The sequence below is a fragment of the Chitinophaga varians genome, from assembly GCF_012641275.1.
In the GTDB taxonomy this organism is placed as follows: domain Bacteria; phylum Bacteroidota; class Bacteroidia; order Chitinophagales; family Chitinophagaceae; genus Chitinophaga; species Chitinophaga varians_A.
This window is the reverse complement of record NZ_JABAIA010000003.1, coordinates 1,557,131-1,671,332: the sequence shown is the minus strand read 5'-3', so window position 1 is coordinate 1,671,332 and position 114,202 is coordinate 1,557,131. Positions and strand designations below refer to the sequence as shown.

The window sequence follows — 114,202 nt, the reverse complement described above, 5'->3', positions numbered from 1 at the left end:
CATTTACGATATCCGTAAAGCCAGGCAGCGCGTTAGGCGCCACGGCTTTGATGGAGTATTGGGTAATGTTACCGGTCGGGTTAGACAGTACCAGGTTGAAAGAACCGTCTGCGTTACATACCGGCGGCACAGCAGCTACTGTTACAGTTGGAGCGGCATTGAGGATCAGCTTAATGGAAGAAGTGCTGTTGGCACATACGCCATTGCTGATAGTCCATGTTACCGTTACCGTCTGCGGAGTGCTGGTGGTCAGTGTTGCAATTGCATCCGGGGCATTGGGATTGCTGAAGGACACGCCCGTACCGGACCAGGTACCTGTTTCGGTAGGTTTCGGTGTGTTGGCGTTCAGCTGGAATTTATTGTTGCCGCATTGAATGATATCACTACCGGCCTTGCTGGTGGTAAGTGATTCTGTATTCTTTAATGTGATATTGGAACTTGCCTTACAAGTGGTGTTATATTTATTATTTACCGTCCATGTCAGTACTACGGATGTTCCGGCCTGTAATCCGGTCACGGTAGTTTTCGGATCGGTAGGATTTGTAATGACTGCGCCATTGGCTGGTGGGTTGATCGTCCATACACCTTCCTGGTCAGCAGGCAGGGCAGGGGCGTTCATGGTAAAGTCGCTTACATTACACTGAGGAGCGACAGTGCCCGGGTCAGCCACTGGAATAGCTCTTACTTCAACCGCTTTGGTTTTGCTATCGACGCAGGTCAGGTTGGTGACAGTCACCCCATAATTGTGTGTACCTGCCGGAGTAGGCGTATGGGTAATGGTTTGGGTGCTGCCGGTCTGGGCAACGCCATCGATGGTCCATGATTTGGTGTAACCACTATTGGACGTGGCGACGCTCAGAGAAATGCTGGTGCCCAGACAGATGTCAGACGGACCGCTGATAGTAGCATCCGGTTGTGCATCTACTCTTAATTTAAATGGTGCGTCGTAGGTACATCCCAGGTTATCATCATTCTGAATGGTCAGGATGAAATCATAAGTGCCTGGAGCAGTGTTGGCTGGCAGTGTTGCATTGATAACGCTACCAGTGGCGGGCCAGGTACCTGTTTCGCCGGTGTAGGCAGGCAGTGGGTTACCAATGCCTGGTTTCAGGGCATATTTGGTAACAGTGCCGCTCAGCGCTGAGAAGTTGATTTTAAACTGGGTGGCAGTCTGACAAACAGGAGAAGCGGTAGCTGTTACCTTCGGAGCAGGACGCAGGTGCAGGTTTACTTTGGATATACCATTAGCACATTTGCCATTGCTCAGTGTCCAGGTCACGGTGATGTCCTGTGTGGTAGCAGCGCCGGTCAGTTTGGCGTTGGTACCAGGTGCAGTAGGATCGTCAAACGTAACGCCGGCAGGTCCGCTCCAGGAACCGGTTTCCCATGGCAACGGCGCTGTACCGCTGATGGCAAACGTTTTATTGGTGCCACACTGGGTGATATCTACCGTGGCCGCTGATACAGGGACCGGCATATTGATCAGTACCACTTCATCGCTCGCAGCACACTTGCTCAGGTTCTTGTTAGTAACGGTCCATACCAGTGTAACGGATTTACCTACGCCCAGGTTGCTAACGGTAGCATTGTAAGCGGTAGGATTGGTCAGGGTTGCGCCCTGGTCATCTCCGTTTTTAAAGCTCCATACGCCGGTTTGATCGGGTGGAGGCTGATTGCCGGCGAGGGTGAAGGTGCTGGTGTTACACAGCTTGATGTCCGGTCCGGCATTGGGCTTGGGTACTGAGTTGACAACCACTTCTGCCTGATCTGATAACACGCAGGCACCATTGGTCACTGTCACCACATAAATGTTCTTTACAGGTGGCGTTGCTGTCAGATCGGTTACAGTAGTGGGAGTATGTGTAATGGAAGTACCTGTTGCACCGGGGATCACTGCTCCATTGTAGTTCCAGGTGATACCGTATACGGAGTTCTCCGGCTGGATTTCCAGTTTAGCTTCTTCTCCCAAACAGATGCTGGGAGGAGTCAGCAGTTTGACATTAACAACAGGTTTCTGATAAACCACAATTTCTGTGCTCCGGCTATCGTGGCAGACTTTATTGTCGCCATAGATTTTTTCACCCACTACGGTATAGGTAGTAGTGACGGTGGGACTTACATCCAATGTAGTTCCTGTGACAGGAGGTGTTACCAGCCATGTGTAGGAGGTATACCCTCCGGTTACTTCCAGGTGCGCCTGCTGGCCATTACAGATTTCATTACCGGTAACGGTGATTACCGGTTGCGGCAGGATGGTGATTTCCACCGGTCGGGAAGGCGCGGCACAATTGCCGAGACTTACGTTGTCTTTTTCTGTGATGTTTACCCTGAAATAATAGAGTTTGGAGACGTCAGGATCTCCCTTGAGTGCGCCGGCGGTAAAGTTCAGTATGGCTGTTTTTGCACCTGACACGCTACCGGTGTTCATGGGCCCATCCACCATGTCAGTATAAGTTACACCGCCATCAGTGCTCATCTGCCATTGATAGACAGGGTTCTGGAAATAAGTAATCGGCTCCAGATAAGCTGTCAGGCTTAATGGAGCGCCTCCGCAGATCTGGTCTTTTGTTCTTTTCTCATCTTTCAGACCATCTACATATGCATAAAGATCGGGGCTGCAATAAGTAAATGAGATATCATCAATGGCGATATCGTTACCGCAACCACCGAAGTTATTGTTAACGATCGTGAGTTTTACGGAGGTCAGGTTCGGAGGTATGGTAAAGCTGCCTCCATATTGGATCCATTCCGGTATTTTGAGGTTCATGGACACGTCATTCGTGTTGAACCTTTGCAGTTCTGCTCCTGTAGTGGGATTTGTGAGGATAAAGGTTACCCCTGCATAGTGATAACCCTTGGGAGCGTCCGTAGCCCTGGCACAAATATCGTCAAACACCTGCATGCCGTTCACGTTCATGAAATAGGCAGAGAAGTTATAGACGGAGCCGGGACAGAGGCCTGTGATAGTTCTTTGATAGAAGGCTTTTTTCTCAATGGCGGAGTTGATCACCAACATACCACCAAAGGTATTGACGCCATCTCCATTACCGGTTCTATCATATGCTTTTACCCATTCTGGTTTTCCCTGGGTATGATAGTATTCTATATAATCATTATCTGCTAGGTTGCTGGTATTAGAAGCAAATTTGTAGGTTTGAGATGGATTGGCCGCGTAAAGGGCTTCAATAACCGCGTTCTTGCGGGGAGGGGCTCCTGCATTAAAAATTCCGAAGTCCTCTTTAAATCCTGCCATGGTACTGATCGTGCCTGCACAGCTGGTAATGGTACAGTCTTTTACCTTGATCGTGCGGGAGGCAGTTATATAACTGCCTGACGAGTTATAGATCTTCACAGTAAAAGTGTATGTGCCCACCTTCAGCAGTTTGATGGTCATCGCCGTCACGTTTGGATAGGCGGCGAGGGGTTTACGCCCCAGCCACTTATCTGTGACAGAAGAGTTGATGGCAGCTTCTGTGTACAGGAACTGGTAGTCCGATGCCGCCAGGGCCGGAGACACGCTCCAGTCCATATAGGACGTGGTAAAACCACCGGACCATACCAGACCGTTCAGTGTGGCAAAGCTTCCTGCGCAGATACTGTCGGGCGCATTGATAAATGCCGTCGATTGTGCCATCGTCTTGTTTGACGGTAGCACAAAGCCCGTTAACAGGAATAAAAAGGTTAAAAGTCGTTTCATAGGTGTAAAACAGTTAAGTGAAAAAAGTATCAGTTCTGAGGGCTGTTGCCTGTTCAGTAACTGTTGTTTTCCAACCGCTTACATGGGTCTGTAGACTCGGAAAGCCTTTTCCGGTCAGGGTGAGGGAAGGTGTAGAATGTTTTCATAGGCACTAGGTGTTTAAACGTTATATGGCTAAAATATGCGACTATTTTAAGATTAAAATTAAAAATAATATAGAGAAATAAAAAAAGTGGTAAAATTTATAATATGAATTCACACAAGATAGGAAGAGGAGGAGGGTTAACGAAAATTGATTCTCAACCGGTTAAAGGAGGTTAAAAAAATATTAAAAAAGTTATCCACATTTGGCGGTTGCCTGTATTTATTTATCTGGTACTGTGCTTTATGAAATTATTTCCCTACCTTTGCAGACCAAATTTGATGTAAGATGCCCAAAGTAAGAACACATTCCCGCGCCAAGAAGACCTTCAAGGTTGGCGGGAACGGACAGATTAAGCGGTTTAAAGCCTTCAAAAGCCACTTACTGACTAAGAAAGCTACTAAGAGAAAACGTAGCCTGAGAGGAAGCACGCTGGTTCACGAAGCAAATCTTAACCTGGTTAAGAGAATGCTCGGCCTCCGCTAGTATCCGTCCAAACAATCGAATTTTATAACCTGAGAAAAAACACAAGACAATGCCTCGTTCAGTTAACGCCGTAGCTTCAAGAGCCCGGAGAAAAAGGATCTTAAAGCAAGCCAAAGGCTTCTACGGTAAAAGGAAAAACGTTTACACCGTAGCGAAGAACGTCCTCGAGAAAGGACTCACTTACAGCTACGTAGGTCGTAAATTAAAGAAAAGAAACTATCGTCAGCTGTGGATCGCCCGTATCAACGCTGCGGTAAGAGCAGAAGGTTTGACCTATTCTGTGTTCATGAACAAATTAGCTGGTAAGAACATCGATCTGAACAGAAAGGTGCTCGCTGACCTCGCTATGAACGAACCAGAAACCTTTAAAGCACTGGTTGCTTCCGTAAAGTAAGCGCTAATTAACTTTAAATACCAGATAGCTGGCATCCCAACGGATGTCAGCTATTTTATTTTTAGGGAACAGGCCTACCACGGCCGATCCGCTGCCACTCATGGTGGCATATACCGCTCCCTCGCTGTACATGGTTGCTTTAATGGCGGCCAGCTCAGGATGCGCTGCAAACACCGACGCCTCAAAATCATTGCTGACAGCTTGTTTCCACTCCGTCACCGGTAACTGTATCACTTCCTTTAATGCCCGCGCCGGCGCCTGTGGCGTGATCTGCCGGAAAGCCCAACCGGTATTGACATGAATGCCCGGATGCACCAGCAAAAAGGAATAGCCTGAAAGGTCCAGTGACAGCGGCTCCATGATCTCACCCCGGCCGGTGGCGTAACAGGGCTGATTGAGTATGAAGAAAGGACAGTCGCTGCCCAGTTGGGCGGCATAGTCTATCAATTGCCCGGAAGTAAGTCCCAGCTGGAATTTATTATTGAGCAACTGCAGCATAAAGGCCGCATCAGCGGAGCCTCCGCCTAAACCGGCGCCTATGGGAATATGTTTGTGCAGGTGGATGTTGACCGGTTGCAACTGTGGATAGTCGCGCTGCAACAAGTGAAACGCGCGTAGGCACAGGTTGTCTGCCGCATCGCCGGGAACAGGAATGCCGCTGCTGGTGAATTGCAGTGTGCCAGGTGTGATCACTTCCAGCGCATCTGTCACCGGCAGGGGATAGAAGACTGTTTCCAGGTCGTGGAAGCCGTCAGCTCTTTTGGCGGTGATATGCAGGCCCAGGTTTATCTTACAGTTGGGAAAAACGATCATGTTTGTGGTATTAGCACGGCAAAACCGCAGCGGCAGGGGATTCCCACCGGCAGCAGCAGTCCGTTCTGAAAAATATTATTTGCTTTTTCTGGCGTTTATTTCATCGCGGATGGCGATGGCGCGGATATAATCTTCCTGTTCCAGTACTTCCTGGAGAAGCTGTGTGAGGTCGTCCAGGCTCATGGCTTTGAGATCGTCTTCTGCGCCTCTCTCGTGTTCGGAGATGGTAGGGGTGACCGGTTTCGCGCCGCTCTTTTTGCCGGCAGGATCGTCCAGCAGTATTCCGGCGCTGTTGAGGATATTTTCGAACGTGTAGATCGGACATCCGAAACGAACGGCCAATGCCAGTGCATCAGAAGTCCGGGAGTCTATCTCAATGGTTTCGTCGTTGCTGGAACAGATAAGTTTGGAGTAAAAGATGCCCTCCTGTAAATTGCTGATCACCACTTCATGAAGCTCTATGTTAAAGGCGTTCATGAAATTTTTCATCAGGTCATGTGTGAGGGGGCGGCTGGGTTGCATTTTTTCTAACGCTACGGCTATTGCTTGTGCCTCAAAGCCTCCTATCACGATCGGCAAACGGCGTAATCCGTTTACCTCTCCCAATACCACGGCATATGAATGAGTCTGCGTAATGCTGTGCGATAAAGCAACTATTTCCAGTTCTATTTTTCTCATATCTGTCTTGCGTTGTCGCTGAATATTTTGTAAGACCGTGAAGTTAGAAAAATATTCCTTATCTAAAAAAAATCTTAATCAATTACGGGTTACGAATTACGGAATTACGAATGAGAGATAACCTCATGAATGGTAACTGACCCATTCGTAATTCCTTGTAAGTGCCTTTTATTGGCCTTTGAATTCTTTCACCGCGGCTGTCAGTTTCGGTACCACTTCAAATGCATCACCAACTATGCCATAATCCGCAGCTTTGAAGAAAGGAGCTTCCGGATCTTTATTGATCACCACGATGACTTTGCTGCCGTTTACCCCGGCAAGGTGCTGGATAGCGCCGGAGATACCGATGGCCACATACAGGTTGGGCCTTACGGTTAAACCGGTCTGACCAACGTGCTCGTGGTGCGGGCGCCAGCCTGCATCCGCTACCGGGCGGGAACTGGCGGTTGCCGCGCCCAGCGCTTTGGCGAGGTCTTCCAGGATGCCCCAGTTTTCAGGGCCTTTCAGGCCACGGCCGCCGCTGACAATGATTTCAGCTTCAGTCAACGGAATATCGCCGCTCACCGTTTCTGTCTTCACCACTTTCACTTTGAAGTCCGCATCATTGATAGCAGCTGCGAAAGCCTCTACCGTAGCGGTGCCGGAACCGGCTACAGCGGGGAAGGTATTGGGTGTGAGCGTAATCACTTTACGTTCTGATGTAATGTTGATATTGGCGAAAGCCTTGCCGGAGAATACGTTCTTTTTCACCACAAAACCGTTCGCGGTGTCCGGATAAGACACGGCGCCAGCTACCAGACCGGCTTTCAGGCGGGCTGCCACACGTGGCGCCACTGCCTTGCCGTCGAAATTATGCGGGAAAACAATCACGGCAGCATTTTCTTTGTCAGCAGCTTCCACAATGATCTTCGTGTATACGGTGCTTTCCACTTCCTGCAGGCGTGCATCTGCCACATGCAGTACTTTGGTGGCGCCATAGTTGCCCAGCGCCGCCAGTTCCGCGTTGTCTGCCGGGCCCAGTACCAGCGCCGTAGCAGTGGTGCCCAATTGGGCGGCTACTTTTGATCCGTATTGTACTGCTTCCAGTGCTGCTTTTTTGATCTTTCCGTGTGCCTGATCGGCAAATATTAATATAGACATGAATACGTTAATTAGAAATGAAACAATAGATACCCTGCTACCGTGATCAGATCACTTTGGCTTCCTCGTGAAGCAATTTCACCAGTTCAGCCACGTTGTCCGGGTTGATGAGCTTCACGCCCGCCTTGGCCGGCGGCAGTTCAAAACTTACCACGCTGGTCAGCGCATCGGCCGCCACAGGTTCCACTACGGTCAACGGCTTGGTGCGTGCCGCCATGATACCGCGCATATTGGGGATACGCGCTTCGGCCATACCTTTCTGACAGGATACTACTACCGGAAGGGATACTTCACAAATTTCCTCTCCGCCTTCAATTTCCCGGTTGATGGTCGCCACCGTGCCGTTCAGATCAAACTTCGCTGCGATGGAAACATAGGGCAGCTCCAGCAGTTCTGCCACCATGCCGCCTATACCGGAACCGTTATAGTCGATGGTCTCCTTACCGGTAAATATGATGTCATATTGTTTTTCTTTGGCATGTGCTGCAATCTGTGCAGCGATATAATAACTGTCCGCGCTATCTGCGTTGATACGGAATGCTTCATCACCGCCCAGTGCCAGCGCCTTGCGAATAATAGCATCGCAATCAGGTCCGCCTACTGTGATCAGATGAACGTCTGCACCAATCGTTTCCTTCAGCTCCAGCGCTCTTACCAGTGCATACCATTCATCATATGGGTTAATAATAAACTGGACACCAGCCTCATTGAATTTCGTGTTATTGTCCGTGAAAGCTATTTTTGCAGTCGTGTCCGGAGTTTTACTGATACAAACTAAAATCTTCATGCCTTAAACTGTTTGGTTTAAAAAATGCGGTAATAGCAAATATATCTTATTTATGTACGCCAACCGCAAGGCTATATTATGATTTTAATCAGTATAAACAACAGGAATATGAATGTTATTTATAATTTGTTAGCACCGGAAAAAACACACCAACGACATGGACAGAATCGCACAGATTAAACAAATGCTGGAAACAAGTCCGAACGACAGTTTCCTGAAACACGCCCTGGCACTGGAGTATATCAAGTTAAACAATGACGCTGCGGCCCGGCAGCTGTTTGAAGAACTGCTGGCCCATGAACCAGGGTATACAGGTTCTTATTACCACCTGGGCAAATTACTGGAACGGCAACAGGAAAAAGAAGCTGCTATCGCGGTATATGAAAAAGGAATGGCCATGGCCAAAGCCGCTAACGAAAGACATGCCTATAACGAGCTGCAGTCGGCCTACGAAGAACTGGTATATTAATTTACTCAACACATCTCCATGCCGCAACACTTACTGACCAATTTTACAGCCCATATCGCCGGGCAACAGTTGTTTGACCCTTCCCAGCGCATCCTGCTGGCCGTAAGCGGTGGAGTGGACTCTGTTGTGATGGCCCATTTATTTAAACAGGCGGGATTTCCGGCAGGGATCGCCCACTGTAATTTCCAGCTGAGGGGAGAGGAGTCTGTCCGCGATGAACAGTTCGTTCAGCAACTGGCCGTTGCCCTCGACCTCCCGCTGTACACGACCCGTTTTGATACCAATGCCTATACCCAAAGGCATAACGTCAGCATACAGGTGGCTGCCCGTGAACTGCGCTACCAGTGGCTGGAAGAGGTCCGTCAACAAGGCGGGTACAGCTATATCGCCACGGCGCATCATATGCAGGACAGCGTGGAAACTGCCCTCATGAATTTCTGCAAAGGCACCGGTATTGCCGGTCTGCATGGAATCCTGCCAAAGCAGGAACGGATCGTGCGGCCGCTGCTGTTTGCCGACAAGGAGGTCCTGGTCGCCTATGCAGCACTGCACCGCATCTCTTTTGTGGAAGACAGTTCGAATATAACGGATAAGTATACACGTAATTTTTTCCGTCATCAGATTATTCCCCGTATGCAGGAAGTATTTCCGGCAGCGGTGAAGAACATGGACAACTCGATCCAGCGGATGCGTGAGGCGGAAATGCTTTACCAGGAATCAGTGGCCAGGCACCGTAAGCGCCTGCTTTTCAGTAAAGACAACACTTTTATGGTGCCTGTTGTCAAATTACAGAAGACCGTGCCGTTGCAGACCATCGCCTGGGAACTGTTCAAAGATTTCGGTTGTTCCGTGGCGCAGCTGCAACAGGTGTTGCAACTGCTTCACAGTGAATCGGGCAGATACGTGGAAACGGCGACGCACCGTATCATCCGCAACCGCAGCTGGCTGCTGGTGACGCCGGTAGCACAGCCGGACGCGCCGGTACAGGTACTGGACGCCGCGCCGGCACATGTGGTCTATGAAAACGGACAGCTGCATGTCCGCCAGCAGGAGCGGGGACAGGCTTCTATACCCACCGCGCCGCAAACAGCCTGGCTCGATGCCGCCAAAGTCAGCTTCCCGCTGATTTTGCGCAAATGGAAACAGGGGGATTACTTTTATCCGTTGGGGATGCCTAAAAAGAAAAAGATCAGCCGCTTCCTGATAGATCAGAAACTGTCGCTGCCGGAGAAAGAGAAAGTGTGGGTGATAGAATCTGCCAAAAGAATTATCTGGGTGGTAGGCATGCGCATCGATGATCGTGTTAAAATCACCACAGGCACGGAGAACATCCTCGCCATAGAATTAAAAACCCGGGACTAAGCCCCGGGTTTTTATATAATAGCCCGGACTAAGCGCCGGGACTGTTACTATTATTGCAGGCGGTGCAGCAGTAGTTGCAGGAAGCGTGCGCCCAGCTCCGGATGGAAGGCCAGCGGAAACACAATCCCGAACAAGGCTCCCCAGAAATGCGCATCATGATTGATGTTGCTGCCCCCTTTCCTGGACAGGTAAGCAGAAAGAAACAGGAACAATACCCCGTAAAGTACCGCCGGCATCTTAATGAAAAAGAACACGCCGATCTGCGCCCAGGGCTCTACCATGATGAAAGTGAAAAGCACCGCGGAAATGGCCCCTGATGCGCCCAGGGAAGCGTAATAGGAATTGTTGCGGTGTTTCAGAAAAGAGGGAATGTCGGATACAATGATGCCTAAGAGGTAGTACACCGGGTACATCAGCTTCATGCCAAACAATGCTATAAAAACATCTTCCACATAAGGCCCAAAGAAAAAGAGGGTCAGCATATTGAAGATGAGATGCGTATAGTCAGCATGCACAAACCCGGATGTAATAAACCGGTAATATTCGTTATGATTTTTTACCATGTATGGCTGCATGCTCAGCTTATCCAGCTGGTCATAATTGTTCAACGCAGTGTAGGAAATCAGGCAGGTGACAATAATAATGATAATACTGACGGACATAAGCTCGAATGTTAGACTATAAATGTAACTATTGATGATGATATTTCTCCCGGTTTAATACTGTATAGGCGCGATACAGCTGCTCGGTAAAAATAAGCCGCACCAGCTGATGCGGAAAAGTGAGCGGCGACAGGGACATCTGCAACTGTGACCGTTGAAGCACCGACTGGTCAATACCGAAAGCGCCGCCAATCAGAATGATGAGCTGCCGCGTGCCGGCATTGGTACGCTGTTGCAGGAATTCTGAAAACTGAACGGTCGTCATCATTTTGCCGCGTTCATCCAGCGCCAGCAGATAATCCGTTGGTTGCAGCAGATCGAGGATGATTTTCGCCTCCTGTTTTTTTAGTTCAGGTACCGATAAACTGGCCGCCTGTTTTACCGTCGGGATCAGTTTTACCTCAAAATCCACATAATGTTGTAACCGTTTTTGGAATACGGCCATGCCCTCCCGAATGTAGGGGTCATGCTCCTTTCCAATGCTCCAGAGTTGAATTTTCACTTGTAATAATCATTAAACAACAGTTGTAAAAGTAAGTGTAAATCAGAAAATTGCAGAAAAAAATCCTGAAGAATTTGGTATTTTCAAAAAAAGATATACCTTTGCAATCCAATCACAAACGACTGGCTGCGTAGCTCAACTGAATAGAGCATCTGACTACGGATCAGAAGGTTTCAGGTTTGAATCCTGACGCGGTCACCAAAAGAAAAAGCCACCTCATCAGTAGGTGGCTTTTTCTTTTATACCTGCACACACCTACTTGCTAAGTTTCTTTCGCCGGAGATAACCGCATGCCGCTCATCAGGTGGCTGGTCTTCCTTTCATCACGATTTTTGTTTTGATTAATGTAAATGAGGAAATTAATCGGAACATTCGCCGACAGGGTGTTGGTTTCTGTTGTTAAATCTTACCAACATTGCTTTCGGGGGAAGTTGAGTTATAGTGGATCTTTTACATCCTGGTGCTTCCAATCAGTTTCCTCCTCCATTAAAATCACTGAGTTCTTTTCTTTCGCTTTTGCAGATACAATAAGTGTTGCCCGTTGGGCATTAGTAGCAACATGATATTGTTACAAACAACAAAGGATATTTTGTTAAAGCTGGTACCGGTAATTACGCGGCTATATTGCAGCATAAACGGTTACATTTAATATAAACGTTTCACCATGAAAAAGAAATCTCCCAAAAAGCTCCGGATCGGTCATATCAGGATCGCATCACTATCTGCCTCCGTGCAACAGCAAATGAAAGGAGACGCCTACACGGCGGTTGACTGTCCCAGTGGTCTCGCCACTTGTGCCACCTGTGGCGGTGTCTGTGGTACCCGTTTGTGTTAAAAATTTAAGAGGGTATTCAAAAGTAATTTTTCCCCGATTTTATCCGGGTACCTGATGGGGAGAATTTTCTCTGTGCCATCAAATTACTTTTGATACCCCTCTTTGCTTTTAGGTTTGGAGGTTACCTAACGGCTCAACGATAAGAAACATCACCTTAACATCTCGCTGTCTGACAGGTAGTCCTGGTGTTACATACGCTACCCTGTGTAGCACATATAACATCGCTGGGCAGTGTGGCACTGCCACCAGCCAATGCGGCCTGTTGTTCGTCGCTTAACGCAGCGATTTTGATTTTTCCCAACAACAATTTTTTTGCTGCACTTGTTTTTACTTTTTTCATAACCCGGATTTAGGTGAGTATCAAATATCATAGTGGTTGCTGCGGACTTTTTTCAGTTTAAAAACCACTCCCATCGCTGAAAAGCGGGCGCAGTGAAAATATAGCGCAGTATATACTGCATACCCTCTGCAGATGTAAAGACGATATTTAGATTTCATCCAAAATGTTCCGTTATGAAAAAGAAAAAAGTAAATCTGCCCAAGCTCTCCCTGAACAAAGAAGTGATCAGCGATTTATCCCAGGACAAAATAGTAGGAGGGATAGTCACTGTTCGCGAGCAAACCTGCCTGAGGACCTGTGGTGGAAGCTGCCTGTGTTCTGTGTTGATTGAATGTATTACCCAAGCCGTTTCCTGCCCGGTTACAGCATGTTGATGACATTCGGTTGTGTTAACCGATGCGTCGGGCAATCTGAACAGTAGCCTGCATGTAGACGGCCTGAGTAAGGTGGATGCCATACTCAGGCCGTTGTTTTTCTAATTACAGCACTTATTCCGGTTATTGAAGGCGTTTATTTATGCTGAAGGCAAAACGCCCATGTAATCCAGGTATACAGTCAGCAGTTCTTTTGTGATAGCTGTGGGTCTGATGCCGCTTCCGGCAAGGAATGTATCTGTATTTGATTTGTCCAGATAGTAAGTGTTTTCATATACTTCCATCAACGATTTTCCCCGGTCCACGTCTTCTGTGAATAGGCTCAGCAGGCTGTACAACGCGTTGTTTTGATTGTTTTTCCATTGCAGGAGCCATTCGGGAAACGGCTGAGCGGTAAGTCCGGTGTTAAAGTGTTCATTGATCTTTACAAAAAAATCGGTTACAGACAAGTCGTTGTAAGGTTCGGGCACAAGGTGGAAGTTTTTACCTACTGCATCCTTGTTTTTCGCAATGTGGACAATTGCCTGCGCCACAAAATCAACCGTCACCAACTCATCTTTCAGTCCCATGATCAGCGGGAACGTGCCGGTTGACAGGCAGCTTCTGACAAGGCTTCCCCACCATTGGTTCATTTCCGTGGCGCCTGTCTGGCTGTTGCACATAACAAATCCCAGTCGGAAATTGATTACCGGCAGCCCTTTCTTCTGAGCCAGGTCCAGTATTTTCTCAGCCACCCATTTGCTTCTGACATAGTTCATATCCCGGCAGATAGCGGGGAGGTTCTGGTCAATAGGATCGTCTTCGCGCATCCAGGTTTTGCCGGTGACAGGCCTGCCCCAGCTGAAAACGCCAATGGTGGAGCATTCTATCAGGTATTTAAGTTTGCCGGTGGTGGCAAACAGGATCACCTGCTGGGCACCGTCCACATTCACGGATTTAAGGATAGAGTAAGGCTGTATATAATTCACAGAGCCACCGGAGTGGTACACTATTTCAATTTCCTCTGCCAGTTGATAAAAATCGCGGGCAGGCATACCCAGATAAGGAAAACAAAAGTCGCCTGTAACGGGAATAATGCGGTGGGCTTTTGTTGCCGGCCATTTTAACCGGTATCTGTCAAATACTGACTTTATCCGCTCCATCGCATGGGCTTTATTTTGTGCGCGTACCAGGCAGTATATATCGGCATTGGTTTTTTCTATCAGTTCCAGCAGCAGGTGAGAGCCTACGAATCCGGTTGCCCCCGTCAGCAATATCCTTTGAGGGTTGGCCAGCACAGACGGGTCAATGGCGGTAGGATAATCATGGCCGGCATCGAGCTTAATATCGTTGAGGAGTATATCTGTATTGACTTTCATGCGTTCTTCCTGTGAGAGCGGTATCAGGCTTTGGCGGCGCCTTATTTCTGCTGCCAGTTTTTCAATGGTTGGAAACTGGTAGATGTCTGCCAGTTGCAAATTCTTCCGCAACAGTTCCGGCAACGCTGTAAATATCCGCACAGCACTAAGCGAATGGCCGCCAAGCGCCGTGAAATTGTCTGTTGCCGCTACTTCCGGCAGCTGGAGCACATGTTTCCAGACGGCGGCAAGAATGTCTTCAATGTTATCTTCGGATATACCTTCCAGTGAGAGCTGTTCGCTATGGACCAGGCCGGACAAGGCTTCTTTACTGATTTTACCGTTCGGTGTAATTGGCATTTTTTCGAGAATAACGAGCCTGTCAGGGACCATATGGGCAGGCAGTTGTTGCTGTAAACGGCTGCGTATATCAGTTTTCAGGCGGACTTCATCGGGTGTGGTAAACTGCCGTGGGGTGATGAAGGCTGCAAGTATTGTTTGTTCATGGGGCATTTTTACGGCAGTCACCACTGCTTCTTTAACATCCGGAATGCCGGTGATGGCGCGCTCTATTTCCCCCGGCTCTATGCGGAAACCACGGACTTTTATCTGTTGGTCATTTCGGCCGATGAATTCCCAATTGCCGTCGGGTAACATCCGTACCAGATCGCCTGTTTTATAAAGTCGTCTGTTTTCGAGGTTGCCGGTTGTTACCTGAAGGAACCTTTCAGCGGTGATATCAGGGCGGTGCAGGTACTCCCTGGCGAGCTGGGCCCCGCCGATAAACAGTTCGCCCTCGCTGCCCACCGGTACTGGTTGCAGGTGTGTGTCCAACGCGTGAAAGGTCACGTTGCCCAGTGGTTTCCCGATAGTACGGGCACTTTGCCCTGGCTGGTATGGGTGACAGGTAACTGCGATGGTGGTCTCCGTAGGTCCGTAAGCGTTATATAGTTTTACTTTGTTCATCCAGTGAAGGACCAGGTTTTCCGGGCACACATCTCCACCCACACCGATAATTTTCAGATGGCCAATGTCTCCGTTTGTTGGCAGGGAAGCCAGGATGGTCGGCGTAATCATTGCCAGGATGTTAATGTGGTGTTGCCGGATGTAGTCCATCAGAGCTTCGCCCAGCAGTTTATTGTCCGGATAAAGATGCAGCGTGGCTCCCACGAGCAGTGGTATCCACAGGTCCATAAAAGCGGCGTCAAAGCTGAAAGACAGTAGCTGTACAGCAATGCTTTCGGATGTAATGCCTATGGCTTCAGGGTAGTCCTGTATAAAGCTGAGTACGGCGCCTTGCTCTACCACTACGCCTTTGGGAACACCTGTACTACCGGAGGTATAGATGACATACAATATGTCATCGGGCTGTATGTTCACCTGCAAGTCTTCTGCGGGCAATGCGGCGGTTTGCTCTTCTTCCGGTAAGATAATACGGCCGGGATATTCCGGGAATTTAGACCGCAACAAGGAACTGGTAAGAACGAAGGCCGCGCCGGTATCGCTGAGAATGAAGTGTAGCCTGGCTTCCGGATACTCCGGGTCGAGCGGTACGTAGGCTGCGCCGGTTTTCATTACCGCCAGCGTATAGATAACACGTTCTATACCTTGCGGCATACAAACAGCGATCATGACGCCGGGACCGGCACCGGCCCTGGTTAAAAGCCCGGCCAGTTGGTTGGCTTTTGTGTTCAGCCCGTGGTAGGTAATGCTTTCCGACTTGAAAATGATGGCTGTCTTCTGTGGCATCAACGTTACCGTGTTTTGGAAGATCCCGGGAATTGTTTGCGTGAGATGCCCACAGTGAGGGAACCGCGGTGTTTCGCGTTCTGAGGGTTTCATAAGTTATGCTTTATGCTTATTGAATAGACGTGGAATTGCTACCAGGTTTTTCATTGATCAAATTATAAAAAGAGCATGGTAAAGTGATTGCGGTGAAACATGATTGCAGTAAAAAGATAAACTCCTTTTAAAGGTAAAAAACGCTGCTACTGCATAATTTATGCAGGCGCAAACGCGAATTTTATATTTCATCTAAAATATTCCGTTATGAAAAAAAGAAAGGTAAATCTCACCAAACTGTCGCTCAACAAAGAAGTGATTAGTAATTTATCCCAGGAAAAAATAACAGGGGGCGCCACTGCGAACACCTGTTTTAAATCATGTCTTGAAAGCTGTCTTTGCAGTGTATTCGACTGTCAACCTCAAACTCAGCCTAAGCTTTCCTGCCTTATAGTATGCGGTGTAACCCAATTATGCCCGGTTGAATAAGCGAGCTCCTGTATTCTTACCTGCCTGCCAACAAGTCCGTTGCGGTGCCCATGATGTTACCTGATAATTCAGTTATTATTTAACCCGGAAAAAATCCGTTATGAAAAAGAAAAAAGTGAATCTTTCCAAACTCTCCCTCAACAAAGAAGTGATCAGTGATTTGTCCCAGGACAAAATAGTAGGCGGAGCCATCACTGTACGCGAACAAACCTGTCTTAAAACCTGTTTCGCAAGCTGTTTCTGTTCCATACTGGATGTGTGCCAGACACAGGATGTTTCCTGCCCGGTTACAGCATGCTGATGACATAACGGGTAATCTGAACAGTAGCATGAATTTAAAAGGGTTGCACCTGTTGCAACCCTTTGTTGTGTCGATATCGTCTGGTCAGCACGAAATAACTGTAAGGTCAAACTGCTGCACGTTTTATGCAGACAGAGGCCCGAAATTTATGATGTACTAAAAATAGTTTCGTTATGAAAAAGAGAAAACTACATCTCGCTAAAATATCACTTCACAAGGAAGTGATCAGCAGTTTATCACAGGGAACAATAACAGGCGGGGCAACCACGCCCGATACTACCTGTCAGGGAAGTTGCTTCTGTACCCGGTTCGAATGCCCTTCCCGGGACCCTGGTGCTATAACCTGTGTTCGTACCTGCATTTCAAAGATATGCTGATCGCATCTGCCCCAATGCTTCCTCTGTGACCGTATCCGGTTACCGGAAACTTCATTTCTGTAACGCCGTGCATTTATTTCCTTGAGATAGCTGCTCCGGAAAAGGTCATGAAAAAATAGTGGATGTACAAGAGGGTGTCTCAAAAGGCACCCTCTTTTTTATGTGATGTCACCCCGGCATTTACCAGGCCAGAATGCAAACAGCTGCTTTTAGCTGACGGTGTCCGTGCTAGACACCAGCTTGTCTACTTTCGCATCCAGTTTCCCCAATGCCTGTAAAATAGCGTCCATATCAGACTGTGGCGACAAGTCCGTGTTTGTCCAGTAGCTGTGGTATTTCCACATTTCCAGTACTTCACTTACCGGAAGATCATAAGGTTTGAACAACGGATTCAGTGACACCAGGTGTAACAGGCCGTTTTGTTGAATACGGTTATAAACGACTTTAAAAACGATGCCTTCGTTTTTGGTGATCACCACGCAGGGAGTGCCGTCTTTCAGGGCAGACCAGTCCTGTATATATTCTACGATCACATAAGCGCCTTCCGGAACGGGCAGCATGGATTCTCCTTTAACAGGGAACATCCGGAACTTCCGGTCAGCCGGGAGCTGCGGCATATGAAACACGGGGAGGCTGGAGATATAATCCGGATCGGCATAGCCAGCGGTGTATCCGGCCTGTACGCTATGAGATACCATTTCCACCTGTTCCTTGTTGTCTGGTGTGATGGTGGTGGCCAGCACCCGCATCTTTTTTCCAGTCACATAACTCATGTCCCCGGCTTCCAGTTCCCGCAGATGCAGTTCTCCCAGTTGGGACAGGTCGAGGCGTACAAAAGTGTCGATGTCAACCTTAAAAAAATCTGATATCAGCACCTGGTCCTCCAGTGGAGGATTACGGGTGGCGCCGGTTTCCAATGCCTTTAATTTGGTACGGGTAAATTGTAGGGCGGTGGCCAGGTCATCCTGTGTCATCTTTTTCCGGTTACGGAGAAATTTCAGGTTAGCGGCCCAAAAATTATTTTGTTCTTTCATATTTTTTTGGCATTATTACTGCCGGTGTATTGGCATTATTAGTGCCAAATATAAGTCAACTTTTTGAAATATGAAACAGTCAGCTGAAAGAAATGAGGTGATAGCCAGGCTGAGAGGGGAAATTCTTTCTTCAGGGGGGACTGTATTTTCATCCCATTCCAATGATCATCCCGACCTGGGCCCTTTGAATGCGGCATTTCCGGGGCATTGTTTCCCTTTCCGTGGCACCCATGAATTCATTAGTCATAATAGTGAAACGGCAGCGGCCACGCTGGGGTTCATGGCTGGGCTGCTGAGCCGTATCATGAAAGGCCAGGAAATGGCGGTATGGGTAGGGGCCCACCGGACGCTGTTTCCGCCGGGATTAAAAACATTTTGCCTGGTACCGGACAGGATCATTTTTATAGACCTGGTATCAGAGAAAGAGATGTTATGGGTAGTGGAAGAATGTCTGAAATGTAATGCACTGGCGGCTGTGGTGGGAGAGGCGCCGGACATTCATCCTGTTGCATTGCGACGTCTTCAGCTGGCCATAGAGAAAAGCGGGGTGCCCTGCCTGTTGCACCGGCACCGTCCGCGCAGCGTGGAGAACACTGTTTGCACCACCCGGTGGATGATCACGCCGGTGGCCAGTCTCATGGAGGAAGGGCTGCCGGGCGTAGGATATCCGCAATGGCAGGTGGCGCTGTTAAAAGTCCGCAACGGGAAGCCGGGCAGCTGGCAGATAATGTGGGACGGGCAACAGTTTCAGCCGGGAGGTACAGAAAGCATGGAAGAACAAAATATTTATATCAAAGCTGGTTAATCGTATGAAGCGTTACATGGCAGTCTGGTTTCGTCATCTGGCGGCCGACCGGCTGGCGCTGCGTTATCCGGGGCTCCGGCAGCAGCCTTTTGTATTGGTGGCGCCGGAGCGGGGCAGGACCGTTATCCGGTCTGTCAGCCGGGAGGCCGGCCAGCTGGGCATTCTGCCGGGAACAGTGCTGGCAGATGCCAGGGCCGTATATCCGGACCTGTTATATTATGATGAAGATCCTTCCCAGGATAAACTGCTCGTATCCCTGGCCATCTGGTGTTACCGTTTTACGCCCGTCACGGGGATAGACGGGCCTGACGGCCTTGTACTGGACATCAGTGGCTGTACGCATTTGTGGGGAGGAGAGGATGCCTACTTTGAAAATATCGTCACCAGGCTGCAGGCCGGCGGCTATCATGTGCGTGCGGCCATTGCAGACACCATGGCGGCGGCCTGGGCGGTGGCCCGCTATGGCACTACACATCCGGTGATTGCGCCGGGTGGCCAGGCCGCTGTAATGCGGGACCTGCCGCCGGAAGCGCTGCGGCTGGAACAGGCTATAACAGACCGCCTGCGGAAATTAGGACTTACACAGATCGGGCTGTTTATGGACATGCCCCCGGCCGTATTGCGGCGGCGCTTCGGTGTACCGGTACTGGAACGCCTCGGCAAAGTACTGGGCACCATACCGGAACCACTGGTGCCGGTACAGCCTCCCGATCCTTATGTGGAGCGGCTTCCCTGCTTCGACCCGATACGTACCGCCCCGGGAATTGAAGTCGCCATCCGGAAACTGCTGGAAGCAATTTGTCAACGGTTGCAGCAGGAAGAAAAAGGGCTGCGTAAGGCAAGGCTTCTGTGTTACCGCACAGATGGCGGGCTGCAACAGGTGGAGATCGGCACCAACAGCCCCGTGCGCAACCTGGAACACCTGTTCCGGTTGTTTGAATTAAAAATAGATACGATCGAGCCGAACCTGGGCATTGAGCTGTTTGTCATGGAAGCGCCGGTGGTGGAGGGTTTGACAACGCAACAGGAACGGCTGTGGGACCTGGACACCTGCGGCAAAAAAGATGCGGTGACCAAACTGCTGGACCGGCTGGAGAGCCGTATCGGCACTGCTGCCATTCACCGTTACCTGCCGGAAGAACACCACTGGCCGGAACGTTCCATCAGGCAAACAAACGATGTGCAGGAGGCGGCAACAGTGGCATGGCCGGAACATCTGGTACGGCCGGTAAGCCTGCTGGGCGCACCAGTGCGCATCGAAGTGTCTGCACCAATCCCGGACTATCCGCCGATGCTTTTTATCCATAAAGGTAAAATCCATAAAGTGGTAAAGGCCGACGGGCCGGAAAGGATAGAACGCGAATGGTGGATTGAAAAAGGATTACAAAGGGATTATTACCAGGTGGAAGATGAAGAAGGAGGCAGGTATTGGTTGTTTCGCTCCGGGCATTATGGGGAACATAAGCCGGAATGGTTTATACACGGATACTTTGCGTGAACAGTAACGGTATGGGATATACGGAATTACAAATCACAACGAACTTTAGTTTTTTGCGGGGGGCCTCTCATCCGGAAGAGCTGGTGGAACAGGCCGCCAGCCTGGGTTATACGGCCATCGCTATTACCGATCATAATACGCTGGCTGGTATTGTGCGGGCACATGCAGCGGCAAGAGGAAAAAATATACGGATCATTCCTGCCTGCCGGCTGGACTTGCAGGACGGTCCGCCCTTATTGGCTTATCCGACTGACAGGGCCGCCTATGGCCGTTTGTCAGCCCTGTTATCTACCGGTAACCTTCGTACGGAGAAAGGCAAATGTGAGCTTTATAAAAAAGATGTCTACCAATATGCGGAAGGTATCAAATTCGTGATGATACCGCCCCCTGTATTAAATGGCGAATTTGATTTTGATGTTGATTTTAAAAGGGCCGCCAGGGAATACCGGCAGCATTTCAAATCGGAATTGTACATGGCGGCATGCTGGTCTTATCGGGGAGATGATGGTAAGAAACTGTACCGTATCGCACAGTACTGTGAAGAGCTGCATATCTCGATGGTGGCCACAAACGACGTGTACTACCACGCGCCGGAACGACGGGAGTTGCAGGACGTTGTGACCTGCGTCCGGGAAAAATGCACCATTCATAATGCAGGGTTTCGGCTGTACCAGAATGCGGAGCGTTACCTGAAACCGATCGCGGAGATGCGGCGTTTGTTCCGCCGTTATCCGCAGGCATTGGCCTGTGCGCAGGAAATAGCGACTGCCTGCCGGTTTTCGCTGGACAGCCTTGAATATGTTTACCCGGAAGAAATAACCACAGAAGGCCGGACGCCACAGGAAGAGCTGGAGATGCTGACCTGGCAGGGCGCAACAGAACGGTTCCCGGATGGTGTTCCGCAGAAGGTGGAGCACACGATCCGGGAAGAGCTTTCTTTTATGGCCCGGAAAAACTATGCGGCGTATTTTCTGACAGTATATGACCTGGTGCGCTTCGCGAGAAGTCAGGATATTTTATGCCAGGGGCGCGGATCTGCGGCCAACTCAGTGGTGTGTTACTGCCTCGGTATTACTTCTATTAACCCTCAGACGGTCAACCTGTTGTTTGCCCGCTTTATGTCAGATGCCAGAGATGAAGCACCGGACATAGATGTGGACTTTGAGCATGAGCGTCGCGAAGAAGTGATTCAATATGTCTACGCCAAATACGGGCGCGACAGGGCAGGCATTGTGGCCACCGTTACACAGGTACACTGGAAAGGCGCCGTGCGTGACGTGGGAAAGGCCATGGGCTTGTCTATGGACGCGGTGGACCATCTGGCCAAATCGGGCTATGAATTCACGGAGGAATGGATGGAAGGCAATACGGCCACCAGCGAAGGGTTTAAAGCGAAAGACCCGGTGCTGATGAAAGTGCTGGAACTGACAGAGCAGTATATTGGTTTCCCGCGGCAGCTGGGGCAACATACAGGCGGATTTGTGATCACGCAGCATCAGCTGTCTGATCTTTGCCCTATCCTCAACGCCAGGATGGAAGGCCGCACCAATATTGAATGGAACAAGGATGATATTGAAGCGCTGGGCTTCCTGAAAGTGGATGTGCTGGCACTGGGCATGCTGACCTGTATCCGCAAAGCGTTTGACTTAATCAAACAGCATTATGGGTATCATTGTACTTTGGCCAATATTCCACAGAAAAAAAAGGTGTACGACATGATTTGTCGCGCTGATACCATTGGCGTTTTTCAGATTGAGAGCCGTGCGCAGATGTCGATGTTACCGAGATTGAAGCCCCGTAAATTTTATGACCTGGTAATTGAAGTAGCTATTGTAAGGCCCGGGCCTATTCAGGGCGACATGGTACATCCTTATCTGCGCAGGCGAAACGGTGAAGAACCGGAAGACTATCCTTCTGAAGAATTGAAGGCAATTCTCAGCCGGACCAAAGGTGTGCCTCTGTTTCAGGAGCAAGCTATGGAAATAGCCATGGTGGCCGCAAATTTCACGGCTGCGGAAGCAGACGGCCTTCGCCGCAGCATGGCCACTTTCAAGGCACACGGACAAATTGCAAAATGGCGGGAGAAGCTGGTCAGCGGCATGGTGAAAAAAGGCTACCAGCAGGAATTCGCCGAACGTATATTCAAACAACTGGAAGGCTTCGGTTCTTATGGTTTCCCTGAAAGTCATGCTGCCAGTTTTGCTTTGCTGGTATATGTTTCCTGCTGGATCAAATGTTATTTCCCGGATGTATTCGCCTGTGCCCTGTTGAACAGCCAGCCGATGGGCTTCTATGCACCGGCACAAATAGTGACGGATGCCCGTAACCATAAGGTTGTCGTGCGTCCGGTAGATGTGAACCATTCATATTGGGATAATACACTGGAAGAAAAGGCAGGGGAGTATCATGCGCTGAGACTGGGATTCCGGCAGGTAAAGGGACTCGGCCAGGGAGAGATGGAACGGTTGATAGCAGCGCGGACAGCGCCTTATGTAAATATACATTCCATCATGGATGCCGGCGTGACTTTAAGCACGCTGGAGCGGCTCGCAGACGCTGATGCTTTCCGTTCCATGAAAATGGACCGTCGCAGGGCCTTATGGGAGGTGTCTGCTTTGGCAGACCGTCCGCATGCGCTCTTTGAAGGCCAGCCTTCGGAAAGCGCCAGTGAAGCGCCGGTGCGGTTGCCATTGATGACTCCTTCCGAACATGTGGTACAGGATTACGCGGCCATGGCTTTATCCCTCAAAGCCCACCCGGTAAGTTTTGTACGCCGGCAGTTGTTCAAACAAAATGTACTGTCCATCAGGGAGCTGGACCAGTGGCCGGACGGAACGCCTTTGCGTGTGGCCGGACTGGTATTGGTACGCCAACGGCCGGGAACGGCCAGCGGCATCTGTTTTATTACCATCGAAGATGAAACCGGCAGCGCCAACCTGGTGGCTTTTGCCAAAATTTTTGAACGCTTCAGAAAAGAAATTGTAACGTCCCGGCTGCTGATGGTGGAAGGAAAATTGCAGCGGGAAGGGAGTGTGACACATGTCGTCATTAAAAAGTGCTATAACTGCAATGCGCTGCTGAACCAGCTGTCATTGCCTACGGACGAAGAGCACCTGATGAATGCGCCTTATAGTGATAATGTGCCTGCCGCCGCTAAAAAGCCTGCGCCTAAAATGATACAGGCAGAGCTTTTCCCGAAAGGCAGGAATTTTAAATAGAGAATCATGCAACTGAAATTATTTGATGATGGCAGCCAGCTGATGCTGCCGGAGGATTTGATAACATACCATCCCGCCTTTCTGAGCAGGGAAGAAAGTGATCAGTTGCTGGAACAATTGCTCAGCACCGTTCCCTGGCAACAAAGCAAAGTGATGATGTATGAAAAGGAAGTGCTCACGCCGCGGCTGTCTGCCTGGTTTGGCAGTGAACCTATACGAAGCGGCGACCAGCGTCCGGTGCTGCCCTGGCCTCCCGCGCTGCTGGCGCTGAAGGCGAAAGTGGAAGCGCACACCGGCATCGTGTTCGATGGCGTTTTGCTGAATTATTACCGGGATAACAATGACTCGGTGGCCTGGCACTCGGACAAGGACACGGTACCGGGATTAAAAACAGAAATCGCTTCCATCAGCCTGGGAGAGGAACGTAACTTTGATTTCCGCAGTAAAGACGATCACCGCCGGCGTTATTCGATCAAGCTACAACATGGCTCCCTGTTACTGATGAAAGGCGACCTGCAAAGGTATTGGGAGCACCGCATCGCGAAGTCCGCCAAACCCATGAAAGCCAGGATCAACCTTACTTTCCGGAAAGTAGGCAATACTACGGCGCCCCCGTATATTCCTTAACAGTCGTCCGTGTTGTAGAAGGTTTTGTCCATGTAGTCCTCGTACTTTTTGATGTCTGTTTTCGGAAGATGTGTTTTCCTGAGTATTACCTTTTTCTGCGTTGTGCCGTTAGGGTGAATCCAGATGCCGGAAAAACCGTCGATATTTTTTTGCAGTATCATTACGCCGGAAAACCGGTGCTCCACCATGATGAACTGATTTTGCTGGTTGTACTCCACATTCAATGACAGCCATTCATTGTCTTTGTTTTTATTGTAACGGTAAATGCACTGGTAATAAGGATCTCCTCCACACTCGCGCGGTACAGAGACCAGATACAGGGTAATGGCCAACTTGCCATCGATGGTGCCTTCATAGAGCAGCGGGGTGCGGGCTTCCTGCGCAGTGGCTTTCCAGGCGCAAAACAGCATCACAAAGGCCATCAGGATAAATATTTTCTTCATCAGCAGAAGGGTGGTTTTAATGGGCACAAAAGTCGGTCATCGACATAAACAAACAACAGTTGTTTATTATTCGCTTACTGTGGGTCAACATTCGCAGGCAATTTTTAAAAATCCACCTGGTCATCTCCGCTAATCAAAGCGTCAGTTATAATCAAAGCTGTTTGAGGTTCCGGGGAGTAGTGCCAAACCTCCTTTTAAACGCCTGGATGAAATTACTGGCGTTGCTATAACCCATCTGCCAGGCTATTTCATTGACATGCATATCGGTTTGCTGCAGCAGTTGCAGCGCATGCGCCATTTTACGTTCCTGTACCAGCTCATAAAAGGTGGTGCCATATTGCAGCCGTAACTGTTGTTTGATCTGGTATTCCGTTAAGGAAAAATGCCGGGCCACGTCCGCGAGGGACTGAATATCGGCAAAGTGAGCAAGGATATAATGATAAATGTCTTTCATCTCCTGCTGAAAAGCCGGACGAGGTTCCGGATAAAGATCGGAAAACAGCAATGTGATGATTTCTGTTACCTTGTTGTGGCGATATAGCGGCAACAGGTTGTCGGACACCGGAGGGTTTACCAATGACCGCAATGCAAGCTGTATCTCCGGTGTAACGCGCATGGCCGTGGGAGACAGTGCGAAAGTAGCGCCGGATGCCAGTTGCCGGACAATATCCCCCGGAGGAACAGTAAACTGTGACAACACGGTCTGCAGAAAAGACTGCCGGAAGGTAATAGCAAGGTATTCAAAGCCTTGCTGGGCGTTGAAGTGAAGGTCTGACAGAAAATTATCGGAGGCATATACGTTAAATTCCCCTGCCTGCAGCGGTTGTGGGGCAAGCCCTTTGAAGTCGGCGCGGGAACAGCCTTTGAGCTGAAAATGAAGGCTTACGTGAGGAATATCTCCTTTTACTTGTTGTACTGTAATGTCCCGTTCAAAGTCGGCCCTGAACTGTATAATGCCAAAGTCCTGGTTAAAGGAATGCTGTACCTGGTGCCGTACATACGGTAAGGCAAAGGTGCTGTGCTCGAAATGATCGAAGCGGCGGCCGTCGGAAAACCTTCTGGCTGCAATCTCTTTATAGGCGTTTCCGCCGATCGTGTATGGCATACTGCAAAGATCAGTATTTTTACTTCGTAAATCAATATCCGTCACCGGCTGTTCCTGCTATCTTTGATGACCAAATTTTAGAATGATAAAATCTTTAAATGATATGCGTGTTTTAGTTACTGGCAGTTCCGGCCATCTGGGGGAAGCACTGGTGCGCAGCCTGCAGGGCCTGCGGTATGAGGTGATTGGCATCGATCAGATCGCCGGCGTTTTTACGACACATGTGGGTTCCATCACTGATACTGATTTTGTGCGGGCATGTATGAAGGACGTGGCAGTGGTGTTTCATGCGGCCACATTGCATAAGCCACATGTGGTCACTCATTCCGTGCAACAGTTCATTGATACCAATATCACCGGCACATTGCGCCTGCTGGAAGCGGCGGTGGCGGCGGGAGTGGGGCGTTTCGTTTTTACCAGCACCACCAGTGTGTTTGGCGAGGCGATGGCGCCGGTGCCGGGTGGACCAGCGGTATGGGTTACGCCGGCGTTGGCGCCTATGCCGAAAAATATTTATGGCATCACCAAGGTGGCCGCGGAAGACCTCTGCCGGTTGTTTTACCGCAAGCAGGGGTTGCCCTGTATCGTGTTGCGGACGTCGCGGTTTTTCCCGGAGATCGATGATGACCGCAGTAAACGAGAGGCTTATGATGATACGAACCTGAAAGTAAATGAACTGTTGTTTGGCAGGGTAGACCTGGCCGATGTAGTGACGGCACATTTGCTGGCCGCGGAAAATGCAACGGCTATTGGCTTTGATCGTTATGTGATCAGCGCAACCACGCCGTTTACTGTAGAAGATATGCCGGCGTTGCAGCAGGACGCGCCCGCGGTGGTAAGCCGTTATTTCCCGGCGTTTGAAGGCCTGTATGCTCGCCTGCAATGGAAGATGCAGCCGGTGATAGACCGGGTGTATGACAACGCAAAGGCCAGGAAGGACCTGGGGTGGAAGCCGGAGTATGACTTCGGCAGGGTATTGGAAGCGCTGGAAAATGGGCAGGACGTATTCAGTCCGCTGGCACGATTGGTCGGTTCAAAAGGCTATCACAACACTGTTTTTACGGAAGGTCCTTATCCGGTATGAAAAAATAAAACAGCTGATATCTTTTCTGATGGCTGTTTTAACGGGTATGATAACGAAAACGTATAGTGGTTGACGGTAGTGTCTTGAAAAAATTTTTCAAAAAAATTTGTTTAAATAAAAACTAATCCTACATTTGCAATCCCAAACGGGGAAATGGCCTTGTAGCTCAACTGAATAGAGCATCTGACTACGGATCAGAAGGTTTCAGGTTTGAATCCTGACAGGGTCACAACAAAAAAATGCTGCAATACGTTTTGCAGTTTTTTTTAGCTCAAAAAAATATACTGTTAAAAAGTGACAGATGTAAAGAGTTGAAAAATAATTTGTTAAGATAAAATAAATGTTTTATCTTTGCAATACCGAAAGGGAAACGGCTGCGTAGCTCAACTGAATAGAGCATTTGACTACGAATCAAAAGGTTTCTGGTTTGAATCCAGACGCGGTCACAAACTATCGATGAAAATAAAGGGTTGCAATAGTGCAGCCCTTTATTGTTTTATGTCATCATAATAAAAAACATTCTCACATTCTGTGTCTTCCCGAACATCATTGATACGCCTGCTCCTGCATTAAAGTAATAGCCCTTCTCCCGAAAAGTTTATCTTTTTCAATAGATTTACAGCCTTTAAAATGAGCCTATGTGCATTGAGAGGTCATGTTGCTTTGTTTTATTGCTGATGGTAGTCGCCACTGCTGCATCCGCCATCGGTTATCCTATCAGGTATCTGGGCATTGAAGACGGATTGTCCAACAACGCTGTTACCTCTGTATACCAGGACCACAAAGGGTTTATGTGGTTTGGCACCTATGATGGGCTAAGCAGGTATGACGGTTATAAGTTCAAGGTATACCGCAATAAAGTAGGCGACAGTACCTCGCTGGCCGACAATGGCGTGTACACCCTGGCAGATGACAACCGCCACCGGCTTTGGGTGGGCGGCAGGAGGGGGGTGAGTGTTTTCAATCCCGCTACGGAAAAATTCTTTATGCCGGTGTATAAACCGGCGAATGGCCGGACGCTTCGCAAGGCCAACGAAAATATACATATCATTAAGTCGGATGAAAATGGTCTCATCTTAGTGGGTACGGAAAAAAACGGGTTGCTCGTATTTGATAATAACCGCTATGATGGCCTGCAAATTCCTGTTCATAACGATGCAAAGACCATCACCGATTACGAGGTGACCGGGATAAAGTTCACCGGTAAATACGCCTGGATATTTGTACAGGATATTGGTTTATGCAGATATGACATTGCGCAACATACCTTGTCTGTGGTAAGCAGGGACATTCCCCGTGCCAATTGCCTCAATCTCGACCAGGCCGGCAATCTGTTGCTGGGCACGGATGCCGGCGTATTCCGCTATATTCCCGCCACCGGGAAATTTTCCGGTAACGCCCTGCCCGAAAACAGCAAGATCGTACACCTGTATACCGACAGGGAAGGGACCACCTGGTGTGCTTCTGACGGCAACGGTCTTTACCTGATGAATGGTACGGATGCTCCTGCACGCCCGTTTACCAGCCCAGGCAGCCGCTCACAGCTGAGCAGCAATGCCGTGTATTCTTTTTATGAAGACCGGGAAGGCCGCAAATGGATAGGCACCCTGCGGGGCGGTATTAATATCCTGGAGGCCCGTCGCAACCCTTTCGAGCTGAATGTGCTGAACCGGAATCCTGATGCCAGGGCCGTCGATAATTTTATTTTTTCCTTTTGTGAAGAAGATGCTAAAAATATCTGGATAGGTACCGATGGAGCAGGATTGAAACACTTGAACCGGGAAACCGGCGCCATTACGGCTTACAGCCATGATGTGCGTCAGCCGCAAGGCATCAGCAGTAACTTTATTACATCTATTATTCATGATGCGCATCACGATCTATGGATATCGACGTGGTTTGGCGGGGTAAACCGCTACAGTACCGCTACCGGGAAGTTTGAACATTACACCTGTTTTAATCCGTATACCCGCAGTGCTGAAAATAATGTATGGCTGGTATATGAAGACCGGCAACAACAACTATGGGCCAGTACCACCAACAATGGTACGCTGTACCGGTTTAATCCGGCGGAAAACCGGTTCACGCTTTTCGACAGCAGCCTGGTAAACATGCAGTGCCTGGCAGAAGACCGTGAAGGCCAGCTATGGGGAGGGAATTATTCTTCGCTTATCAGGGTAGACAAACATCACCTGAAACATCAGCGCTTTAATATCGGCTATACCGTACGGTCCATCTGCCATGATAAAAGCGGTAACTTCTGGGTGGGGACCGATGGCGGCGGCTTGTTGCGCTTTAACCGGCAAACCGGTGCCTACACGCGTTATACCATGACTGAAGGATTGCCCAGCAATTCCATCCTCCGTATGCTGGAAGACAACAAAGGCAATATCTGGATCAGCACCTTCAACGGGCTTTGCAAATTTGATCCGGTAAAGAAAACGTTCCGCAACTTCTACGCGTCGGACGGTCTCCAGAGCAATCAGTTTAGCTTTAACGCCGCACTGGCATTGCGCTCAGGCGAACTCGCGTTTGGCGGTATCAAAGGGTTTAATATCTTTTATCCTGACAGCGTGTATGCAGATACCGCTATTCCGCCGGTATGGCTCACAAACATCAGTATCAACAACGCGCCGGTGACTGAGTCGGATAACTACGTGTCCGGCAGAACACCGGAAAAGGAAGTACGGGAAATCACCGTGCCCTACGACAAAGCCACCATTGCCTTCGATTTTGTAGCACTGGAATACACGCTGCCCGATAAAATCAGTTACGCCTACCGGCTACGGGGCTGGGACAACAATTGGAACTATGTCGGTCAAACCCGGACAGCAAACTACACCCACCTGCAGGAAGGACATTATACCTTCGAGATAAAAGCCAGTAATGCCGATGGATACTGGGGCCCGGAAATACGCACTGTCTCCCTCATCGTATTGCCGCCCTGGTACCGCACCTGGTGGGCTTATCTGCTCTACCTCACCACCACGGTGGGCGCCATCTATCTGTATATCCGGTACCGGGCAAGGGAAGAACGGCTGAAGTATGAAATCAAACTCGCCTATCTCGAAAAAGAGAAGGAAAAGGAACTGAATGAAAAGAAGCTGTCCTTCTTCACCAATGTTTCCCATGAGTTCCGGACACCGCTCACCCTGATCATCAACCCGCTGAAAGAGCTGCTGCAGCAAAAAGCCGACAAAGACCTTGGCATCGTATACCGTAATGCCCGGCGCCTGCTTAGCCTGGTAGATCAGCTCCTGCTGTTCCGCAAGGCCGACCAGGAAGGTGACCAGCTGAAAATTGCCCGGCTGGATATCGTGAACCTGTGCCATGAAGTATACAGCTGCTTCTCCCAACAGGCAAAAGTTAAAAATATTCAATATGCTTTTCATGCCCAGCCGTCCGAGGTAGAGATATATGGCGATAGTGAAAAACTGGAAATTGCCATCTTTAACCTGCTCTCCAATGCCTTTAAGTTTACCCCCGACAATGGCACCATTATCTTTGAAGTAAGTACTGATGCTGACACCGTAACCGTTGTGATCAAGGACAGTGGCTGCGGTATTGAAGACAGCGTGGGCAACCGCATCTTCGAAAAGTTCCAGCGGGCGCAGGACCGCAAAGAGTCACTACAGACTGGTTTCGGTATTGGCCTTTACCTGGTAAAACACTTTATAGAAAAACATCATGGAAGTGTCAGCTACGAGAGCAAGGTAAATGAAGGCACTGCCTTCCGGCTTTGTCTCAAAAAAGGGGACGCACATTTTGCCGGCACACCGTTACTGGAAGGCGCCGGATATCAATCCGCCTTTCTGAAAGAGCTGAACGCAGATGCCAGTCTGGAAGCACAGGACGCAACGACAGACATCCAGGAGGCCGATGTGCCGACTACCACCATCACGGAAAAAAAATCTATCCTCCTCATCGATGACCACAATGAAATCAGGCAATACCTCCAGCAGCTGTTTAAGGATAAATTTGTGGTCTATGAAGCGGACAACGGCCTCAGTGGCTTTTCGGCAGTACAGAAATACATGCCCGACCTGGTGATCAGTGACATCCAGATGGAAGGAATGGACGGCGTAGAGTTATGTACTAAGATCAAACAGACAGACACCATCAGCCATATCCCCGTGATCCTGCTTACCGGATCATCTGCCGCCGATACCCGCCTCAAAGGACTGGAAGGCGGCGCCGACGATTATATTACCAAGCCGTTCGACAAAGACCTGCTGATGGCCAAGGTGAACAACATCATCAAGAACAGGAACCTGCTACAGCAATACTTCTTTGACCGGATCACCCTCCGGAGCAGCAACATCAGGGTGCCAGCCGAATACCAGGACTTCCTCAAACGCTGTATCGAGATCATAGAAGCCAACCTGGAAGACGAGACCTTTTCCATTAAGAAGTTCACCTTGGAAATAGGCATGAGCCACTCGAGCTTATACAAGAAAGTAAAATCCATTTCCGGCCAGACCATTAATTCCTTTATCCGGTCCATCCGGCTCCGGAAAGCAGCCGTTTTGCTGCTCAGGGAAAACTATACTATTACCCAGGCGGCTGTCCAGGTAGGCATCGGAGATATTAAATATTTTCGTGAACAGTTCGTCAAACTGTTCGGGATGAATCCTTCCAGCTACGTCAAAAAATACCGGCATTCCTTTAACCGCGACTTCAACATCACGGAAAGCCAGGAAGAGTTATAATTCCCTCTTCTCCGCCACTGTACTCACTTAGGGCATAGGGGGCATAAAATGCCCCCTATGATATTTTACGATTTTACCCCCGTTTTTTAATGATTTACCCCCTCTATGGTCTGTGCTCAGCATAGTACATTGCGAGGGCACAGCGGCTGAAGTAAAACAGTCCAATCAACCAGAATTATAATTCGCCAGCATTCCGATCACTCATTTAAATAAAGCGTTATGAAAAAAATTCCATCCGGAACGGACCGTGAACTATTTGTCCCTTTACGGAGCCAACCTATTCTTACACCTTTACTTTTTCTGTTATTAATATTATTGGCCGGCAGTGCTCAGGCACAGCAGACCGTTGTAACAGGGACTGTGTCTGCCGACAACAGTCCTGTTCCCGGGGTAACCATCCGGATAAAAAACAAAACAGGGGGAGCGCTCACCGATGGCGATGGAAAATTCAGCGTCAGCGCAGCCATCGGAGATACCTTGTTATTTAATCATATGTCATATAACGAGCAGCGGGTAGCTGTGAAAGGAGGGGCCCCCCTGCGGATCGTGCTCACCGCCCTGAGTAAATCAGTAAATGAGGTGGTGGTCGTAGGATATGGTACCCAGAAGAAAGCCACCCTCACCGGCTCTATTTCTGTGGTAAAGGGCGCAGACATTGTACAAAGCCCGCAGCCCAACGTGTCCAATGCCCTGACCGGCCGCTTCTCCGGGGTAATTGCCAACAACCGCTCCGGTGAACCAGGCTACGACGGCTCTACCGTTACCATCCGCGGACTGGCCACCACCGGCAACAACGACGTACTGATTGTTGTGGACGGTGTGCCCGGACAAATCGGCGGCCTCGAACGGCTGGACCCAAACGATATTGAAAGCATCTCGGTACTGAAAGACGCCTCCGCCGCCGTATATGGCAGCCGGGCCGCCAATGGCGTGATGCTCATCACTACCAAGAGAGGTAAAACCGGAAAGCCTGTCATTAACTACAGCTTTAACCAGGGTTTTTCATCTCCCACCAGGCTGCCTAAAATGGCAGATGCCTATACCTATGCCCAAATCATGAATGAAATCCGGTACTATAATAATACCGCCGGCGGCATGAACCAGTTTTACACAGAAGAACAACTGCAAAAGTTCAAAGACGGCTCAGACCCGGTCAACTATCCGAATACCGACTGGCAAAAGGCCACCCTGCGAAAAACAACCACCCAGAACCAGCATAGCCTTTCTGTGAACGGCGGCGGGGAAAACGTACGGTATTATGTTTCCCTGGGCATGATCGGGCAAAATGGGCTATATAAAAACGGCGCCACCAAATACAACCAGTACAATTTCCGGTCAAACATTGACGCCGATGTCACCAAACGCCTGAAAGTAAGCCTGTACCTGTCCGGCCGACAGGAAGACCGCCAGTATCCCACCACTTCGGCAGGAGATATTTTCCGCGGTATCTACCGGGCTTACCCGACAGTATTGGACAGGTATCCCAATGGCCTGCCTACTACCGGTATCGAAAACAACAACCCGGTGATGCAGGTAACTGATATCGGCGGCCTTTCCCGCAACCCTGTCCAGGTTTTCAACGGCATCCTGAAAGGATCGTATGCTATCCCGGGTGTGGAAGGCCTGTCACTCGATGGTTTCCTCTCGGCCGACAAAGCGTGGAACTTTGCCAAGGCATTCTCCACTCCTTATAAAGAATACACATACGACGCAGCCTCCAATACCTATGTGCCTAAGATCGTGGGCGGCTCCAATGGCAAAGCGTCGCTGATGGAGCAACAGCGGAATATGTCTTTGCTGACCACCAACATTAAACTGAACTATGCCCGCCGTTTTGGCGCGCACGATGTTAATGCGTTGATTGGTTATGAACAGAGCAGAAACATGGTAGATACGCTGAGCGCCGGCCGTATCAATTTCCCTACACCGCTCACACCGGAACTGTCGCAAGGGGGTGCTGCCGCCACAGACAGGAGTAATTTTGGCAGCAGCTACAATTTTACCAGAAAAAGTTACTTCGGCAGAATCGCCTACAACTACCTGGAAAAATACCTGCTGGAAGTACAGGCCCGTGTAGATGGTTCTTCTACTTTCCCGAAAGGAAACCAATATGGGTTCTTTCCTTCCGTGTCTGCCGGCTGGGTAGTATCGAAAGAGTCCTGGTTTGAACCGGTGAAATTCATTAACAACCTGAAGTTCCGTGGATCGTATGGTACGTTGGGCAATGATAACGTAGGATTGTTCCAGTATTTCGACAACTATTCTTTCTATAACCAGTATGTGATCAACGGACAAATTCAAAGTGGTATCGATCTCGTGAAGCTGGCCAATCCCAATATCACCTGGGAAGTGGCAAAAAAGATGGACCTGGGGCTGAACGCCACCTTCCTGGACCACTTCTCCCTGGAATTTATTTACTTCCAACAGCACCGTACCAAAATACTGACGCCGCGAACTTCGCTGACGCAGACTTCCGGTATCGTGAACCCATATGATAAAAACAACCCGCTGGTGCCGGCAGAAAATATCGGTAAGGTAAACAGCCAGGGTATCGAAGCTACGCTCGGATATGATAACACTACCGGCGGCTTCCACTATAATGTTTCGGGTAACGTAACCTATGCCAAAAATAAAATCATCTTCAAGGACGAAGCAGTGGGCACTTTGCCCTACCAACGGGAAACCGGTGGCCCTATGAACACTTATCTGTTGTACAATGCTATCGGCATTTTCAGAACGGCAGACGACCTGGCCAAATATCCGCATCTGCCCAATGCTAAGCTGGGTGACCTGATTTACCAGGATTACAATGGTGATAAACAAATCACCGCGGATGACATGGTAAGGACAAAGTATGGCAACATTCCTGAAATCACTTACGGTATCAATCTGGCTGCCGATTACAAAGGCTTTGACCTGTCAGTATTGTTTGCCGGACAAACACATGTCAGCCAATATGTGCTTCCTGAATCCGGCACCATTGGTAACTTTTACAGCAGCTGGGCCGATAACCGCTGGAGCCCGTCCAATCCCAACGGTTCTTATCCCCGGGTGGATGAACGTGCTTCCTCTTCTGTTAACGGCGGCCTTCGTCCCAACACATTCTGGCTGAACAACGCTTCTTTCCTTCGCCTGAAAAACATCTCCCTGGGTTATACCATCCAGTCAGCGGCTTTGTCACGCGCGAAGATCGCGGGTCTTCGCATCTATGCCAATGCCTTTAACCTTTTCACCATCACCCAGGTAAAAGATTACGATCCGGAAGGCTTCAGCAGCAGCGGACAGTTCTATCCGCAACAGCGCATCGTGAACCTTGGTGTAAATGTTAAGTTGTAAAACACAAAAATTAAATCATGAAAACGACAAATATATTATTCGGTATGGCTTTAGTGGCGGCGGGTTTCCTGGCCTCCTGTCAGAAAGATTTTCTCAATGTAACGCCTACTGATAAAATACTGGGAGATGCCGTCATCGCCGATTCTTCCCTGTTTGAAAACTATGTCATCAACCGCTATCTGAGCATCAAGCTACAGGACAAAGAAGGGGAGGGCAGCAATCCCGGGTTTGGCAGAGGGTTTGAATATGGACTGTGGAGCTCCATCACCGATGAATCCATTTATAACAATGATGATAACACCTGGGTAGTGCAACAGGGCCAGCTGGCGCCGGAAAACATGGGCATCACCGGTACTATCTGGGGAAGAAGTTACCGTGGCATCCGGGAATGTAACTATGCCCTCAATAATATTGACAAGGTGGTCATGAGCACTGACCACCGTAAACGCCTCCGGGCTGAACTGCGTTTTATCCGCGCTTTCCGCTATCATGACCTGATCCGTAACTATGGCGGCGTGATCATGATGGGAGATAAAGAATACAGTTTACAGGACAACCTTAGTGACCCGGCATTGTTCAACAGGGCCACCCTTCAGCAGTCAATGGATTATGTTATTACTGAACTGACCGCAGCGGCGGCAGATCTTCCTGTTGACAACAACGGCTCCGACTGGCTTCCCGGCAGAGCCACCCAGGGCGCGGCACTGGCCCTGAAAGCCCGCCTGTTGCTGTATGCAGCCAGTCCGCTTTACAACGTAGGCACCTGGCAGGCTGCGGCGGATGCTGCCAAAGCAGTGATGTCGCTCTCCAAATACAGTATCGCGCCCGACTATACGCAGTTGTTCCTGAACAGCAATAACAACGAAATCATTTTTGCACGGCAGTTTGCTATCGGCGCCCGCCACGTATGCCTGGAGATCTCCAATGGCCCTAACAGCTATGGCGGATGGGCCGGCAACACGCCTTTACAGAACATGGTGGACGCTTACGAAATGAACAATGGCAAGCCTATCACCGATCCTGCTTCGGGATATGATCCGCAAAATCCGTATGCGAACAGGGACGCGCGTTTTTATGCTACCGTTCTCTATAACGGTGCCACCTACAGAGGCTCTACCATACAGACTTTCACGCCTGGCGGCAAAGACAGCAAGGACGGTCCTTCCAACTGGAACGCCTCCAAAACCGGTTACTACCTGCGCAAATTCATGGACGATAAAAATCCTATCGATAATCCCTGGGACGTGGCCGGATTACAGCCCTGGATCTACATCCGCTATGCGGAAGTGCTGCTGAACTACGCGGAAGCGCAGAACGAAGCCGTAGGCCCCGATGCCAGCGTATACAACGCTGTTAACCAGATCAGGCAGCGTGCCAGCGTAATGCAGCCGGCTTTGGCGCCCGGGCTTTCAAAAGACCAGATGCGCGACGCCATCAGGAGAGAAAGACAGGTGGAGCTGGCCTATGAAGAGCACCGTTTCTATGATGTGCGCAGATGGAAAATCGCCAATGTCACCGAAAATGTACCGGCATATGGTATGACCATCACCCGTAACGGCAACACCTATACGTATACACGCAAAGTGGCGTTGGACAATCGCCTGTTTGTGGAAGCCAATTACTGGCTGCCTGTTCCAAGAGCAGATATCCTCGCTTCCAATGCCACCCTGAAACAGAACCCGGGTTACTAGCCAATAGAGGCAAGACCGTTGTAAAGTGGTAAAATAGCAAAGCCGGATTTAGAAAAAATTCAGCAACTATTTTACTACTTTACAGGCTTGCAACCACGCTTCTTATCTTACTACGGGAAGTCTTGCATACCATGCGGCTTTGCGTGCAACCGCTTACTAAGAACATGAAAAAACTAATGGGCGCCCTGCTCGGCTGTATGGTCATGCAACAAACCATGTCCCAGCAGGTGATACGGGTAAATATCGACCTTTCAAAGAAAGCACAAACGGTCCACAACTTTGCGGCTTCTGATGCCTGGTCCTGCCAGTTTACCGGCACCTGGCCGGATAATAAACGAAACCAGCTGGCTGATTGGCTGTTTAGCACTGATACAACAGCAGATGGGCAACCCAAAGGCATCGGCCTGTCGATGTGGCGGTTCAACATCGGCGCCGGCAGTACCGAACAGGGCGACGACAGCGGCATACGCGACGAATGGCGCCGTGCAGCCTGTTTTCTGGGCGCCGATCATCAGTACCACTGGGAGCAGCCTGCGGGCCAGCTCTGGTTTTTAAATGCTGCCAAAGCCAGGGGCGTTCGGCAGTTCCTCGGTTTTCTGAATAGTCCGCCGGTAGCCTTTACCCGTAACGGTAAGGCATTTGCCAGTCATGGCCAGTGCAACGTGTCTCCGGACCAATATCCCGCTGTGGCCGGCTTCCTGAAAGATGTGGTACTGGGCATAAAGCAGGTGACAGGAATAACCCTCGATTTTGTAAGCCCGGTTAACGAGCCGCAATGGGACTGGAGCGATGGCGGACAGGAAGGCTGTCCCTATAATAATGAACAAATCTATGGCCTGGTTAAAGCGGTGGACCAAACCTTTCACCAGCACCGGCTTTCCACTAAAATTTTAATTCCGGAAGCAGGCAAGCTCAACTATCTGTACGCGGGTGAAGATAAACCCGCCAAAGGCACACAGATAGCGTCTTTTTTTGATCCCCAAAGCCCTGTTTACCTGGGCAGCTCTCCCAATGTGTACCGGGCAGTAGCGGGACATAGTTATTTTACTACTTCTCCCCGGGATACGGCCATGACTATACGCCAACGACTGCATACCGCGCTGAAAGGTATCCCTTTCTGGCAATCCGAATATTGTATACTGGGCGATAATGCCGGAGAAATAAACGGCAGCAGGGTAGACCTGGGCATGGACGCCGCATTGTACGTGGCCAGGGTGATACATACTGATCTCACTGTTGCCAATGCATCGGCCTGGCAATGGTGGTTGGCCATCTCCCCCTATGATTATAAAGACGGGTTGATTTATATAGATAAAAATAAAGCGGACGGGCAAATACACGATACAAAAATGTTATGGGTATTGGGCAACTATAGCCGATTTGTAAGGCCTGCGGCCCAACGGGTGGATGCGCAGCTGACAGGCAACACCACAGCGAAAGACATTTACGTGTCTGCCTTCAGCAATGCCGATAACAGCCTCGCTATGGTGGTTGTCAACAACAGCGCTGCTGCGGCCGTGATGGAAGTCCGTGGTAAAGGCATTCCGGTTCGGGCTATGCGCAGCTACACCACGAATAACGAAGGGAACCTGCGCCCTGGTAACGTCAACGGGCATACGATAGTTGTCCCGGCGCGTTCGGTAGTAACAGTCACCCAACAATTAAAATAAACAGTTAGCAATGAAGAAAATCAGCATGGCCATACTGATGATGTTGTACTGTGTGCAATTAAGCGCACAGCACACTTTCCGGTTAGGCGATTCCACCTTTCTGCTGGACGGGAAACCGTTTCAGATGATCTCCGGCGAAATCCACTATCTGCGGGTGCCCCGTGAATCGTGGCGCGACCGTGTCCGTATGGCGAAAGCCATGGGCCTGAACACCATCGGTACCTATGTATTCTGGAACATGCATGAACCGGAACAGGGGCGCTATGATTTCTCCGGCAACAATGACGTGGCTGCTTTTGTGAAAATATGTAAGGAGGAAGGCATGTGGGTCATTTTACGCCCCAGTCCCTATGCCTGTGCGGAGTGGGAGTTTGGTGGCTATCCGTATTGGTTGCAGGAAATAAAAGGACTGGAAGTAAGAAGTAAAGAACCACAATACCTCAGGGCCTACAATAACTATATTAAAGCGGTAGGCAAACAGCTGGCGCCTTTACAGGTCAATCACGGCGGCAATATTCTGATGGTGCAGATCGAAAATGAATATGGTTCCTATTCCGATGATAAATCATACCTGGAGATCAACCGTAAAATGTTTACGGATGCTGGTTTCGATGGATTGTTATATACCTGCGACCCGGCGGCAGACGTGGCCAAAGGACACCTGCCGGGTTTACTGCCGGCAGTGAACGGCGTGGATGATCCCGAAAAAGTAAAACAACTGGTAAAAGAAAACCACCAGGGTAAAGGACCGTTCTATATTGCGGAATGGTATCCCGCCTGGTTCGACTCCTGGGGAGAAAAACATCATACCGTTCCATACGAAAATTTCCTTGACCGTTTGGACCGGGTGCTGGCTGCCGGTATTTCTATCAATATGTACATGTTCCATGGCGGGACTACCCGCGGTTATATGAATGGCGCCAACTACAACGATCATGCGCCTTATTCACCACAGATCAGCAGCTACGATTACGATGCGCCACTGGATGAAGCCGGAAATGCTACCCCTAAATTCATGGCATTCAGAAAAGTCATTGCCAAACATCTGGCACCGGGAGCAACGCTGCCGGAGGTGCCGGCAAAAAAGCCGGTGATCACCACACCGGTGATTACTTTTGAACGTAGCGGCGCCCTGTTCAGCCAGCTGCCAGCTGCGGTGAAAAGCGTACAGCCGTTAACGTTCGAAGACCTGAAACAGGCCTATGGCTTTGTATTATACCGTACTACCCTTAAAGGCGGCAGCAGCGGTACTTTGAAGATAAAAGACCTCCGCGACTACGGCCTGGTTTTCATAAATGGTAAAAGGGCTGCCATCCTCGACAGGCGCCTGAAACAAGACAGCGTCAATATTACGCTGCCAGAGGGTACGATAACACTGGATATCCTGGTCGAAAACCTGGGCCGCATCAACTTTGGCCCTTATCTCCTGAAAAACAGGAAAGGAATAGACGGACAGGTATTGTTTAACGGAAAAGCCATCGGGCAGTGGCAACAGTTCAGGCTTCCGTACGAACAGCAGCCTGTGGTTAAAACGTCCGCGGTGGCTGCCGATGCGCCGGTGTTAAAGGAAGGAAGTTTCACCCTGAACACCAAAGGAGATACTTACCTCGACATGAGCAAATGGGGCAAAGGCGTAGTGTGGATCAACGGTCATCACCTGGGCCGTTACTGGCAGGTAGGCCCGCAGCAAACGCTCTATGTTCCTGCGGAATGGCTGAAAACCGGTCAAAATAAAATTACGGTGCTGGAGCTGATTAAACCGGCCCAAACACAGGTACAGGGAATTGATCATCCTATACTGGACGTATTACAATAGTCAGGTTATGTATACAAAACTAAAAATGCCGCACCCGAAAAGTGCGGCATTTTTTTATCTGATATTAGTTGTCGAACGACAGGATCGTATCCAGCTCCCTGGTATAGCGTTCCAAGCCAAACCTCGCTGCTATCTTTTCATGTAACGCCTGCGGCGTGATCGTTCGCTGAAAGTCCGCTAACAGCTGCTCAAAATGCCGCAGGATGGCATCATCTGCGCAACTGATGTGCCCTGGCAACACGTATACGCCCGGGAAACCCTCGTCAGACAGCTCACTGATGGCGCCAACTTTTGTACCGATGACGGGAATGCCTGTCGATAACGCTTCCAGCGTTACCAGCTCAAAGCCTTCAAACATTGATGGCAGTATCAGCAGATCTGCTGCTGCATAGGCGCCGGTAGCTATATTATCAATGTTCAGCCCCGTTTTAATGGTTGTCCTTGAAAAGCCTGAAAAACGTGCTGTATCAGGTGTTTCATTACAGGCTATCAGCAAACGCCAGTTGTCTGATTGTTCGATGGTGGTGGCCAGTTGCTCCAGTATGTCCAGCCCTTTATAAGATATCAGCCTGCCAACAAACAGCACAGTACGTTGATGGCTATACTTTTTTTCATACGGACGGAACCTATTCGTATCTACACAGTTGTTTAATACAGCAATCTTTTCTTCCGGCACCTCGTACCATCTGACAACATCCTGTTTAACCCTGGAAGATACCGCAACCACCTGCCTGGCCGACAGACAATTCCGCTGCTGAAGCCGCGAAATACGGCTCAGGTGTTCTTCCTTGCGCCAATACGCCTTTTCCATCAGGTGATAACAACCGTGGATGAAATTAACGTCAACAGGAAAGAATGGCGCTGACTCTCCCTGCGTGATAACGATGTCATTCCGCCGCTTATGCAGCCAGAGATAGGCACTCGTATAACGTGCCATATATACCTCCCTGCGTTTCCTGAAATGATGGTGCCTGAACAACAAGTTAAACAGGCGGCCCAAAAGTGTGTGTTTTACAAGAAAGGTTTCATCAATAAGCATGGTCCTCATTCCCTTATGATGGAAGTATTCATCCAGGTGGTATACTACTCTTTCCACGCCACCTGCCTGGGACTTTCCACTAAAGGAAACAAGGAAAATTTTTCCCGGTTTCATAGTCTGTTACATTTGGATTGCCCTGTTTCGCCTAAGGCGTGAGTTTATTTCAGGGCGCAAAAACCAACATACAAACGCTTGAAGTATAAAGAATAGTATATCGCCAATAAATTTAAACTTTCTAAAATAATTTATTTTTATTGTTCGTTTTTTATTGCGGTCGATTCGTTTATAGAATCGACCGCTTTTTTAGACCTGCTGTTATGCTTTGAGTTTAATCCAGACGCCACTGAAATCATAATCGACAACCAGGCCGGAAGGAAGTGTAAAACTGATCTGAGTCAACGGTAGAGGCCCGTTGTTGTTGAGAGTATAAGGCCCAACGTAGCCGTAGCCGGGATCATATACTTCTGTATCATTCAGCGCGATGGTGTGGTTCAGGTTTTCCACGACCAGCAGGTGCGCTTCCTGGGCACCGGGCTTTTGCGTGTAATTGACAGGCCCGTTGACAAGTCCGTATGCAGGTTGTGCAGTGATCAGGTCGATTTCTGTTTCCAGAAGGTCCGGGCCTGCGCCAACATTAGTGGCTTGTATGTTTTGCAACATGCCGGCAGCCTGATTCGTATAATACACGATGACGTTATTGGTTGTCAGTCCAAACTGACTGGCTATATAAGCCAGCGCTGACGGCGGATTGTAGTTGTCCACCGGTTCTTCGTATTGATACGTGGCCGTAGGCGCCGGCGCTGCCAGGTTGAGGAGCAGGTTGCCGGTGGTCTGATAAATACGTTGGGCGAGCGCTGCGGGGCCTGGCGCGGTATAACGTTGCGTCAGATTGCCGGTATTCAAAATGGTAGGAACGGTGGCGGCGCCGAGATGTACGAGGGCCGCGGCCAGTGAAAAGGCGCCACAGCTGTTGTCTGTGGTTTGTGTGACGCCATGGTAAGCATTAAAAGCCATAAGATAAGGTTTTTAGTTGTTAGATAAATTTGATGATATAATAGACGTAGCTGTTTTTGGACCTGGTTTCTGTGCTGGTCCTTACACTCCCGGGAAGGCCGGTACCGTCAACAGGACCGCTGGTAAAAGCGGAGCCTGTAACAATCGGTTTGCCTTGCTCATTGTTACCTTTGGGCTCGTTTATGTCCCCGGTTTTCAGGTAAGCATGCTGGTGTATTTGCAGGGCGTCTTCCTGCACTGAACCCACTTCACTGCTGGTAGTGCCGTTGGCGAGCTTTCTGCTGCCGGCGTCCGGATCACGTCCGCTGCCCATATCTGTCATGCGCAGGAAGTATCCGCGGTAATCTGGAATACAGAATTCATCGTTCTTCACTCCGGGAGCGTTGTATTGTTCGCCCAATACAGCATACAATACAGGATAATCCTGTCGGGACAAAGTCCTTCCGTCGCAAACCATCCAGCCGTAAGTGCAGATCATGCTTTCAAAGTCTGCATAATGGTCCGTGACCTTTCCGGCGAAAGCCATCACCGCTCCGGGTGGAATACTGGTGGGCATCATGGACAAATGACCGGGATACAATGGTGCTGGTATCATGATCTTACGTATGTGGTGATGACGTGAATTCCGGGAGCTGGCTACCTTCCTGTACTACCTGCATGGCCGTAGGGAGAACGATTTCCCATGAATGCTCTATTTTCGTATACTCGTTGCTGTTATAGGATGTTTTCAGATGCCCGGCTATCTGTTTGTCCGGTTCGTTTACGGGCACAAAAGGGTAGGGCGCCGGCCATATCATCCCTGAAGAGAGATAATACAATAACTGGAAGTTAAAGGCCGGCCGGACGGGCAGCAGCACCCGCGCCCACTGCGCCTGTAAGAAAGGCCTCAGCGAATCGTTACGCCCCTGCAGGGCATAACTGAAAACAGATGGACTGTCATCGAAGGTCCAGGTCATTTCATCCCATTCAAGGGCTTCCCTGAAAAACTGGTCATAACGGACATCATTTAAGGGAGCTGTACGGGTATCGGGAGCTTCGCCCACTTTAGTGTGAAATACCTGCATCAGCAGCACTATGCAACGGCGCTGAAGGGCCGACCGCTCGGTGTTGCGCAGCAGCTCAGGGTTGTTTTGTTCATGCTCCCCGGAAAGCCTGCTGAAGGTATTAATGTAGGCGGATAAACGTTGTTGGTAGGCTTCGCTGATCTGCCGGTAAATCCCTGCTTTCCATCCATTCATTTTCTCTTCGCTCACGCGGCACTGAATGCGGATATTGATGATGAAATCATTGGGCTTGTAGGGTGGCGCGTCCGGCAGGTTAGGACCGATAGCCGACACCGGTAGCTGCCCGGTTTCTCCATGCATGCCAAGGGGGGCTGGCGCTGATGCCGGTACTTCGAAGATGCTGCTGCCAACAATGCCTTTGATCATCTGCACGGGTGCGCCATCGGCAATAATGCCCGTCACCGATGCTTCCTCTGCGGCATAGTGCTCAGGTATGTGCGCGTACTTCTCGGTTTCCCCCGGACGCAAGACCACTGCCGCATAGGCCAGCAGCTCAGGTGGCGGCTGTATGACGTCCACCTGGTAATAGCTCAGTAACTGCGCGTAGTTGCTGATGGTGATATCGGTAAACACACTGATGCCTTTTTCCGCCGGCGACAGCGGCTTTTGCAGGTCTGTTGCATTCAACGACTGCTGCGATAGTATATAGTCCTGTGCAGGTTGCCGGATATTTAGTTCCAGCAAAAAGCGATGGCCGTAATTTTCTACTGTAACGCGGTACACCTTATTCAGCCAACGGTAAATACCCCTGAAGTGCCCGTTTCCCTGGCGGTTGTCAAATAGGCTGCTGGTCACGGCTTCCTGTTCGCTGTACTGACTAAAGGACCTGATCCTGGAAATACGCTCACTGACGCGGTTGACAGTGCTGTTCAGCACCCGGCTCATAAATCCGCTGTCGGATTGCTGGCCGTTGCTGTCCGGTTTCAGGGAAGACGACCAGTTGCCATTGAGCACAGCCTGTGTGGGTGGGCCATAGGTTGTGGTGAAATTATCGTAGGCAGTACTTTGGGTGAAACCGGCCAGTGTTTGTTTGGTTTCCAGCAACAGGTCGTTGCTGGTCTGCTGATACCTGCCGGTATTATGATGCTGTTGAAAGCTGCTTTCCTGTTGTGTTTCCTGTTTGCTTTGCAGCTGACGCTGTACTGTTTTTTTCTGTTCTCCTTTCATTACGTTCTGGATACCGGAGATTTCTCCCGGTTGGTAACGTAACAACCGGTAACGCGACATTTTCAGTTGCCCTATGGCAAAAGGCATGATCCGGCTGTCATCTTTCGGCAAGGATAGGGCTGTTGCATAAGGCGGCAGCGGGAATATCTTCCCTGGTAACAGGACATTGGCATGCAGCAGCTGGCGGATCTCTTCCTGTGTAAATACCCGTGGAGGCTCCGAGCTGTACTGTGTTTGCAGCAGGTTACACACCAGCAGTATCTTGTTCAATGCGATGGCAAAGGGTTCATTAAAACCGGGTATGATGGCCAGCGCGAAATAATTCTGCCACAGCTGGTCAATAACAGGGAGCCAGGAAGTGGTATCAACGCCGGCACTGATATCTTCCCTGCCGCTGCTGTGAGCAGCGGCCACCCATGCATCGTAAAGCGCAGGAAAGCTGTTGAAGGGCGGCGGCACTTGCTGCACGTTACCATAGTACTGCCCGGTAAAGGGCGCGTCCTGCTGCAGAAACTGAATGGCCAGTTGCTCCATCGCCTGCCGGTTCTTTTGTGGCGCTATGGCCGCCAAGAGGCTGTAAAGGGAGTCGGTGCCGGTATGCGCCGGATCGTAGGAAAAGAAATAAAGCCAGCTGTCTGCCGGGGTGTTGTCCGGCCAGGGCAGAATATTGACATAAGGGAAAAGAGGCGCGTCTACGGCCAGCTGCGGAGGAAAATCGTCACTATCGTCGTTGTCGTCCGGACAGGGCGGCGGTGGCGGCGGTGTTTCCCGGAATAAAGCAAGGGTGCCATCAAAATGATGTTGCAGCGCAGGGTTCTCATTGTGCCCGTAGTAGAGATTGCCGTTTAGTATGACTTCCTTCTCTTTAACTGTCAACGTTAGCTGACCTTTTATCCGGAACGCGTCGTATCCTGTATATTGCACTTCCCGCCGGTGATGGGCATCGACATAGCCGGTAATAACCGGCACGGGTGCGTCTGCAGGGTAGTGGAACTCGTACTTGACCACCGTCGCCGTTGTATGAAGATGTTCCTGGTCTGGCGCAAGCAGCTCAGACACCACCTTAAACGTGTTATTGATAATAGTTGTCTCAACCATCGCTGACAGTTTTAAAGATGAAAGGAAAGCCCCACCCCATTTCACTCGGCAGTCGGCGTTGGAAGCGGGAATGGGGCCTGATGGTTATGCATATAGGATATTCTGCAGGGTGAACTCGAAAGGAGTGGAGCTGGCTCCCGGGCCGCCGCCGGTCATAACGATATCGGCACTGGCGATGCCAAAGAGTGACAACTCTGTGTTGATCTGCTGGAGGATAGCGCTGTTGATCAGCTGACCTTCCACCACCTGGGAAACCACGCCTATCCAGATAGTAGGCCTGAACTGGAAGGTGGCTTTCTGACCTGGCGCAATAGCCGTTTTAGTGGCCAGCAGTTTACCGTCGCGGTATACGTTGGCGTTAACCGCGCCCAGGTCCAGCGCATTCAGTATCTCCACTTCGTTTTGACTGGTGGCCTGACCGGCATATTTGAGGATATCGCCTGACGGGTCACGTACTACCTGGAACTGCTGACCATTTTCCGCTGCTTTCAACGGGCTGTAGTTGCCCCAGCTGTCACTCGCAGAAACGGACATTTCCATCGGGTAGGAAAAGGGATGGTTCCAGCCTTGCCCAAGGTTTCTGACCACCTGCCAGGCTACTGCCAGCTCATTAAAGGAGGTGGCTTCATTCCGCTGGAAAATAACGATGCTGGAATTGTTGCGGTCATTAGACCGGTTGATAAGATTTAATCGGATGTCTGTCATAAAAAGAGTTTAAAGGATAAATTGAATGTTGTTAGCTGAAGTGCATTACCGGTGATGAACTGAAGTAAAGGTAGTATGGGCACAGCCCCGGTTTGGAGCGGATGGCATAAGCGCGGCATTGAATGGAATAAGTGGCGGGATTTACAGTATAAGCGAAAAAGGGAATGGATATAAAGCTTATATTTGTTACACTCAATTTACCATCATCTTTTTCAAACTATCCTTTATGAGCCAAAATGCTCTTCTCTCATCTGTGCGCATAAAAAACCTGGAAAAAAAGATCTTTGGGTCCGGCCTGGCTGCCAGACTGTCCACAGAGCCACTGGTGGCAGTATATCCCGATGCGGAGTTTCCTAATATGTACCATCTTGTGATGAGCTTATATGTTCCGGACGGACAGGAGCCCAGTATTGATGATGACTTTAATAATATGATAGAAGAGAACACAGAAGCCGGAGTATTGCTGATACGACAGATCATCATTGATTACCAAAAGCCCGAATCAGGAAATTGTACCTGGTCACTATGGAAAGTACTGATTGACTATGCTATCGATGGGCCCCAGGCACAGGCTATCCGCGTGATGTACAGGATAGGGGACCCCGAAACGTCCAGGGGGACTGTAACGACCGTAAAAAGACCCGCATAAGTGGTTACATGAAACAACTCCTTGCTGTTCCTGTGGTAGCCCTTTTTTGGGTAACACAGGTGTTGGCATCGTCCGGACCTGTGACGGGCGCCATATATAGCACACTGCGGCAGCAGTGCAGTATTTGCCGGCATATGCCCGCGGATTCTGCCCTGCTGATGGCAGACAGCCAATATCCGACGTCTTACCTGGTGTATTTCCACAACAGCCATGTGTCATTACGGAACAGGGACCCTGACAATGCCTACCGGTACATCCTGAAAACACTGGAAGACATAGACAACGCGCCAACACACCCGCTTTATCCTTACGCTTTTTTTCTACGTGCCAGCATCCAATACAACCGACAATTATATCGCGAGGCGTTACGGGATTTTCTTCAGCTTACCAATATCAATGGCCTGGACCAACAGCTACTGGCGGATTGTTACATCAATATGGCAGAGATCAGTCTCGAACTGCGGCAGTTTACGGCGGCACTGCAGTACTTCAGCAAATGGGAAACCCGGTTTGTGCAACAGTCGGCGCCGGAAACCAGGAAAAGCGTATATCACAATAAAGGCCTCTGCTACTTTCACATGGGGAGGTATGACGAAGCGGAAAAATATCTCCTGCAAAGCCGGGATATGGAAAAACAACAGAAAGATACCACCGGCCTGGCCATATCCAGTATGGACATCGGTAACCTGTATTATGAACAGTATCTCGACAGTAAAGCCATTCCATATTTCGAAGCAGGACTGCGCTTTGCCTTAAAATCACGCGATACGGCCGTGCTTCGGAATGCTTATCGTAACATGGCCGTGGTGGAGGAAAACAGGAAAAGATATCGCCTGGCGTTGCAATATCGTAAGCAATACGAGGCGCTGCAGGACAGCATCTGGAACCGCGACCATATCTGGGAGATGGCGAAGCTGGAGAAAAAGCTCGCCGTGGAAAAAAGGGAACTGGCTATCCGCGTACTGGAACAACAAACACGCCTGCAACTGGCCGAGCTGTCCACACAACGCTGGCAACGCAATACATTGCTGGCAGCAGTGGCAGGACTGATGGTGTTGGCAGCCTTTGCAGGATATGCGTACCGGCAGCAGAAAAGAAATGCCTCTATCATTGCGCAACAGAAGGAAACGCTGCATGTGCTCAATGAAACAAAAGACCGCCTGTTTTCTATCGTGGCACACGACCTGCGGTCACCGGTATACCGGATGAAGCTCAGCCTGGGCCGCCTCCGGAAAGCGATACAGCAGGCGCGCCATGCAGAAGCGGATGTATTGGCGCTCAACAACGAAAAAATCGCCGGCAGCACCTATGCACTGCTCGATAATTTATTGCATTGGGCGCTCAGTCAGACCGGCCAGCTGTTTTTCCGCAAAGAGAAACTGCACCTGCGCACCGTGATCGATCAGATATGCTATGATCTCCTCCCGGTAGCAACAGATAAAAATATCACCGTTCACAGGGAAATACCTGAACCGTTTTTTTTTAGCGCCGACCTGAACACGTTCAGGATCATGGTACGCAACATCATCGACAACGCGATTAAATATACGCCCGAAGGTGGCGTCATTACCATATCGGCCAATCGGCAGCATACCGGATGTCAACTGATCATAAGCGATACGGGAGTGGGGATGGACATACACCTGCTACAGGCACTAATGACAAATAACCATATGAGAAACCAAACCGATACCGACGGAAGACAAAGCACCGGGCTGGGCCTCTGGCTCTGTAAAACACTGGCGGAAAAAAACGGTGCACAGCTGCTGTTTGCCGCCCGGCCGGAAAACGGCACCACTGTAACCATATCCCTCCAAACCGAATTGCCATGAAAGGAGCAAAAATATTGATCATCGAAGATGATAGGCAGGACGCCTGCCTGCTGGAAGGCATGTTGCTGGACCACGGCTATGAAGTGGGTGGCATCGCCAACTCACTGCAGGAAGCATTGCGGCTGTTCCATGCCATACAGCCCGACCTGGTGATCATCGATATTTTTTTACAGGGAAGAAAAGACGGAATCACTTTTGCCACGCAGATCAGTGATGATGATGATACCCGGAAACCTTTCATCTTCCTGACCAGCGCCGCCGACCGTAATACCTTTGAGGCGGCAAGGCTCACAGCGCCTTTCAGCTATCTGCTGAAGCCCTTCAACGAACTGGAACTGCAATATGCTATCGAACTGGCAGTAGAGAAGTTTGCCGGCGCGCCGGCAGGAATGTTCGCGATGGAAGAGAAGAGTACCGTTATGTTGCAGGACATCTTTTTTATTAAAAGAGGAAATATGCTGGCTAAAATATCCCTGGACGATATACTATACATCGAAGTGGAAGGTAAATACAGCAAGATCGTGTGCAGCAGGGAAAAATACCTGGTGCAACAACCCCTGAAGCTTATCCTGGGCAGGTTGCCGGCTATTCGTTTCGTAAGAGTGCACCGCAATTATATTGTCAATATCCGGGAAGTGGCAAAGGTAAACCTCACGGACAATGAAATTGTTCTGGAAGACGGGCGCTCCGTATTGTTCAGCCGCCGTTACTTCGATGATTTTATGCGGGCGTTTGACGTGCTTCGGTGAAATACCTGTTTACTGATGGGCTAATTTTTTACTGACATTTTCTTTACGTTTCTTCCAGGTAACAATTTGTGCAGGTTGATTTACTGGCGCTCCTTTCTTATCGACCAGGCCCAGGGCCTTTACCAGCTCCCTGCTGATGCTGGCGGCTTTCCTGTTCTTTTTCGACCAGGTTGATTGTTCGGCTTTCACATTGTCCTCATAAGCCTTTATCGCCTCATTGATGATGGCGATTTCCTTACGCGGTGCTTTTTGTTTTCTGTAGAGGACCATCAACCGGTTGTAGGCTGCTGCGTTCAGATGGTCTTTCTTCACTACGTCCAGGTAAAGCTGAATGGCCTTTTCCGGTTCGCCTTCCTTTTCCAGTTGAAGGCCTTTTTCAATCAGGCTCTTATGGGATTCACGTACCATGACAGTCGCTGTTTGATGTGAAGAAATCAACCACAAAAATGTTACCGTATTCGTAGCAATGACTCAAAAAACCAACAGGTTCCTCACCTCACCAAGGAACACCCGTTTGTTCAGAAAATTGATTTTGCCCGCGTCGATACGGTATATCTGCCCAAAACTATAACCAAAGTCTTCATCCACATTGTAAATCTGGCAAACAATGGCATGGAAGGTACCATCGTTTAGCATGATAGTGTCAGGATAGGTCAGTACGGTTGTTTCACTGTCGTCCATTTCCCCGATGATTTCTTCCGCCATTTCGAACATTTCATCGGTCTCCCGGCTTTGTATGCGTTCAATTTTATCGAGTGACTCCCCGCAAAGGATAAACGGATTAAAGTCGCGCAGTGACTGTAATTGTTCAATGGCGATGTTTTCTGCTTTCTCCATAGCGGCCTGTAGGGAGGGGGAGAGATCGGTATATTCCATCATATGTTTAATGTATTGGGATCAATTTAGTACATATTTACCAGACAAGTATAATTTGGCATGAACGCAATGCCTGTTGCCGGTAAACCATCTTCCCGTTCTGAAAAAATCAGGAAAATGGTTTAAGCTATAGGCATGCCTGTCGGTATTGGATAAGCCCGGTTTTTATTTTATCCGGCTGCGCTGGGTACAAGGCCGCTGTTATGCTATCGCGATGTGTTACGGAAATAAATGAGGTATGCTGCAATATTGCTACAGTCCTGTGTTTTCGTGGCAGTAGATGCTTCTATTTTTAAGGAAACTAAATGTTACCTATATGAAAAAGCTGTTATTCTCCTTACTGATAGGAGGCACCTTTGTTAACTGTACCATGGTTGCCCAGGCGCAGGCAAATCACATCATCCCGTTTTCTTCAGCTACTGTACCGCAGCAGGTTTATTTTCATGATGTGGAAGAATTTCTTGCACAATATGAACCACTATTGAACCAGGGCCATGTCTACACGTTGGCGTTCGAGCCGGGAAAGGGCATTTATATCGTTAGCTCTCCTGCCAGCCTTAACAGTGGAACAGACCTGCTGGCTGTCAGGCAGCATTCCTTTTCCTCCAAAGACAAACTGAAATTTGCCAAATGGTGTAATGAACAGTTGAATAAAGGGAATATTTTAACTATCGGTAAAGACAAGGATGGTACTTATTGGGCAGACATTAAATAAGTGCCGGACAATTTTTTCAGGAATGATTGATGACGGGGTTGCTCTGTAACGGAGCAGCCCTTTTCTTTGCCAGCAAAATGTTAAATCCGGAACAGGACGGTTTTCGTGGCACAACTCTTGGCGGAACGATACTGAATAAAACTTCGTCACTATGAAAAAGATATTGTTGGCATCCACGCTTGTAGGCACTGCGGCAGCAGGATTGATAATCTATCTGGTTAAAAAAAGCAGGGACAGGATGATTGACCGCTCTGCCGGTGTTCTGGAAGATGATGTACATACGAAACAAAAGATATTCGGACAGAACCATCATCCGGCACAACAGGAAGATGTTTATAGCAGTGCCATGGGTTAACCGGATTTTAATCCCGTATATGACCGGGGTCATCAAAAAATGACTGCCGGTTTTTTATTTTCCGTTTTTAACGGCCTCCGGCCGGGTCTCCGTCGCGATTATTTTACACGTGCATTACACGAAATGGGATTTTTATCTACAGGAAAAAAAATAACATAGTGATTATGCCGTAATTTTGCGCCGGCATTTCTTTTGAGACCTGCCGGTTGTTAACCGTTTTCGTTTACCATGTGAATAAACTATCCGCAACAATGAAACAGAAGATGTCCTGCTTTGTGATTGATGACATTCGTGACAACAGAAACCAGTTTTTTCTTGCACTCGATCTGTTACAGGTAACCCAAGCCTGTATTTGCTTTGATAACGCCGCCGATGCGTTGTCCTATGCCACCCGGCAGCCGGGGAAACCCGATTATATTTTCCTGCACACCCGCAGGCTGGCTGTTGATGGTGCCCGTCAACTGGAAGAAATACTGCAGTCGCCGCTGTTAAAGGATGTTCCTGTTATTTTTTATGCCCCGTCTTTTGATCCGGAAGATATGACCCGGATGAAATTTATAGGCGCTGCTGACTGGATGGTCAAACCCTCCAATCTGCACGCTTTGCGTGACGGACTAAAGCTGATATTTGAGACCGTCAGCACCAAACAACCCGCGCTGTCTCAGCCGGTTATGGGGGCGCTACTCCCTGCGGTATTGGTGTAGTGTAACAGTAACCTTGCTTTTCAACGGGGTTGGCGTGAAAATATTTTTCTGTCTTAAACACCGGTGAGATGATGACACGCTATCAACAAGGAGCATTGCTGAAAGAAAACGGAGAATGTGTTTTCTGTGTATGGGCGCCGTTCAGGAAGAGTGTTACGCTGCTCCTGCTGGGCGGAGAAGAAGTGGCTTATCCGCTCCTCCCGGAAGACAACGGCTACTGGCGTGTTACGGTACAAGACGTCTCGGACGGCATGCACTACTATTACCTGCTGGATGAGCACCTGCAACGGCCGGACCCTGCTTCCAGACGGCAGGAGAGTACGGTACACCGCGCTTCCTGCGTGACAAATCCCGTCAGCTTTATCTTCACCGATGAAGACTGGAAAGGCCTCCCGCCGGAAGACCTCATTATTTACGAAATACACATAGGCGCTTTTACGCCCGAAGGCACATTTCAGGCAGCCCGTGAACGGCTGCCTGCCCTCGAAGCCCTGGGCATCACAGCCATAGAGCTGATGCCGGTATGCCAGTTCTCCGGCGACCGCAACTGGGGGTATGACGGCGTTTACCCGTTTGCGTTACACAACCGCTACGGTACCACCGATGATTTTAAGGCGCTGGTCAACACCGCCCACCATCTCGGAATGGCCGTTATCCTGGACATGGTCTACTGCCGCTCCGGCGCTGAAGGAAACTATCAGCCCGACTATGGCCCTTATTTTACCGAGAAATATTCCACGCCCTGGGGCGCCGGCATCAATTTTGACGATGCCTGGTGTGATCCGGTGCGTGACTTTTACGTCCAGAACGCGCTGATGTGGCTGGATGAATTTCATATCGACGGGCTGCGGCTGGACACGCTGCATACCTGTCAGGATAACAGCGCACAGCACTTTACCTGGCAATTGTCAGCAGCAGTGGAGGACCTGGAGCGGCAGACCGGCAGACGAAAACTGCTCATCGCGTCCACCGATCTGAACGATCCCCGTTACACCAACCCCGTAGCGGCAGGTGGATACGGCCTTACTGCACAATGGGCCGATGAGTTCCACCATGCCCTGCATAGCCTGCTGACCGGTGAAACACAGGGGTACTATGAAGATTTTGGGCAACTGGCCCATCTGGCATATGCCTTTACCAATGCTTTTGTGTATACCGGGCAGTATTCCCCGTTCCGTAAACGAAAATTTGGCCGCCAGCTGACAGACAGCGACACCCGGCATTTTGTGGTCTTCTCCCAAAACCATGAACAAACAGGCAACCGGATGCTGGGAGAACGGCTTAGCACACTGGTGTCTTTTGAAGCCCTGAAACTGGCAGCCTCTGCAGTGATTTTATCCCCCTTTATCCCTTTGTTGCTGATGGGAGAAGAATACGGGGAGAAATCCCCTTTTTTGTTTTTTACGTCTTATGGAGACCCCGATCTGGTGGAAGCTATGAAAAAGAACCGTAGCCGTTGGTTCTCTGCTTTTTTTAATACGAGCAAGTCTATACCAGACCCCCAATTGGAAGATACCTTCCTGCGCAGCCGGCTGCAGTGGGACACTACAACAGCTGCTAACGCTGCCATGCTGGCCTGTTACCGTTTCCTGATCGCTTTCAGAAAACATCGCCCCGCCATGCGTGCCGTCTCCAAAGATGCGCTGCAGATATATCCTGCCGGCGAGCTGCCTTTACTGGTCATGAAACGAACCAGCGGACAGGATACGGTGTTGATACTATTGAATTTTGATAAGGCAGTGCAAACTTATCATCATATGGCCCCAACACCGCTAAAGAAAATATTTGATTCCGCCCATGAAATGTGGAACGGTCCAGGTGTGAAAGCCGCTGATGAAGTATTGGAGAATGAACCGGTTTTGCTGCAGCCCCTCTCGGCTGTTGTCTATGAAATGGCGCATCATGAGGAATGAATTCTTTACCCCGGTAGCGACCTACCGCATACAATTTAACAGGGACTTTACTTTCACTGACCTGGAGAAACAGCTTGATTACCTGCACCAGCTGGGTATCACCACTATTTATGCCTCCCCGGTTTTCGAAACGGCGCCCGGAAGCCTGCATGGCTATGATATCACCAATCCACGTGAAATCAACAGTGCTATAGGCTCCCTCGCCCATATGCGCCAGCTGCATGTCAAACTCCGCTCGCTCGGCATGAGCTGGATACAGGATATCGTTCCCAACTACATGGCCTTCCATTGTAATAACACCCGCCTCGTGGACGCGCTGGAAAGAGGCACCGCCTCGCCTTACTACAACTATTTTGATATCGACTGGCACCATCCGGACAAAGACCTGCACGGGAAACTGATGATGCCTTTCCTGAAAAAAAACCTGCGGGAAACCATGGCCGATGGCGGTATCCGTCTTAATTACAACCGGCAGGGGCTGGGACTGGCCACAGGCGCACAAACATGGCCATTGTCTGCACAGAGCTACAAATGGCTGCTGAGCGTCCTGCCACCTGGAATGGACCCGGTGAAGGAATGGCTTGCGGAAATGAAAGCCAACGTCCTGCAACGACGGTCCCTGCTGGACTGGGAAGCCATGAAATCCATGCTGAAGCCGCCCCGTAAACAGGCGTTCCTGCCGTTGCTTCATCTGGTCAACAACAATACACCGCTGCTGTATGAATTGCTGGACCTCCAGCATTATACCTTCACCGCCAGGAGTGAGGCTGATTTTCGTATCAACTACCGCCGTTTTCTCGGGGTGAATGAACACATCGCGCTGCGCATGGAAGACAAAACAGTGTTTGACGAGTACCATGGCTTCCTGCACCGGTTATACCAGGAAGGCATTATCCAGGGGCTGCGTATTGACCAGATCGACGGGCTGCTGGACCCGGCGCAATACATCTATCATCTGCGGGAACTGTTTGGCAATAATTGTTACATCATCGCGGAAAAAATACTGGCAGGCCATGAAACGCTGCCCGAAAGATGGGCGCTGCAGGGGAGTACCGGCTACGATTTCCTGGCCGGCGTAAGCCAGCTGCTGACTGATGAGGAAGGCATGGAAAAACTGGGCCGCTTTTACCGGGCACATTTTCCCAATCTCTCGCAGTATCCGAAACTGGCACGCAGAAAGAAGCAGCTGGTGCTGGAGAAACACATGAATGGCGAATGGGATAACCTGGTGAGGGAGGTGTTCCGCCTGAAGCTGGTGCTCCCGGAAACAGACAAAGGCCGGCTTAAAATGGCCATGGGCGATTTTATGGTGTGCCTGCCTGCCAACCGTATCTATCCGGAAGGATGGCCATTGTCGCTCACAGATACGCAGCAGCTGGACAAGGCCGTGGAAGAGGCTATCCTGCGCAATCCGGCAACAGGTACGGCGCTGGAGCTGATCCGTTCCTTCTGGGACCCCGATAAAAAACAACAACAGGCCGTGGCGGCCCTGACCCTACTGAAAAAAATCACCCAGTTCGCCGGGCAACTGTACCGCGAAGGGGTGGAGGAAACACTTTTCTACGTGTACAATGCACTGCTGTCGCACAACGAGGCCGGCGACTCGCCGGTACTGAACAAATGCACGCTGGACGGTTTTCATGAACGGATGGCCGTGCGGCAGTACCTCTCGCCCTTTTCTCTCAATACCACTGCCACCCATGACACCCGCTGGGGAGAAGATGCCCGCATCCGGCTCAATGCCCTGACCATCATACCAGACATCTGGATTCAACAGGTGCAGGCCTGGCATACCATGAACCGTGAGCATGTCACATTGATCGAAGAACAGCCCGCACCGGACCTGAACGACGAATATTTCATCTATCAGGCTGTGCTGGCCTGTCTGCCTGTTTCTGCGGAGGCGGATGCTGATTTTGTGGCCCATATCACTGCCACCTTCCTGAAAGTGGTGCGGGAAGCGAAAGTACACAGCAGCTGGCTGTTGCCGGATACGGCCTACGAACTGGCCTGCCTGCAGTTCATCGAAAAAATACTGTCGCCAGGCAGCGCTTTTATGGAAGGAATGCACCAGCTGGCAGAAAAACTGGGCGTGCATGCGCATATCTTTTCGCTGGCACAAACACTCATCAAAATAACCGCGCCGGGCATACCGGATATTTATCAGGGATGTGAGCTATGGGACTTTAGTGCCGGCAGCAATGATGGCCGCCATCTGGTCAATTACCCGCTGCGGCGTAAACTGCTGGCAGGATGGCAAGAAGAAGACCATGCTCCGGGATGGCCGAAAGAACATGCTGGCGCCAAATCAGCAATAGGCAAGGAAAAGCTGTACCTGGTCAGCAAAGCGTTACAACTCAGAAATGCACATACCTCGTTGTTTATTCACGGAGAATATATTCCGCTGACAGCAGGGGAACGGAGCAGTCAGATTGCTTACGCCCGTAAATACCGGCAGGACTGGTGCATAGTGGTAGCGCCCCTGTTGCCGGCCGCACATCTGGGCAAACATGACCTGGCTCCGTTGGCCCTCCCCGCTAATGCGCCGCAAAAATGGAAGAACGTTTTTACCGGTGATATCCTTACCGCACAAAATGGCCAGCTGCCGTTGCCGGGTACGCAGCAATGCCCTGTAGCACTGCTTTTCCCCGTGGCAGACCATAAATTCCACCGCTGATAAAAAAACTTTTTCTGATTATTTTAGAATATTGTTTTAAAATTTGAACACTGTTCAGTATTTTTGTGCCGTCAAAAAAAATAAGCTGACCGTTACAATATTTCCGACGACTGTTCGTCGTCACTGTTGATATTGGTTTTGTATTTTTAAGTTCATAAGTTTGTAAGATTGCTCACCATGCTCTTTTACACTAATCACCGCCCAACTATATGAAACAACCTTCCCTCAAGGAGAAAAAATCGTCGGGTATCTTTGGATTGTTACGGCCATACAAAGGACTGATAAGCCTGTTGGTGCTGTTTGCCCTGCTGGGCAACAGCCTGAACCTGTGGCTGCCTAAAATCATCGGGCATGGTATTGATGACTTTTCCCGAGGCACTTTTGCCTATGAGCCCCTGGTCATCAAATTTGGCCTGGCCGCTTTGCTGATTTTTGTGTTTACCTATTTCCAGAACATCATCCAGACCTATGCATCAGAAAAGGTGGCTAAAAGCCTGCGCGAGCAACTGGCGGAAAAAATATCCCGCCAAAGCTATGCGTGGATGGAGCAGTCCAACCCCTCCCGGTTGCTGACCAATCTCACCGCTGACGTGGACTCTATCAAACTGTTCGTGTCCCAGGCCATCGTATCGCTGGTGTCATCGTTCTTCATTATTATCGGCGCCAGTATCCTGTTATTGACGATCGACTGGAAACTGGCCCTCGTGGTAATTGCCGCCATTCCGATCATGGGGATCACCTTTTTCCTTGTACTGAAGAAGGTAAGGGCCCTGTTTATGAAAAGCCGCGAAGTGATGGACCGGCTCAATAAGGTGATCAACGAAAGTATCCTTGGCGCTGCGCTTATCAACGTGGTGAACTCACAGCAGCGGGAGTACGAAAAATTCCTGGATGCCAACGGAAAGGCGCTGGAATTCGGCCTCTCCATCCTGCGGCTGTTCGCCGGACTGATTCCGGTGATCGTTTTTACGGCTAATATGACCGGTCTGGCCATCCTCGCGCTGGGCGGCCGCTTTGTGATCGACGGCAGCATGACCATCGGTGATTTTGCGGCGTTCAACAGCTACCTGACGCTGCTGATATTCCCGGTGCTCGTAATAGGTTTTATGAGCAACGTGATCGCACAGGCTACAGCTTCCTACCAGCGTATCTCCGGTGTACTGAATTCTCCGGACATGCTGGAAACAGGCACCCTCGTCAAAAAGCTCGATGGCAGCATCTCCTGTGAACATGTGTCGCTCAGCTACGGCGAAAAACCGGTGCTGAAAGATATCTCCTTCTCCGTAAAAGCGGGTTCCAAAATAGCGATCATCGGGCCCACGGCCGCAGGGAAAACACAACTGCTTTACCTGCTGATGCGGTTGACCAAACCCAACGAAGGGGCCATAAAAATTGACGGCGAAAATATCGCGGACTACGAAAGCGAATCCTTTCACCAGCAGGTGGGATTTGTGTTCCAGGACAGCGTGGTGTTTAACATGAGCGTCCGGGAAAATATAGCTTTCAGTGACGTGGTCACCGACGCATCGCTGGAAAAAGCGATCACCACGGCGGAAGTAAAGGAATTTACCGACCAGCTGCCCGAAAAGCTCAGCACCATTGTGTCGGAGCGTGGCACCAGTCTCTCCGGCGGACAAAAACAACGGCTCATGCTGGCCCGTGCGCTGGCACTGGACCCGAAAATACTGCTGCTGGACGATTTTACCGCCCGCGTAGATACCCGCACTGAGCGGAAGATCCTGGCCAATGTACACCGGAACTACCCCGACCTCACCCTCGTGTCTGTCACCCAGAAAATCGGGGCGGTCACCCACTACGATCAGATCATCCTCCTCATGCAGGGCGAAATGATCGCAGCCGGCACCCATGAAGAGCTCATGGAGAAAAGCCCGGACTATGTACAGATTTTTAACTCCCAGCAAAGCACCAGCAATTATGAATTACAATCTTAATAAACCTGTTACGGGAAAAGGCGTGTCAAACTACACCGCTTTCAAAGGCCTGTTACAGCTGATTTCCCATGAAAAGAGCAAACTGGCTTTGGCATTGCTGGCTACCATCGGCAACTCCGGACTGAACCTGCTCGGCCCTTTGCTCACGGCCTATGCCATCGATACCTACGTGATGCACAAACAGTATCACGGGGTGCTGGTATACTCCGCTGTGCTGCTGGTGGTTTATCTGGCCGCTTTCGGTGTCAACTATCTGCAAACAAAACTCATGGGCACAGTAGGGCAACGTACGCTCTATACCTTGCGCAATGCGGTGTTTCATAAGTTGCAGCAACTGCCGGTGGCCTTTTTTAACCAAAACAAGGCCGGCGACCTGATTTCCCGCGTAAACAACGATACAGATAAACTCAACCAGTTTTTTTCACAGGCGCTGATGCAGTTCGTGGGCAGCATTATCTCCATGACCGGTGCCGGCATTTTCCTGCTGACGCTGAACATCAGGCTGGGCGCGCTGGCACTGTTGCCTGCCTTGCTGGCCCTGATTTTTACCAGGCTGCTGTCCCCCTGGGTGAAAAAGAAAAATGCGGCGAACCTGAAAACGGTAGGCGGACTGAGTGCGGAAATACAGGAAAGCCTCAGCAACTTTAAAGTGGTGGTGGCTTTCGGTCGCCGTGACTATTTCATGCACCGGTTCAATGAAGCCAACCGGAAAAACTACACGACGGCAACTGCCATGGGCATTGCCAACAACGTATTTCTGCCGTTTTACAGTTTGATGTCCAGCATGGCGCAACTGCTGATACTGATTTACGGCGTACACCTGATCAGCACTGGTTCTTTTACCATAGGATTGCTGGTCAGCTACATCGCCTATGTCAATTACTTTTACAGCCCGCTGCGGCAACTGGCAACCCTGTGGGCCAACTTCCAGACGGCCATGGCCGGATGGGAGCGTATCTCAGAGATACTGGTGCTGGAAAACAATATGGGTACCATCGACGATCATACCCGGCAGGAAGCCGCGCCATTGCTGGAAATGAAACAGGTGCACTTCGGCTATGACGAAGGACGTGAGATACTGCACAACATCAACCTCCGTCTCGAGAAAGGAAAAACATATGCGCTGGTAGGCCCTACCGGTGGCGGTAAAACCACCACCGCCTCGCTGATAGCCCGCCTGTATGATCCGGTAAAAGGCCGCGTACTGCTTGATGGAAAAGACATCCGTTCCTTTGCTCCGGCAGAACGCACCCGCCGCATCGGCTTCATTTTGCAGGATCCCATCCTGTTTACCGGCACCGTCCGGGAAAACATCCTGTATGGCAACGAAGAATATGAAAATTACACCAACGATCAACTGGAAGAAGTGATCCGTACCGCCAACCTGGAAAAGTTACTGGGCCTGTTTGAGCATGGACTGGACACGCAGGTACAGTCGGCCGGAGAAGGGGTAAGCCTTGGGCAAAAACAGCTGATCGCCTTTATACGCGCCGTGTTGCGCAAACCGGACCTGCTGATACTGGACGAAGCTACCGCCAATATCGATACGGTGACGGAAAAACTGCTGGGTGAAATACTGGATAAATTACCGGCTACCACCACCAGGGTAATTATCGCGCACCGCCTCAATACCATCGAAAATGCCGACGAAATATTTTTCGTCAATGATGGCGCCGTGACAAATGCGGGATCTTTCCACCAGGTGGTGGACCAGCTGATGCATGGCAACCGTCATTGATTTTCGTATATACGACATCGTTAATTGTTTGAACAACAGTCAGGCCTCACGGCCTGACTGCTTTTTTTTGATATACCTTTGCAGCATGATATCCAACCTTATCCGCCACAGTATTGATTGCCAGTATCAGCAACATGCCCGGCACAATTTTTTTTATCCCGGCAATGAAATCGGCTGGACAGCGGTCACCCGCCGCCTGACGACGGAAGGCGTACCGGAAATACTGGCGCTGCGCGATGCGGACAAGGCGGCGGAAGTGGTGGATTACCTGACGGGAAGCGCCCGCCGCACCTTTTGTGAAGTGAACCAATACTTCGATATGGCCGCCGCCAACACTGCGGCCCTGAAGGAAGTGTATGTCGCCCTGGTGGAGGATATTGTCGCTGCCGCCACATCCGGCAGTTTCCATGAAACACTGCTGACAGCGCGGCACACCAGGCGCCTGCAGCGGTGGTTGCAACGTACCCATCCTTTTTTTGAAACATATTACAGTCAGGCCGGCGCGCAGCTGAAGCCCGTCGTCTGTGCCGAATATGCCGCAGCCCTGCAACTGGACGTACTGCAACTGGACCTTGCCACATTGAAGGAGCCGGTACTGGATATGGGGTGCGGTACACAGGCCGCCCTGGTACGGCTGTTACGGCAACAGGGTATTGCCGCCTATGGGGTGGACCGGTTTATTGCGACGCCGGAGGCTTACCTGAAGACGGGCGACTGGCTGGATTTTGTTCTGCCGTCGGGTTATTGGGGCACTATCGTTTCCAACCTTTCTTTCTCCAATCACTTTCTGCATCACCACCACCGCAACAGCCCCGATTGTACACGGTATGCCGCCAAATACATGGAAATGCTGCGGGCATTGCGTCCCGGCGGCAGTTACCACTATGCGCCCTCACTACCAATGGTGGAAAAATATCTGTCTCCCGAAGAATTTATCGTCCGCACTATCCCGGTGACGGCCCGGTTTTCCTGTACCATTGTCACCAGGATGCCGGCAGGGGAGCAATAAGCCCCATGTGGCGTGAGTGCGCGATCGCCTCTTCACTGTGCCGGAAATAACAGCACGCAATGCCTAATGTCTCCAGGTTGCGGGCCACTGCCAGCACTCCCGGTTTCTTTTGAGCGGAGAGGTGGCGCAGGTACACACAGATGATCCGGCGGGGAAAATGGCGGGCGATCGCCTCATAAATGTAGGGGTCTTGCTGGGTATCATCTCCCAGCAGAATAAAGGGCATATGAGGGTAACTTTCCAGTATACGGGCTATACGGGTAAATTTAGTATGATGTTTCCCCCGGCCTGTTTTCAGCAGCTGAGAGAAGCGTTTTAGCTGATTCAGCAGGTAAACGCCTTCCGGCAGTTTCCAGGCATGCGAAAATTCCCGGATATAATCATACAGGTTCCATTCACTGCTGGACACATAAAAAAAGGGATTGGGAATAGGTGGTACGGTATGTCCGTGGCTGAGCAGCTGATAGTGGCGCACAGCGCCTTCAAAGGGGCGCCTGCTGGCGGCATTATGGGTAAAGAGCACTTTCAGTTTTCGGAACGGCTTGTCTGAGTGGGAGATGAGAAACGTGTCATCAATGTCAGATATGCAGCCAAACTGCGTACGATGGGGAATATATATTTCACCGGTGCCAGCTGCAATATTTTCCCCATTTTGTGTATGCGTTACCGTTACAGGGTGCCAGCCAGCGGAAGTAGGATACTCCGGTTTCCACTGGAAGTGAAAAAAGCCGTCATCTGCTGTTTTCGCATGGATGGTCTGTCCCTGCCATAGCAGTTGCACAGCGGCAAGGGGCTTGGGTTTTACCATGAACAACCGGAGCAGGGCCCATATATTGCCCAGCAGGTGATAACGGGTACGCCCCTCCGTAAGGGGGCTGCGGGAGAGCACATGTCCAAATACCTGTAACTCGCCTTCATGGCCGTATCCGTGATAAACTTTTACCACCGTGCCGGTGTTGATGCCGATACGGGCCCACCAGCGCCGGGAGCGGCTGTCTTTTGCGGCGTCATATTTGTATTTGCCGGATGAATGCATATCATGCTACTCAAATGGAAAAGAAGTTAAGATTATTATTCGTTATTAATCCCGCTTCGGGAGCTGCCCGGAAAGTTGCTCCGCAAGAAGCAGTCCAACGTTTTTTGCAGCGCCATGAAAATGTCCGGGGTGAGTCGATGCTGTTGACCGGCAGTCCAGCTGCCGATGAAGCGCGTTTGCTGCAGCTGTTGCACGAAGGCGGGTGGGACGGCGTGGTGGCTGCCGGCGGCGATGGTACGGTGAAGATGGTGGCCACCTGCCTGTTGAACAAGGACATTCCGCTGGGTATTCTGCCGGCAGGTTCGGCCAACGGCATGGCGCGCGACCTGTGCATCCCCGAATCATGGGATGCGGCGCTGGAGCTGTTATTGCAGGCCCATGTCCGTAAAATAGATGTGATACGCATCAATGGCCGGGATATTTCCATCCATCTGAGTGATATCGGGCTGAATGCTTTGCTGGTAAAGTATTTCCAGCGGTCCGGCGTGCGGGGCATGACAGGCTATGCACGCGTGGTGCTGAAAACGTTCTGGTACCGGCAGCGGTTTGCGGTGGAAATAGACAACGGAGCTGACCAGCTGTCGCGGGAGGCCTTTATGATCGTACTGGCCAATGCCGGCAAATATGGGACGGGGGCCTGTATTAACCCTGTCAGTGACCTGAGCGACGGTATTTTCGAGGTGGTGCTGGTGAAAAAGATCTCCCTGCTGGAGACGCTCAAAATGCTGTTTGTCCGCCGCCCGTTTAACCCTCATAAAACAGAGATCATCCGGGCCCGGAAGGTCTACATCCATACGCCTAAAAAGGCGGAGTTCCAGATTGACGGGGAGTATATGGGGAAGGTAAATGAGGTGACGGCTGAAGTAATACCCCGCGCCCTGGCCGTTTTTGTCCCGCCGCAGGCGTCACAGGGTTAGCTCGTCGCGGCTGAGGGCATGAAACAGGTTTTGCAGCTGATGTACATGCACCAGCGGGCGGCCGTAGGGCACAAAGCCGTTGGGTGATTCCGTGACCGGCTGGAAACAGCCGTTTTCATGGCGGATATGCAGGCTGTTAAGCCGGTTGTATTTCAGGGAATAGATGTTTTCATCTTCCCCTTCTTCGGGCACACCGCGGATAAAGTCGAATTTAATCAGCTGGTAGAGGTCCAGTAGTACCGGGTTGGCTTTCTCACAGGGAATTTTACTCCTGGGCAATCCGGAATTGTAGATATAACCGTCCAGTATCCCTTCCACCACAAAGACTGATTCCTCCATATTGTAGTCAAAATAAGCCACATAGTTGCCAATCCTGATATCTGCTTCGTCGATCATCGGGTCTTGTTTTTACGCCAGGTGAAGCAATAACAGGGTTACCAGTGCAGGCAACGCCTGTACCAGGAAGATTTTTTTATCGGCTGTCAGCGCGCCGTAAATACCGGCTACCGCTACACAGCCGAGAAAAAAATCCGCAGTATGCCGTGCCCACTCCGGGTCCGAAATGAGCAATGACCAACCCAGTCCTGCAGCCAGAAAGCCGTTATAGAGGCCCTGGTTGGCAGCGAGTGGTTTGGTGGCAGGGAATAGTGCTTTGGGGAATTTCTGGAAAATCTTAGGCCCTTTGGTGGTCCAGGCAAACATTTCGAACCACATGATGTAGAAGTGTTCCAGCATAACGAATGCGATCAGGAACTTGGCCAATACTAGCATAACTTGAATTTGATGGTTATGCTAAATATAAGAAGAATTATGAACGAATTGCGGATGACGAAAGGTGAATTTTGAGCTGAGAATCCCGTTCACGTTTCGCCATCCCCCAATTCATCAGAAGTTATTTTCTTCAGTGGTCGCATTATTCTTCTTTTTGCCGCGGTTAGTGCCACCTTTTCTGCCAATTGCCGCCATGTGTTCGCGGTTGCGGCTTACTGCCTCGCCACCTTTTTTACCGGCCGCACGGGCTTCTTCAGAGGTAAATTTGTGGGCGACACCTTGCTGATGAGCAGCCCTGCCACCTTCTCTGGAAATAGCACGTTGTTGTTCAGGGTCCATGGATGCAAATCCCCGTTTGCTGTGTTTGGGTTTGTCTGTTGGACTCTTCTCGTGGTTCTCGGCACTCGGTGCGAGTTGTTGATACCTGATGTGTTCCATAATCCTGGATTTTATAGTTTAGTGAACAATATTGCGTAGAAGTCGATCAATATACATGCCACCGGCCGAATCGCCGTATACAGGCGTTTTGCAGTTCCTCCGCAACTGCTGATGGGGCAATTCGTTCCACAATACATAGAATTTTTAACACAGTTTTAGCCCCCTTTCCCCATATTTCTGATTGATTTTGACTGCTATCAGCTGGCGTATAATTTGTTTCATTTACACCTGTTACTTCTTTTTTTAACCCATTTAAATCTTCAAATCATGGCAAAGTATTCCAGGAAGTCTCAGGAGAAAGTGGAAAAATCCATGCATGAGATGCACGAAGGCAAACTTAAAAGTGGCCGAAGTGGCAAAAAGGTAACAAACCCCAAACAGGCGATCGCCATCGGATTGTCTGAAGCAAGAAAAGAAGGGGCGAAAGTCCCTAAAAAAGCGGCAGCAAAAAAATCAACCGCAAAAAAAACAACCACTAAAAAATCCAGCGCAAAAAAAGCAGCGCCTAAAAAAGCCGCTGCGAAAAAAACGACGGCTAAAAGGGCCACTGCAGGAAAAACAACCGCCAGGAAAACAGCTGCCAAAAAGACAACTGCCAAAAAAGCAACCACGGCAAAAAAAGCAACACATCGTAAAACATCTGTTAAAAAATCCACCGCCAAAAGAGGGGCCGCCGCACATAAGAAAACCACCAGACACCGCGCTATGGCCACTGCGTGAAACAGACCGTTTTATCCTTCTGTTTATATACAAAAAGAGACCGGTAACCAAGTGTCACCGGTCTTTTTATATGGCATACCTATTGCACCTTTAACAGTGGATCAAAACCAGTTTGTATGGAAAAGCACAGCATAACGGTGATGATTAAAGGAAAACCATACGGCCTGACCATTAGCATTAACAGGATCGCTTATGAAACCATTTATGAAGTAATCCCTGATGTCCGCGAACATGTATTGGAAGATTTTCAACCCCATTCCCAGACCTTCATGATAGATCATACAGACTCTCCGGAAGGCAATCTGCGTATTGTGGAAAGTGAACAAATAGCCCGCATCATCTGGACTGAAATACTTAACAAAATGGGTGAGCTGTAGGCCTCCTCACATATGCCGCTTTTTTTAGCCGCGCGCCTTTTGTACTTTTGCGGGAAAGCGCGTGGGATCACTATGATGATGGTAACCGATAAAACCTATAAAAATACCAACCGCCGGGAGCGGATCATATTCATATTTAAACTGCTGGTATACTCCGGCATCATATATTTTAACCTCGAACATCCGGCGTTCTATGACAAGTTCCCCTGGTTGTTTAAGGTCACTAATGCGCTGTCTTTTTTCCTTGGCGCCAACATCGTTATTTCTATCGCCTGGCTGGTGATACTTTCCTGGTATACCCGCCGCCATCGCACTAAACCACTGGAGAAAGATAACTTCATACTGGGGATTAACCGCATCACTTCTGTGTTAAATACGGTCTTTTTCCTGCTGGCCATCCCCATCTTTTTCGGACAGGACCTGATGCGGCTCATTACCAGCATCACCATCGTGGCCGCGGCGATCGCGCTGCTGACAAAAGACTATATCTCCAATATGATCAATGGCCTGATCGTGATGTTCTCCGATCAGCTGTCCCTCGGCGACCAGGTCAGAATAGGCGAGTATAAAGGCAAAATCATGGACATTACGCTGATCAACGTAGTGTTGCAGAACGATGATGACGATATCGTCATCATTCCTAACTCTGTGGTGTTTACCAGCATCGTGGTGAACCAGTCCAAACAGAACATTAAGAAACTAAGCCTCGAATTTGAACTGGACCACAAACATAAATTCACGCCCGAAGAGCTGGAAGCGCGCCTGCGCAGGTCTATAGAAGCCTATCAGCGTTATTACCGGGAAGACAGTTTTTCGCTCAAAACCCTCGAAATAAAAAAAGATTTTGTGCAGTTCAAGCTGCAACTGCTGGTGCCACATTCTGATAAAGAAAAAGAGCGCCTGATAAAACGGGCGCTCAATACGGAAATTATCGCTATCGCGGAAGGCGGTAAAGCTTAAACCATCACCGAAGCGGCAGTCATCTCTGCCAGCAATGTATCAATCTGGGACGTTTCCACATTCGGCATGCAGATAATGTGCGACCAGCCGTTTTCTGAGGCCAGCTGCCATTTCCGGCGGATATTTCCGGGCGGTTCCGGAAATACCACCGTGATGGAATCGGGGTTACGCCAGGCAGCAATGCCGTTTTCCCGGAAACGGTCCACTGCATAGGCGGCTACGGACAGGCTGTGCCGGGCCCTTTTTTCCAGGCCGGCAAGGCCGAGGCTTTTCAGCGCGTACCATAGAAACAACGGACTGTGGCCGTTTCTTGAACCCGTGATGGTAGTGTCCATACTGCCGATATAAGCAACAGAACGGGCAATCCGGTCACGGTAAGACCTTTTGGCCACCACTACGCCACAGGGGATAGGAGAGCCTATAAATTTATGTCCGCTGATGGCGATACTGTCAGCGCCATCTGCGAAGTCAAAAGCGGGCCTTGGATCCAAAAAGGAGCAATAACTGCCGGACAATGCCCCGTCAGCATGGATGTAATGATGCCGGATGGCCAGGCGCTTCAAAATGTCTTTAATACGCCCTATGTCGTCCCTGGCTTCGGTCATGGTTGTTCCGATATTGGCCAGCATGATCACCGGCATATGCCGGTTCATGCCCATCGTCTGCTCCAGGTCATTATAGTCAATCTCCCCGTTGGGCAACGTCCGGATCATGATACTGGGCATATTCAGCAGGTGCAGGTTCTTTTGTACGCTGTAGTGGGTAGCTTCGGAATAATACACCATCGCCTTGGGATATAGCTCCCGCGCGAGGTACAGCCCATACAGGTTGCCTTCCGAACCGCCGTTGGTGACATAGCCCCACCAGTCATTGGCCGGCGCACGGAACAGCCGGGCAAAAAATTCCACAACATATTTTTCCATCTCCCGGGAACCTACGGTGTAGGTACAGTCCACAAACGGGTCTCCCAGGTTATTCAGCGGATATTGTAAAAACGGGAACAGCGGACTGTAGTCAAAATCTTTGGATACCGGATAGCCCAGGAAGTGCCGGGTGTGGTCTTGTACTTCAGCCAGCAAACGGTCCAGCATAGCCGCATCGGCGGCAGGTAACGGGTGATCTTTCATAATCGGCAATTACAGGTGTATGATGCTGCGAAGCTATGTAAATGCCATTGAAATGAACCGATATTACGGTAAGATCAGAAAATATATACTATTTTTGGTTGTATTGTAGTTTAAATTAACTAAAAGCGACCGCCCGCGGCCGCTTTTTCAGATAAAACCTTCTGCTATGGACACGCTCGATAAAACAGACCGCCGCATCCTGGAAGTGCTCCAGGAAAATGCCCGCCTCAACACCAAGGAAATAGCACATCGTATAGGCTTAAGCGTTACCCCTACTTACGAACGGCTGAAAAAAATTGAGAAAATGGGCGTTATCCGGAACTACGTCACCCTGCTGCACCCGGAGAAAATAGGCAAAACCCTGGTGGCCTTCTGTAATGTGTCGCTGCAGCTGCATTCACAGCCGTTGCTGAAAAAATTTGAACTGGCCATCAGCCAGATGGAGGAAGTGATGGAATGTTATCACGTGGCGGGCACGTTCGATTATCTGCTGAAAGTAGTAGTGGACGATATGCGGCGTTATCAGCATTTCCTGACCAACAAACTGGCGGCGATCGAAAATATTGCACAGGTGCACAGCTCCTTCGTGATGACGGAGATCAAACACACCACTGCGTTCGGACTGGTATAAACTATCTTCGCAGCACGCTCATGCCGCTGACAGGATTGTCCTGCAGCACCACCGTATAGCCACGGGCGTTAATCTCCTGTTCATCGGAAAGGGGAACGGTGAAACTGAAACAGCTGCCTTCTCCCGGTTTGCTTTCAAACCAGATGTGGCCATGGTTACGCTCCACGAAGTCTTTGGACAGGTGCAGCCCCAGGCCGCAGCCTTTTTCGTTCCGGGTGCCGGTAGTGGAGTAGTATATATTGGAGAAAATACGGTGTTGATCATCCGTAGGAATGCCGGTACCGTTGTCTTTTACGGACACCTGCGCTTCTCCTTTTTCCAGCTGCGCTTTGAGCACGATCTCGCCGCCGCCGGGCGTAAATTTGATGGCATTATTGATGAGATTACGCAGCACGAGCCTGATCATATCAGGGTCGGCATATACCAGGATAGCGTTTTTCAGCTCATGGGTAAGCTTGACGTCTTTTTGCCGCGCCATGGTTTGCAGCAGTTCAAATTCCTGGTTGAGCAGCAACGTCAGGTCAAAGTCATCGGCTTTTACACTGATGCCTTTCATCTGGTTGCTGGCCCACTGCAACATATTGTCCATCATGTACGCAGTGTTTTTTACGTCGCGCCACAGTTCATCGGTATAAAAACGGAACTGTTGGGCGTCGATCTTTTCATCTTTCAGCAGGAACAGCAGTCCTTCGAGAATGGCCAGCGGAGACCGCAGGTCGTGGGAGATGACGGAGAATATTTTATCTTTTACCTGGTTGAGGTTTTCCAGTGTGGCGTTCTGTTCGAGGATGATATGGTTTTGCAGGGACACTTCCTGGTTCTTGCTGTTGAGCTGCTGGTAGAGTTCCTGTTGATGTTTGTACAACCGGTACACCATGGCAGTGATCAGTAACAGGGCGAGGAACAGGGCGGCGCCGGACAACACCAGTACGCGCTGTTGCTGGATGGTGGCCAGGTGCAGTTGTTGCTCCTTTTTAAGCATCACATTTTCCCGTTGTTTTTTCTCCGTTTCATATTTCATGGTGGAGCGGCTGATCTGCCGGAGCTTCTCTATATTAAAATAATCGATGTTGCGCTCGCTGAAGGCCTGATAATGTTTCAGGGCAGAGGCGTAATCATGTCGCGCGGAATCCAGCCTGGAGCGGATCTTATAATAGATCATCTCATTTTTCACGTTGCCCAGCTTCGAATTGATGGCCAGGGCGGTGTCCAGGTTTTTTTCTGCGCTGTTCAGGTCGCCCAGCAGGGTTTGCACTTCAGCCAGGTTCAGGCTGGCTTTGGTGATACCGGGTTGATTATCGGTGTTTTTATAATACCGGGCCGACAGTTCGTGATATCGCAGCGCTGTCTGGTACCGGTGCTCCAGCATGGCCACGATACCCATGTTCTCGTAGGTATAGGCCAGCCCGCGCTCATCCCGCAGTGACAGTTTGAGTTTTTCGGACCTGGTTAAATAGAGTAGGGCGGAATCGGTTTTTTTCAGGGCGATATAGGCAGAGCCAATATTATTAAGGGTTTTGCTGATTTCGGGGGTTTCTTTTAGTTGCTCTTTTATCTGGAGGGATTTCAGCAGATAAATCAATGCGTCCCGCGGACTGTTTTGTTCCGTGAAAATGTTACCCACATCATTATTGAGGATGCCGAGGATGCGCGGTTCACCTTGCGCCTCTGCCAGTTTCAGGGCGGTGAAGGTGAGCTGCAATTGTTTGTCCAGGTTGCCCTTGGTGTTTTCTACCAAGGCAAGGTTACGGGTGGCCCATATTTTTCCTTTGACATAACCCAGTTCATTGCTGATACTGAGGGCTTCTTCTCCCAAACGGGCAGCGATACCTGCGTCTTTGGTAAAGTATAGGCGTGATAGTTGGTTCAGCAGGTCCACTCTGACAGTGTCCCGCTGGAGGTGCGCGTTAAGGTTGAACTGCAGGCTGTCTATTCCGGTTTGTTGCGCTCTGGTGGCAGGGGACAGAAGCAATAAACACAAGGGAATAAAGATACATTTTTTCAAAGGTATGGCCGGCAGCATAAGGTATTATTGTTGGCTGTGACATAGTAGAGCGATTCGGGGACGTACGCTTTAATTATGGCATAAAAATAAAGATAAAGGCGGACGATTCAAAAGAACAGGCAACAAATTGTGGCGCAGGACGTGTGATTTTTGTGTTATACCTGCCGAAATCCGAATACAGTCGTATCTTTCGGGTAAACAGGCCACCTACCGGCAACGGCTATACTTGTCGAGCGTGCCCTGACACCTAATGTCCTAAACATCAGTGAATTATCATGAAACCGGTCATCACCATCGAATATTGTCCCAAATGTGGCTGGCTGCTCCGGGCTGCCTATATGGCCCAGGAGCTGCTGACTACCTTCACGGCTGAACTGGGAGGCGTGACATTACGCCCCAGCGAAACCGCCGGCACCTACACCATCTTCCTGAACGATCAGCAGATCTTCGACCGGAAAGAAGCCGGGCATTTCCCGGAAATAAAATTCCTGAAACAACTCGTGCGCGATCTGGTAGCACCCGATAAACAACTGGGCCATTCAGACCGCTAAATCAATTACAAATTACGAATTACGAATTACGAATGGAGGAATCCCGGTCAGAGCAGTCACCAAGTGACCTTTGCCTTAAACAGCTCTTCCATTCGTAATTCGTAATTCGTCATTCGTAATTGTTTATGGTGTACATTTGCGGCCATGTATAAAGCACTTACTATCACGGCGTTGTTCGTTTCTTTGGCCATTGGCACCCAGGCGCAACAGGACACAGTTTCTACAGGCAGGACACCCCCTCCGGCGGATAGTCTTGCATTCCGGAAGCGCAGCTTTTTCCCGCTGCCCGTACTGGGCTATTCCCAGGAAAAAGGACTGGAAATTGGCGCCGCCATGTTGTATTCTTTTTATACAGACAATAAAAATCCGGACATCACCACCCGTAACTCCACGTTGAACCTGATTCCGGCCATCACTACCGAGAGCCAGTTCAAAATAGATCTGAAGGCCAATATCTGGACCCGTGGTAATACCTGGCATTACAAGGGCAATCTGCGGTACCATAACTTCCCGCTGTATTTCTTTGGTATCGGTAATGAAACGCGTCACGATGACCGCTCCCTGTTGAATAATACCCGCTATAAAGCGCAGCTGGAAGCGGAACGCCGTGTTGGCGGCCATTTTTACGCCGGTGCTTCGCTGCTGTACCAAAACGATTCCTACAGCAGTAAAGATGACAAAGGCATCTACAACACGATGCCGCTGGTAGGCAAGGATGGTGGCCATGTGACTTTCATCGGGCTGACCGGCATCTTCGATAACCGTGACAACCAGAACTACACCCGTAAAGGCTGGTGGCTGCGGCTGAATGCGGCTTATGCGCCGGCGTTTGTCAGCTCAGAGCCATTGTTCAAGCTGGAAGCACAGGGCTCGCATTTTATTTCATTGTCTCCCAAAAGCACATTGGGACTGAACGGCGTGTTCAACAGCCTGCAGGGCGACAAACTGCCTTTTTACCTGTTGCCCGAAATGGGGAATGATAATATGATGCGCGGTTATTACACCGGCCGTTACCGTGATCAGAATTACCTGGCAGGACAGGCGGAGTACCGTTACCTGATTGATCCGAAAATGCATATCAAAATATGGTTTGTGGACATCTGGCCGAAGTTCGCACTGGCCGCTTTTGCCGGTGCCGGTTCTGTGTTCAATAACCACAATTTTGCGCTTAACGGCTTTAAGCCCAGCTTTGGCGGTGGTATCCGCTACTTCTATGACGAAAACGCAAAACTGACAATTCGTATAGACTATGCCGTTGGTGAGAAGAGAGACGGCGAGTCCAGGCAGAAAGGATTTTACCTGTCACTGGCAGAAGCCTTCTAAACAGTTTGGTGGGATGCTTGTTATTTGATAACAATTCATTAACTTCCGATAGGTTGAAAAACCATCTCACCAAAACCACTGTTTATGAAAAAAGTGCACCTGTTTTCGGCCACTATGCTGGCATTAACCCTTGCAGGAAGCCTCCAGGCCCAGGAGCTCACCGGCAAACATCCACAACAGTCAAAATTTTATCTCAAAGTAACCGGTGGTTACTTCTTTAGTGTTTTCCCGGGACAGTTCCCGAACGTTGGCCCGTTTCCACCGCAGGACCTGCATACTGAATATAATCCCACACGTCCCAATCCGCTGGACACCCTCAGCCGTAAAGTGCTCACAGGCTCCTACGGTGAAGGCGCAAGAGGAGGAATTGCTGTAGGATACAATATCAATAAGTATATGGCCGTGGAAGCTTCGTTCAACTATTACCATAGCCGGAAAAACCTGATGACAAGGAATCTCACGACCGCGGCAGGCAGCGGGAAACAACTGGCCAGTGTGGAATCATACGGTTATGTAAACGCTATCGACTTTGCGCCTGCGCTGGTGCTCAATCCCGGATTTGAGAAAGTAAATCCGTACGTGCGTGTAGGATTGGTAGTGCCATTATGGGGCCGTCTCCATATTGACACAGACGTGGACCAGCTCACCAGTCCGGCCGGTATTCCGCCCGGTACCATGGTACATACCACCATCCACCGCAAAGAAGAGGTGAAACCTAACATCACCCTGGGCTTTCAGGGCGCTATCGGTGTGAACTTCTACGTCAGCCCGCGTATAGACATCTTCGTGGAAGGTGAGTACCGCAACGTGCCGGTAAGAAGTAAGGAAAAAGAAGTCACCGCCTTCGACCAAACCAACAACATCGTTAACGCCTCTACGGGCGCAGTGGTGGCGCCGGTTCCAGGGCAACCGACCCGCAGCCTCAGCGATCTTAGTGTGGCAGAGAAAAACACCAAATACGTCACTACGCTCGACAAGAATTCCAATACACCTGTCAATCAGATCGGCAGCAAAGTGTATTACAAAAATGACAATGAGCCGTCCAACGACCTGAAATCATACATCAACATCGGTGGATTGGGCGTGAATGCAGGTATCAAAATAAAACTCTGACAAACAAATTCTCCTGACGGGAGAAGTTTAAAGACTCCTCCATCAGATTATACAAACGAAAAAGCTGGCTTATTTAAGCCAGCTTTTTCGTTATAAGACAATCCAATCTAATCGTAGCCCAGGGCTTCAGCCCTGGGACGCTTCGTTCAGCACATGGACCGCATCCGTATCCAGTTGCAGCTGAATTCCTTTGATAATATCCTGCAGCTGTGCCACACTGGTGGCGCTGGCGATGGGCGCCGCCACGGTAGGACGGGTGAGGAGCCAGGCGAGGGAAACGCCTGCGGGCGTACTGTGATAGCGGGCTGCCACCTGGTCGAGGGCCGCAAGGATACGCAGGCCTCTTTCATTCAGATAGCTGAGCGCTGTCCGGCCGCGGGCCTTGCTCTTTTCTATATCTGCCTCGTTGCGGTATTTGCCGCTCAGGAAGCCGCTGGCCAGGGAATAGTAGCTGATCACGCTTAACCCGTATTGCTCACAGAGAGGCATATACGTTTTTTCAAAACCGGCACGGTCATACAGGTTGTATTCCGGCTGATAGGTTTCATAGCGCGGAAGGCCCTGCTGCTCACTGGCTTTCAGGCTGGCAATCAGTCTGTCTGTACTCATGTTGGAAGCGCCGATAGCCCTTACCTTGCCTGCCTTGATCAGGGTGGCGTAAGCATCCAGTGTTTCTTCCACCGGGGTTTTGCCATCATCAAAGTGGGTCTGGTAAAGATCGATATAGTCGGTTTGCAGCCGCTGTAGCGAGGCATCTGCTGCTTTAATGATATAGGCTTTGGTGTTATTGACGCCTTCGCCCATGTCGCCTCCGGCTTTGGTGGCTACCAGTACTTCATGACGTTTGCCACTTTGTTTCAACCATTTGCCGATAATGGTTTCAGATTCTCCGCCTTTGTTGCCCGTTACCCAGCGAGAGTAAACGTCGGCAGTGTCAATAAGATTGAATCCATTGCTGGTAAAGGCATCCAGCAGTTGGAAAGAAACAGTTTCATTAGCAGACCATCCGAATACATTCCCGCCAAAGGCAAAGGGGGCCGCTTCCAGCCCTGAATTTCCAAGTTTCCGTTTTTCCATGATGATTAAATTTGAAGCTTGTGTAATAGTTCCTTTTGCTAATTTAACTACTTTTATCGACGCAGGCGCCCTCAGCTAATTTCGCTACATTTGCTGATCAATTTTATTATTATGATGATGCCAACAGGTATATCACAGGCGGATTTTAACTGGCTGACCACTACATTCGGACAGCCGGGCGGTAATTCTCATATCGATACGGAAGAAGATGTTATTCATGAAATATTCCCCGACAAAGTAGTGATTGGTACACGCTTTCTGAATTGCGCCACTTATGAACTGTCGTTTGAAGGAGAAGAACTGATCGTGAAGAAAAGCCGGCTTGACAATTACAAGCTGGAAGAGACTGCCGTGATGATTACTGACGACCTGCTGGCGGAAGACGTGGAAGAGCTTACGCTGCGCTGGAATGCCATGGTCAGGGAATTGAAGATGTTTGACAAACTGAAGGCACAGGGCAATGCGCGGGAATTGTTGTCCCAGCTCTACCTGGATATTTTCGAAGAAGACGAAGCGGAAGAACAGATCAATAACCTGCCGGACAACGTGCCTGCCAATGTGATAGCCATATGGGAGGAGCTGCAGGTAGCCTTGCAGCAAACCGGTAACCTGACCGATTTTGAATGGCGGACGCTGTCTGACGAAGGTGTGTTCGCCCTCAATGAACTTTCGCCGCTGGTAAGCGCAGGTGCTACCCTTGAGGCGCCCACCCCCGAAGAATATGAAGCAATACAGTCCGCGGAAGATTTCGCCAAGGCGCTGCTGGACCATTTTAACGAACAGCTGGAAGCCTTTGACCTGAAGATTGTCGCCATAGGTCCGGCGCTGGATGAATACCAGTCATTTGCCTGTTTCCCAATGCAGGATTTCCGTCTCGCCAATGCCCTGCTGAAGATGGAAGAACTTTGCCTGGTCTGCTTTTTCTGATTTCCCCGGGTATTAAAATATGATTAAAATGTGATGAGTGGTCTGGTAAAAGCCAGTCTCATTCAATAACTTAGTGGACATTAAGTTGGTTGGATGTGAAAATATTAAGGCTGTTATTCCTAGTACTCATTACTGTCTGCGTGCTCCCGCAAGTGGAGCAGGGCGATGGTTATGCGCGCTCACAAAACAACCAGCATACCTTCAGCATCACACAGTACGTGCTGAAACATACCCCCCGGTACAAGACGACCATTAAAAAGTTGAAACGCCGGCCGGTAGGCATTAACGACAGCCACAGCCAGGTATGTTCCCTCTACTGTGCTTCCCTTCCTCCGTATTTTATTTATGTAGATGATACCCGCACAGGATATCACTGCAACCCCTACCTCAACGTTCCCGTTCCGCTCCGCAGCTGGCGAGGCCCGCCTCAGTTTATTTAGGGATTTTTTGATTGACGGATTTTTTGATTTTTCGGATGTCCTGCTCCGTTAGTCGGCGCGGTTTCCGTTATCAACTATCCCCGAAATCCCCAAATCCCGAAATCCCCAAATCCATAAATGATTTACTAATCTTTTCAGCGAATTATGCGTATACATATAACCGCGAAAAAGAGGTATGGGCTATTGCTATGTCTGTTGCCATTTACCTCTTTGTTCGCCGGCCCGGTCGCAGACAGTCTTTCTCTTAAGCAGGCTGTAGACCTGGCCTTGGCCCATTATCCTGCCGTGAAGGCGAAACAGGCGCTTGTGAAAGCGGGAGAAGCCAACCTGACAGATGTGAAACACAACTGGTATCCTGCCCTCAAATTACATGAGCAGGTGGATGCAGGTACTGATAACAGCATCTATGGTTCTTATTTTACCATGGGCATGATCCCTTCCACCTCCGGTGGCATACGGGCCGACAACAACGCTGCGCTCATGAGCGGAAATATTGCCATGGCATCCATGCAGTGGGAGATCTATAATTTCGGCGCCTACGGTACACAAAAAGCCGCGGCCCGCCAGGATTTGCACGTGAATGAAGCAGACCTGAACAACATGACCAACCAGCTCACGGTAACAGTGGTCAGGGACTACCTGGAACTGTTACGGCTAAACGAACTTCAGCAAATACAGCAAGACAACATCCGGCGTAATGCCGAGATGGCCCGTGCGGTGACCTCCATCGTGCTGCATGGCCTCAAACCGGGCGTAGACAGCGCCATCGCTGCCGCAGAGCTGTCCAAAGCACGACTGAGCCTGCTGGAGGTGGCCAACCGCTACAATCAGGTACGTATCGAACTGGCTGCCCTCACCGGCCTGGACACCACACAGGTGCTGCCATTGTTTGGTAGTGGCGCCACTTTACCACAACTGCTGCAGCCGGATTCTTTGCGGCCGGCAGACAGCCATCCGCTGCTGGAATACTACCACGCCCTGTACCAGCGCCAGCAGGCGCAGGAGCAGGTGGTCCGCAAACAACTGCTGCCCAAAGTAAACCTGATGGCGGCCGGATGGATGCGCGGCTCCAGCGGCAGCTTCAACGATATGTATGATAAAAACCTCTTCAGCGGATTAGGGTACAGCCGTTACAACTATCTCCTCGGACTGGGCATCACCTGGAACGTGGCAGATTTGAAACATACCCGTGATAAAATGGCGGTGCAAAAGCAGAAATCCGCCGCCGCGGAGCAGGAACTGGAAACGTCGCGCACCAACCTACAAAGCCTGTATATGCAGGCGCAGGCCGACATACTAACGGCACAGGCTAAACTAAAAGAACTGCCCCTGCAATTGCAGGCCGCTCAGGCTGCCGCCAAACAGAAAATGGCGCTGTATAAACATGGTCTGACCAGTATCATCGAAGTCACCAATGCACTGTTTGTGCTCAACCGGGCGGAGACAGACCTGGTACAGGCCCACGACGAAGCCTGGAAAGCATTGTTCCGCGCGGCTTACGCCGACAATAATCTCGGACAGCTGATCAGCAGCCTCTGAGGAAGATACCGGTTTTCATTTTAAAGTAACGCTTATGTCTTTAGTCTCTTCAGCCCTGAAAAAGCCGGTCACGGTGGTGGTGCTCACCGCCGGTCTGCTGCTGTTTTCTATTCTGGCTATATTCAGTATACCCATCGATATATTTCCCAAACTGAACCTGCCCACTATCTATGTGATAGAGCCGTACGGAGGCATGTCGCCCAAACAGATGGAAGGTTTTTTTGCCACGCGCTTACAGGACCAGTTCCTGTATGTGAACGGCGTAAAAAATATCACTACCAAAAACATACAGGGGTTAACGTTATTGAAACTCACTTTCTATGAAAGCACCGATATGGCGGAAGCCTCTGCCCAGGTAGCTTTGCAGGTGAACAGGGCCATGAAGTTTTTCCCGCCGGGCGCACTGCCGCCACAGGTGCTGCGCTTCGACGCATCGTCGCTGCCGGTAGGGGAACTGGTTTTCAGCAGTCCCGACAAATCACTGAAGGAAATCTACGACCTCGCGGCAACCCGTATCCGGCCAATGTTTGCTTCGGTGCCGGGATTGTCCGCTCCGCCGCCTTTTGGCGCCAACTCCCGCTCGGTGGTGGTCAACGTAGACCCTCAGCGCCTCCGCAGCTTCAACCTCTCGGCCGACCAGGTGGTGGAAGCCATCGCCAAAAACAACGTGATGACGCCTTCTGGCAACATCCGCATCAATAACACCATGTTTGTGACTACCATCAACTCCCTCGAAAAAGAAGTGACGGATTTTGGGGAGATACCGATCGTTACCAACGGCAACGCTACCGTGTTCATCAAAGACGTGGCCCGCGTGGCCGATGCGGCCGACGTAACGGTGGACTATGCGCTGGTAAATGGAAAACGTTCTGTGTACATCCCTGTGGTAAAAACTGCCGATGCCTCCACCTGGGACGTGGTGAAAAAGCTGAAAGCCAAACTGCCGGAGATGCAAAGCCTCCTGCCCGATGATGTAAAGGTATCTTATGAATTTGACCAGTCCGTATTTGTGATCAACGCAGTGAAAAGCCTGATCACAGAAGGCCTGCTGGGCGCGTTGCTCACAGGCCTCATGGTGCTGCTGTTCCTGCGCGACCTGCGCAGCTGCCTCGTGGTAGTGGTCACCATCCCGATTGCCGTGTTATGCGCGGTACTGGGACTGCAACTGGCCGGACAAACCATTAACCTGATGACGCTCAGCGGACTGGCACTGGCTATCGGCATTCTGGTAGACCAGGCCACGGTGACCATCGAAAACATACACCAGCACCTCGAAATGGGCAAGCCTGTCAGACGCGCCATTTACGATGCCTGTGAGGAGATAGCCTTCCCGCTGCTGCTGATCCTGTTGTGCATCCTCGCCGTTTTTGCACCGTCTTTCATCATGACCGGTGTTCCCCGTGCCATGTTCCTGCCGTTGTCCCTGTCCATCGGTTTTGCTATGATCGCATCGTTCTTCGCGGCGCAGTCGCTGGTACCGGTGGTGTCCAACTGGTGGCTTAAAGCGGAGAAGTTCAGCCATGGCCACAGCCACGCCGGCCTGGCGCTGGACAACGGGGAGATAAAAGAAGTGAATGAGCATATGCAACACCAGGAAACGGTGCCGGAGGCAAAGAAAGACGGTTTTGAACGTTTTAAGGGACGTTTTGTCCGCATACTGGAGAACAGCATGAAACGTTCGGGCCTGATCGTCGGCATATATGTGATAGGCTCGCTCTTGCTGGCTGGTGGCTGTTACTGGTGGATAGGGAAAGACCTGATGCCGCATGTGAATGCCGGTCAGTTTCAGTTAAGGCTTCGTATGCCGGACGGTACGCGGCTGGAACGGACCGAAGGCAGTTTGCATGAAGTACTGAATATCATCGACAGCACTGTCAACGGGCATGTGTCCATCAGCTCTGCCTATGTAGGTCTGATCCCAAGCAGCTATGGCACCAGCAACCTTTACATCTTCAACAGCGGTACGCACGAAGCGGTGTTGCAGGTGAACCTGGATGAAGATTATAAAGTAGATATAGAAAAGCTGAAGGACCAGTTGCGGGCGAACATTACCGCGAAAATACCAGAGATGCGCCTGTCTTTTGAACCGATAGACCTCACCGAGAAGATCATGGCTCAGGGGGCTTCCACGCCGATCGAGCTGCGGGTGGCGGGTAAAGACATGAAACAGATTGCCGGTTATGCGGAAGGGCTGGTATCGCAACTGAAGCAGATACCTTTCCTGCGGGACGTGCAGATAGCGCAACCGCTGCATTTCCCGGTGATCAGTATTGAGATTGACCGTCTCAAACTGGCGCAGATGGGACTGAATATTTACCAGGTGGCACGGTCGGTGACGGCGTCTACTTCCTCCAGCCGTTTTACAGAAAAGAACCAGTGGCTGGACGAGAAAGTGGCCTATACCTATCAGGTACAGGTGCAGGTACCCGAATACAGCATGACGGCCATCAATGACTTAAAGGAGATACCGCTGGTACCGGGCCAGCCAAGGCCGGTGCTGGCAGATGTGGCCAGTTTCCGCACCACCGAAATGCCGGGTGAATATGACCGCGCCGGTCCACGTAGGTTCGTGACCGTTAGTGCCAATATCAGCGGCAAAGATCTGGGCGCTGCCACCGCCGCGGTACAAAAGGTGGTGAAGGATGCCGGGACGCCACCTAAAGGACTGATAGTGGAATTGAAAGGAGCATCAAGCCTGCTGGTAGACACGCTGGAAAGCCTGGAACGCGGGCTGGCGATGGCAGTAGTGGTGATATTCCTGCTGTTGGCCGCCAACTATCAGTCCTTCAGGCTGTCAGCAGTGGTACTGGTGACCGTGCCTGCGGTAATTGCCGGCGCTTTGCTGGCCTTGCTGATGACAGGCGCTACGCTTAACCTGCAGTCTTACATGGGCATGATCATGTCTACCGGCGTATCGGTGGCCAATGCGATCCTTATTGTCACTAATGCGGAGAAATTGCGGTCGTCTTATCATGACGCAGGCAAAGCCGCAGTGGTGAGTGCCGGCATCCGTTTACGGCCTATCCTGATGACGAGCCTCGCGATGATAGCCGGGATGATACCAATGGCCACCGGCCTCGGGGAAGCAGGCGACCAGACGGCACCACTGGGCCGGGCTGTAATAGGAGGACTGATCGCCTCTACACTGGCCGCTTTGCTAATACTGCCACTCGTATACGCACGGATGCAAAAGAAAGCCACCCTCGAATCCCCTTCTTTAATGCCTACAGATCTTTAATTCAACATAAAAAATTATATATATGAAAAATATGACTGCTAATTGGATGATGTTGGGCCTGGTGGTTGCACTGGCGGCCTGTCATTCGGCTGCTGCACCGGAATACAAACCAGTGGCGCACGAAAGGCAGTACCAGTTTGCCAGGGTAGTACAACAGCCCTTGTCGGGCAGTATCCGCCTGCCGGGCACACTGGAAGCATTTCAGAAAGTAAGTATCTATCCCCGTGTGAATGGCTTTGTCAGCCGCATTATGGTGGACCGCGGCTCCCGCGTGAAAAAAGGGCAGGTGCTGCTGGTGCTGGAAGCACCGGAGATCACGCAACAGTATTATGCGGCACAATCCAAGTACATACAGGCGCGCGCCATGTTTGCCGCCAGCAAAGACAATTATGAGCGTACCATCGCCACGGCGGATGAAACGCCGGGCACTATTTCGGCCCACGACCTGGAGCTGTCCAAAGCCCGTATGCTGGGCGACAGTGCGCTGATGAACAGCGAGCAGGCCAATTTCCGCGCCCGCGGCGTTATGCGGGACTATCTCACGGTAACGGCCCCCTTTGATGGCGTGATCACTGAGAGAAACATCCATCCCGGCGCATTGGTCGGCCCCGACACAAAAGTGGGGGATAAGCCCATGCTGATGCTGGAGCAGGAAGATAAACTGAGGCTCGTGTTACAGGTGCCTGAGATCTACAGCGGTCAGCTGATGGGGCAGTCCATGGTGAACTTCAGCGTAAATGCCATGCCGGGGAAAGTATTTAAGGGCGCCGTTTCCCGTGAAGCAGGCACTTTAAATGACAGATACCGCTCCGAAGCGGTAGAGGTGGACGTAGCCAATACTTCCCGTGAACTGAAACCCGGTATGTATGCGGAAATTACGATGCCGGTCAACGGTTCCGCTGCCGCCCTGGTGGTACCCGCATCTGCGGTGGTCATGTCTACCGAAAGAAAATACGTGATCGTTGTAAAAGACCACCGGACACAGTGGGTAGACGTACAGGAAGGGAATCACCATAATGACTCTACGGAGGTATTCGGTAACCTGAAAGCAGGAGATGAGGTGCTGGTGAATGCTACCGATGAAATCAAGGATGGTATTGCCATTCACTGATAATACCCTTGCAGGAAAAAACATGCCGTCCCGATGATTCGGGACGGCTTTTTGCTAACTGTTCCGTCTATATTGATTTCTTCTGTTCCTATTGAAAAAAGGGAACGGTAACATCCACCTAGTAATCAATAACGGATATTTACCTGTTGTTCAACTAAAATCTTTATGGCACACGAATATCCTGACATGCCTTTCGGCACGGACTGTTGTAAAACTGAAATAATGGAGGAGTGGTTAAATTAGACTGCTCTGCAATAGTTAATATTTTGTCACGCCGGGCCAACAATTCCCTGGATGATCTTTTTGGATGAACTCAAAGTGGTCAACGCCAATAGCTGTTTGTCAAATCACAGAATAACTACAAAACTGTCTCGCTTGCGTCATTGCTTAAATAACACGAAACGTTTTGAAATTGTTGACAAGAAATAAAAATTACAGATTGAACAGTTCCTTGATGCCGAGGGCCAGCATTTGAACGCCTATCACGGCGAGGATCAGCCCCATCATTTTAGTCACTACCATCATGACGTTAGTGCCGATAATGCGGACAATGCGCTCGCCGGCGATGAAGAGGAGATAGGTGATGTAACATATAATGGCGTATACGACCATAACAATGGCAAGATGGGTCAGGTCTTTGGCCGCGGAATAGCTCATGGAAGTGGTGATGGCGCCGGGGCCGGCCAGTAACGGCATGGCAAGCGGCGTGATGGCCACGCTGATGCCCTGGTCCGCTTTAACAGGCTGGTCGCCCAGCTTCTGTGCCTGTGCGGTTTCTTCCTTGCTTCTCACCATCTCATAGCCTATCACAAATACCAGTATGCCGCCGGTAACCCGCAGTGCGGCCAGTGTGATTCCAAACACATGGAAGATCAGTTTGCCTGCCACGCTGAATACAACGATGATACAAAAAGCTATCAATACCGATTTGGTGGCGATGTTGCGTTTGGCTTTTTTATCCATGTAGGAAGTCAGCTCCAGGAAAACCGGTATAGCCGAAATCGGATTGACGATGGCCAGCAATCCCATGAACACGGTGGTGGCAAATGCAAAGTAGTTATCGAACAGAGACATCATACCTCAATATAGGAAATTTATTAATTCGTAATTTCCAAAAACTCAATTTCCCGGAAGAATATTTTTTTACTGCCGGATACGGGGCAGCTGCCAGTTGTAACGCAGGCTTAACAGGCGTATGCCTACAATAACGGTAACGGATATACTCTGAATAACGCCTCCGGGCAGATGTGTGAAAATACCGGCCAGCACAAAAAGGGAACCGCCGGCGAGGGAAGCCACAGCATAGATTTCCCGGGTAAAGAGGATCGGTTGTTCACCGGTGATCACATCGCGGAGCAACCCGCCAAAAGCACCGGTAATAACCCCGAGGGCTACACACACGGGAACAGGCAGTCCAGCTGCAATGCCCTTATTGATACCGGTGATGGTGAACATGCCGAGGCCGATAGCATCGAAGATGTTCAGCCAGCGTTGCAATATTTTTACGTAGGAGAAAAAAACGGCTGCGATAACAGCCGCAAGAATGATGGCGGTATTGCTGAGTTCATCGGTCATCCAGGCTACCGGCGTGGCGCCGATCAGAAGGTCACGGATAGTACCGCCGCCAATGGCGGTGATAAAAGCCAGGGCCAGCAGCCCTATAACGTCGTAGGATTTATTGATGGCTGCCGTTGCTCCGGAAACGGCGAAAGCAAAAGTGCCGGACAACTCCAGCCCCTGTATGTAGGTGAGTGACATTCCCCTGTCTGATTTTCGCGCTAAGATAATCAGTATACAGGAATATCCGCGTTACCGCGTGATATCAATAATCATAGTCGTATTCGCCGCGCAGGGTACGTTCTATCTGGTTACGCAGGTCATTGCTGAAGCCTTCCACCTCGATTTTAGGCTGATGATCGAGATTGATACGGAAACGGCCTTTTTCGAGCGCCAGGAGGTCGTATATGTCTTCCAGCAAGGCGTAGAGCAGCTTTTTGGTATTCTCTGCTATCTGGGCCAGGAAAGTATCTTCAAACTGAAAAAATTCACGGTCTTTATAAGATAAGGTAACTTGGATCATAATCAAATGGTTTTTCCAGGATTTTGAGATTGTTTTACAGTGTTGTACAGTTGACTAACAAACTGATAATCATTAATTAATTATTAATATTTGCATAAAAATAGAAAAAAAGAAATAATTTTTTCCCTATGTGAAAACTTTTTTATCCACATCCTGCAAAAAATTTTAAAAAAGATCATATCTTCAAAAGTTGACCTTCCGGCATGCTTGCCGCTCCGCTGGCCATAATCTTCCTCTTTACTTTTAAAAATTTGGTTACCATTGTGTTTTATATATCCACAATGAAGAAAATAACACTATTGGTAGCCTTGTTGGTGGTGAGCTGTTTCTCCCTGTTCGCTCAACCGGGCAAAGGAATCAAATGGTCGCGCGATGGTCGGGCCACTTTAAAGGCCGAACCGCAGGGCATTGTTGCCACTCCCTTATCAGGTGCCGCTCCCACGGTCATGGTGCCGGCCGGAAAGTATACTCCTGCAGGCGCCGCCAAAGCACTGCCGGTCCGGGACTTCTCTTTTTCAGCAGATGAAAAAAAATTGCTGATCTACACCAATTCAAAAAAAGTATGGCGTTATGAAACCCGCGGCGACTACTGGTTGCTGGACCTTGCATCCGGCAAGCTTCAGCAGTTAGGCAAAGGTCATGCCGCATCTTCGCTGATGTTCGCCAAGTTATCTCCTGACGGCACCAGGGCCGCCTATGTGAGTGAACACAATCTTTATGTGGAAGACCTGGCCACCGGCACCATCAAAGCGCTGACCACCAACGGTACCCGCCGTTTTATCAATGGTACCTTCGACTGGGCCTATGAAGAAGAATTCGGCTGCCGCGACGGTTTCCGCTGGAGCCCCGATAGCAAAAGCATCGCTTACTGGCAGATAGACGCGACCAAAATCCGCGACTTCCTCATGATCAATAATACCGATTCCATCTACTCCTTTAATGTGCCGGTAGAATATCCCGTGGCGGGTCAAAGCCCTTCCGCCTGCCGCGTCGGCGTAGTGGACATCGCCACTGCCAACACCCGCTGGATGGACGTTCCCGGGGATCAGCAACAGCATTACATCCCCCGCATGGAATGGGTGCCCGGTAAAAAACAACTGATCATCCAACAGCTTAACCGCAAACAGAACGAAAGCAAAATCATGCTTTGCGACGCTACTAACGGTAAAGTACATACGTTGTATGAAGAAAAAGACAGCGCCTGGATCGACGTGAAATCCCGCTGGGACGATGACAACATCGCCGGGTGGGACTTTATCCGCAACGGAAAAGACTTCGTCTGGGTAAGTGAACAGGACGGATGGCGCCATCTGTACACCGTCTCCACTGAAACCGGAAAAGCCACACTGCTGACGCCCGGCAACTATGACGTGATGACCATCGCCAAAATCGATGAAACCGGTAATCAGATCTGGTTCACCGCTTCACCGGACAACGCGGTACAGGAATACCTTTACCGCATTCCGCTGAATGGCGGCAAAGCGGAACGTATCACACCGGCCGACCAGCCCGGCTCACATGAATACAATATATCACCCTACAGCAGCTGGGCGGTACATTCCTTTAGCAACGCCTGCATGTACCCCGTCAGCGAAAATGTGGAGCTGCCGGCGCATAAAAGCAGCCCGGAAGTGGCACAGGCGCTGAAACAGGCCGCGGCCGCAGGCAAATGTGTGGAGTATTTCGAGGTGCAGACCGCTGACGGCATCAGGATCGGTGGCTGGATGCGCAAACCTAAAGACTTCGACCCCTCCAAAAAATATCCGATCGTATTTTATGTATACGGCGAACCTGCCGGCGCCACCACCCGCGATGTGGCCGGTGCAGGCCGCAACTTCCTCTATGATGGCGATATGGCGGCAGATGGCTACATCTACGCTTCCATGGACAACAGAGGCACACCATTGCCCAAAGGCCGCTACTGGCGTAAAAGCATCTACCGCAAAGTTGGCGTGCTCAACGCACGTGACCAGGCACAGGCTGCTCAGGCGCTCATGAAAAAATATGCCTATATCGATCCTGCCCGTACAGCGGTATGGGGCTGGAGCGGCGGCGGTTCCATGACGCTTAACCTTATGTTCCAGTACCCGGACATCTACAAAACAGGCATCGCTATAGCTGCAGTAGGCAACCAGCTGACCTATGACAATATCTACCAGGAACGTTATATGGGGCTGCCGGAAGAGAACCGGGAAGATTTTGTGAAGGGCTCACCCATTTCCTATGCCAGGAACCTGCGTGGAAACCTGCTGTACATACACGGTACCGGAGATGACAACGTGCATTATCAGAACGCGGAGATGCTGCTCAATGAACTGATCAAATACAACAAACAAATCCAGTTCATGGCTTATCCTAACCGCACACACAGCATTTCGGAAGGAGAGGGCACTTTCACGCACCTGTCTACCCTGTATACTAACTATCTGCGCGCACATTGCGAACCGGGAGCGAAGTAAATGTTGAAATTTTTTGGTTTTCGATTTTTTGATTTTGAGAAGATGGGAGACATGCTTTGATAACTCCCTAAAATTCCAAAATCAAAAAATCGAAAATCAAAAAATCTCTAACTTGCGCTTCTTAATAAACTGAACTACATGTCTAAGACTTCTATTATCGGAATTATTGCTGCGGTGGTGGTGATTATTTGTGCATTTTTCCCGTGGGCGGTGATCGAGAGCCGGCACCTGGTATTTACCGGGTTAAATACTACCGGCTCCAGCTATGGGGAGCCGGGGAAACTGAATATCTTCCTGGCGGTGCTGGCAGTGATTATTTTTCTGGTGAAGAACGAATGGGTGATGCGAATGAACCTTTTTGTAGCGGGTTTTATGCTGGCATGGTCTTTCCGTAACATGCTGCTGTTTTCCCGCTGTGAGGCCGGCGTTTGTCCGCAGGCGGGCATAGCGCTGTATATTTCAGTAGCTGCGGCTGCCGTAGCATTTGTTTGTGTACTGCTTACCCCTACACCCAGGAAGACACCTAAGTCCTAAATCTCCCGCGGGGGTTAAAAGATCCGGTGCAGTAGCCAGGCCCCGCACCATACACCGGCGCCCATCAGCCAATACCGGATGATAATGGGTAGTGGGCGCTGGTTAGTTACTTTCGCTTTTATAAAACTGAATACGGTCAACCCCAGGAAAACCAGCATCATACTGGTTTGTGAAGCAGCCGGAAAATTTTCATTCGATAAATAAGGCCCTACAGACAACATTCCTCCCAACAAAAAAAAGAAGGCAGTAAACAAAGCGCTCAGCATGGCACGGGGACGGCTAAACGTTGTTTCCACCACTTGTTCCTGCTGCAGGGTTGTTTCCCACTGCGCGGCGTCTTTCTGCATTTCATCGGCAATGTGTGCGATGGTGTGGTCGTTGATGTCGAGATGCGCCAGTTTCCGCCGCTCGTCGTCGGAGAGGAGGGCGCTGTCGTGCTGGGCATCGCCTTTATTGGCCTGGTAGGCGCTGTACATCACCAGCAGGCTGCCTGCGGCCAGGATACAGAGTTGGATATTGTAAAAGGTCTGTACTTCCAGCGGAAAGGTTTGTACAACCTGTGTGGCAAAAAAGAGCAGGAACAAACCATCGGGAAAGCCGATCAGGAAGTCGGTTTTCCATCCGGAACTGCGGATAGCCTTGTGTGGTGCTGTCATACGTTGGCAGTTAGCTGAACGCTTTTTCGATGCTTTTCTGAATGATCTGCACACATTCTGAAACCTGTGTGGCAGTCATGATCAGTGGTGGAGCAAATCGGATCTTGTCGCCATGGGTAGGTTTGGCGAGCAGGCCGTTTTCTTTTAAAGTCAGGCAGAGGTCCCAGGCTGCTTCCGGATCAGCGTGATTGATCACGATGGCATTCAGCAGGCCTTTTCCACGCACGGTTTTTATATAAGGAGACTGCAGGTCTTCCAGCCCCTTGCGTAACAGCTGTCCCATAGCAGCTGCGTTTTCTGTCATTTTCTCATCTTTCAGCACCTGAAGCGCTGTGATGGCCACTTTACAGGCGAGCGGATTGCCACCATAGGTAGAACCGTGTTCTCCCGGTTTGATGGTCAGCATGATCTCATCATCCGCCAGTACCGCGCTTACCGGCAACACGCCACCGGAGAGGGCTTTGCCCAGTATCAGTATGTCCGGGCGTACATTTTCGTGGTCGCACGCCAGCATACGGCCGGTACGGGCCAGTCCGGTCTGTATCTCATCTGCTATGAACAACACATTGGCATCCTGGCAATAAGCACGGGCTTTGGAAAGGTAACCATCGTCGGGCACCACCACACCGGCCTCGCCCTGGATAGGCTCTACCAGGAAACCGGCCACCGTTTTGTCTTGCAGCGCCTGTTCCAGTGCCGGCAAATTATTGTAGGGGATCACTTCATAACCGCTCATAAACGGTCCGAAATTATTCCGGGCCAACGGGTCGGTGCTGAAGGAGATCACATTGAGGGTACGGCCATGGAAATTATTGGAGCAAACAAGGATCTTCGCCTTGTTTTCCGGAATGCCTTTTACCATATAAGCCCAGTGCCGGCAGAGTTTCAGCGCTGTTTCCACCGCTTCCACACCGGTATTCATGGGCAATACTTTATCATAACCGAAGTAACCGGTAATATACTGTGCGTATTCTCCCAGCAGGTCACTGTGAAATGCGCGGGAGGTCAATGTCAGTTTCTGCGCCTGTTCTATCAGCGAGGCAATGATCCGCGGATGGCAATGTCCCTGGTTAACTGCAGAATACCCGGAGAGAAAATCGTAGTAACGTTTACCATCCACATCCCATAAAAAAACACCTTCGCCACGCTCCAACACCACTGGCAACGGATGGTAGTTGTGTGCGCCATATTGCTCTTCCAATCCTAGAAAATGCTGCGTCCTTTCGCTTATCGTAAATGCTGGTATCATATCCCAAAAATACGGAATTGTTCTCGCAAAGGAGCAAAGGGCGCAAAGGAAATGTCAGGAAAAGACTACAACTGATCGTAATACAGATAATATGCAGCCTGATTGCAGCCGCCGATTACGCCCAGTCCGCCGATAGCATTATTGCGTAGCTGGATGGCCTGTATCAGGCTGTTCAGGCCGGGATTGCGCCTTACTTTTTCATAAGTGAGCAGAAAATCATAATACTCCGGTGTCACCGATTTTACATTCACCAGCACACGGCCAATGGGTATGTTATCTCCGGGAGTACTGGCGGTAAGCGCGGTGGCATTGAGGTACAGCCGGGTGTCAAGCGCTTTGGCGCGCTGAGTGAAAAGAATACTGTTGTAGTTTTCATTGAGGCCGCCCACCTGGTTGTTGTCTGCATTTTCATCCTGTGTGTAAACGGGGATACGCAGATAGCTGTTGAGGTACACAGTGTCCTTGAAGGAAACCAGGCCCGGTTCATTTTTCACCTGGTCGTACAATGTTCGTTTGTCGCGCACGCGATAGCGCGTGTTCCGGTAAATAAAGATCGTGTCCAGTTGCACCAGCTGCTTCAATGCTTCCATCACGATAAACTGCCGCCCGTTGGCTGGCGGCGCCTGCACATTGAAATGAAACCGCAGCACCGGACGTCCGTTCAGCGTGGTCCGTAAGGTGTCCAGCAGCTCCACTTTAATACCGGGAGGAATGGTTGTTTTTGCAGTCACATCTTTGGTATCGGGTACTTTTACCTGTACAATGTAGCTCTTGTTGGCGTCTATGCGGGTGTTGCCCCGGTAAAAGGCCATATTGCTGGAAGTGTCTTTTACATAATGCAACTGTTCAAGCAACTGGCTGTCGGCGTTTAGCAGTTGTGCCACAGCGTTCGTCACCGGCGCAAAATCATTGTTAATGTCCGGCCCTACAGGCTTGCTTTTGCCTACCCGCATCTCGGCTTTTTTCCCTGCTACCAGTTCACTGTAAACCACCGCTCTGGGTTTTATACTGGAAGGAGGCACCGGTAATTCATGTATACATCCTGTTAACACAGCAACGCAGAAAAGGCTCCCTATGTAAAACAAATACTTCATCCCTAAAATTTAAGCGTATAACTGATATAAGGTAAGGTCCTGAATAGGCTGTACTGGTACAACTGCAATGGATAAATCTCTGTGTCAAGCGATGTCACGAACTGGTCATAGCTGACAATAAAAGGATTGTTGCGCGAATACACATTATAAACGCCGGCCGTCAGCGTGTGCCGGACAGCCCGCGTAGCGCCCAGGTAAACGGTAGTTCCCAGGTCGAGATGGTGTACCGGGTTAAGGCGGAAATTATTGAGCCTGGTAATATAAGGCAGATAATTCAGCTGGGTATAGGCAAAAGGAGAGGCGCGCCCGTCCAGTTTACCATTGATGTTACGGCCCCAGTCATAGTCCGGGAAAATCTGTGCAGGCAGCGTGAATGGCGCGCCGCTGGCAAACTTCCAGGAGGCGGAGATACTCCAGCCCGGTTTTACGCGGTATTTAAGGGCCAGTGACAGATTATGCCGCCGGTCTTCTTTAAAGGGGTACATTTTACCAAAGTTGAACCAACGAAACTCCCGCCATGCCCAGGAAAGGGTATAGCTGAGGATACCGGTAAGCCTTCCTGTATTTTTTTCGAGCAGCAGCTCACTGCCGTAGTTGTACCCGGTGCCGCTGATCACTTTTTTCTCCCACAGGTCTGAATTGTCGAAGATGTTCAGCACCGTGTTGGTGGTCACGATATCTTTTAGCAGTTTATAATAGAGGTTGACATTGAACCGCCATTTGTTCTCCCATTGTTTTTGGTAGGAAAGGCTGTAGGAAAAGGCGTTTTCCGGCTTGATGTTTTCGGTGCTGGGCACCCACAGGTCGGTAGGGAGATTGATAACCGGCGTAGTCAGCTGATGGATGAACTGTGTCATGTGCGCATAGGAGGCCTGCACATATTGTTGCCGTGGGAGGTCCCAGCGTATCATCAGCCTGGGTTGCAGGCTGCTGTAGAAGGAGCCGCTCTGGGCCAGGGCGCCGAAATGCAGCCCCGGTCGCAGTGTCAGCCGGTCATTAAACAGGCGCAGTTCATCTTCACCATACAAGGTTATTTCCGACATATAGTATTTGGGGGCGGGCCGCTTGATGGCGTCGCCGCCGTCCACGTTACTGCTGTAGGCGGTAGGGGCAAAGTTGTGATAGGTGTACCCTCCGCCGAAAGACAGTTTTTGTATGTTGCTGATGGTATATTCCGTTTCATTGTGCAGGGCGATATCTCTGACACGCGAAACTCCCTGGCCGCTGAAAAAAGGCTGGTCGCTGGTCAGCCCTGCTTCGGACCGTTGGGTAAAGAGGTTATAAAAACGGCTGTAGGTAGCGGTGGTATTGGTGAACACCTTGGGAGAAATTACGCGGGTCCATTTCAGGGCGGCGGTAATATTGCTCCAGGCGAACTTGTAATCATCCAGCAGTGTGAAAACAGAATTGTCCTTAGGGATGACCATATTATCCTGTCCTTTATAGAAACTGAGGTAGATCCTGTTTTTATCGTCGATCAGCTGGTTGAGCTTAAAGTTAAGGTCGTAAAGCTGGTACTTGCCATATTGATGGGTAAGCTGCCTGCCATAGGCATCAATCAGTGACCGCCGGAAGGAGAGGAACATGGCGCTTTTATCTTTTGCCAGAGGGCCTTCCAGCTCGGTGCTGATGGACACGGGGCTGAGCGTGGCTTTGCCATGCCATTCCTTCATGTTGCCGTCGCGGGTACGGATGTCCACCACGGAGGAGAGGCGGCCGCCATAGCGGGCGGGGAAGGCGTCTTTGTACAAAGACACGTCTTTCACGGCGTCTCCGTTGAAAATGGAAAACAGGCCGAAGAGATGGCCGGTATGGTAGAGCGGCACACCGTCGAGCAGGTATAGGTTCTGGTCAGCGTTGCCGCCACGTATCAGCAGGTTGCTGCTGCTTTCAAGGGAGCTGCTGGCGCCGGGATACAGTTGAAGGGACTTCAATACGTCTTTTTCTCCCAGCAGGGCCGGAAAATTGGACACATATCCGACGGGCATTTTGATATAGCCTGCCTGCAGGGTGACAGAGTCCTGGTCGCCATTGACCACCACTGTTTGCAGCGGGTTGCGTGGCTGCATGTATATTTCCATCTGCCGGGCTTCCGAAAGGGGGAGTGGCAGTATGTAGGTCTCATAGCCCACATGAGAGAACACAATGCTGGTGCAGCTATCAGGCACCTGTACGCTGAAGAAGCCGTAAGCGTTGCTGGCAGCGCCGCGCCGGGTCACCGGGTCATATACGGACGCGCCGATGATCACCTCTTTGCTGTTTTCTTCCCTGATAAACCCGCTGATGGTATAATACTGGGTTTGAGAGGCTTCGCGTAGCAGGAATATTTTCCCGTTGATGGCCGCTGCCTGGATGCCGGTACCCTGCAGAATCGAGTTGAGCACCTGGCCGGTACTGTTTTCGTTGCCCGTCAGCTGCACTTTTTTGTTGAGATGCAGGAAGCTGGAACTATAGGAGATGCTGATGCCTGTCTGGCGCTGGATGTCCTGGATAAAGAAGAGGATGGAGCCTTCCCTGGAGGGAGGGGTATACGCCTGTTGCAGGATGGGCGCCTCTTTGGACTGAGCATGCAAAACTGCCGCGGGCGCAAGCACCAGCAGGCAGTTAAATATCAAGGTAAGAAAGTAGTTTATCCGTCTACTTGCCGATGACGATTGTATCGCCTTCCTGTTTGTAGTTGAAACCAAGCAAAAGTTGTAATTCATGCAAAACCTCGTCGCAAGACTGGTCCTGGAAGCTGATCGTAGCTTTTTGCTGTGCCGCAGTAGCCTGATAGCCATCCTCAATCCTGATGACTTTGCCGTAAAAGTCGGCTAATTGTGGCAATATTTCAACAAGTGATTGATCATTAAATTGCAAAATTCCTGTTTTCCATGCCATAAAGTTGGGATTGTCGTTGTTGACGGCGCTCAGCTGACCGTCTCCCCATGTACCTTTTTGGCCACTGGTAAGGATTACGGAAGAAGTATCGTTTTCCATGCCCAGTTTTACCTTGCCGGTAGAAACGATGACGGTGGTATGGGCATCGGCAGTTTTTACGGTGAAAGAAGTGCCCAGCACTTCCACAACAGACTGGTTGGGAGTTTTAACAAGGAAAGGGCGGTGTGGATCGGTGGCCACTTCAAAGAAGGCTTCACCTTCAAGGGTCACTACCCGCTCGGCTCCTTCGGAATATTTTATTTTGGCGCCGGGGCGCAGGGTGATCACTGATTTGTCAGCCAGTTCAAGGCTGTGGATTTTGCCGTCATTAGCAGCCAGTTCCTGCACTTTCAGGGAAGGACGGCTGGCTATCCACCAGGCGCCTACACTGAGGGATATGAGCAATACCGCGGCGGCAGCCAGCTTAACTACCGACATCCGGACGGTCTTTGCGGGCGTGGCAGGTTGTTGCAGTACCTGGTCCACCTTGCTCCAGGCTGCGGCGGCATTAAATTGTTTGTTTCCGGAAAGGCGAAGGCTGCGGGGAGCATCCTGCCATACCTGGACAGTTTTTGCGTAGGCGGCTTCATTATCAGGAGAGGCTTCCCGCCATTCCTGAAGAATTGCTTCCTCCTCAGGCGTGGAAATGGATGACAGCTTTTTTGCAATTATTTCATATATGTAGGTATCCATGTTATACAGTGTGTGCTCTGACATTAAAACGTAAGGAATGGCGTACACCCCCTAGTATTTGTTAATAATTTTTAACAAAAAAAATAAAAGAATCGGTAACCCGTACTGTCCCAGGTACTTACGCAATATTTTAAGTGCGCGTCCCATGTAATTTTCTACGGTTTTGGCTGACAAGCCCAGCTTTTCGGCCGTCTGCTGATGGGTCATTCCCTGAAGCCGGCAACAGGTGAACACCTCCCGGCATTGCGGCGGAAGGTTGGCTATCGCCTCATAAATCAGCTGTTCATAGAACGGTTTGGCCTCTGATATCTCCCGCGCGTCCGGGTCCTCACTGATATCAGCTACCCATTCAAAGCCCTTGTTGCCCGCCTCTTCGGCGGTGCGCTTGCGCAGGACGGATATGGAATTATTACGTACTGCCCTGTACAGGTAAGCCTTGATATTCGGTATCCCGATCAGTTCCCGGTGTTTCTGCCACAACCGGATAAAGGTCTCCTGTACTACATCCTCAGCTGCTGCATCATCATTCAGAAAACTGCTGGCATAATTACACAGTTCACTGTATAGAGAATGGAAAAGCTCATTATATGCTTGATAAGAAGGTGATGTTATCATTTAACCTTCATAGAGTTTTAGTAATGAATTGATCCCCGCTAATGTAGGCAATTTTTTATTTTCTCCCGATAGGGGGTTCTGTTAAAATCCGCGTTATAGGTATAACGCCTAAGCCTATATGCTGTATCGTCCATTAACTTATATGCTGTAATGTCCTTTCAGTTTTTAGTTTGTGTTTTTTTAGTTACCACCGGTTGCATATTCGTTATGCAACCGTTTTTTTTGCCTGCTGCATAATCTTACCCAATGCTGGTGCAATTTTCAGCATTATTTGCAATCCGCTTTCAGGGCCTTTAATTTAGGCGCGGCCTATGAAGGGCGTGCGAATTATGTATAAACAGATCAGTAATTTTTCCGTGGCGGCCATCGTCATGGCCCTGCTGGGCACACAGGCCAGCGGCCAGCAGTCGCCCATTTACCGGCAAGGATGGATAGACTTTAACAAAAACGGCAGGAAAGACATCTTTGAAGATCCTGCCCAGCCGGTGGAAAGCCGCGTGGCCGATCTGCTGTCGCAGATGACCCTGGATGAAAAAACCTGCCAGATGGCCACGCTGTACGGTTATGGACGGGTGCTCAAAGATGAAATGCCCACTCCGGAATGGAAGAATAAAGTGTGGAAAGACGGCATCGCCAATATCGACGAAGAACTGAACAGTCTCCCTTTTAATAATAAAGCCCGGACGCAGTGGTCATTCCCCTACAGCAAACATGCCAGCGCCATCAACACGGTACAGCGCTGGTTTATCGAGGAAACCCGCCTCGGCATCCCGGTGGACTTCACCAACGAAGCTATTCACGGCCTTTGTCATGACAGGGCCACGCCGTTTTGTGCCCCCATCGGCATAGGCAGCACCTGGAACAAGGCATTGGTGGCGCAGGCCGGCCATATTGCCGGCCGTGAGGCGCGGCTGCTGGGGTACACCAATATTTACGTGCCTATCCTCGACCCCGCCCGCGATCCCCGCTGGGGCCGCGTGGTGGAATGTTACGGTGAAGATCCTTTTCTGATCGCTGAACTGGGCAAACAAATGACCCTCGGCGTGCAAAGTGAAGGCGTGGCCGCCACCCTGAAACATTATGCTGTGTACAGCGTGCCTAAAGGAGGCCGTGATGGCGACGCCCGCACCGATCCCCATGTGGCGCCCCACGAAATGCACCAGATATTTCTGTACCCCTTCCGCCGCGTGATCCAGGAAGCGCGGCCCATGGGCGTTATGAGCAGCTACAACGACTGGGACGGGGAACCGGTGACAGGCAGCTACTATTTCCTGACCCAGCTGCTGCGCCAGGAATTTGGGTTCGATGGTTATGTAGTGTCCGACAGCGAAGCCGTGGAATACCTTTTTAGTAAACACCATGTGGCCTCAGACTATAAAGATGCCGTCAGACAGGCCGTGGAAGCGGGCCTTAATGTACGTACCAACTTCACCCCACCGGAAGATTACATCCTGCCGGTACGGGAACTGGTAAAAGAAGGCCGCCTTTCCATGAAAACGATCGACAGCCGCGTGGTCGACGTGCTACGGGTCAAATTCAGACTGGGACTGTTTGACAAGCCCTATACCGATCCCAAACTGGCCGATAGGGGCGTGCATACCCCCGAAGACGAGGCTTTTGCGCTGCAGCTGAACCGCGAATCGCTGGTATTGCTCAAAAATGAAAAGGAAACATTGCCACTCGATAAACATCAGCTGAAAAATATCCTGGTGACCGGTCCGCTGGCGGCGGCATCTACCCACGCCATCAGTCGTTACGGCCCGTCCAACAACCCGGTGACCACCGTGCTGGACGGTATCCGCCAACAGGTGGGCAAGACGGTCAACATACAATACGCCAAAGGTTGTGATATCGTCAATCCCGGATGGCCCGGCACGGAAATCATTCCCACGCCGCCGGACAGCGCCGAACAGGCCGGCATTGCGGAAGCCGTGGCCCTGGCCCGCCAGTCGGACGTGATCATTGCCGTAGTGGGCGAAGATGAAAAACGGGTGGGAGAGAGCCTTTCCCGCACAGACCTTTCCCTGCCCGGCCGCCAGTTACAGCTGTTACAGGCGCTTCATGCCACCGGCAAACCGGTCATAGCAGTGCTGATCAACGGCCAGCCGCTTACCATCAACTGGGAACAGCAGCACCTGCCTGCCATCCTGGAAGCCTGGTTCCCCGGGCCGCAGGGAGGCACTGCCATCGCTGAAACGCTCTTCGGAGATTATAACCCCGGCGGCCGCCTGTCGGTGACATTCCCTAAGTCCCTGGGGCAGATTGAACTGAACTTTCCGTACAAACCGGGATCACATGCCGGACAGCCTTCCTCTGGCAACAACGGCTTCGGGCGTACGAGCGTGAATGGTCCGCTGTATCCTTTCGGATATGGCCTCAGCTACACGTCGTTCGCTTATAACAACCTGCAGGTATCTCCCGAAAAACAATCCCCGCAGGGCGATATCCTGGTAAGCATGGAGGTAACCAACACGGGTAAACGAAAAGGGGATGAGGTGGTACAGCTCTATATAAAAGATAAAGTCAGCAGTGTGACCACCTACGTGATGCAGCTTCGTGGCTTCGAAAGAGTCACGCTGGGACCGGGCGAAAGGAAAACCGTGCAGTTTACCCTGCATCCCGATCACCTGGCGCTGCTGGACAAACATATGCAGTACACTGTAGAGCCAGGAGAATTTGAAGTGCAGGTCGGCAGTTCTTCGGAGGATATCCGGCTGCGTAAAAATTTTACCATCACCCCCTGATAAGCATCTTGCCCTGAACGGGACCGTCCCGGGAGGATTTCGTTCAGGGTTTGCTGTTAGGTTGTTTTTCACGGTTTTCATTTAGACTGATATATCACATTATTTATTATCTTGCCACCCCAAAAAACCTCCCTATGAGAAGATTAGCGAGTCTGTTAATCCTGGTGCCGGCAATGGCATTCTTTTCATGTAATAATAGCGGCGCCGCCAAAGAACCTGTTGCCGACAGTGTTAAAACCGTTGCTTTTGATTTTAAAGGATGGCTGAAGCATCTGAAACCCGTGGAAATGCCGTTGTACAGCTATGGCCTGGAAAATATTGACAGCACCCTCGGACCTTTTGCGCAAAGCGGTTTTTACAGTGTTTCTGCCGGTATTTTGTCCAGGCAGAAAAACTATATCGCCATTGCAGCGCAATGTATGTATAAGAAAGACGACCAGACGTCTGTCATGTTGTTGCTGATCTATAGCCCTGAAGGGAAAGAAATTGCCCGACAGGAGATAGGTATGGACAAAGAAGAAACCAAAAACGGCGAAAGCAATGCTGTGCATAAATGGCCGGAGTTTATCAACGACAGTACCTTCTGGGTGAAGGAAAGCTGGTACACCCGGAAGAAGGACGCTACTGACGGAGAAAGCAAAGCCCGTATAAAACAATTCCGTATTACCGGTCAGGGATTGGTGGAAGCGGTGCCGCAGGAAACCATTCCTTTTGATACTTACGCCAGCCGCTTTAAAACACTGGCAACACCTTTCACCGTTCAATGGAACATGACCGGTTTACAGCCCGTATCTTTGCTTACGCCCTACTACGATTTCAGTGAGCTGATTTATTTCGAGAAAATCAAATTGTACCACTATGGGAGAATAAATGTTCCCGGAAAAGGTGTTTACCTGCTGTATTCGGCAGGACCGCTGGAAAGCGGAGAGTCTGTAATGGATTCCACGGTGCAGCTGGTGTATTATACGCCCGACGGGAAAGAAAGCAGTAGTGTAAGACTGAACGGTTACACCGGTTCTGAAGGGATCTATGAATCTGCCAGCCATGCGGCTATCGCTGCAGATGGCACCATCACGGTAACAGAAGAAACCAACGATGAAGGTGTTGGCGGAGATCTGTTCTTTACATACCGGCTGGAAGACGATATGAAATATATCCCGGCCGGAGGCGCAAAATTCAAGCGGCAGCTGGTGGGCAGGAATTTTATTGCTGACGACTTTACTCCGGCAGACCTGAAAGAACTGCTGGCGTCCAGGAGGAACAACTACAACGGCACCATGGAAATGGACACGGAATTTGATCAGTCAATGTTTACCATTCCCGGAAATGAAACCATTTATGTGCGGTTGCATGTGTACGATAACGGTACGGAGCAGCTGGTGGAAATCTACACCGTAGGTACCGACCTTCGGGTGCTGGACCGTTATGTGGCCTATAACAACCTGAAGAAAATACCTTATGAGAAAGCCTCCGCTCATGATAATATTTCGGTGGAAGGTGAAATAGAAAAAGATGACAGCGCTGCGAAAAAATTAACGCTGGAAGGCCCGGCGATGATGACCCTGAAAGACAAACTAATCGTGATTACGCCACAGGGAAAGTTTGAAGTGCGTAACTAATAATCAGCCACATGAGATATTATCTGCCTTTGTTAACCTCGCTGTTCCTGTTTGCCTGTGGCACTCCTGAAAAGGGCCACCAGCAAACAGGGACTGACAGCACCCGGGCCAATACGGCCGAAATAAAATCATGGCTGGAGAAGTTGCCGGTCATAAAATCGGAGAATGGTTCATTCTATCTGGTCAGGGAGACAGCTCCCGGCCCGCTCGGTGACCGGAAATTTAAAAAGTTTTCTGCCGGAAAACTGGAGGGTACCCGGAAGTTCATCCCTGTTCTGGCAGAATATGAATTTGATGCGGAAGGCCAGATACTGTCATCACAGTTGCTGGTCACGTTTACGCCTGATGGAAAAGAAATTTCCCGCCAGGAAGTGGGTGGCCTCCGTTTGACGGCTGCCGGCGGGTCCGAGGATTTGCGCAGCTGGCCTGTGTTGTTCAATGATTCCACTATTGAAGTAAGGGAAGCCCGCCCCCAGGGCAAATCCGAAGTGCGGCAGTATGTACTCACAGCCGCAGGAGATATCCGGGCTTTACCTATAGAAAAGGGCGGGTTTGAAGAATACGCTTCCCGTTTCCCTGCTTTACAGCTGCCATTCACCGTAGTCAGCCCTGTATTCGCAAAGCTTCGGGAAGTATCACATCTTTCTCCCTGGTTTTCCTATGAGGAAGTAATCGGCTATGACAAGTTGAATATGTTCCATTATGGCAAGGTTACCGCTCCGGGAAAACCACTGTTACTGCTATACGCTTATGCGCCTGCCAATGATGACGGAGCAGACCTGGACACCGCCGTGCAGGTGGCGGCCTGCAAGGCTGACGGCAGCGTCACCGACCAGAAGACCTTGTACGGAAGACTTTCAGGGGAGGGGATTGAACGGCGTTGGCGGAAAGCGGAAATTCAGCAGGACGGAAGTATTACTGTAGAAGAATCGAATGTGAACGATGGCGAAATGGCCTCCTGGGAGCTGACCAGCACAGAGACAAGGCTCGTCACTTATCGCCTGGACGCCGAAGGGAAGTTTCAACCGGAAATCCGCGGTATCACCTTTGCAGTTCCCGGGTATTCCCTTCCCGCACTTAAAGCAATATTTGAACACAACAAAGAACAGCTCGCAAAAAAAGAAGGGGAGCATATTACAGAAATATTGTTTGGCATACAGGACCGCATGCCCTTTGGGATAATGGTGTGGGTACACGTTTATCAACATGGCCAACAACAGCTGGCGGAGCTGTTTACAACAGACGATACCAAAAAGGTGCTTGACCGGTACGTATTATACAACTATCCGGAAGCTTCGGCCTACCAGGCGGTGAAGATACCGCTGGAAGGAGGAGACGACAAAGCATATCCTGCGACCAATTTAACAGGGCCGGTCACTATTCAGCTGGGAGAAACCATTTTACAGGTGACGCCGGAAGGGAAGTTCATCAAGCCGTAAAACATATAACACATCAATTTGGCAGCGGGCCAAAGCGGGAACGATACTTGCATCGTTTCTGCTTTGGCCCGCAATTCGTATTTTCACATAAAACCATGTAGTATGTCCGGAACTTTCACAAAACTGAAGAACGCCTATCAGCTGTTGAAGAGCATAGATTTTAAAATGCTGGCGAAGCTGTCGGAGAAAGTAGATCTCCCGCAGGTGATGGCGTCTGTCGCTAAAATGGATGACAACCAGCTGAATGGACTGATGAAAATGTTGACCAGCAGAGGCAGCAAGAAAAAACTGCCGCCGGTGGATGGTGATTTTTATGATATCAGCAGCCGCCTGAATGCGGAAGACCGGGCGCTGCAGCTGAAGGTACGTGCCTTTATGGAGAAAGAGATACAGCCTATCGTCAATGAATACTGGCTTAAAGCCGAATTTCCGTTTGAGATCATTCCCAAATTCAGGGAACTGAATATTTGCGGCGTGACCTACGATGGGTATGGTTGCCCTAACCGCAGTTACCTGATGGAAGGCATCATCGCCATGGAGATGGCACGGGTGGATGCTTCCATTGCTACGTTCTTCGGCGTGCAAAGCGGCCTGGCCATGGGCGCTATTTACATGCTGGGGTCCGAATCCCAGAAAGACGAATGGCTGCCGGGCATGCAACAACTGAATACCATCGGAGCTTTCGGGCTCACAGAGCCGGAAGTAGGGTCAGGTGCTGCCGGAGGCCTCACTACCACGGCTAAACGGGAAGGGGATACCTGGGTGCTGAACGGCCAGAAAAAATGGATCGGCAACGCCACCTTCGCAGATGTGATCGTGATATGGGCGCGGGACGTGGACGACAACCAGGTAAAGGGTTTCCTGCTCAGGAAAGGCACGCCGGGATTATCGGTAGAAAAGATGCACGATAAAATGGCGCTACGCATTGTGCAGAATGGGCTGATAACGATGAAAGACTGCCGGGTGGCCGAGTCTGACCGGTTGCAGCGGGCCAACAGTTTCCGCGATACGAGCCGCGTGCTCCGTATGACAAGGGCCAGTGTTGCCTGGGAAGCAGTAGGATGCGCCCGTGGCGCATACGAGAACGCATTGGCGTATACCCGTACCCGTGAGCAGTTCGGCAAACCCATTGCCTCTTTTCAGTTGATACAGGGGCACCTGGTGGAGATGTTGTCCAACCTCACAGCTATGCAGACCATGGTGTACCGGTTGTCAGAGATACAGGACGAAGGTGGTTTGAAAGACGAGCATGCCTCCCTGGCCAAAGTATTCTGTACGCTGCGTACCCGCGATGTAGTGAGGGGCGCCCGGGAAGTGATGGGTGGCAACGGTATCCTGCTGGAATACAATGTGGCCCGGTTTGTGGCGGACGCGGAAGCTATTTATTCTTATGAAGGCACCAAAGAAATCAATTCTCTCATTGTCGGAAGGGCTATCACCGGTTTCAGCGCTTTTGTATAAAAAATCAGAATCTTTTTATAGATTTAAGGGCTTCCCGGGTTATGCGGCGAAGCCCTTTATTATTTTAAAAATCCGTTATGAATTCATCGAACCGTCGAAATTTCCTGAAAAACGTATCCATGGGAACCCTGGCAGCTGTCAGTATTCCCCATATCGTGTCCGCTGCCGTGTCTGCTGACAAAAGCAAAAAAGTGACGCTTAAAAAAGAAGGCGTTATTCTCTTCCAGGGCGATTCCATTACTGATGTGGGCCGCAAGCGCGATGCCATGGACGCCAATAACGGCGCTGCGTTAGGGGGCGGATATCCGCACCTGGCAGCCGCACATCTGCTGCTGAAACGGCCGGGTGATAACCTGAAGTTTTACAACAAAGGTATCAGCGGCAATAAAGTATTCCAGCTGGCTGAGCGCTGGGATGCAGATTGCCTGCAACTGAAGCCGGACGTGCTCAGCATCCTGGTAGGCGTGAATGATTTCTGGCACACGCTTAATGGTAATTATAAAGGTACCTCCAAAGTGTACCGCGATGACTATGACAAACTGCTGGACCGCACCAAACAGGCTTTGCCTGACGTGCAACTCATCATCGGTGAGCCATATGCCGTCAAGGGCGTGAAAGCAGTCGACGACAAATGGTACCCTACGTTTAATGAATACCGTGCGGCCGCCCGGGAGCTGGCCGACAAATACAAAGCGGTCTTTATTCCTTATCAGGCTATTTATGACAAAGCCATTCAGGCAGCACCTGCGGCCTACTGGACGCCGGACGGCGTGCATCCCAGCGTGGCGGGCGCTCAACTGATGGCGGAAGCCTGGCTCCAATGCGTTAAATAAGCTATTCCCTGCAGGCAGGACAGCCCACGTCCTGCCTGCATTAACTGCCTGTTTTTTCAATTAAGTGTTTCTACTGAAGCCCGGGCCTGCCGGCTATTGTAGGTTTGCATCATCATAAATAAACACTTAGTCATGAAAAAATGGTTCCCCAAAACAGGGATGGTGTTTTGTGCCATCGCAGGTATGCTGTTGTTTGCCCACTGCAAAAAAGACAAACAGGACAACCCCAAAGATCCTTCCTTCAAAGAATTCCTGATCGGTAAAAAATGGCAACTGTCCGCATACACTGCCAATCCCGGTATGGACGATGGCGAAGGCCATGTTATCACAGACATTTACGCTGTCTTTCCCGCATGCATGAAAGATGATTTTACAGAATATTTTGCAGATGGCACCGGTGCTGAAGACGAAGGCGCGACCAAATGCGCTGCGGGAAATCCTCAGCGACGGACTTTCAACTGGAACCTCAAAGCAGATGGTACACTCGAAGGGCGGGGAGATGATGATTTTACAGGCACCTACCGCGCCGAAAAAATCAGCAACACCAGTTATAAAGTGACAGGGACAGGGCATTTCAAGGATGATCCGGCCCAACGTACCATCGTGCTCACGTTCAAAGCGATTTAAACGGAAAGGAAAAGGAAAGATATTTCGGTGGTGATTAGATGTGGGACAGTCTTCTTCGGAAGGCTGTCCTTTTATTTGCGCGGAAGGTTTATTACATTTGCTACATACACACACGAAATTCCCGTTATGAAACCGTTTATTATCTTCATGCTGATGCTTGCACCTTACGCCATGACTCAGGCCCAACACAAAGAAACGATTCATTTATGGCCAGGCGCCGTGCCCGGCGAAACCGGTGCGCGCCATCCCGCCGTTGCCACACCGGATACCAGCAACAGCGTTGTACGCCTTACCGACGTGACAGATCCTGTATTGGAAGTATACCCTGCCAATCCGGCCCATGCTAAAAATATAGGCGTGATCGTTTGTCCGGGCGGTAGCTACAGCATCCTGGCTATCAACCTCGAAGGCTATGAAATTGCGAAATGGCTCAATCAGCTGGGCTATACAGCGTTTGTGCTGCAGTACCGTGTACCTAAAAAGGAGGCGGGCGCATTGCAGGACGCACAACGTGCCATGCGCATTGTGCGCAGCCGCGCGAAAGAGTGGAAGCTGGACCCTGAAAAAATAGGCATGATGGGTTTTTCTGCCGGCGGAAGCCTGACAGCAAGAACGTCTACGCAGTATAACGTTAAAACCTATACGCCGGTAGATAAAGCTGATTCGCTCTCTGCCCGTCCAGCCTTCGGCATGCTGATCTATCCCGCTTATCTCGACAAGGGAGAGGGGCGTAAACTGACACCGGAGCTGACGATAGATAAACAAACACCACCGATGTTCCTTTTTGCCACTGCTGATGATTATTTTGGCAACAGCGCCCTTGTAATGGCCGGTGCCCTGCGTGATGCCGGCGTAGCGGTGGAGCTGCATTTTTATGCTAAAGGCGGCCATGGTTACGGCCTCCGCCCGGGCAACAGCGCCGCGGAAGTATGGCCGTCGCTGGCAGCCAAATGGATGGAACACCTCAACATCCGATAATCCTGTAAATCTCTTCCCGGATTATATAAAACTTCCGGCGATATAATCGGCAATTTTACAACCAAGTAAAACACACAGTTGTAATATTTAAAACCGAAATCGCCATGGAAAAACACCAACACATGCATATGCACATGGACCACGATCATCACGATCGTGAACCGGAGGCCAACGCCCACACCGGCCACGTCCATGAACATACGGAGCATCAGGACCACTCCCGGCATACACCGCATGCAGGACATCCTGGTCATGATGCCCACGCGGGCCATGCGGGGCACGATCATCACGCCATGATCCGTGACTTCCGCCAACGGTTTTATGTGGTGTTGGTGCTCACCGTACCGGTCATGCTGTTGTCGAAAATGATACAGCACTGGATGGGTCTGGCCATCAGTTTCCCTGGCGATAACTACCTCTTGCTCGGCCTTTCTGCCGTAATTTTCTTTTATGGCGGATGGCCTTTTCTGTCCGGCTGGTGGTCTGAGATGCGGATGCGTAATCCCGGTATGATGACGCTGATCGGCTTTGCGATCACGGTGGCTTTTATTTACAGCGTGGCCACCCTGTTTGGTTTGCAGGGCATGGACTTTTTCTGGGAGCTGGCCACCCTGATCCTCATCATGTTGCTGGGACACTGGATTGAAATGAAATCTGTTGCCGGCGCTTCGCGCGAACTGGAGCTGCTGGTACAGCTCATGCCAGCGGAAGCCCACCTGGTGGAAGGTGATAATATCCGTGAAGTGAAGACCGACAGCCTGCAGCCGGGCGATGTCGTACTCATCAAACCAGGCGAAAAAGTTGCCGCCGACGGTGCCATCACAGCAGGCAGCAGCTACCTGAATGAATCCATGCTGACAGGCGAATCCAAACCAGTGAAAAAAAGTACAGGCGACAGGGTTATAGCCGGATCTATCAACGGCAACCAGGCTTTGCAGGTAAAAGTATCTCACAACGCGGCGTCTTCCTATCTGTCGCAGGTCATCAAACTGGTCAATGATGCGCAGCAGGCCAAGTCCAATACACAGCTGCTGGCCGACAAGGCAGCCCGGTGGCTGACCATCATCGCTATTGTGGCGGGTATCGCCACTTTTGCCTACTGGCGTATCGATGGACAGTCTGTTTCTTTTGCGATGGAACGTATGGTGACGGTGATCGTTATCTGCTGCCCGCATGCGTTGGGCCTGGCCGTACCCCTGGTAGTGGCCCGCTCTACCACGATGGCGGCCAAAAACGGCCTGCTCATCAAAAACAGGACAGCCTTTGAAAATGCCCGTAAAATCACCACGCTGGTATTCGATAAAACCGGTACGCTCACCGTGGGCAAATTCCAGGTGGTACAACTGGAAACGCTGGACAACCGCTTCAGCAAACAAGACGTGCTGACGCTCGCGGCAGCCGTGGAACAACAATCAGAACATCCTATCGCGACCGGTATTGTTGACAAAGCCCGTGCGGAAGGCCTGCAAATACCCGCTGCCAGTGATATGCAGGCAATGGCAGGTAAGGGCATCAGTGCTGTGGTCCATGGAAAAAAAGTGCAGGTAGTGAGCCCGGCTTATGCGAAGGAACAGTTTCCGCAACAGGCAGCTGTGGAGCAGTCTGATACCGGCACATTGTCTTTCGTGATCGTGGATGGCCAGCCGGCAGGTTATATCGTACTGGCAGATGAAATCAGGCCGGAGTCATTGCCCGCTATCCAGGCATTGAAAAAAGAACATATTGCCAGCGTACTGCTCACTGGCGACAACAAAAAGGTGGCAGCCGCCGTGGCGCAACAACTTCAACTGGACAACTATATCGCGGAAGTGTTGCCGCATCAGAAACTGGAAGAGATCAAAAAATTGCAGGACGCCGGGCAGTTTGTAGCGATGACAGGCGACGGCATCAACGACGCGCCGGCACTGGCGCAGGCGGACATTGGCATCGCTATCGGCTCCGGTTCTGATATCGCCGCGGAAACAGCCGGTATCGTGCTGGTCAACAGTAATCCGCAGGACATCGTCAGCCTGGTGCGTTTTGGTAAAGCCACCTACCGCAAGATGATCCAGAACCTGGCCTGGGCCACCGGCTACAACGTGGTCACCATGCCGCTGGCCGCAGGAGTGCTTTACCATTGGGGCATCCTGTTGAGTCCCGCCGCCGGTGCGGTACTGATGACGGTGAGTACCGTCATAGTAGCTATCAACGCCAGATTGCTGAAATTATAACGTTTCATTATTAGCATTTACAGTAAATAATTCTATACATTTGGCGGAGATGTTTCTAAAAACCTGTTAACATGGGAATATTTGATAAACTCCGGAATGAATTTATTGACATTATTGAGTGGACAGACCCGTCCGCTGACACCATTGTATGGAAGTTTCCCCGCTACCAGAATGAAATAAAAATGAACGCCAAACTGACGGTGAGAGAATCGCAGGTGGCTGTTTTTATGAACGAAGGTAAAATAGCGGATGTTTTTCAGCCAGGCATGTATACGCTGACCACACAGAACATGCCTATACTGACCACCCTACAGGGATGGAAATACGGGTTTAACAGCCCTTTTAAAGCGGATGTGTTTTTCATCAGCATGCGGCAGTTCACCAACCAGAAATGGGGTACCAAAAACCCGGTGATGTTGCGTGACGCCGAGTTCGGACCGCTGCGCCTGCGCGCTTTCGGCAGCTACGCTTTCCGTGTGAAAGACGCAGCCCAGTTCCTGAAAGAAATCGCGGCCACCAACCCGGAATATACGGTTGACGGTATCAACGAGCAACTGCGTAACCTCGCCGTTTCCCGTGGTATGGACGCCATTGCGGAAGCTAAAATCCCTGTGCTGGACCTGGCAGCCAAATACGATGAAGTATCCCAGCTGATCACAGATAAAATACGGCCGGAGTTCAATGAACTGGGCCTTGAACTGACGAAATTCCTCATTGAAAATATCTCCCTTCCTCCGGAAGTGGAGGAGGCGCTGGACAAACGCAGCAGCATGGGTATTGTTGGCAATCTCGGTGCGTATGCGCAGTTCCAGGCTGCCAACGCCATGGAAAAAGCGGCGGAAAATCCGTCCGGCGGCGGACTGGCAGCTGCCGGTCTGGGTGCCGGCATGGGCGCTGCCATGATGGGACAGGTAGGGAATGTGTTCCAGAACAACCAGGCAAACCAACAGCAACCTGCCGGTGGCCCGGGCGTACCGCCGCCATTGCCGGGCACCGAGCCTTTCTTTGTGGCAGTTGATGGTAAACAGGCCGGCCCTTACAACATGGACCAGCTGCGTCAGCTGGCCGCTTCCGGCGGACTGCAACATCAGACGCTGGTATGGAAAACAGGCATGGCCGCATGGACAGCTGCATCAGCAGTACCTGAACTGGCGCCTGTATTGGCTACCATCCCACCACCATTACCCTAAACCAATTACGAATTACAAATTACGAATTACGAATTGAGATCTTCCTCGTGGCGCTATCACTTGATAGCCGCCCTATAAGACAGCCTTCAATTCGTAATTCGTAATTCGTAATTTGTAATTCTCATAATTATTCCTATGTCTTTTGAGGAAAAAACCAAAGAAACGGTATCCTCGCTGAAATGCCAGAACTGCGGCGCTATACTGCATTATGCGCCCGGCACCAACAGCCTGAAATGTGAGTATTGCGGTACCGTTAATACTATTGAAGAGGAAGCCACGCCCCAGGGTATTCACGCCTTTGATTATGATGCCTTCATTACAGACCTGCAACGGCATTCGGAAGACACCGAACAGGCGGTGGTGGTGAAATGTACCAATTGCGGTGCATCTACTACCATGTTGCCCAATGTAACGGCAGATTCCTGTCCTTTCTGCGCGTCGCCGCTGGTGGTACAGCAGGGGGCCACTACGGCTATACTTCAACCGCACTATGTATTGCCTTTTGTGGTGGATGATAAACAGGCTGGTAAATTCTTCCAGCAATGGATGGGCAAGCTCTGGTTTGCGCCGTCGGACCTGGTGAAGAAGGTGAAAGATACTTCCTATCATCAGCTGAAAGGTATTTACATACCCCACTGGAGCTATGATACAGACACAGTAACGTCCTACAGGGGACAGCGTGGGGAATACTATTACACCACCGAAACCTATACAGAGGAAGTCAACGGCAGAACAGAAACCCGCACCCGCCAGGTGCGGCATACTGCCTGGTATAATGCTTCCGGCGTAGTAGATAATTCCTTCCGCGATGTACTGGTGTCTGCAAGCCCGTCGCTGCCACGTAAAATGGCGGAAATACTGGAACCCTGGCACCTGGACCAGCTCAAAGCCTATGATGGCCGCTATCTGAGCGGTTTCCGGGCAGAGCTGTACCAGACGGACGCTGAACAGGGGCTGGTGATAGCCAAAAAGAGAATGGACCCGGTCATCCGTGATGAAATATACAGCGATATCGGTGGTGATGAACAACGGATCGACACCTACGACGTACAGTACAACCAGCTGGGGTTAAAGTACATCTTGCTACCGGTTTGGCTGAGCGCCTACCGCTATAATAACAAGCTGTATCACTTTGTTGTCAATGCCAGCACCGGTGAAGTTACCGGGGACAGGCCCTACAGCTGGACCAAGATCGTAGGATTGATCGTTCTTATTATAGCAGTGATATACGTGCTCTATGTCTGCTTTGCGCAGCCTAAATAAATCTTCTGTAGACTGCCGGAAATTTTCCGGCAGTTTTGTTTTACATAATGGGGAAAAGCCTCTACAGTAAAGCAAACGTGGTTATTTTCCATAGAAGAGCTCTTCCTTGTCGTGTGGCCACTGTGCCGTGTTTTCACGCATGTGTTTGCCTGTGTTTTTTTGTCAACCCTTTTGTGGCTATTCCTTTTTACACCCGATAAAATTTCTATGGCTATGAAAAGGATTACAATTTTTGCGGCAGTCTTGCTGAGCCTTGGGGTGTCATCATCTTGCAACAATACAGGAAAAAGTCCCCAACATGAAACCCCCGCCGATTCTGCGGAAGCTATCAATAAAACGGATAAAACAGTTGACTCCCTGTCTGCTGTCTTCGCGGTAAAAGTAGCCGACGATGGCATGATGGAAGTAGCGTTAGGCAAACTGGCGTTGGAAAAAGCGACCGACCCGCGGGTAAAAGCCTTTGCCTCCATGTCGGTAAACGACAGGACCAAAATCAACGAAGAGTTGAAATCCATCGCTGAAAACCGGAAAATCGCGCTTCCATCCGCCATGTCGGAAGCGGCAAAAAAATTTATCGACAAACTGAGCAAAAAAAGCGGGAAAGCCTTTGAGAAGGAATACATCGCTGAAATGGTGGACGACCACGACCGGGACGTGAAGGATTTTGATAATGCTGCGAACAATCTCGAAAGCATAAGCCTGCGGGAATGGGCCAGGAAAACGTTACCGATGGTGATGATACACCTGGATTCCGCGAGAGCTATCAAGGACGCGCAATAATCAGTGTAGCGGATGCAATAACGGCCTGTTGCTTCAGATGCTTTTTCATATATGCGTTTACGTATGTGTGCAAGCACCTGGTGCATCTTTCTACATATTTGGGGAAAAGCCTCTACGGATAAGCATCCGCGGCCGTTTAACCGTAATGGTGGCCTCTTCCGTGAAAGCCGGCTACGTTACTACGTTTTTAATACCATGCGTTCGCATGGTATTTTTTTTGTCTGAGGATATCCTGAAACCCAATATAAAACCCAATAAATTTCGCAACTATGAAGAAAGTAACCTTATTGGCTACGGCCGTGCTGGGAGCCTGGATGTTGTCATCGTGTAATAACAATGCCCGCAACCCGCAAAATGAGAAGCCGGTAGATTCTGCACAGGACATTAATGAAACTGTTAAACCGGTAGACAACAATTCATCTGAGTTTGCGGTGAAAGCAGCTAACGGCGGTATGATGGAGGTGGAAATGGGCAAGCTGGCGCAGGAGAAAGCTGTGAATCCGAGGGTAAAAGCTTTTGCTGCCATGATGGTCAGCGATCACAGCAAAGCGAACGGTGAACTGAAAGAGCTGGCTGGCAAAAAGAACATTACATTGCCTGCGGAGCTCTCTACCGAAACCAAAGACCACATGGACAAACTGAGCAAGAAGACAGGAAAGGATTTCGATAAGGACTACATGGACATGATGGTGGATGACCACGACAAAGACGTAAAAGAGTTTGATAAAGCGGCCAACAACCTGGAAGATGCTGACCTGAAATCATGGGCCAGCAAAACACTGCCAACCCTGAGAACGCACCAGGATTCAGCGAAAGCCATTAAATCCGCCCTTAAATAAATCAATTACACACGCTACGGATTTGAGCGCGGACGGCGCCCGAATCCGTAGTTCATTGTGTTCAGAGAAGATCGTTGTATTCCGGGTGCCGTTTCATATAGGCGTGTACGTAAGGGCAGAGGGGCTTCACCTTTAAGTGGTTCTCCCTGGCGTAATCCAGCACATACTTAGCCATTTGGGAAGCGATGCCTTTGCCTTCCAGCTCCGGAGGCACTTCTGTATGGATGTAGGCGATACCGCCGGGAAACAGTTTGTACACAATAAAAGCGGTATGGCCGTCTACGGTTGTTTCAAACTGGCTTTTTTCCGTGTTCTGTTGAATGGTAAGTTCCATAGTTATTGATTGTCTTTGTATCCAATAGTAATGTGAGTGCCGTCGCAATACGGCATATTAGCTGAACTGCCGCAGCGGCACAGGGCTGTTACCATGTGAAACGGTGTTTCCTCGCCGGCCGTATTTTTTACCACCACATTGCCGTAAATCAGGCGTGGTCCGTTCGGTACTATTTCCGCGAGACTGCTGGCCGATATTTCAGCGGCTTCGTCGGCTTTATCGTTGCGATAAACCGTCAATGCACCGGAAGGGCATTTATGTACCTGCTGCACGATCCTGTCAGATGTGCTGCCTTCCGCATTGATCCAGGGTTTGGCTTGCGGGTCGAACACTTCGGGAAGGCCATGGAAGCATATTTCAGAGTGTTTGCACACTTCGGGCTTCCATACGATGGTGACTTCACCGTTGCTGTATTTTTTAGTAATGTCTTTCATATCAATCTTCTTTGGTATTGATAATAACGGGGTTGCTAAGCAGTTTATGAATGGGGCAGGCATGGGCTATTTCCATGAGCCGTTTTCTTTGTGCTTCGTCCAGGTTGCCGGTGATGTGTACCAGACATTCGATTACAGTGGTGGCGGGGTCCGGCTTGGCCGCGCTGTCAAACCGCAGGTCGATGTCTATTTTTTCCACGGGCCATTTTTTTCTGGCTGCGTACATCGTCAGCGTGATGGCAGTGCAGGAGCCGAGGCTGCTCAGCAGCAGTTCTCCGGGATTGGGGCCGGTATCTCCGCCGTTGATGTCTGTTGGCTCATCTGCCAGCCAGCGATGGTCCCGCGCTGAAATAGAGACCTGATAAGGTATTCCTTCGATACTTACTTTTACTTCTTCATCCATGGTGTGGTGCTTACGAGAAATTTTCTTTCACCCAGCCTGCGGCCAGGTCAATATCCTGTTGTGTTAAATTATGTCCTGTGTTGATGTCATGGCTGCTTACGCGAAAACCGTTGGCTGTCAGCAGAGTGGCATAGGCGGCGGTGGCAGCGGGGTTGACGGTGCCGTCTGTTTTGCCGGAGCTCATGAAAACGGGCTGCTGCCGGCTGGTTTCAAACGGGTCCTCAATGCCATGCAGCGGCTGCATAGGCCTGAAGAGCACGGCGCCTGCCAGCAGTTCGGGATACAGCATCAATACTGCGCCTGCAATATTGGCGCCGTTGGAGTAGCCGACGGCTACCAGCTTTTGCAAATCAAATCCTTCCTTGGCCGACAGTTCTTTCAGGAAGTGCACCATTTCATGCGTCCTGAAATGCACGTCCGGTTCGTCGAATACGCCCATGCCCAGCCGGCGGAAGAAGCGCGGCATGCCGTGCTCCTGCACATTGCCGCGAAGGCTCAGTACATGAAAGCCCGTTGCCAGTTCCGGCGCCAGCGGCAGCATATCCTGTTCATCGCCACCGGTGCCATGCAGCAACAACAACGTATAAGCGTCCTTGTTAGCTGCAGGCTGGTATATATATTTCATGGGTTGAAAATCCATCTCAGTCCAGTTTTATCAGTTTCTGTTCTATCTCGGCCCGTTGTGGCTCGAACTGTTGCGGCAGCATCAGGTGGGTGCCCAGCTGCTCCACCGGTTCGTCGACGGTAAAGCCGGGTGTGTCTGTGGCCAGTTCAAACAACACACCGCCTGGCTCGCGGAAATACACGGAGCGGAAGTATTTGCGGTCCAGTTGCTGGGTGGCATGAAGGCCCCGTGCTTCTATTTTCTCGCGGTAGTATTCCTGCATGGCATCGTCTTTCATGCGGAAAGCGATGTGGTGTATACTGCCGCCAGCCACGTGCCCGCGTTGTTCGCCCTTGGCTTCTACCAGGTCAATGTAATTGGCGGTATCGCCGGCAGGACTTTTAAAACGGTAACGGTTAGCAAGGTTTTTTTCGAGCTGGTAACCAAAAACAGATACCAGCAGATCAGCTGTAGGCTGAATATCTTCAAGGGTCAGGGTTACATGATGGAAGCCTCGCAGGGCATTGTCAGCACTGATATCGGCAGTCTCCCAGGGCTCCCGGTCATCGGTCTTTTCCGGAACGGTCAGCTCCACTTTTAATCCGTCAGGGTCCAGGAAAGTCAGGTAGATTTCTCCAAATTTGGCGGAGGGCTTATTATAGATAACATTGGCGGCGTCCAGTCGTTTCAGCCAGAAGTCAAGACTGCCTTCCGGAACGGAATAACCTATTTCGGTGGCCATATGCGTGCCTCGGCGGCCGGTCATGATGTCCTGCCAGGGAAAGAAAGTCAGAATGGTACCAGGGCTACCGGTTTTATCGCCATAATAAAAATGGTAGGTATGCGGGTCGTCAAAATTCACGGTCTTTTTTACAAACCGTAATCCCATCGTCTTTGTATAAAAATCAAAGTTCTTCTTTGCATTACCGGAAATAGCGGTAATATGATGCAGTCCTGTTATTGCTTGGTCCATACCTTTTCATTTTTTTATTTTGATATTTGGTTGTTTTGATATTTGGTTGGCTATTTACCAATGAAGCAACCAACTGAATATCAAAACAACCCAATATCAAAATGTTTATTGTTGTTTCAACAGTTGTACTTCACACTGTATTTTTACTTCATCACTCACCATTACGCCACCAGCTTCTGTTGTCGCGTTCCAGGTGAGGCCAAAGTCTTTACGGTTGATTTTGCCGTGGATGGTGAAACCTGCTTTGGTATTACCCCACGGATCTGTTACCACGCCACCGAATTCAACGTCCAGTTTGATGTTTTTGGTGACATCGCGGATGGTCAGATCGCCATACAGCGTATAGGAGCCGTCGTTATCCACGCTTTCCGTTTTAGTGGCTTTGAAGGTGATGTTACGGAATTTGTTCACATCGAAGAAATCCGGAGAGCGCAGGTGCTCATCGCGCTGTGCATTGGCAGTAGTGATAGAGTCTACGTCTACCGTGGCGGAGGCATGGGCAGCGAGAAAATTATCGCCGTCTGTTTCCGCTTCCACATTAAAACTGTTGAACCGTCCGGTAACATTGGTGATCATCAGGTGTCTGATCTTAAAAGTAAGTTCGCTGTGTGCGGCGTCAGAGACCCATTTTTGTTTTGCCATAGATGAAGGTGTTTTTTTGATGAATATGATGATGTTGTTTGTTAATGCAAATGTCAGTTAAAGCACAGTGGCAAAAATGGATTAAATAAATATAACGATGTACTTTTTTCCTGAATTTCTTAAGATAGGACAAGAAATCAGGATTTATTCATTATCAGGTTATGTGTGATTTTTTTTGAATAATACAAACATTATGCATGAAAAATTGTTTAAGCGTGTTGATACCCAGGAAAATCCGGATGAAATGATATCTTATGAGACATCTCCTGTTATTAACGCTCTTCCTGCCACCGATGTTTGCCCAGGGCCAGGAGAAAGGACAACAGCTGACTTTAAAAGATTGTTATGAACTGGCCCGGCAGCGTAATGCGCTGGTAAAACAGGCAGAGCGCTCCCTGCAGGCCCGGGAATATTCTTTACAGGCCGAGAATCGTGCCTATTGGCCTAAAGTAGATCTGCTGGCCGGTTACAACTATCTCGGAAAACCCCTTGAAATCAACCTGCAACAGGTAAAGGACGGCGTGGTGAACGGATCGGCAGCACAGAGCGTGAACACGGCCAATACTGTTTTCCAGCAGATCACCGGGCAACCTTTGCCCCAAAATGTGCAGGATGTTATCTCCAACGCCACAAAAGGACTGATCAACGCCTTCTATCCCAACTATAATCCCCAACTGGCCAAACAATCCTATTTCGTGGCCGGTATCGGGGTAAGGCAACCGATTTATCTCGGCGGAAAAATATCCGCAGCGCAAGACCTGGCCCGCTCTCAGGTGACAGCCGGGCAGTTCAACAAACAGGTGGTGGAAAAAGGCCTGTTCTTTCTGATTGGCGCCCAATACCTGCGCATCATGTACCTTAACACCATCCTGGCACATGAAGCCGTGATAGTGGACGCTTTCCGTAAAAACAAAGACTACGCCGCATCCCTGAAAGACAACCAGATATTGCCGCCCTATCTGCTCAATTG

The 114,202-nt window shown here is 50.3% G+C and carries 98 protein-coding genes and 3 tRNA genes (1 of these 101 only partly in view); 60 read left to right on the top strand and 41 right to left on the bottom strand.

Going from position 1 to position 114,202, the window contains the following annotated elements; all coding sequences use genetic code 11:
• On the bottom strand, nucleotides 1-3,697 hold a 3,697-nt coding region (locus HGH92_RS29490; protein ID WP_168874387.1), incomplete at its 3' end, for a hypothetical protein.
• A gap of 430 nt (nucleotides 3,698-4,127) precedes the next feature.
• Here HGH92_RS29490 and rpmI point away from each other — a divergent pair.
• Together rpmI and rplT are read left to right on the top strand one after the other, a co-directional pair.
• Nucleotides 4,128-4,325: a 50S ribosomal protein L35 gene (gene rpmI, locus HGH92_RS29485; protein ID WP_078673351.1), complete on the top strand. Its 198-nt coding sequence runs from the start codon at nucleotides 4,128-4,130 to the stop codon at nucleotides 4,323-4,325.
• 49 nt (nucleotides 4,326-4,374) lie between these two features.
• Nucleotides 4,375-4,719, top strand: coding sequence for a 50S ribosomal protein L20 (rplT, locus tag HGH92_RS29480; protein WP_078673350.1), 345 nt, complete (start codon nucleotides 4,375-4,377; stop codon nucleotides 4,717-4,719).
• Nucleotides 4,720-4,722: 3 nt separating this feature from the next.
• On the opposite strand, the gene ispE is transcribed toward rplT, so the two are convergent.
• The 4 genes from ispE to HGH92_RS29460 form a co-directional block, all read right to left on the bottom strand.
• Nucleotides 4,723-5,532, bottom strand: a complete 810-nt coding sequence (gene ispE, locus HGH92_RS29475) for a 4-(cytidine 5'-diphospho)-2-C-methyl-D-erythritol kinase (protein ID WP_168874386.1) — start codon at nucleotides 5,530-5,532, stop codon at nucleotides 4,723-4,725.
• A 75-nt stretch (nucleotides 5,533-5,607) separates the two neighbouring features.
• Nucleotides 5,608-6,210 carry a bifunctional nuclease family protein gene (locus HGH92_RS29470; RefSeq protein WP_168874385.1) on the bottom strand — a complete coding sequence of 201 codons (603 nt, stop codon included), beginning with the start codon at nucleotides 6,208-6,210 and terminating at the stop codon, nucleotides 5,608-5,610.
• A 168-nt stretch (nucleotides 6,211-6,378) separates the two neighbouring features.
• Complete coding sequence (locus tag HGH92_RS29465) at nucleotides 6,379-7,350, bottom strand: electron transfer flavoprotein subunit alpha/FixB family protein (protein ID WP_168874384.1); 972 nt, start codon at nucleotides 7,348-7,350, stop codon at nucleotides 6,379-6,381.
• Nucleotides 7,351-7,396: 46 nt separating this feature from the next.
• Nucleotides 7,397-8,137: an electron transfer flavoprotein subunit beta/FixA family protein gene (locus HGH92_RS29460; protein WP_168874383.1), complete on the bottom strand. Its 741-nt coding sequence runs from the start codon at nucleotides 8,135-8,137 to the stop codon at nucleotides 7,397-7,399.
• Nucleotides 8,138-8,294: 157 nt separating this feature from the next.
• On the opposite strand from HGH92_RS29460, the gene HGH92_RS29455 reads away from it, so the two are divergent.
• Together HGH92_RS29455 and tilS are read left to right on the top strand one after the other, a co-directional pair.
• A complete protein-coding gene (locus HGH92_RS29455; RefSeq protein WP_168874382.1) occupies nucleotides 8,295-8,606 on the top strand; it encodes a hypothetical protein in 312 nt (103 codons plus the stop codon).
• An 18-nt stretch (nucleotides 8,607-8,624) separates the two neighbouring features.
• Complete coding sequence (gene tilS, locus HGH92_RS29450; protein ID WP_168874381.1) at nucleotides 8,625-9,968, top strand: tRNA lysidine(34) synthetase TilS; 1,344 nt, start codon at nucleotides 8,625-8,627, stop codon at nucleotides 9,966-9,968.
• Between the two features lie 50 nt (nucleotides 9,969-10,018).
• Here tilS and HGH92_RS29445 read toward each other — a convergent pair whose 3' ends face one another.
• Both HGH92_RS29445 and HGH92_RS29440 read right to left on the bottom strand, forming a co-directional pair.
• Nucleotides 10,019-10,630 carry a rhomboid family intramembrane serine protease gene (locus HGH92_RS29445; protein WP_168874380.1) on the bottom strand — a complete coding sequence of 204 codons (612 nt, stop codon included), beginning with the start codon at nucleotides 10,628-10,630 and terminating at the stop codon, nucleotides 10,019-10,021.
• A 28-nt stretch (nucleotides 10,631-10,658) separates the two neighbouring features.
• Nucleotides 10,659-11,132: a 23S rRNA (pseudouridine(1915)-N(3))-methyltransferase RlmH gene (locus tag HGH92_RS29440; protein ID WP_168874379.1), complete on the bottom strand. Its 474-nt coding sequence runs from the start codon at nucleotides 11,130-11,132 to the stop codon at nucleotides 10,659-10,661.
• Between the two features lie 124 nt (nucleotides 11,133-11,256).
• Here HGH92_RS29440 and HGH92_RS29435 point away from each other — a divergent pair.
• Both HGH92_RS29435 and HGH92_RS29430 read left to right on the top strand, forming a co-directional pair.
• Nucleotides 11,257-11,333, top strand: a tRNA-Arg gene (locus HGH92_RS29435).
• A gap of 463 nt (nucleotides 11,334-11,796) precedes the next feature.
• Nucleotides 11,797-11,967: a hypothetical protein gene (locus tag HGH92_RS29430; protein ID WP_168874378.1), complete on the top strand. Its 171-nt coding sequence runs from the start codon at nucleotides 11,797-11,799 to the stop codon at nucleotides 11,965-11,967.
• Between the two features lie 154 nt (nucleotides 11,968-12,121).
• On the opposite strand, the gene HGH92_RS29425 is transcribed toward HGH92_RS29430, so the two are convergent.
• Nucleotides 12,122-12,307, bottom strand: coding sequence for a class I lanthipeptide (locus HGH92_RS29425; RefSeq protein WP_168874377.1), 186 nt, complete (start codon nucleotides 12,305-12,307; stop codon nucleotides 12,122-12,124).
• Nucleotides 12,308-12,480: 173 nt separating this feature from the next.
• Between HGH92_RS29425 and HGH92_RS29420 the strand changes: the two genes are divergently transcribed.
• On the top strand, nucleotides 12,481-12,681 hold the full coding sequence (locus tag HGH92_RS29420) for a class I lanthipeptide (RefSeq protein ID WP_168874376.1): 201 nt from the start codon (nucleotides 12,481-12,483) through the stop codon (nucleotides 12,679-12,681).
• A 140-nt stretch (nucleotides 12,682-12,821) separates the two neighbouring features.
• Here the strand turns inward: HGH92_RS29420 and HGH92_RS29415 are convergent, their stop codons facing one another.
• Nucleotides 12,822-15,860, bottom strand: coding sequence for a non-ribosomal peptide synthetase (locus tag HGH92_RS29415; RefSeq protein ID WP_168874375.1), 3,039 nt, complete (start codon nucleotides 15,858-15,860; stop codon nucleotides 12,822-12,824).
• Nucleotides 15,861-16,067: 207 nt separating this feature from the next.
• On the opposite strand from HGH92_RS29415, the gene HGH92_RS34395 reads away from it, so the two are divergent.
• Nucleotides 16,068-16,289 carry a class I lanthipeptide gene (locus HGH92_RS34395; RefSeq protein WP_211092782.1) on the top strand — a complete coding sequence of 74 codons (222 nt, stop codon included), beginning with the start codon at nucleotides 16,068-16,070 and terminating at the stop codon, nucleotides 16,287-16,289.
• A gap of 100 nt (nucleotides 16,290-16,389) precedes the next feature.
• Nucleotides 16,390-16,590: a class I lanthipeptide gene (locus HGH92_RS29410; RefSeq protein ID WP_168874374.1), complete on the top strand. Its 201-nt coding sequence runs from the start codon at nucleotides 16,390-16,392 to the stop codon at nucleotides 16,588-16,590.
• Between the two features lie 586 nt (nucleotides 16,591-17,176).
• Here the strand turns inward: HGH92_RS29410 and HGH92_RS29405 are convergent.
• Nucleotides 17,177-18,001, bottom strand: a complete 825-nt coding sequence (locus tag HGH92_RS29405; protein WP_168874373.1) for an XRE family transcriptional regulator — start codon at nucleotides 17,999-18,001, stop codon at nucleotides 17,177-17,179.
• Between the two features lie 70 nt (nucleotides 18,002-18,071).
• Here HGH92_RS29405 and HGH92_RS29400 point away from each other — a divergent pair, with 70 nt between their 5' ends.
• The 4 genes from HGH92_RS29400 to HGH92_RS29385 are packed head-to-tail and all read left to right on the top strand — an operon-like array spanning nucleotide 18,072 to nucleotide 24,149.
• The gene (locus tag HGH92_RS29400) at nucleotides 18,072-18,806 is read left to right on the top strand and encodes an ImuA family protein (protein WP_168874372.1); all 735 of its coding nucleotides are present in this window, start codon (nucleotides 18,072-18,074) and stop codon (nucleotides 18,804-18,806) included.
• 16 nt (nucleotides 18,807-18,822) lie between these two features.
• Nucleotides 18,823-20,304: a Y-family DNA polymerase gene (locus HGH92_RS29395; protein WP_247655073.1), complete on the top strand. Its 1,482-nt coding sequence runs from the start codon at nucleotides 18,823-18,825 to the stop codon at nucleotides 20,302-20,304.
• Between the two features lie 11 nt (nucleotides 20,305-20,315).
• Nucleotides 20,316-23,522 carry an error-prone DNA polymerase gene (locus HGH92_RS29390; RefSeq protein ID WP_168874370.1) on the top strand — a complete coding sequence of 1,069 codons (3,207 nt, stop codon included), beginning with the start codon at nucleotides 20,316-20,318 and terminating at the stop codon, nucleotides 23,520-23,522.
• 6 nt (nucleotides 23,523-23,528) lie between these two features.
• The gene (locus HGH92_RS29385) at nucleotides 23,529-24,149 is read left to right on the top strand and encodes an alpha-ketoglutarate-dependent dioxygenase AlkB family protein (protein WP_168874369.1); all 621 of its coding nucleotides are present in this window, start codon (nucleotides 23,529-23,531) and stop codon (nucleotides 24,147-24,149) included.
• Here the strand turns inward: HGH92_RS29385 and HGH92_RS29380 are convergent.
• On the bottom strand, nucleotides 24,146-24,592 hold the full coding sequence (locus tag HGH92_RS29380) for a hypothetical protein (RefSeq protein ID WP_168874368.1): 447 nt from the start codon (nucleotides 24,590-24,592) through the stop codon (nucleotides 24,146-24,148). The genes HGH92_RS29385 and HGH92_RS29380 overlap by 4 nt on opposite strands.
• 151 nt (nucleotides 24,593-24,743) lie before the next feature.
• Nucleotides 24,744-25,697 carry a helix-turn-helix transcriptional regulator gene (locus HGH92_RS29375; RefSeq protein ID WP_168874367.1) on the bottom strand — a complete coding sequence of 318 codons (954 nt, stop codon included), beginning with the start codon at nucleotides 25,695-25,697 and terminating at the stop codon, nucleotides 24,744-24,746.
• Nucleotides 25,698-25,800: 103 nt separating this feature from the next.
• Between HGH92_RS29375 and HGH92_RS29370 the strand changes: the two genes are divergently transcribed.
• The 8 genes from HGH92_RS29370 to HGH92_RS29335 all read left to right on the top strand — a co-directional run bounded on the left by HGH92_RS29370 (nucleotide 25,801) and on the right by HGH92_RS29335 (nucleotide 40,003).
• Entirely contained in the window at nucleotides 25,801-26,781 is a 981-nt protein-coding gene (locus HGH92_RS29370) for an NAD-dependent epimerase/dehydratase family protein (RefSeq protein ID WP_168874366.1), read from the top strand.
• Nucleotides 26,782-26,936: 155 nt separating this feature from the next.
• A tRNA-Arg gene (locus HGH92_RS29365) sits at nucleotides 26,937-27,010 on the top strand.
• 143 nt (nucleotides 27,011-27,153) lie between these two features.
• A tRNA-Arg gene (locus HGH92_RS29360) sits at nucleotides 27,154-27,227 on the top strand.
• A 192-nt stretch (nucleotides 27,228-27,419) separates the two neighbouring features.
• On the top strand, nucleotides 27,420-31,490 hold the full coding sequence (locus tag HGH92_RS29355; protein WP_247655072.1) for a two-component regulator propeller domain-containing protein: 4,071 nt from the start codon (nucleotides 27,420-27,422) through the stop codon (nucleotides 31,488-31,490).
• Between the two features lie 219 nt (nucleotides 31,491-31,709).
• On the top strand, nucleotides 31,710-34,826 hold the full coding sequence (locus HGH92_RS29350) for a SusC/RagA family TonB-linked outer membrane protein (protein WP_168874365.1): 3,117 nt from the start codon (nucleotides 31,710-31,712) through the stop codon (nucleotides 34,824-34,826).
• A gap of 17 nt (nucleotides 34,827-34,843) precedes the next feature.
• On the top strand, nucleotides 34,844-36,517 hold the full coding sequence (locus tag HGH92_RS29345; RefSeq protein ID WP_168874364.1) for a RagB/SusD family nutrient uptake outer membrane protein: 1,674 nt from the start codon (nucleotides 34,844-34,846) through the stop codon (nucleotides 36,515-36,517).
• A 164-nt stretch (nucleotides 36,518-36,681) separates the two neighbouring features.
• Nucleotides 36,682-38,187, top strand: coding sequence for a glycoside hydrolase family 30 protein (locus HGH92_RS29340; protein ID WP_168874363.1), 1,506 nt, complete (start codon nucleotides 36,682-36,684; stop codon nucleotides 38,185-38,187).
• 10 nt (nucleotides 38,188-38,197) lie between these two features.
• Nucleotides 38,198-40,003: a glycoside hydrolase family 35 protein gene (locus tag HGH92_RS29335; RefSeq protein ID WP_168874362.1), complete on the top strand. Its 1,806-nt coding sequence runs from the start codon at nucleotides 38,198-38,200 to the stop codon at nucleotides 40,001-40,003.
• A gap of 64 nt (nucleotides 40,004-40,067) precedes the next feature.
• Here HGH92_RS29335 and HGH92_RS29330 read toward each other — a convergent pair whose 3' ends face one another.
• The 5 genes from HGH92_RS29330 to HGH92_RS29310 form a co-directional block, all read right to left on the bottom strand.
• On the bottom strand, nucleotides 40,068-41,156 hold the full coding sequence (locus tag HGH92_RS29330; protein ID WP_168874361.1) for a glycosyltransferase family 4 protein: 1,089 nt from the start codon (nucleotides 41,154-41,156) through the stop codon (nucleotides 40,068-40,070).
• A gap of 201 nt (nucleotides 41,157-41,357) precedes the next feature.
• Entirely contained in the window at nucleotides 41,358-42,056 is a 699-nt protein-coding gene (locus HGH92_RS29325) for a hypothetical protein (RefSeq protein ID WP_168874360.1), read from the bottom strand.
• A 19-nt stretch (nucleotides 42,057-42,075) separates the two neighbouring features.
• The gene (locus HGH92_RS29320; RefSeq protein ID WP_211092781.1) at nucleotides 42,076-42,651 is read right to left on the bottom strand and encodes a tail fiber protein; all 576 of its coding nucleotides are present in this window, start codon (nucleotides 42,649-42,651) and stop codon (nucleotides 42,076-42,078) included.
• A 4-nt stretch (nucleotides 42,652-42,655) separates the two neighbouring features.
• Nucleotides 42,656-45,385 carry a hypothetical protein gene (locus tag HGH92_RS29315; protein WP_168874359.1) on the bottom strand — a complete coding sequence of 910 codons (2,730 nt, stop codon included), beginning with the start codon at nucleotides 45,383-45,385 and terminating at the stop codon, nucleotides 42,656-42,658.
• Between the two features lie 84 nt (nucleotides 45,386-45,469).
• Nucleotides 45,470-46,090, bottom strand: coding sequence for a hypothetical protein (locus HGH92_RS29310; RefSeq protein ID WP_168874358.1), 621 nt, complete (start codon nucleotides 46,088-46,090; stop codon nucleotides 45,470-45,472).
• 226 nt (nucleotides 46,091-46,316) lie between these two features.
• Between HGH92_RS29310 and HGH92_RS29305 the strand changes: the two genes are divergently transcribed.
• Genes HGH92_RS29305 through HGH92_RS29295 form a run of 3 tightly spaced genes read left to right on the top strand, consistent with a single transcriptional unit; the run spans nucleotide 46,317 to nucleotide 49,320 of the window.
• A complete protein-coding gene (locus HGH92_RS29305) occupies nucleotides 46,317-46,739 on the top strand; it encodes a hypothetical protein (protein ID WP_168874357.1) in 423 nt (140 codons plus the stop codon).
• An 8-nt stretch (nucleotides 46,740-46,747) separates the two neighbouring features.
• A complete protein-coding gene (locus HGH92_RS29300; protein WP_168874356.1) occupies nucleotides 46,748-48,571 on the top strand; it encodes an ATP-binding protein in 1,824 nt (607 codons plus the stop codon).
• Nucleotides 48,568-49,320: a LytR/AlgR family response regulator transcription factor gene (locus HGH92_RS29295; protein WP_168874355.1), complete on the top strand. Its 753-nt coding sequence runs from the start codon at nucleotides 48,568-48,570 to the stop codon at nucleotides 49,318-49,320. The genes HGH92_RS29300 and HGH92_RS29295 overlap by 4 nt, the downstream gene beginning before the upstream one ends.
• A 9-nt stretch (nucleotides 49,321-49,329) precedes the next feature.
• Here HGH92_RS29295 and HGH92_RS29290 read toward each other — a convergent pair whose 3' ends face one another.
• Nucleotides 49,330-49,728, bottom strand: a complete 399-nt coding sequence (locus tag HGH92_RS29290; RefSeq protein WP_168874354.1) for a tetratricopeptide repeat protein — start codon at nucleotides 49,726-49,728, stop codon at nucleotides 49,330-49,332.
• 63 nt (nucleotides 49,729-49,791) lie between these two features.
• Nucleotides 49,792-50,199, bottom strand: coding sequence for a hypothetical protein (locus tag HGH92_RS29285; RefSeq protein WP_168874353.1), 408 nt, complete (start codon nucleotides 50,197-50,199; stop codon nucleotides 49,792-49,794).
• Nucleotides 50,200-50,512: 313 nt separating this feature from the next.
• Between HGH92_RS29285 and HGH92_RS29280 the strand changes: the two genes are divergently transcribed.
• The 8 genes from HGH92_RS29280 (at nucleotide 50,513) to HGH92_RS29245 (ending at nucleotide 61,259) form a co-directional block, all read left to right on the top strand.
• Complete coding sequence (locus HGH92_RS29280) at nucleotides 50,513-50,911, top strand: hypothetical protein (RefSeq protein ID WP_168874352.1); 399 nt, start codon at nucleotides 50,513-50,515, stop codon at nucleotides 50,909-50,911.
• Nucleotides 50,912-51,062: 151 nt separating this feature from the next.
• Complete coding sequence (locus HGH92_RS29275) at nucleotides 51,063-51,266, top strand: hypothetical protein (RefSeq protein WP_168874351.1); 204 nt, start codon at nucleotides 51,063-51,065, stop codon at nucleotides 51,264-51,266.
• 251 nt (nucleotides 51,267-51,517) lie between these two features.
• Nucleotides 51,518-51,970: a two-component system response regulator gene (locus tag HGH92_RS29270; protein ID WP_168874350.1), complete on the top strand. Its 453-nt coding sequence runs from the start codon at nucleotides 51,518-51,520 to the stop codon at nucleotides 51,968-51,970.
• Between the two features lie 68 nt (nucleotides 51,971-52,038).
• On the top strand, nucleotides 52,039-53,883 hold the full coding sequence (gene treZ, locus HGH92_RS29265; protein ID WP_168874349.1) for a malto-oligosyltrehalose trehalohydrolase: 1,845 nt from the start codon (nucleotides 52,039-52,041) through the stop codon (nucleotides 53,881-53,883).
• On the top strand, nucleotides 53,873-56,560 hold the full coding sequence (gene treY / locus HGH92_RS29260) for a malto-oligosyltrehalose synthase (RefSeq protein ID WP_168874348.1): 2,688 nt from the start codon (nucleotides 53,873-53,875) through the stop codon (nucleotides 56,558-56,560). Before treZ ends, treY begins: the two co-directional genes overlap by 11 nt.
• A 209-nt stretch (nucleotides 56,561-56,769) precedes the next feature.
• Nucleotides 56,770-58,512 (top strand): ABC transporter ATP-binding protein, encoded by a 1,743-nt coding sequence (locus HGH92_RS29255; protein ID WP_168874347.1) that lies wholly within the window; start codon nucleotides 56,770-56,772, stop codon nucleotides 58,510-58,512.
• Entirely contained in the window at nucleotides 58,496-60,250 is a 1,755-nt protein-coding gene (locus HGH92_RS29250) for an ABC transporter ATP-binding protein (protein ID WP_168874346.1), read from the top strand. The genes HGH92_RS29255 and HGH92_RS29250 overlap by 17 nt, the downstream gene beginning before the upstream one ends.
• A gap of 85 nt (nucleotides 60,251-60,335) precedes the next feature.
• A complete protein-coding gene (locus HGH92_RS29245) occupies nucleotides 60,336-61,259 on the top strand; it encodes a class I SAM-dependent methyltransferase (protein WP_168874345.1) in 924 nt (307 codons plus the stop codon).
• On the opposite strand, the gene HGH92_RS29240 is transcribed toward HGH92_RS29245, so the two are convergent.
• A complete protein-coding gene (locus HGH92_RS29240) occupies nucleotides 61,231-62,295 on the bottom strand; it encodes an App1 family protein (RefSeq protein WP_168874344.1) in 1,065 nt (354 codons plus the stop codon). The genes HGH92_RS29245 and HGH92_RS29240 overlap by 29 nt on opposite strands.
• A gap of 14 nt (nucleotides 62,296-62,309) precedes the next feature.
• Here HGH92_RS29240 and HGH92_RS29235 point away from each other — a divergent pair, with 14 nt between their 5' ends.
• On the top strand, nucleotides 62,310-63,212 hold the full coding sequence (locus HGH92_RS29235) for a diacylglycerol/lipid kinase family protein (RefSeq protein ID WP_247655071.1): 903 nt from the start codon (nucleotides 62,310-62,312) through the stop codon (nucleotides 63,210-63,212).
• Here HGH92_RS29235 and HGH92_RS29230 read toward each other — a convergent pair.
• The 3 genes from HGH92_RS29230 to HGH92_RS29220 form a co-directional block, all read right to left on the bottom strand.
• The gene (locus tag HGH92_RS29230) at nucleotides 63,201-63,608 is read right to left on the bottom strand and encodes a hypothetical protein (protein WP_168874342.1); all 408 of its coding nucleotides are present in this window, start codon (nucleotides 63,606-63,608) and stop codon (nucleotides 63,201-63,203) included. The two genes, HGH92_RS29235 and HGH92_RS29230, sit on opposite strands and share 12 nt — an antisense overlap.
• A 12-nt stretch (nucleotides 63,609-63,620) precedes the next feature.
• Entirely contained in the window at nucleotides 63,621-63,983 is a 363-nt protein-coding gene (locus HGH92_RS29225) for a DUF1304 domain-containing protein (protein ID WP_168874341.1), read from the bottom strand.
• Between the two features lie 114 nt (nucleotides 63,984-64,097).
• The gene (locus tag HGH92_RS29220) at nucleotides 64,098-64,421 is read right to left on the bottom strand and encodes a KGG domain-containing protein (protein ID WP_078672819.1); all 324 of its coding nucleotides are present in this window, start codon (nucleotides 64,419-64,421) and stop codon (nucleotides 64,098-64,100) included.
• A 267-nt stretch (nucleotides 64,422-64,688) separates the two neighbouring features.
• Here HGH92_RS29220 and HGH92_RS29215 point away from each other — a divergent pair, with 267 nt between their 5' ends.
• From HGH92_RS29215 to HGH92_RS29205, 3 genes are all read left to right on the top strand, one after another.
• On the top strand, nucleotides 64,689-65,141 hold the full coding sequence (locus HGH92_RS29215) for a DUF6496 domain-containing protein (RefSeq protein WP_168874340.1): 453 nt from the start codon (nucleotides 64,689-64,691) through the stop codon (nucleotides 65,139-65,141).
• Between the two features lie 116 nt (nucleotides 65,142-65,257).
• Nucleotides 65,258-65,518 (top strand): hypothetical protein, encoded by a 261-nt coding sequence (locus HGH92_RS29210; RefSeq protein WP_168874339.1) that lies wholly within the window; start codon nucleotides 65,258-65,260, stop codon nucleotides 65,516-65,518.
• 72 nt (nucleotides 65,519-65,590) lie between these two features.
• Nucleotides 65,591-66,478 (top strand): mechanosensitive ion channel family protein, encoded by an 888-nt coding sequence (locus HGH92_RS29205; protein WP_211092780.1) that lies wholly within the window; start codon nucleotides 65,591-65,593, stop codon nucleotides 66,476-66,478.
• Here the strand turns inward: HGH92_RS29205 and HGH92_RS29200 are convergent.
• Nucleotides 66,475-67,605: a histidine decarboxylase gene (locus HGH92_RS29200; protein ID WP_211092779.1), complete on the bottom strand. Its 1,131-nt coding sequence runs from the start codon at nucleotides 67,603-67,605 to the stop codon at nucleotides 66,475-66,477. The two genes, HGH92_RS29205 and HGH92_RS29200, sit on opposite strands and share 4 nt — an antisense overlap.
• A gap of 166 nt (nucleotides 67,606-67,771) precedes the next feature.
• Between HGH92_RS29200 and HGH92_RS29195 the strand changes: the two genes are divergently transcribed.
• Nucleotides 67,772-68,236: an Lrp/AsnC family transcriptional regulator gene (locus HGH92_RS29195; RefSeq protein WP_168874338.1), complete on the top strand. Its 465-nt coding sequence runs from the start codon at nucleotides 67,772-67,774 to the stop codon at nucleotides 68,234-68,236.
• Between the two features lies 1 nt (nucleotide 68,237).
• On the opposite strand, the gene HGH92_RS29190 is transcribed toward HGH92_RS29195, so the two are convergent.
• A complete protein-coding gene (locus HGH92_RS29190) occupies nucleotides 68,238-70,217 on the bottom strand; it encodes a tetratricopeptide repeat-containing sensor histidine kinase (protein ID WP_168874337.1) in 1,980 nt (659 codons plus the stop codon).
• 299 nt (nucleotides 70,218-70,516) lie between these two features.
• Here HGH92_RS29190 and HGH92_RS29185 point away from each other — a divergent pair, with 299 nt between their 5' ends.
• From HGH92_RS29185 to HGH92_RS29175, 3 genes are all read left to right on the top strand, one after another.
• A complete protein-coding gene (locus tag HGH92_RS29185; RefSeq protein WP_168874336.1) occupies nucleotides 70,517-70,792 on the top strand; it encodes a SelT/SelW/SelH family protein in 276 nt (91 codons plus the stop codon).
• 144 nt (nucleotides 70,793-70,936) lie between these two features.
• Entirely contained in the window at nucleotides 70,937-72,115 is a 1,179-nt protein-coding gene (locus tag HGH92_RS29180; RefSeq protein ID WP_168874335.1) for a polymerase, read from the top strand.
• An 84-nt stretch (nucleotides 72,116-72,199) separates the two neighbouring features.
• A complete protein-coding gene (locus HGH92_RS29175) occupies nucleotides 72,200-73,228 on the top strand; it encodes an outer membrane beta-barrel protein (protein WP_168874334.1) in 1,029 nt (342 codons plus the stop codon).
• A 126-nt stretch (nucleotides 73,229-73,354) separates the two neighbouring features.
• Here the strand turns inward: HGH92_RS29175 and HGH92_RS29170 are convergent, their stop codons facing one another.
• Complete coding sequence (locus tag HGH92_RS29170) at nucleotides 73,355-74,305, bottom strand: aldo/keto reductase (protein ID WP_168874333.1); 951 nt, start codon at nucleotides 74,303-74,305, stop codon at nucleotides 73,355-73,357.
• A 111-nt stretch (nucleotides 74,306-74,416) separates the two neighbouring features.
• Here HGH92_RS29170 and HGH92_RS29165 point away from each other — a divergent pair, with 111 nt between their 5' ends.
• The 5 genes from HGH92_RS29165 to HGH92_RS29145 all read left to right on the top strand — a co-directional run bounded on the left by HGH92_RS29165 (nucleotide 74,417) and on the right by HGH92_RS29145 (nucleotide 81,560).
• A complete protein-coding gene (locus HGH92_RS29165; RefSeq protein WP_168874332.1) occupies nucleotides 74,417-75,232 on the top strand; it encodes a hypothetical protein in 816 nt (271 codons plus the stop codon).
• A gap of 95 nt (nucleotides 75,233-75,327) precedes the next feature.
• A complete protein-coding gene (locus HGH92_RS29160) occupies nucleotides 75,328-75,672 on the top strand; it encodes a hypothetical protein (RefSeq protein ID WP_168874331.1) in 345 nt (114 codons plus the stop codon).
• A 144-nt stretch (nucleotides 75,673-75,816) separates the two neighbouring features.
• On the top strand, nucleotides 75,817-77,211 hold the full coding sequence (locus tag HGH92_RS29155) for a TolC family protein (protein ID WP_168874330.1): 1,395 nt from the start codon (nucleotides 75,817-75,819) through the stop codon (nucleotides 77,209-77,211).
• A gap of 34 nt (nucleotides 77,212-77,245) precedes the next feature.
• Nucleotides 77,246-80,449, top strand: a complete 3,204-nt coding sequence (locus HGH92_RS29150; protein WP_168874329.1) for an efflux RND transporter permease subunit — start codon at nucleotides 77,246-77,248, stop codon at nucleotides 80,447-80,449.
• 22 nt (nucleotides 80,450-80,471) lie between these two features.
• Nucleotides 80,472-81,560, top strand: coding sequence for an efflux RND transporter periplasmic adaptor subunit (locus HGH92_RS29145; protein WP_168874328.1), 1,089 nt, complete (start codon nucleotides 80,472-80,474; stop codon nucleotides 81,558-81,560).
• Between the two features lie 432 nt (nucleotides 81,561-81,992).
• Here the strand turns inward: HGH92_RS29145 and HGH92_RS29140 are convergent, their stop codons facing one another.
• The 3 genes from HGH92_RS29140 to HGH92_RS29130 form a co-directional block, all read right to left on the bottom strand.
• Nucleotides 81,993-82,637 carry a MarC family protein gene (locus HGH92_RS29140; RefSeq protein ID WP_211092778.1) on the bottom strand — a complete coding sequence of 215 codons (645 nt, stop codon included), beginning with the start codon at nucleotides 82,635-82,637 and terminating at the stop codon, nucleotides 81,993-81,995.
• A 66-nt stretch (nucleotides 82,638-82,703) separates the two neighbouring features.
• On the bottom strand, nucleotides 82,704-83,318 hold the full coding sequence (locus tag HGH92_RS29135; RefSeq protein ID WP_168874327.1) for a trimeric intracellular cation channel family protein: 615 nt from the start codon (nucleotides 83,316-83,318) through the stop codon (nucleotides 82,704-82,706).
• 64 nt (nucleotides 83,319-83,382) lie between these two features.
• Nucleotides 83,383-83,640: a hypothetical protein gene (locus HGH92_RS29130; protein WP_168874326.1), complete on the bottom strand. Its 258-nt coding sequence runs from the start codon at nucleotides 83,638-83,640 to the stop codon at nucleotides 83,383-83,385.
• Between the two features lie 281 nt (nucleotides 83,641-83,921).
• On the opposite strand from HGH92_RS29130, the gene HGH92_RS29125 reads away from it, so the two are divergent.
• Together HGH92_RS29125 and HGH92_RS29120 are read left to right on the top strand one after the other, a co-directional pair.
• Nucleotides 83,922-86,099, top strand: coding sequence for a S9 family peptidase (locus HGH92_RS29125; RefSeq protein WP_168874325.1), 2,178 nt, complete (start codon nucleotides 83,922-83,924; stop codon nucleotides 86,097-86,099).
• Nucleotides 86,100-86,237: 138 nt separating this feature from the next.
• Entirely contained in the window at nucleotides 86,238-86,633 is a 396-nt protein-coding gene (locus tag HGH92_RS29120) for a hypothetical protein (RefSeq protein WP_168874324.1), read from the top strand.
• A gap of 14 nt (nucleotides 86,634-86,647) precedes the next feature.
• On the opposite strand, the gene HGH92_RS29115 is transcribed toward HGH92_RS29120, so the two are convergent.
• The 6 genes from HGH92_RS29115 to HGH92_RS29090 form a co-directional block, all read right to left on the bottom strand.
• On the bottom strand, nucleotides 86,648-87,289 hold the full coding sequence (locus HGH92_RS29115) for a VIT1/CCC1 transporter family protein (protein ID WP_168874323.1): 642 nt from the start codon (nucleotides 87,287-87,289) through the stop codon (nucleotides 86,648-86,650).
• Nucleotides 87,290-87,299: 10 nt separating this feature from the next.
• Nucleotides 87,300-88,538 carry an ornithine--oxo-acid transaminase gene (gene rocD / locus HGH92_RS29110; RefSeq protein WP_168874322.1) on the bottom strand — a complete coding sequence of 413 codons (1,239 nt, stop codon included), beginning with the start codon at nucleotides 88,536-88,538 and terminating at the stop codon, nucleotides 87,300-87,302.
• Between the two features lie 65 nt (nucleotides 88,539-88,603).
• On the bottom strand, nucleotides 88,604-89,632 hold the full coding sequence (locus HGH92_RS29105; protein WP_168874321.1) for a DUF4249 family protein: 1,029 nt from the start codon (nucleotides 89,630-89,632) through the stop codon (nucleotides 88,604-88,606).
• Nucleotides 89,633-89,634: 2 nt separating this feature from the next.
• Nucleotides 89,635-92,247: a TonB-dependent receptor gene (locus HGH92_RS29100; protein WP_168874320.1), complete on the bottom strand. Its 2,613-nt coding sequence runs from the start codon at nucleotides 92,245-92,247 to the stop codon at nucleotides 89,635-89,637.
• A 22-nt stretch (nucleotides 92,248-92,269) separates the two neighbouring features.
• A complete protein-coding gene (locus HGH92_RS29095; RefSeq protein ID WP_168874319.1) occupies nucleotides 92,270-93,244 on the bottom strand; it encodes a FecR family protein in 975 nt (324 codons plus the stop codon).
• A 51-nt stretch (nucleotides 93,245-93,295) separates the two neighbouring features.
• Nucleotides 93,296-93,859 (bottom strand): RNA polymerase sigma-70 factor, encoded by a 564-nt coding sequence (locus HGH92_RS29090; RefSeq protein ID WP_168874318.1) that lies wholly within the window; start codon nucleotides 93,857-93,859, stop codon nucleotides 93,296-93,298.
• A gap of 329 nt (nucleotides 93,860-94,188) precedes the next feature.
• On the opposite strand from HGH92_RS29090, the gene HGH92_RS29085 reads away from it, so the two are divergent.
• The 12 genes from HGH92_RS29085 to HGH92_RS29030 all read left to right on the top strand — a co-directional run bounded on the left by HGH92_RS29085 (nucleotide 94,189) and on the right by HGH92_RS29030 (nucleotide 109,842).
• Nucleotides 94,189-96,603: a glycoside hydrolase family 3 C-terminal domain-containing protein gene (locus HGH92_RS29085; RefSeq protein WP_247655070.1), complete on the top strand. Its 2,415-nt coding sequence runs from the start codon at nucleotides 94,189-94,191 to the stop codon at nucleotides 96,601-96,603.
• Between the two features lie 134 nt (nucleotides 96,604-96,737).
• On the top strand, nucleotides 96,738-98,222 hold the full coding sequence (locus HGH92_RS29080; protein WP_168874317.1) for a hypothetical protein: 1,485 nt from the start codon (nucleotides 96,738-96,740) through the stop codon (nucleotides 98,220-98,222).
• Between the two features lie 11 nt (nucleotides 98,223-98,233).
• On the top strand, nucleotides 98,234-99,661 hold the full coding sequence (locus tag HGH92_RS29075; protein WP_168874316.1) for a hypothetical protein: 1,428 nt from the start codon (nucleotides 98,234-98,236) through the stop codon (nucleotides 99,659-99,661).
• Nucleotides 99,662-99,763: 102 nt separating this feature from the next.
• On the top strand, nucleotides 99,764-101,122 hold the full coding sequence (locus HGH92_RS29070; protein WP_168874315.1) for an acyl-CoA dehydrogenase family protein: 1,359 nt from the start codon (nucleotides 99,764-99,766) through the stop codon (nucleotides 101,120-101,122).
• A gap of 77 nt (nucleotides 101,123-101,199) precedes the next feature.
• Nucleotides 101,200-101,955 (top strand): SGNH/GDSL hydrolase family protein, encoded by a 756-nt coding sequence (locus HGH92_RS29065; protein WP_168874314.1) that lies wholly within the window; start codon nucleotides 101,200-101,202, stop codon nucleotides 101,953-101,955.
• Nucleotides 101,956-102,087: 132 nt separating this feature from the next.
• Nucleotides 102,088-102,582 carry a hypothetical protein gene (locus tag HGH92_RS29060; protein ID WP_168874313.1) on the top strand — a complete coding sequence of 165 codons (495 nt, stop codon included), beginning with the start codon at nucleotides 102,088-102,090 and terminating at the stop codon, nucleotides 102,580-102,582.
• Between the two features lie 126 nt (nucleotides 102,583-102,708).
• On the top strand, nucleotides 102,709-103,560 hold the full coding sequence (locus HGH92_RS29055) for an alpha/beta hydrolase (protein WP_168874312.1): 852 nt from the start codon (nucleotides 102,709-102,711) through the stop codon (nucleotides 103,558-103,560).
• Between the two features lie 104 nt (nucleotides 103,561-103,664).
• Nucleotides 103,665-105,770: a copper-translocating P-type ATPase gene (locus HGH92_RS29050; protein WP_168874311.1), complete on the top strand. Its 2,106-nt coding sequence runs from the start codon at nucleotides 103,665-103,667 to the stop codon at nucleotides 105,768-105,770.
• A 71-nt stretch (nucleotides 105,771-105,841) separates the two neighbouring features.
• On the top strand, nucleotides 105,842-106,960 hold the full coding sequence (locus HGH92_RS29045) for an SPFH domain-containing protein (protein WP_168874310.1): 1,119 nt from the start codon (nucleotides 105,842-105,844) through the stop codon (nucleotides 106,958-106,960).
• A 135-nt stretch (nucleotides 106,961-107,095) separates the two neighbouring features.
• The gene (locus HGH92_RS29040) at nucleotides 107,096-108,223 is read left to right on the top strand and encodes a zinc finger domain-containing protein (protein ID WP_168874309.1); all 1,128 of its coding nucleotides are present in this window, start codon (nucleotides 107,096-107,098) and stop codon (nucleotides 108,221-108,223) included.
• 213 nt (nucleotides 108,224-108,436) lie between these two features.
• Entirely contained in the window at nucleotides 108,437-109,003 is a 567-nt protein-coding gene (locus HGH92_RS29035) for a DUF4142 domain-containing protein (RefSeq protein WP_168874308.1), read from the top strand.
• 269 nt (nucleotides 109,004-109,272) lie between these two features.
• Nucleotides 109,273-109,842 carry a DUF4142 domain-containing protein gene (locus tag HGH92_RS29030; RefSeq protein ID WP_168874307.1) on the top strand — a complete coding sequence of 190 codons (570 nt, stop codon included), beginning with the start codon at nucleotides 109,273-109,275 and terminating at the stop codon, nucleotides 109,840-109,842.
• A gap of 61 nt (nucleotides 109,843-109,903) precedes the next feature.
• On the opposite strand, the gene HGH92_RS29025 is transcribed toward HGH92_RS29030, so the two are convergent.
• The 6 genes from HGH92_RS29025 to HGH92_RS29000 form a co-directional block, all read right to left on the bottom strand.
• Nucleotides 109,904-110,176: a GNAT family N-acetyltransferase gene (locus HGH92_RS29025; protein ID WP_168874306.1), complete on the bottom strand. Its 273-nt coding sequence runs from the start codon at nucleotides 110,174-110,176 to the stop codon at nucleotides 109,904-109,906.
• 2 nt (nucleotides 110,177-110,178) lie between these two features.
• Complete coding sequence (locus HGH92_RS29020; protein WP_168874305.1) at nucleotides 110,179-110,610, bottom strand: (4Fe-4S)-binding protein; 432 nt, start codon at nucleotides 110,608-110,610, stop codon at nucleotides 110,179-110,181.
• Between the two features lies 1 nt (nucleotide 110,611).
• Complete coding sequence (locus HGH92_RS29015) at nucleotides 110,612-111,013, bottom strand: OsmC family protein (protein WP_168874304.1); 402 nt, start codon at nucleotides 111,011-111,013, stop codon at nucleotides 110,612-110,614.
• A 10-nt stretch (nucleotides 111,014-111,023) separates the two neighbouring features.
• Nucleotides 111,024-111,653: an alpha/beta hydrolase gene (locus tag HGH92_RS29010; protein ID WP_211092777.1), complete on the bottom strand. Its 630-nt coding sequence runs from the start codon at nucleotides 111,651-111,653 to the stop codon at nucleotides 111,024-111,026.
• 1 nt (nucleotide 111,654) lies between these two features.
• A complete protein-coding gene (locus HGH92_RS29005; RefSeq protein ID WP_168874303.1) occupies nucleotides 111,655-112,590 on the bottom strand; it encodes a ring-cleaving dioxygenase in 936 nt (311 codons plus the stop codon).
• A gap of 105 nt (nucleotides 112,591-112,695) precedes the next feature.
• Nucleotides 112,696-113,232: a YceI family protein gene (locus tag HGH92_RS29000; RefSeq protein WP_168874302.1), complete on the bottom strand. Its 537-nt coding sequence runs from the start codon at nucleotides 113,230-113,232 to the stop codon at nucleotides 112,696-112,698.
• A gap of 254 nt (nucleotides 113,233-113,486) precedes the next feature.
• Between HGH92_RS29000 and HGH92_RS28995 the strand changes: the two genes are divergently transcribed.
• On the top strand, nucleotides 113,487-114,202 hold the beginning of the coding sequence (locus HGH92_RS28995) for a TolC family protein (protein WP_211092776.1). It continues 739 nt past the right edge of the window; 716 of the gene's 1,455 nt are visible here — the first part of the coding sequence; it begins with the start codon at nucleotides 113,487-113,489; its stop codon lies beyond the right edge, outside the window.

Bases quoted from the DNA above. Each gene is read 5' to 3' on its own strand.
- HGH92_RS29005 (WP_168874303.1), bottom strand. From the start codon at position 112,590: ATGGACCAAGCAATAACAGGACTGCATCATATTACCGCTATTTCCGGT.
- HGH92_RS29085 (WP_247655070.1), top strand. From the start codon at position 94,189: ATGTATAAACAGATCAGTAATTTTTCCGTGGCGGCCATCGTCATGGCC.
- HGH92_RS29205 (WP_211092780.1), top strand. From the start codon at position 65,591: ATGATGATGGTAACCGATAAAACCTATAAAAATACCAACCGCCGGGAG.
- HGH92_RS29455 (WP_168874382.1), top strand. From the start codon at position 8,295: ATGGACAGAATCGCACAGATTAAACAAATGCTGGAAACAAGTCCGAAC.
- HGH92_RS29350 (WP_168874365.1), top strand. From the start codon at position 31,710: ATGAAAAAAATTCCATCCGGAACGGACCGTGAACTATTTGTCCCTTTA.
- HGH92_RS29185 (WP_168874336.1), top strand. From the start codon at position 70,517: ATGAAACCGGTCATCACCATCGAATATTGTCCCAAATGTGGCTGGCTG.
- HGH92_RS29410 (WP_168874374.1), top strand. From the start codon at position 16,390: ATGAAAAAGAAAAAAGTGAATCTTTCCAAACTCTCCCTCAACAAAGAA.
- HGH92_RS29470 (WP_168874385.1), bottom strand. From the start codon at position 6,210: ATGAGAAAAATAGAACTGGAAATAGTTGCTTTATCGCACAGCATTACG.
- HGH92_RS29375 (WP_168874367.1), bottom strand. From the start codon at position 25,697: ATGCCATACACGATCGGCGGAAACGCCTATAAAGAGATTGCAGCCAGA.
- HGH92_RS29215 (WP_168874340.1), top strand. From the start codon at position 64,689: ATGGCAAAGTATTCCAGGAAGTCTCAGGAGAAAGTGGAAAAATCCATG.
- HGH92_RS29155 (WP_168874330.1), top strand. From the start codon at position 75,817: ATGCGTATACATATAACCGCGAAAAAGAGGTATGGGCTATTGCTATGT.
- HGH92_RS29395 (WP_247655073.1), top strand. From the start codon at position 18,823: ATGGCAGTCTGGTTTCGTCATCTGGCGGCCGACCGGCTGGCGCTGCGT.
- HGH92_RS29355 (WP_247655072.1), top strand. From the start codon at position 27,420: ATGTGCATTGAGAGGTCATGTTGCTTTGTTTTATTGCTGATGGTAGTC.
- HGH92_RS29285 (WP_168874353.1), bottom strand. From the start codon at position 50,199: ATGATGGAATATACCGATCTCTCCCCCTCCCTACAGGCCGCTATGGAG.
- HGH92_RS29255 (WP_168874347.1), top strand. From the start codon at position 56,770: ATGAAACAACCTTCCCTCAAGGAGAAAAAATCGTCGGGTATCTTTGGA.
- HGH92_RS29425 (WP_168874377.1), bottom strand. From the start codon at position 12,307: ATGAAAAAAGTAAAAACAAGTGCAGCAAAAAAATTGTTGTTGGGAAAA.
- HGH92_RS29420 (WP_168874376.1), top strand. From the start codon at position 12,481: ATGAAAAAGAAAAAAGTAAATCTGCCCAAGCTCTCCCTGAACAAAGAA.
- tilS (WP_168874381.1), top strand. From the start codon at position 8,625: ATGCCGCAACACTTACTGACCAATTTTACAGCCCATATCGCCGGGCAA.
- HGH92_RS29305 (WP_168874357.1), top strand. From the start codon at position 46,317: ATGAGCCAAAATGCTCTTCTCTCATCTGTGCGCATAAAAAACCTGGAA.
- HGH92_RS29445 (WP_168874380.1), bottom strand. From the start codon at position 10,630: ATGTCCGTCAGTATTATCATTATTATTGTCACCTGCCTGATTTCCTAC.
- HGH92_RS29025 (WP_168874306.1), bottom strand. From the start codon at position 110,176: ATGGAACTTACCATTCAACAGAACACGGAAAAAAGCCAGTTTGAAACA.
- HGH92_RS29240 (WP_168874344.1), bottom strand. From the start codon at position 62,295: ATGCATTCATCCGGCAAATACAAATATGACGCCGCAAAAGACAGCCGC.
- HGH92_RS29235 (WP_247655071.1), top strand. From the start codon at position 62,310: ATGGAAAAGAAGTTAAGATTATTATTCGTTATTAATCCCGCTTCGGGA.
- HGH92_RS29220 (WP_078672819.1), bottom strand. From the start codon at position 64,421: ATGGAACACATCAGGTATCAACAACTCGCACCGAGTGCCGAGAACCAC.
- HGH92_RS29000 (WP_168874302.1), bottom strand. From the start codon at position 113,232: ATGGCAAAACAAAAATGGGTCTCTGACGCCGCACACAGCGAACTTACT.
- HGH92_RS29210 (WP_168874339.1), top strand. From the start codon at position 65,258: ATGGAAAAGCACAGCATAACGGTGATGATTAAAGGAAAACCATACGGC.
- HGH92_RS29460 (WP_168874383.1), bottom strand. From the start codon at position 8,137: ATGAAGATTTTAGTTTGTATCAGTAAAACTCCGGACACGACTGCAAAA.
- HGH92_RS29030 (WP_168874307.1), top strand. From the start codon at position 109,273: ATGAAGAAAGTAACCTTATTGGCTACGGCCGTGCTGGGAGCCTGGATG.
- HGH92_RS29120 (WP_168874324.1), top strand. From the start codon at position 86,238: ATGTCTAAGACTTCTATTATCGGAATTATTGCTGCGGTGGTGGTGATT.
- HGH92_RS29335 (WP_168874362.1), top strand. From the start codon at position 38,198: ATGAAGAAAATCAGCATGGCCATACTGATGATGTTGTACTGTGTGCAA.
- HGH92_RS29250 (WP_168874346.1), top strand. From the start codon at position 58,496: ATGAATTACAATCTTAATAAACCTGTTACGGGAAAAGGCGTGTCAAAC.
- HGH92_RS29380 (WP_168874368.1), bottom strand. From the start codon at position 24,592: ATGAAGAAAATATTTATCCTGATGGCCTTTGTGATGCTGTTTTGCGCC.
- HGH92_RS29095 (WP_168874319.1), bottom strand. From the start codon at position 93,244: ATGGATACCTACATATATGAAATAATTGCAAAAAAGCTGTCATCCATT.
- HGH92_RS29370 (WP_168874366.1), top strand. From the start codon at position 25,801: ATGCGTGTTTTAGTTACTGGCAGTTCCGGCCATCTGGGGGAAGCACTG.
- HGH92_RS29400 (WP_168874372.1), top strand. From the start codon at position 18,072: ATGAAACAGTCAGCTGAAAGAAATGAGGTGATAGCCAGGCTGAGAGGG.
- rpmI (WP_078673351.1), top strand. From the start codon at position 4,128: ATGCCCAAAGTAAGAACACATTCCCGCGCCAAGAAGACCTTCAAGGTT.
- HGH92_RS29170 (WP_168874333.1), bottom strand. From the start codon at position 74,305: ATGGAAAAACGGAAACTTGGAAATTCAGGGCTGGAAGCGGCCCCCTTT.
- HGH92_RS29035 (WP_168874308.1), top strand. From the start codon at position 108,437: ATGAAAAGGATTACAATTTTTGCGGCAGTCTTGCTGAGCCTTGGGGTG.
- HGH92_RS29145 (WP_168874328.1), top strand. From the start codon at position 80,472: ATGAAAAATATGACTGCTAATTGGATGATGTTGGGCCTGGTGGTTGCA.
- HGH92_RS29195 (WP_168874338.1), top strand. From the start codon at position 67,772: ATGGACACGCTCGATAAAACAGACCGCCGCATCCTGGAAGTGCTCCAG.
- HGH92_RS29340 (WP_168874363.1), top strand. From the start codon at position 36,682: ATGAAAAAACTAATGGGCGCCCTGCTCGGCTGTATGGTCATGCAACAA.
- HGH92_RS29345 (WP_168874364.1), top strand. From the start codon at position 34,844: ATGAAAACGACAAATATATTATTCGGTATGGCTTTAGTGGCGGCGGGT.
- HGH92_RS29045 (WP_168874310.1), top strand. From the start codon at position 105,842: ATGGGAATATTTGATAAACTCCGGAATGAATTTATTGACATTATTGAG.
- HGH92_RS29225 (WP_168874341.1), bottom strand. From the start codon at position 63,983: ATGCTAGTATTGGCCAAGTTCCTGATCGCATTCGTTATGCTGGAACAC.
- HGH92_RS29060 (WP_168874313.1), top strand. From the start codon at position 102,088: ATGAAAAAATGGTTCCCCAAAACAGGGATGGTGTTTTGTGCCATCGCA.
- HGH92_RS29150 (WP_168874329.1), top strand. From the start codon at position 77,246: ATGTCTTTAGTCTCTTCAGCCCTGAAAAAGCCGGTCACGGTGGTGGTG.
- HGH92_RS29165 (WP_168874332.1), top strand. From the start codon at position 74,417: ATGATGATGCCAACAGGTATATCACAGGCGGATTTTAACTGGCTGACC.
- HGH92_RS29230 (WP_168874342.1), bottom strand. From the start codon at position 63,608: ATGATCGACGAAGCAGATATCAGGATTGGCAACTATGTGGCTTATTTT.
- HGH92_RS29245 (WP_168874345.1), top strand. From the start codon at position 60,336: ATGATATCCAACCTTATCCGCCACAGTATTGATTGCCAGTATCAGCAA.
- HGH92_RS29180 (WP_168874335.1), top strand. From the start codon at position 70,937: ATGTATAAAGCACTTACTATCACGGCGTTGTTCGTTTCTTTGGCCATT.
- HGH92_RS29010 (WP_211092777.1), bottom strand. From the start codon at position 111,653: ATGGATTTTCAACCCATGAAATATATATACCAGCCTGCAGCTAACAAG.
- HGH92_RS29080 (WP_168874317.1), top strand. From the start codon at position 96,738: ATGAGAAGATTAGCGAGTCTGTTAATCCTGGTGCCGGCAATGGCATTC.
- HGH92_RS29075 (WP_168874316.1), top strand. From the start codon at position 98,234: ATGAGATATTATCTGCCTTTGTTAACCTCGCTGTTCCTGTTTGCCTGT.
- HGH92_RS29430 (WP_168874378.1), top strand. From the start codon at position 11,797: ATGAAAAAGAAATCTCCCAAAAAGCTCCGGATCGGTCATATCAGGATC.
- HGH92_RS34395 (WP_211092782.1), top strand. From the start codon at position 16,068: ATGAAAAAAAGAAAGGTAAATCTCACCAAACTGTCGCTCAACAAAGAA.
- HGH92_RS29310 (WP_168874358.1), bottom strand. From the start codon at position 46,090: ATGACAGACATCCGATTAAATCTTATCAACCGGTCTAATGACCGCAAC.
- HGH92_RS29090 (WP_168874318.1), bottom strand. From the start codon at position 93,859: ATGATAACATCACCTTCTTATCAAGCATATAATGAGCTTTTCCATTCT.
- HGH92_RS29130 (WP_168874326.1), bottom strand. From the start codon at position 83,640: ATGATCCAAGTTACCTTATCTTATAAAGACCGTGAATTTTTTCAGTTT.
- HGH92_RS29040 (WP_168874309.1), top strand. From the start codon at position 107,096: ATGTCTTTTGAGGAAAAAACCAAAGAAACGGTATCCTCGCTGAAATGC.
- ispE (WP_168874386.1), bottom strand. From the start codon at position 5,532: ATGATCGTTTTTCCCAACTGTAAGATAAACCTGGGCCTGCATATCACC.
- HGH92_RS29315 (WP_168874359.1), bottom strand. From the start codon at position 45,385: ATGGTTGAGACAACTATTATCAATAACACGTTTAAGGTGGTGTCTGAG.
- HGH92_RS29330 (WP_168874361.1), bottom strand. From the start codon at position 41,156: ATGAAACCGGGAAAAATTTTCCTTGTTTCCTTTAGTGGAAAGTCCCAG.
- HGH92_RS29290 (WP_168874354.1), bottom strand. From the start codon at position 49,728: ATGGTACGTGAATCCCATAAGAGCCTGATTGAAAAAGGCCTTCAACTG.
- treY (WP_168874348.1), top strand. From the start codon at position 53,873: ATGAGGAATGAATTCTTTACCCCGGTAGCGACCTACCGCATACAATTT.
- HGH92_RS29295 (WP_168874355.1), top strand. From the start codon at position 48,568: ATGAAAGGAGCAAAAATATTGATCATCGAAGATGATAGGCAGGACGCC.
- treZ (WP_168874349.1), top strand. From the start codon at position 52,039: ATGATGACACGCTATCAACAAGGAGCATTGCTGAAAGAAAACGGAGAA.
- HGH92_RS29385 (WP_168874369.1), top strand. From the start codon at position 23,529: ATGCAACTGAAATTATTTGATGATGGCAGCCAGCTGATGCTGCCGGAG.
- HGH92_RS29140 (WP_211092778.1), bottom strand. From the start codon at position 82,637: ATGATGTCTCTGTTCGATAACTACTTTGCATTTGCCACCACCGTGTTC.
- rplT (WP_078673350.1), top strand. From the start codon at position 4,375: ATGCCTCGTTCAGTTAACGCCGTAGCTTCAAGAGCCCGGAGAAAAAGG.
- HGH92_RS29325 (WP_168874360.1), bottom strand. From the start codon at position 42,056: ATGGCTTTTAATGCTTACCATGGCGTCACACAAACCACAGACAACAGC.
- HGH92_RS29175 (WP_168874334.1), top strand. From the start codon at position 72,200: ATGAAAAAAGTGCACCTGTTTTCGGCCACTATGCTGGCATTAACCCTT.
- HGH92_RS29465 (WP_168874384.1), bottom strand. From the start codon at position 7,350: ATGTCTATATTAATATTTGCCGATCAGGCACACGGAAAGATCAAAAAA.
- HGH92_RS29280 (WP_168874352.1), top strand. From the start codon at position 50,513: ATGAAAAAGCTGTTATTCTCCTTACTGATAGGAGGCACCTTTGTTAAC.
- HGH92_RS29320 (WP_211092781.1), bottom strand. From the start codon at position 42,651: ATGATACCAGCACCATTGTATCCCGGTCATTTGTCCATGATGCCCACC.
- HGH92_RS29115 (WP_168874323.1), bottom strand. From the start codon at position 87,289: ATGACAGCACCACACAAGGCTATCCGCAGTTCCGGATGGAAAACCGAC.
- HGH92_RS29070 (WP_168874315.1), top strand. From the start codon at position 99,764: ATGTCCGGAACTTTCACAAAACTGAAGAACGCCTATCAGCTGTTGAAG.
- HGH92_RS29020 (WP_168874305.1), bottom strand. From the start codon at position 110,610: ATGAAAGACATTACTAAAAAATACAGCAACGGTGAAGTCACCATCGTA.
- HGH92_RS29270 (WP_168874350.1), top strand. From the start codon at position 51,518: ATGAAACAGAAGATGTCCTGCTTTGTGATTGATGACATTCGTGACAAC.
- HGH92_RS29275 (WP_168874351.1), top strand. From the start codon at position 51,063: ATGAAAAAGATATTGTTGGCATCCACGCTTGTAGGCACTGCGGCAGCA.
- HGH92_RS29105 (WP_168874321.1), bottom strand. From the start codon at position 89,632: ATGAAGTATTTGTTTTACATAGGGAGCCTTTTCTGCGTTGCTGTGTTA.
- HGH92_RS29050 (WP_168874311.1), top strand. From the start codon at position 103,665: ATGGAAAAACACCAACACATGCATATGCACATGGACCACGATCATCAC.
- HGH92_RS29055 (WP_168874312.1), top strand. From the start codon at position 102,709: ATGAAACCGTTTATTATCTTCATGCTGATGCTTGCACCTTACGCCATG.
- HGH92_RS29200 (WP_211092779.1), bottom strand. From the start codon at position 67,605: ATGAAAGATCACCCGTTACCTGCCGCCGATGCGGCTATGCTGGACCGT.
- HGH92_RS29065 (WP_168874314.1), top strand. From the start codon at position 101,200: ATGAATTCATCGAACCGTCGAAATTTCCTGAAAAACGTATCCATGGGA.
- HGH92_RS29015 (WP_168874304.1), bottom strand. From the start codon at position 111,013: ATGGATGAAGAAGTAAAAGTAAGTATCGAAGGAATACCTTATCAGGTC.
- HGH92_RS29125 (WP_168874325.1), top strand. From the start codon at position 83,922: ATGAAGAAAATAACACTATTGGTAGCCTTGTTGGTGGTGAGCTGTTTC.
- HGH92_RS29405 (WP_168874373.1), bottom strand. From the start codon at position 18,001: ATGAAAGAACAAAATAATTTTTGGGCCGCTAACCTGAAATTTCTCCGT.
- HGH92_RS29415 (WP_168874375.1), bottom strand. From the start codon at position 15,860: ATGAAACCCTCAGAACGCGAAACACCGCGGTTCCCTCACTGTGGGCAT.
- rocD (WP_168874322.1), bottom strand. From the start codon at position 88,538: ATGATACCAGCATTTACGATAAGCGAAAGGACGCAGCATTTTCTAGGA.
- HGH92_RS29300 (WP_168874356.1), top strand. From the start codon at position 46,748: ATGAAACAACTCCTTGCTGTTCCTGTGGTAGCCCTTTTTTGGGTAACA.
- HGH92_RS29135 (WP_168874327.1), bottom strand. From the start codon at position 83,318: ATGTCACTCACCTACATACAGGGGCTGGAGTTGTCCGGCACTTTTGCT.
- HGH92_RS29390 (WP_168874370.1), top strand. From the start codon at position 20,316: ATGGGATATACGGAATTACAAATCACAACGAACTTTAGTTTTTTGCGG.